The 115,092-nt window shown below is 69.9% G+C and carries 108 protein-coding genes (2 of these 108 only partly in view); 35 read left to right on the forward strand and 73 right to left on the reverse strand.

Features of this window, described 5'->3' with window-relative positions; translation table 11 throughout:
* Together H4W30_RS25725 and H4W30_RS25730 are read left to right on the forward strand one after the other, a co-directional pair.
* Positions 1-963 carry the 3' portion of an MFS transporter gene (locus tag H4W30_RS25725; RefSeq protein ID WP_192745207.1) on the forward strand. It extends 255 nt beyond the left edge of the window, so only the last 963 of its 1,218 coding nucleotides appear in the window; the start codon falls outside the window, past its left edge; it ends in the stop codon at positions 961-963.
* A gap of 13 nt (positions 964-976) precedes the next feature.
* Positions 977-2,941, forward strand: coding sequence for an ABC1 kinase family protein (locus tag H4W30_RS25730; protein WP_192745208.1), 1,965 nt, complete (start codon positions 977-979; stop codon positions 2,939-2,941).
* Here the strand turns inward: H4W30_RS25730 and lepB are convergent.
* The 9 genes from lepB to H4W30_RS25775 form a co-directional block, all read right to left on the reverse strand.
* A complete protein-coding gene (lepB, locus tag H4W30_RS25735) occupies positions 2,865-3,665 on the reverse strand; it encodes a signal peptidase I (protein ID WP_192745209.1) in 801 nt (266 codons plus the stop codon). The genes H4W30_RS25730 and lepB overlap by 77 nt on opposite strands.
* A 22-nt stretch (positions 3,666-3,687) precedes the next feature.
* Positions 3,688-4,017 (reverse strand): YnfA family protein, encoded by a 330-nt coding sequence (locus tag H4W30_RS25740; protein ID WP_192745210.1) that lies wholly within the window; start codon positions 4,015-4,017, stop codon positions 3,688-3,690.
* A 230-nt stretch (positions 4,018-4,247) separates the two neighbouring features.
* Positions 4,248-4,655 carry a metal-sulfur cluster assembly factor gene (locus H4W30_RS25745; protein ID WP_034311811.1) on the reverse strand — a complete coding sequence of 136 codons (408 nt, stop codon included), beginning with the start codon at positions 4,653-4,655 and terminating at the stop codon, positions 4,248-4,250.
* Positions 4,652-5,101, reverse strand: a complete 450-nt coding sequence (sufU, locus tag H4W30_RS25750; RefSeq protein ID WP_007029705.1) for a Fe-S cluster assembly sulfur transfer protein SufU — start codon at positions 5,099-5,101, stop codon at positions 4,652-4,654. Before sufU ends, H4W30_RS25745 begins: the two co-directional genes overlap by 4 nt.
* Positions 5,101-6,387, reverse strand: coding sequence for a cysteine desulfurase (locus H4W30_RS25755; protein ID WP_192745211.1), 1,287 nt, complete (start codon positions 6,385-6,387; stop codon positions 5,101-5,103). Before H4W30_RS25755 ends, sufU begins: the two co-directional genes overlap by 1 nt.
* A gap of 39 nt (positions 6,388-6,426) precedes the next feature.
* Positions 6,427-7,197, reverse strand: a complete 771-nt coding sequence (gene sufC / locus H4W30_RS25760) for a Fe-S cluster assembly ATPase SufC (protein WP_007029703.1) — start codon at positions 7,195-7,197, stop codon at positions 6,427-6,429.
* Positions 7,198-7,233: 36 nt separating this feature from the next.
* A complete protein-coding gene (gene sufD / locus H4W30_RS25765; RefSeq protein WP_192745212.1) occupies positions 7,234-8,406 on the reverse strand; it encodes a Fe-S cluster assembly protein SufD in 1,173 nt (390 codons plus the stop codon).
* A 2-nt stretch (positions 8,407-8,408) separates the two neighbouring features.
* Positions 8,409-9,857 (reverse strand): Fe-S cluster assembly protein SufB, encoded by a 1,449-nt coding sequence (gene sufB, locus H4W30_RS25770; protein WP_038515497.1) that lies wholly within the window; start codon positions 9,855-9,857, stop codon positions 8,409-8,411.
* Positions 9,854-10,654, reverse strand: a complete 801-nt coding sequence (locus H4W30_RS25775) for a helix-turn-helix transcriptional regulator (RefSeq protein WP_378233911.1) — start codon at positions 10,652-10,654, stop codon at positions 9,854-9,856. Before H4W30_RS25775 ends, sufB begins: the two co-directional genes overlap by 4 nt.
* A gap of 219 nt (positions 10,655-10,873) precedes the next feature.
* Between H4W30_RS25775 and mptB the strand changes: the two genes are divergently transcribed.
* From mptB to H4W30_RS25800, 5 genes are all read left to right on the forward strand, one after another.
* Positions 10,874-12,460 (forward strand): polyprenol phosphomannose-dependent alpha 1,6 mannosyltransferase MptB, encoded by a 1,587-nt coding sequence (mptB, locus tag H4W30_RS25780; RefSeq protein WP_192746822.1) that lies wholly within the window; start codon positions 10,874-10,876, stop codon positions 12,458-12,460.
* Positions 12,461-12,479: 19 nt separating this feature from the next.
* Positions 12,480-13,406: an ABC transporter ATP-binding protein gene (locus H4W30_RS25785; RefSeq protein WP_192745213.1), complete on the forward strand. Its 927-nt coding sequence runs from the start codon at positions 12,480-12,482 to the stop codon at positions 13,404-13,406.
* Entirely contained in the window at positions 13,403-14,200 is a 798-nt protein-coding gene (locus H4W30_RS25790; RefSeq protein WP_192745214.1) for an ABC transporter permease, read from the forward strand. The genes H4W30_RS25785 and H4W30_RS25790 overlap by 4 nt, the downstream gene beginning before the upstream one ends.
* A gap of 64 nt (positions 14,201-14,264) precedes the next feature.
* Positions 14,265-15,233 (forward strand): COX15/CtaA family protein, encoded by a 969-nt coding sequence (locus H4W30_RS25795; protein ID WP_192745215.1) that lies wholly within the window; start codon positions 14,265-14,267, stop codon positions 15,231-15,233.
* A gap of 113 nt (positions 15,234-15,346) precedes the next feature.
* Positions 15,347-16,294: an acyl-CoA desaturase gene (locus H4W30_RS25800; RefSeq protein ID WP_192745216.1), complete on the forward strand. Its 948-nt coding sequence runs from the start codon at positions 15,347-15,349 to the stop codon at positions 16,292-16,294.
* Positions 16,295-16,345: 51 nt separating this feature from the next.
* Here H4W30_RS25800 and H4W30_RS25805 read toward each other — a convergent pair whose 3' ends face one another.
* Together H4W30_RS25805 and H4W30_RS25810 are read right to left on the reverse strand one after the other, a co-directional pair.
* Positions 16,346-17,212 carry an ATP-grasp domain-containing protein gene (locus tag H4W30_RS25805; protein ID WP_192745217.1) on the reverse strand — a complete coding sequence of 289 codons (867 nt, stop codon included), beginning with the start codon at positions 17,210-17,212 and terminating at the stop codon, positions 16,346-16,348.
* Entirely contained in the window at positions 17,209-17,517 is a 309-nt protein-coding gene (locus tag H4W30_RS25810) for a hypothetical protein (RefSeq protein ID WP_125674936.1), read from the reverse strand. Before H4W30_RS25810 ends, H4W30_RS25805 begins: the two co-directional genes overlap by 4 nt.
* Before the next feature lie 95 nt (positions 17,518-17,612).
* Here H4W30_RS25810 and H4W30_RS25815 point away from each other — a divergent pair, with 95 nt between their 5' ends.
* A complete protein-coding gene (locus H4W30_RS25815) occupies positions 17,613-18,584 on the forward strand; it encodes a quinone oxidoreductase family protein (RefSeq protein WP_192745218.1) in 972 nt (323 codons plus the stop codon).
* Entirely contained in the window at positions 18,581-19,108 is a 528-nt protein-coding gene (locus H4W30_RS25820) for a GNAT family N-acetyltransferase (RefSeq protein WP_192745219.1), read from the forward strand. The genes H4W30_RS25815 and H4W30_RS25820 overlap by 4 nt, the downstream gene beginning before the upstream one ends.
* Before the next feature lie 63 nt (positions 19,109-19,171).
* Here the strand turns inward: H4W30_RS25820 and H4W30_RS25825 are convergent, their stop codons facing one another.
* The 5 genes from H4W30_RS25825 to H4W30_RS25845 form a co-directional block, all read right to left on the reverse strand.
* Positions 19,172-19,417: a cold-shock protein gene (locus H4W30_RS25825; protein WP_192745220.1), complete on the reverse strand. Its 246-nt coding sequence runs from the start codon at positions 19,415-19,417 to the stop codon at positions 19,172-19,174.
* Complete coding sequence (locus H4W30_RS25830; protein ID WP_192745221.1) at positions 19,417-19,983, reverse strand: FKBP-type peptidyl-prolyl cis-trans isomerase; 567 nt, start codon at positions 19,981-19,983, stop codon at positions 19,417-19,419. Before H4W30_RS25830 ends, H4W30_RS25825 begins: the two co-directional genes overlap by 1 nt.
* A 10-nt stretch (positions 19,984-19,993) precedes the next feature.
* Positions 19,994-22,249, reverse strand: a complete 2,256-nt coding sequence (locus tag H4W30_RS25835; protein WP_318780733.1) for a HelD family protein — start codon at positions 22,247-22,249, stop codon at positions 19,994-19,996.
* Positions 22,250-22,319: 70 nt separating this feature from the next.
* Positions 22,320-23,501 (reverse strand): MFS transporter, encoded by a 1,182-nt coding sequence (locus tag H4W30_RS25840; protein ID WP_318780672.1) that lies wholly within the window; start codon positions 23,499-23,501, stop codon positions 22,320-22,322.
* A 598-nt stretch (positions 23,502-24,099) separates the two neighbouring features.
* Positions 24,100-25,080 carry a heme o synthase gene (locus H4W30_RS25845; protein WP_016333153.1) on the reverse strand — a complete coding sequence of 327 codons (981 nt, stop codon included), beginning with the start codon at positions 25,078-25,080 and terminating at the stop codon, positions 24,100-24,102.
* A 299-nt stretch (positions 25,081-25,379) separates the two neighbouring features.
* On the opposite strand from H4W30_RS25845, the gene tkt reads away from it, so the two are divergent.
* The 7 genes from tkt (at position 25,380) to H4W30_RS25880 (ending at position 35,345) form a co-directional block, all read left to right on the forward strand.
* Positions 25,380-27,482 (forward strand): transketolase, encoded by a 2,103-nt coding sequence (gene tkt, locus H4W30_RS25850; protein ID WP_192745223.1) that lies wholly within the window; start codon positions 25,380-25,382, stop codon positions 27,480-27,482.
* A gap of 17 nt (positions 27,483-27,499) precedes the next feature.
* Positions 27,500-28,612 carry a transaldolase gene (gene tal / locus H4W30_RS25855; RefSeq protein ID WP_192745224.1) on the forward strand — a complete coding sequence of 371 codons (1,113 nt, stop codon included), beginning with the start codon at positions 27,500-27,502 and terminating at the stop codon, positions 28,610-28,612.
* A gap of 8 nt (positions 28,613-28,620) precedes the next feature.
* Positions 28,621-30,240 carry a glucose-6-phosphate isomerase gene (locus H4W30_RS25860; protein ID WP_192745225.1) on the forward strand — a complete coding sequence of 540 codons (1,620 nt, stop codon included), beginning with the start codon at positions 28,621-28,623 and terminating at the stop codon, positions 30,238-30,240.
* Positions 30,237-31,766: a glucose-6-phosphate dehydrogenase gene (gene zwf / locus H4W30_RS25865; protein ID WP_063270998.1), complete on the forward strand. Its 1,530-nt coding sequence runs from the start codon at positions 30,237-30,239 to the stop codon at positions 31,764-31,766. The genes H4W30_RS25860 and zwf overlap by 4 nt, the downstream gene beginning before the upstream one ends.
* On the forward strand, positions 31,763-32,764 hold the full coding sequence (opcA, locus tag H4W30_RS25870; RefSeq protein WP_192745226.1) for a glucose-6-phosphate dehydrogenase assembly protein OpcA: 1,002 nt from the start codon (positions 31,763-31,765) through the stop codon (positions 32,762-32,764). Before zwf ends, opcA begins: the two co-directional genes overlap by 4 nt.
* A complete protein-coding gene (pgl, locus tag H4W30_RS25875; RefSeq protein ID WP_126731775.1) occupies positions 32,761-33,519 on the forward strand; it encodes a 6-phosphogluconolactonase in 759 nt (252 codons plus the stop codon). Before opcA ends, pgl begins: the two co-directional genes overlap by 4 nt.
* Before the next feature lie 623 nt (positions 33,520-34,142).
* Entirely contained in the window at positions 34,143-35,345 is a 1,203-nt protein-coding gene (locus H4W30_RS25880; protein WP_167373484.1) for a sensor histidine kinase, read from the forward strand.
* A gap of 12 nt (positions 35,346-35,357) precedes the next feature.
* Here the strand turns inward: H4W30_RS25880 and H4W30_RS25885 are convergent, their stop codons facing one another.
* The 7 genes from H4W30_RS25885 to H4W30_RS25915 all read right to left on the reverse strand — a co-directional run bounded on the left by H4W30_RS25885 (position 35,358) and on the right by H4W30_RS25915 (position 41,894).
* Entirely contained in the window at positions 35,358-35,699 is a 342-nt protein-coding gene (locus H4W30_RS25885; RefSeq protein WP_034311760.1) for an RNA polymerase-binding protein RbpA, read from the reverse strand.
* A 65-nt stretch (positions 35,700-35,764) separates the two neighbouring features.
* Entirely contained in the window at positions 35,765-35,995 is a 231-nt protein-coding gene (secG, locus tag H4W30_RS25890) for a preprotein translocase subunit SecG (protein ID WP_016333144.1), read from the reverse strand.
* 155 nt (positions 35,996-36,150) lie between these two features.
* Positions 36,151-36,936: a triose-phosphate isomerase gene (gene tpiA / locus H4W30_RS25895; protein WP_192745227.1), complete on the reverse strand. Its 786-nt coding sequence runs from the start codon at positions 36,934-36,936 to the stop codon at positions 36,151-36,153.
* The gene (locus H4W30_RS25900; protein WP_318780734.1) at positions 36,936-38,144 is read right to left on the reverse strand and encodes a phosphoglycerate kinase; all 1,209 of its coding nucleotides are present in this window, start codon (positions 38,142-38,144) and stop codon (positions 36,936-36,938) included. Before H4W30_RS25900 ends, tpiA begins: the two co-directional genes overlap by 1 nt.
* 9 nt (positions 38,145-38,153) lie before the next feature.
* Positions 38,154-39,158: a type I glyceraldehyde-3-phosphate dehydrogenase gene (gap, locus tag H4W30_RS25905; RefSeq protein ID WP_038515534.1), complete on the reverse strand. Its 1,005-nt coding sequence runs from the start codon at positions 39,156-39,158 to the stop codon at positions 38,154-38,156.
* 178 nt (positions 39,159-39,336) lie between these two features.
* Positions 39,337-40,524 (reverse strand): winged helix DNA-binding domain-containing protein, encoded by a 1,188-nt coding sequence (locus tag H4W30_RS25910; protein ID WP_192745229.1) that lies wholly within the window; start codon positions 40,522-40,524, stop codon positions 39,337-39,339.
* Between the two features lie 53 nt (positions 40,525-40,577).
* Complete coding sequence (locus H4W30_RS25915) at positions 40,578-41,894, reverse strand: acyltransferase family protein (RefSeq protein ID WP_192745230.1); 1,317 nt, start codon at positions 41,892-41,894, stop codon at positions 40,578-40,580.
* A 508-nt stretch (positions 41,895-42,402) separates the two neighbouring features.
* Between H4W30_RS25915 and H4W30_RS25920 the strand changes: the two genes are divergently transcribed.
* Both H4W30_RS25920 and H4W30_RS25925 read left to right on the forward strand, forming a co-directional pair.
* Positions 42,403-42,984, forward strand: a complete 582-nt coding sequence (locus H4W30_RS25920; protein WP_192745231.1) for a YiiX/YebB-like N1pC/P60 family cysteine hydrolase — start codon at positions 42,403-42,405, stop codon at positions 42,982-42,984.
* Between the two features lie 71 nt (positions 42,985-43,055).
* Positions 43,056-44,285: a hypothetical protein gene (locus H4W30_RS25925; protein WP_192745232.1), complete on the forward strand. Its 1,230-nt coding sequence runs from the start codon at positions 43,056-43,058 to the stop codon at positions 44,283-44,285.
* A 280-nt stretch (positions 44,286-44,565) separates the two neighbouring features.
* Here the strand turns inward: H4W30_RS25925 and H4W30_RS25930 are convergent, their stop codons facing one another.
* Entirely contained in the window at positions 44,566-44,988 is a 423-nt protein-coding gene (locus H4W30_RS25930) for a nitroreductase family deazaflavin-dependent oxidoreductase (protein WP_192745233.1), read from the reverse strand.
* A gap of 87 nt (positions 44,989-45,075) precedes the next feature.
* Here H4W30_RS25930 and H4W30_RS25935 point away from each other — a divergent pair, with 87 nt between their 5' ends.
* A complete protein-coding gene (locus H4W30_RS25935) occupies positions 45,076-46,014 on the forward strand; it encodes an AraC family transcriptional regulator (protein WP_192745234.1) in 939 nt (312 codons plus the stop codon).
* On the opposite strand, the gene H4W30_RS25940 is transcribed toward H4W30_RS25935, so the two are convergent.
* Genes H4W30_RS25940 through H4W30_RS25960 form a run of 5 tightly spaced genes read right to left on the reverse strand, consistent with a single transcriptional unit; the run spans position 45,998 to position 53,434 of the window.
* Positions 45,998-46,411, reverse strand: a complete 414-nt coding sequence (locus H4W30_RS25940) for a type II toxin-antitoxin system VapC family toxin (RefSeq protein ID WP_192745235.1) — start codon at positions 46,409-46,411, stop codon at positions 45,998-46,000. The two genes, H4W30_RS25935 and H4W30_RS25940, sit on opposite strands and share 17 nt — an antisense overlap.
* A complete protein-coding gene (locus H4W30_RS25945) occupies positions 46,401-46,667 on the reverse strand; it encodes a type II toxin-antitoxin system Phd/YefM family antitoxin (protein WP_192745236.1) in 267 nt (88 codons plus the stop codon). The genes H4W30_RS25940 and H4W30_RS25945 overlap by 11 nt, the downstream gene beginning before the upstream one ends.
* A 47-nt stretch (positions 46,668-46,714) precedes the next feature.
* Positions 46,715-51,181, reverse strand: coding sequence for a hypothetical protein (locus H4W30_RS25950; protein WP_192745237.1), 4,467 nt, complete (start codon positions 51,179-51,181; stop codon positions 46,715-46,717).
* 13 nt (positions 51,182-51,194) lie between these two features.
* Positions 51,195-51,935, reverse strand: a complete 741-nt coding sequence (locus H4W30_RS25955) for a hypothetical protein (protein WP_046199931.1) — start codon at positions 51,933-51,935, stop codon at positions 51,195-51,197.
* 47 nt (positions 51,936-51,982) lie between these two features.
* Entirely contained in the window at positions 51,983-53,434 is a 1,452-nt protein-coding gene (locus H4W30_RS25960; protein ID WP_126731938.1) for a hypothetical protein, read from the reverse strand.
* A 109-nt stretch (positions 53,435-53,543) separates the two neighbouring features.
* Here H4W30_RS25960 and H4W30_RS25965 point away from each other — a divergent pair, with 109 nt between their 5' ends.
* Positions 53,544-53,981, forward strand: a complete 438-nt coding sequence (locus H4W30_RS25965) for a PPOX class F420-dependent oxidoreductase (protein ID WP_192745238.1) — start codon at positions 53,544-53,546, stop codon at positions 53,979-53,981.
* Between the two features lie 600 nt (positions 53,982-54,581).
* Positions 54,582-57,086, forward strand: a complete 2,505-nt coding sequence (locus H4W30_RS25970) for a PQQ-dependent sugar dehydrogenase (RefSeq protein ID WP_192746824.1) — start codon at positions 54,582-54,584, stop codon at positions 57,084-57,086.
* Positions 57,087-57,191: 105 nt separating this feature from the next.
* On the opposite strand, the gene H4W30_RS25975 is transcribed toward H4W30_RS25970, so the two are convergent.
* Positions 57,192-57,803 carry a TetR/AcrR family transcriptional regulator gene (locus tag H4W30_RS25975; RefSeq protein ID WP_318780673.1) on the reverse strand — a complete coding sequence of 204 codons (612 nt, stop codon included), beginning with the start codon at positions 57,801-57,803 and terminating at the stop codon, positions 57,192-57,194.
* An 84-nt stretch (positions 57,804-57,887) separates the two neighbouring features.
* Here H4W30_RS25975 and H4W30_RS25980 point away from each other — a divergent pair, with 84 nt between their 5' ends.
* Complete coding sequence (locus H4W30_RS25980) at positions 57,888-58,766, forward strand: sterol desaturase family protein (protein ID WP_192745239.1); 879 nt, start codon at positions 57,888-57,890, stop codon at positions 58,764-58,766.
* Here H4W30_RS25980 and H4W30_RS25985 read toward each other — a convergent pair.
* A complete protein-coding gene (locus H4W30_RS25985; RefSeq protein WP_192745240.1) occupies positions 58,740-59,744 on the reverse strand; it encodes a glucosyl-3-phosphoglycerate synthase in 1,005 nt (334 codons plus the stop codon). The two genes, H4W30_RS25980 and H4W30_RS25985, sit on opposite strands and share 27 nt — an antisense overlap.
* Positions 59,745-59,830: 86 nt before the next feature.
* Entirely contained in the window at positions 59,831-60,754 is a 924-nt protein-coding gene (locus tag H4W30_RS25990) for an alpha/beta hydrolase family protein (RefSeq protein WP_192745241.1), read from the reverse strand.
* Positions 60,755-60,805: 51 nt separating this feature from the next.
* Between H4W30_RS25990 and H4W30_RS25995 the strand changes: the two genes are divergently transcribed.
* The 4 genes from H4W30_RS25995 (at position 60,806) to H4W30_RS26010 (ending at position 66,646) form a co-directional block, all read left to right on the forward strand.
* A complete protein-coding gene (locus tag H4W30_RS25995; RefSeq protein WP_318780674.1) occupies positions 60,806-63,580 on the forward strand; it encodes an FHA domain-containing protein in 2,775 nt (924 codons plus the stop codon).
* A 194-nt stretch (positions 63,581-63,774) separates the two neighbouring features.
* Positions 63,775-64,989, forward strand: a complete 1,215-nt coding sequence (locus H4W30_RS26000) for a glycosyltransferase family 4 protein (protein WP_318780675.1) — start codon at positions 63,775-63,777, stop codon at positions 64,987-64,989.
* The gene (locus H4W30_RS26005; RefSeq protein WP_192745242.1) at positions 64,983-65,690 is read left to right on the forward strand and encodes a class I SAM-dependent methyltransferase; all 708 of its coding nucleotides are present in this window, start codon (positions 64,983-64,985) and stop codon (positions 65,688-65,690) included. Before H4W30_RS26000 ends, H4W30_RS26005 begins: the two co-directional genes overlap by 7 nt.
* Complete coding sequence (locus tag H4W30_RS26010) at positions 65,687-66,646, forward strand: prenyltransferase/squalene oxidase repeat-containing protein (RefSeq protein WP_318780676.1); 960 nt, start codon at positions 65,687-65,689, stop codon at positions 66,644-66,646. The genes H4W30_RS26005 and H4W30_RS26010 overlap by 4 nt, the downstream gene beginning before the upstream one ends.
* Before the next feature lie 40 nt (positions 66,647-66,686).
* Here the strand turns inward: H4W30_RS26010 and whiA are convergent, their stop codons facing one another.
* The 4 genes from whiA to uvrC are packed head-to-tail and all read right to left on the reverse strand — an operon-like array spanning position 66,687 to position 71,522.
* Entirely contained in the window at positions 66,687-67,676 is a 990-nt protein-coding gene (whiA, locus tag H4W30_RS26015) for a DNA-binding protein WhiA (RefSeq protein WP_005152315.1), read from the reverse strand.
* Between the two features lie 18 nt (positions 67,677-67,694).
* Entirely contained in the window at positions 67,695-68,669 is a 975-nt protein-coding gene (locus tag H4W30_RS26020) for a gluconeogenesis factor YvcK family protein (protein WP_192745244.1), read from the reverse strand.
* Complete coding sequence (gene rapZ, locus H4W30_RS26025) at positions 68,656-69,513, reverse strand: RNase adapter RapZ (protein ID WP_034311885.1); 858 nt, start codon at positions 69,511-69,513, stop codon at positions 68,656-68,658. The genes H4W30_RS26020 and rapZ overlap by 14 nt, the downstream gene beginning before the upstream one ends.
* Before the next feature lie 50 nt (positions 69,514-69,563).
* A complete protein-coding gene (gene uvrC / locus H4W30_RS26030; RefSeq protein ID WP_192745245.1) occupies positions 69,564-71,522 on the reverse strand; it encodes an excinuclease ABC subunit UvrC in 1,959 nt (652 codons plus the stop codon).
* Positions 71,523-71,760: 238 nt separating this feature from the next.
* Between uvrC and H4W30_RS26035 the strand changes: the two genes are divergently transcribed.
* Both H4W30_RS26035 and H4W30_RS26040 read left to right on the forward strand, forming a co-directional pair.
* Positions 71,761-72,498 (forward strand): S1 family peptidase, encoded by a 738-nt coding sequence (locus H4W30_RS26035; RefSeq protein WP_192745246.1) that lies wholly within the window; start codon positions 71,761-71,763, stop codon positions 72,496-72,498.
* Between the two features lie 97 nt (positions 72,499-72,595).
* Positions 72,596-73,375, forward strand: a complete 780-nt coding sequence (locus H4W30_RS26040; protein ID WP_192745247.1) for an exodeoxyribonuclease III — start codon at positions 72,596-72,598, stop codon at positions 73,373-73,375.
* Between the two features lie 126 nt (positions 73,376-73,501).
* Here H4W30_RS26040 and H4W30_RS26045 read toward each other — a convergent pair whose 3' ends face one another.
* The 5 genes from H4W30_RS26045 to rpe all read right to left on the reverse strand — a co-directional run bounded on the left by H4W30_RS26045 (position 73,502) and on the right by rpe (position 77,198).
* Complete coding sequence (locus H4W30_RS26045; protein ID WP_126731744.1) at positions 73,502-73,945, reverse strand: PH domain-containing protein; 444 nt, start codon at positions 73,943-73,945, stop codon at positions 73,502-73,504.
* 17 nt (positions 73,946-73,962) lie between these two features.
* On the reverse strand, positions 73,963-74,469 hold the full coding sequence (gene ribH, locus H4W30_RS26050; protein ID WP_192745248.1) for a 6,7-dimethyl-8-ribityllumazine synthase: 507 nt from the start codon (positions 74,467-74,469) through the stop codon (positions 73,963-73,965).
* Positions 74,466-75,740, reverse strand: coding sequence for a bifunctional 3,4-dihydroxy-2-butanone-4-phosphate synthase/GTP cyclohydrolase II (locus tag H4W30_RS26055; protein WP_192746827.1), 1,275 nt, complete (start codon positions 75,738-75,740; stop codon positions 74,466-74,468). The genes ribH and H4W30_RS26055 overlap by 4 nt, the downstream gene beginning before the upstream one ends.
* A gap of 53 nt (positions 75,741-75,793) precedes the next feature.
* Positions 75,794-76,417: a riboflavin synthase gene (locus H4W30_RS26060; protein ID WP_192745249.1), complete on the reverse strand. Its 624-nt coding sequence runs from the start codon at positions 76,415-76,417 to the stop codon at positions 75,794-75,796.
* 112 nt (positions 76,418-76,529) lie between these two features.
* On the reverse strand, positions 76,530-77,198 hold the full coding sequence (rpe, locus tag H4W30_RS26065) for a ribulose-phosphate 3-epimerase (protein WP_126731931.1): 669 nt from the start codon (positions 77,196-77,198) through the stop codon (positions 76,530-76,532).
* Positions 77,199-77,343: 145 nt separating this feature from the next.
* On the opposite strand from rpe, the gene H4W30_RS26070 reads away from it, so the two are divergent.
* The 3 genes from H4W30_RS26070 (at position 77,344) to H4W30_RS26080 (ending at position 80,535) form a co-directional block, all read left to right on the forward strand.
* Positions 77,344-78,579: a sensor histidine kinase gene (locus H4W30_RS26070; protein WP_192745250.1), complete on the forward strand. Its 1,236-nt coding sequence runs from the start codon at positions 77,344-77,346 to the stop codon at positions 78,577-78,579.
* On the forward strand, positions 78,576-79,235 hold the full coding sequence (locus H4W30_RS26075; protein ID WP_192745251.1) for a response regulator transcription factor: 660 nt from the start codon (positions 78,576-78,578) through the stop codon (positions 79,233-79,235). The genes H4W30_RS26070 and H4W30_RS26075 overlap by 4 nt, the downstream gene beginning before the upstream one ends.
* Before the next feature lie 175 nt (positions 79,236-79,410).
* The gene (locus H4W30_RS26080) at positions 79,411-80,535 is read left to right on the forward strand and encodes a serine hydrolase domain-containing protein (protein ID WP_192745252.1); all 1,125 of its coding nucleotides are present in this window, start codon (positions 79,411-79,413) and stop codon (positions 80,533-80,535) included.
* Here H4W30_RS26080 and H4W30_RS26085 read toward each other — a convergent pair.
* The 4 genes from H4W30_RS26085 to ggt all read right to left on the reverse strand — a co-directional run bounded on the left by H4W30_RS26085 (position 80,532) and on the right by ggt (position 85,387).
* Complete coding sequence (locus H4W30_RS26085; protein WP_192745253.1) at positions 80,532-81,038, reverse strand: flavoprotein; 507 nt, start codon at positions 81,036-81,038, stop codon at positions 80,532-80,534. The two genes, H4W30_RS26080 and H4W30_RS26085, sit on opposite strands and share 4 nt — an antisense overlap.
* On the reverse strand, positions 81,035-82,477 hold the full coding sequence (locus H4W30_RS26090) for an RsmB/NOP family class I SAM-dependent RNA methyltransferase (protein ID WP_192745254.1): 1,443 nt from the start codon (positions 82,475-82,477) through the stop codon (positions 81,035-81,037). Before H4W30_RS26090 ends, H4W30_RS26085 begins: the two co-directional genes overlap by 4 nt.
* A complete protein-coding gene (gene fmt / locus H4W30_RS26095; RefSeq protein WP_192745255.1) occupies positions 82,474-83,400 on the reverse strand; it encodes a methionyl-tRNA formyltransferase in 927 nt (308 codons plus the stop codon). Before fmt ends, H4W30_RS26090 begins: the two co-directional genes overlap by 4 nt.
* Before the next feature lie 175 nt (positions 83,401-83,575).
* On the reverse strand, positions 83,576-85,387 hold the full coding sequence (ggt, locus tag H4W30_RS26100) for a gamma-glutamyltransferase (RefSeq protein ID WP_192745256.1): 1,812 nt from the start codon (positions 85,385-85,387) through the stop codon (positions 83,576-83,578).
* Positions 85,388-85,484: 97 nt separating this feature from the next.
* On the opposite strand from ggt, the gene H4W30_RS26105 reads away from it, so the two are divergent.
* Positions 85,485-86,864: a pyroglutamyl-peptidase I gene (locus H4W30_RS26105; RefSeq protein ID WP_225949874.1), complete on the forward strand. Its 1,380-nt coding sequence runs from the start codon at positions 85,485-85,487 to the stop codon at positions 86,862-86,864.
* 74 nt (positions 86,865-86,938) lie between these two features.
* Here H4W30_RS26105 and H4W30_RS26110 read toward each other — a convergent pair whose 3' ends face one another.
* The 13 genes from H4W30_RS26110 to pyrR all read right to left on the reverse strand — a co-directional run bounded on the left by H4W30_RS26110 (position 86,939) and on the right by pyrR (position 101,954).
* Positions 86,939-89,029, reverse strand: a complete 2,091-nt coding sequence (locus H4W30_RS26110; RefSeq protein WP_192745258.1) for a primosomal protein N' — start codon at positions 89,027-89,029, stop codon at positions 86,939-86,941.
* A 276-nt stretch (positions 89,030-89,305) separates the two neighbouring features.
* Positions 89,306-90,508, reverse strand: a complete 1,203-nt coding sequence (gene metK, locus H4W30_RS26115; RefSeq protein ID WP_185927028.1) for a methionine adenosyltransferase — start codon at positions 90,506-90,508, stop codon at positions 89,306-89,308.
* A gap of 96 nt (positions 90,509-90,604) precedes the next feature.
* The gene (gene coaBC / locus H4W30_RS26120) at positions 90,605-91,825 is read right to left on the reverse strand and encodes a bifunctional phosphopantothenoylcysteine decarboxylase/phosphopantothenate--cysteine ligase CoaBC (protein WP_192745259.1); all 1,221 of its coding nucleotides are present in this window, start codon (positions 91,823-91,825) and stop codon (positions 90,605-90,607) included.
* A gap of 163 nt (positions 91,826-91,988) precedes the next feature.
* Positions 91,989-92,258 carry a DNA-directed RNA polymerase subunit omega gene (rpoZ, locus tag H4W30_RS26125; protein ID WP_005152353.1) on the reverse strand — a complete coding sequence of 90 codons (270 nt, stop codon included), beginning with the start codon at positions 92,256-92,258 and terminating at the stop codon, positions 91,989-91,991.
* A gap of 23 nt (positions 92,259-92,281) precedes the next feature.
* Positions 92,282-92,911, reverse strand: coding sequence for a guanylate kinase (gene gmk, locus H4W30_RS26130; protein ID WP_192745260.1), 630 nt, complete (start codon positions 92,909-92,911; stop codon positions 92,282-92,284).
* Positions 92,908-93,225, reverse strand: a complete 318-nt coding sequence (gene mihF, locus H4W30_RS26135) for an integration host factor, actinobacterial type (protein WP_003096398.1) — start codon at positions 93,223-93,225, stop codon at positions 92,908-92,910. The genes gmk and mihF overlap by 4 nt, the downstream gene beginning before the upstream one ends.
* Positions 93,226-93,332: 107 nt before the next feature.
* Entirely contained in the window at positions 93,333-94,172 is an 840-nt protein-coding gene (gene pyrF / locus H4W30_RS26140) for an orotidine-5'-phosphate decarboxylase (RefSeq protein WP_192745261.1), read from the reverse strand.
* On the reverse strand, positions 94,169-97,483 hold the full coding sequence (gene carB, locus H4W30_RS26145) for a carbamoyl-phosphate synthase large subunit (protein ID WP_126731724.1): 3,315 nt from the start codon (positions 97,481-97,483) through the stop codon (positions 94,169-94,171). Before carB ends, pyrF begins: the two co-directional genes overlap by 4 nt.
* A gap of 2 nt (positions 97,484-97,485) precedes the next feature.
* Positions 97,486-98,619 carry a glutamine-hydrolyzing carbamoyl-phosphate synthase small subunit gene (carA, locus tag H4W30_RS26150; RefSeq protein WP_192745262.1) on the reverse strand — a complete coding sequence of 378 codons (1,134 nt, stop codon included), beginning with the start codon at positions 98,617-98,619 and terminating at the stop codon, positions 97,486-97,488.
* Positions 98,619-99,128 (reverse strand): PH-like domain-containing protein, encoded by a 510-nt coding sequence (locus tag H4W30_RS26155; protein ID WP_192745263.1) that lies wholly within the window; start codon positions 99,126-99,128, stop codon positions 98,619-98,621. The genes carA and H4W30_RS26155 overlap by 1 nt, the downstream gene beginning before the upstream one ends.
* On the reverse strand, positions 99,125-100,417 hold the full coding sequence (locus tag H4W30_RS26160; RefSeq protein ID WP_192745264.1) for a dihydroorotase: 1,293 nt from the start codon (positions 100,415-100,417) through the stop codon (positions 99,125-99,127). Before H4W30_RS26160 ends, H4W30_RS26155 begins: the two co-directional genes overlap by 4 nt.
* Complete coding sequence (locus H4W30_RS26165) at positions 100,414-101,361, reverse strand: aspartate carbamoyltransferase catalytic subunit (protein WP_192745265.1); 948 nt, start codon at positions 101,359-101,361, stop codon at positions 100,414-100,416. The genes H4W30_RS26160 and H4W30_RS26165 overlap by 4 nt, the downstream gene beginning before the upstream one ends.
* Entirely contained in the window at positions 101,361-101,954 is a 594-nt protein-coding gene (pyrR, locus tag H4W30_RS26170) for a bifunctional pyr operon transcriptional regulator/uracil phosphoribosyltransferase PyrR (RefSeq protein ID WP_192745266.1), read from the reverse strand. Before pyrR ends, H4W30_RS26165 begins: the two co-directional genes overlap by 1 nt.
* A gap of 260 nt (positions 101,955-102,214) precedes the next feature.
* Here pyrR and bldD point away from each other — a divergent pair, with 260 nt between their 5' ends.
* Entirely contained in the window at positions 102,215-102,703 is a 489-nt protein-coding gene (gene bldD, locus H4W30_RS26175; RefSeq protein WP_003096372.1) for a transcriptional regulator BldD, read from the forward strand.
* 110 nt (positions 102,704-102,813) lie between these two features.
* Here bldD and nusB read toward each other — a convergent pair whose 3' ends face one another.
* Genes nusB through H4W30_RS26190 form a run of 3 tightly spaced genes read right to left on the reverse strand, consistent with a single transcriptional unit; the run spans position 102,814 to position 104,971 of the window.
* Positions 102,814-103,278, reverse strand: coding sequence for a transcription antitermination factor NusB (gene nusB, locus H4W30_RS26180; RefSeq protein ID WP_192745267.1), 465 nt, complete (start codon positions 103,276-103,278; stop codon positions 102,814-102,816).
* Entirely contained in the window at positions 103,278-103,841 is a 564-nt protein-coding gene (efp, locus tag H4W30_RS26185; RefSeq protein ID WP_034311660.1) for an elongation factor P, read from the reverse strand. The genes nusB and efp overlap by 1 nt, the downstream gene beginning before the upstream one ends.
* Before the next feature lie 38 nt (positions 103,842-103,879).
* Positions 103,880-104,971 carry a M24 family metallopeptidase gene (locus tag H4W30_RS26190; protein ID WP_192745268.1) on the reverse strand — a complete coding sequence of 364 codons (1,092 nt, stop codon included), beginning with the start codon at positions 104,969-104,971 and terminating at the stop codon, positions 103,880-103,882.
* 247 nt (positions 104,972-105,218) lie between these two features.
* On the opposite strand from H4W30_RS26190, the gene H4W30_RS26195 reads away from it, so the two are divergent.
* Positions 105,219-105,656, forward strand: a complete 438-nt coding sequence (locus tag H4W30_RS26195; RefSeq protein WP_192745269.1) for a B-4DMT family transporter — start codon at positions 105,219-105,221, stop codon at positions 105,654-105,656.
* On the opposite strand, the gene H4W30_RS26200 is transcribed toward H4W30_RS26195, so the two are convergent.
* From H4W30_RS26200 to H4W30_RS26250, 11 genes are all read right to left on the reverse strand, one after another.
* Complete coding sequence (locus tag H4W30_RS26200) at positions 105,611-107,134, reverse strand: glycoside hydrolase family protein (protein WP_192745270.1); 1,524 nt, start codon at positions 107,132-107,134, stop codon at positions 105,611-105,613. The two genes, H4W30_RS26195 and H4W30_RS26200, sit on opposite strands and share 46 nt — an antisense overlap.
* Positions 107,135-107,155: 21 nt before the next feature.
* Positions 107,156-108,082 (reverse strand): GNAT family N-acetyltransferase, encoded by a 927-nt coding sequence (locus H4W30_RS26205; RefSeq protein WP_192745271.1) that lies wholly within the window; start codon positions 108,080-108,082, stop codon positions 107,156-107,158.
* A complete protein-coding gene (aroQ, locus tag H4W30_RS26210; protein ID WP_192745272.1) occupies positions 108,079-108,510 on the reverse strand; it encodes a type II 3-dehydroquinate dehydratase in 432 nt (143 codons plus the stop codon). Before aroQ ends, H4W30_RS26205 begins: the two co-directional genes overlap by 4 nt.
* Complete coding sequence (gene aroB / locus H4W30_RS26215) at positions 108,507-109,616, reverse strand: 3-dehydroquinate synthase (protein ID WP_192745273.1); 1,110 nt, start codon at positions 109,614-109,616, stop codon at positions 108,507-108,509. The genes aroQ and aroB overlap by 4 nt, the downstream gene beginning before the upstream one ends.
* An 8-nt stretch (positions 109,617-109,624) precedes the next feature.
* Positions 109,625-110,047: a hypothetical protein gene (locus H4W30_RS26220; protein ID WP_192745274.1), complete on the reverse strand. Its 423-nt coding sequence runs from the start codon at positions 110,045-110,047 to the stop codon at positions 109,625-109,627.
* Positions 110,044-110,568: a shikimate kinase gene (locus H4W30_RS26225; protein WP_192745275.1), complete on the reverse strand. Its 525-nt coding sequence runs from the start codon at positions 110,566-110,568 to the stop codon at positions 110,044-110,046. The genes H4W30_RS26220 and H4W30_RS26225 overlap by 4 nt, the downstream gene beginning before the upstream one ends.
* Positions 110,565-111,752: a chorismate synthase gene (gene aroC, locus H4W30_RS26230; RefSeq protein ID WP_192745276.1), complete on the reverse strand. Its 1,188-nt coding sequence runs from the start codon at positions 111,750-111,752 to the stop codon at positions 110,565-110,567. Before aroC ends, H4W30_RS26225 begins: the two co-directional genes overlap by 4 nt.
* A gap of 48 nt (positions 111,753-111,800) precedes the next feature.
* Complete coding sequence (locus tag H4W30_RS26235; RefSeq protein ID WP_192745277.1) at positions 111,801-112,412, reverse strand: prepilin peptidase; 612 nt, start codon at positions 112,410-112,412, stop codon at positions 111,801-111,803.
* Positions 112,413-112,917: 505 nt separating this feature from the next.
* Positions 112,918-113,538: an anti-sigma factor family protein gene (locus tag H4W30_RS26240; RefSeq protein WP_192745278.1), complete on the reverse strand. Its 621-nt coding sequence runs from the start codon at positions 113,536-113,538 to the stop codon at positions 112,918-112,920.
* Positions 113,535-114,047, reverse strand: a complete 513-nt coding sequence (locus H4W30_RS26245; RefSeq protein WP_192745279.1) for a sigma-70 family RNA polymerase sigma factor — start codon at positions 114,045-114,047, stop codon at positions 113,535-113,537. Before H4W30_RS26245 ends, H4W30_RS26240 begins: the two co-directional genes overlap by 4 nt.
* Complete coding sequence (locus H4W30_RS26250; protein WP_192745280.1) at positions 114,044-114,412, reverse strand: hypothetical protein; 369 nt, start codon at positions 114,410-114,412, stop codon at positions 114,044-114,046. The genes H4W30_RS26245 and H4W30_RS26250 overlap by 4 nt, the downstream gene beginning before the upstream one ends.
* Positions 114,413-114,543: 131 nt before the next feature.
* Here H4W30_RS26250 and H4W30_RS26255 point away from each other — a divergent pair, with 131 nt between their 5' ends.
* Positions 114,544-114,987, forward strand: coding sequence for a Rieske (2Fe-2S) protein (locus H4W30_RS26255; protein WP_192745281.1), 444 nt, complete (start codon positions 114,544-114,546; stop codon positions 114,985-114,987).
* Between the two features lie 64 nt (positions 114,988-115,051).
* Here the strand turns inward: H4W30_RS26255 and H4W30_RS26260 are convergent, their stop codons facing one another.
* Positions 115,052-115,092 carry the 3' portion of a PTS sugar transporter subunit IIA gene (locus H4W30_RS26260; RefSeq protein WP_126731696.1) on the reverse strand. The gene runs 415 nt beyond the window's last position, so the window shows 41 of its 456 coding nt (coding positions 416-456); its start codon lies off the right edge, out of view; its stop codon occupies positions 115,052-115,054.

The following is a 115,092-nucleotide window of genomic DNA, read 5'->3' on the forward strand; positions in this document are numbered from 1 at the left end:
GCCACCGCGGGAACCGCCTTGATCGCGTCCGCACCGAACGCAGGCGTGCTCGCCCTCGGTGTCGTCCTCGCCGGTGCCAGCACCGGCCTGGCCTCCCCTTCCCTCGCCGACGCGGTCTCCCGCGTCGTCCGGGCCACCCGCCGTGACCGCGCCCAGTCCGTGGTCAACGCCGGGACCGGACTCGGCGTGCTGATCTCCGGCCCGGTCTCCCTGCTCGCCATCGGTGACTGGCGGATGGCCTGGTGGGCCTTCGCCGCGGCCTCGGCGCTGGCGACCTTGTGGATCGCCCGGGTCGTGCCGCCGGTGAAGGAGGACCGCGCCCGCGGGCTGCCGGTGCCCCTGTTCCCGCCCGCCACCGGGCGGCTGCTGCCCGCCGCCGCGACGCTCGGCCTGGCCAGCGCCGCGATCTGGACGTTCGGCCGGGACATCGCCGTGCGTGACGGCGGGCTCGACGAGACCGCGTCGACGGTGGTGTGGATCGTCCTCGGCGCGGTCGGCCTGGCGGGCGCGTTCACCGCGGAACTGACCTCGCGGGCGGGACTGCGGCGTGCCTGGTCCGCGGGGATGCTCCTGTTCGCCGCCGCCACGGCGCTCTTCGCCCTCGCCACCAGTTCGCTCCCCGCGCTCGTCATCGCGGCCGCGGTCTTCGGAGCCGTCTACATCGGACTGACCGGCGTCCTGATCCTCTGGGGCACCAGGGCCTACCCGACGGCGCCCGCGTTCGGAGTCGGCGTGGCCTTCCTGGCGCTGGCACTCGGCCAGGCCGCCGGGGCGCCGCTCATCGGTCTCCTCGGCGATCTCCTCGACCTTCGCGCCGGTTTCCTCGCGGCGGCGGCGTTCGCCGTTCTCGGCGTCCTGTTCGCGCCCCGGGAGGCGACCACTACCTACGACTTCGGGGTCCGCTCCCTCGCAAGGGTGAGCACCGTCCCGCCGGAGCGGGAATCCAGCGCGGACCGCGCGTGATGTGCTCTTCGGCATGAACCTGCTGCTCGGCCTGCTCACCCTGCCCGTCTACGCGCTGATGCTGTGGCCGCTCGTGGTCGCGGCCCGCCGCGTGCTCGGTGTGCGGATCGGCGTGATCCGCGCGTTCTGCGCCGCCGGTTTCGGCTGGCTCGTCGCGGGCGGCATCCTCAGCGCGTTCCCACAGGCGATGTACGCGGGCGGCGCGTTCGCCGGACTGGTCATCCCGGTGGCGGGCGGCGCTTTCCTGGCGACGCTGATCTTCCTGTTCGTCGCGGAACTCGCGCTGCCGTCCGGTTCGGGGCTCGGCCTGATCGGCAGGATCCGCTCGGTGCGGCGCCGCGTGGCCCGGACGCGGCGCTACTCGCAGATCACCCGGATCGCGATCAAGCACGGTCTCGGCCGGTACCTCACCGGCCGTCGCGAACCCGGCCTCGCCCAGGTCCGGCACGCCAAACTGGCGCGATCACTGCGCCGCGCCCTGGAGGAGGGCGGCGTGACGTTCGTGAAACTCGGCCAGCTGCTCTCGACGCGGTCCGATCTGCTCCCGCCGGTGTTCGTCGACGAGCTCAGCAAACTCCAGGACCAGGTCGCCTTCGCCGACGCCGACGAGGTCGCGACCGTGCTGCGCGAGGAACTGGGCGGCGACCCGGGCGAGATCTTCGCCGAATTCGACCCGGAACCGATCGCGGCCGCGTCGATCGCGCAGGTCTATCGGGCGAAGCTGCGTGACGGGCAGGAAGTGGTCGTCAAGGTGCAGCGCCCCGGCGTGCAGGCACTGGTCGACCGGGACCTCGACATCGTGCGCCGCGTGGCGGCCGCGCTGAACCAGCGCGCGGAATGGGCGCGGTCGCTCGGCGTCGTCGACCTCGCCGAAGGATTCGCCGACGCACTCGTCGAGGAGCTCGATTTCCGCACCGAGGCAAGGAACATCGAAGCGGTCGCCGCGGCCTACTCCGGCACCGAGGTCGCCCTGCCGACCGTCCACAAAGAACTGTCCACCGAACGTGTCCTGGTGATGCGGCGCCTCGACGGCAAACCGCTCGCCGCCGCGCGGGAGCAGGTCCCGGCCGCGGAACGGGCGGGCCTCGCGCGGTCCATGCTGCGGTGCGTGCTCGGCCAGGTCATGGGCAGCGGCGTCTTCCACGCCGACCCGCATCCCGGCAACGTCCTGCTGCTCACCGACGGCAGGCTCGGCCTGCTCGACTTCGGCTCCGTCGGACGGCTCGACTCCGGCCTGCGCGGCGGGCTCCAGAACCTCATCCTCGCCCTCGACCGCGGCGACCCGGCCGCGCTGCGCGACGGACTGCTGGAGATCGTCGACCAGCCGGACGAGATCGACGAGCGTCGCCTGGAGCGGGCACTGGGTTCCTTGGTGGCCAAGCATTTCAACCACGGGCAGGCGCCGGATCTCGACATGTTCACCGACCTGTTCCGGGTGATCGCCGACTTCCGGCTCAGCGTGCCCCCGCCGATCGCCGCCGTGTTCCGCGCACTGGCCACTTTGGAGGGAACGCTGGCCGCGCTGGCGCCGGGATTCAACATCGTCGTCGAATCCCGCGCCTACGCCGCCGAGCAGGTGGGTGCCGGGTTGCGGCCGGAGTCGCTGCGATCCACGGCCACCAACGAATTGATGGCGCTCCTGCCCGTGCTGCGACGGCTGCCGCGCCGCGTCGACCGGATCGGCAACGCGCTCGAACAGGGCAGGCTTTCGGTCAACGTCCGGCTGTTCTCCGACGAACGCGACCGCGACGTGGTCACCGGGCTGGTGCACGAGATCCTGCTGGCGTTCGTCGGCGTGGCCACCGGGCTGATGGCCGTGCTCCTGCTGGGCAGCGCGACCGGCCCCGAGGTGCTGGACGGGGTCACGCTGCACCAGATGTTCGGCTACAACCTGCTGGTGGTCAGTGCGCTGGTGGGATTGCGGCTGCTCTTCGTCGTTTTCCGGCGGAGCGGACAACGGTCACGATCGCCCCGATGACACCGAGGGCCACGAGTCCGGCGCCGGCGAACATGAGGTTCCGCGAGGTACGGAACCCGGTGTCGGACACGGGATCCCCGGGAAGTCCGGCCTCGACGAAGGCGGTGGTCTGCGGGAAGGGCTCGGCGTTGAGGGTGTTCCCCAGGCCGACGACGACCCCGTTTACCTTCGACAGCGGCACGGCGCCGTCGCCCGGCATGCCGACGTAGAGCCGTGAGTCGCGTGAGTTGTTCCGCTGATCCCCCACGACGAAGACCGCTTCCGGCGGCACCTGGACGCTGAACGGCAGGTACTCCTTGCGGCCGTACCCGTTGTCGTCGTCGGCGTACGGCTCCTTGACCGGCTTCCCGTTGACGGTGATCAGGTTGTCGTTCGTGCAGCAGACGACCTGATCACCCCCGACGCCGATCACCCGCTTGACGATCTGACCGTCGCCGGGGCTCGCGTCCGGGAACGCGGAAAGCTCCACGAGCACGACCGCGCCGCGAGGGATCTCGGCGATCGGGGTCCAGCGGTAGAGGACGACCGTCCCAGGCTGGACCGTGGGCAACATCCCGCCGCTGGGAACACTCACCATGCGATAGTTCATCAGGGTCACGAACCCGTATCCCCCGGTGCCCACGCCGACGACGGCCAGCAGGATCATCACGAACAGGAGCGGCGAGAATCTTCGCTTCGGCCCGGGTCTGTCAGCGGGCGGCGCGGGGAAATCCGTTTCAGTCACAGCGCAGACTAGCGCCGTTCGCTCAGCCTCGGGGCGCGTACATGATGACTCCGACCCCGGCGAGACAGATCAAGGCGCCGATCACGTCGTAGCGGTCCGGCCGGTAGCCGTCGGCGACCATCCCCCACGCCAGCGAACCCGCGACGAACACTCCGCCGTACGCGGCAAGGATACGGCCGAAATTCGCGTCGGGCTGCAAGGTCGCGACGAAGCCGTAGAGGCCCAGCGCGACGACGCCCGCGCCGATCCAGAGGTAGCCGCGGTGCTCCCGGACGCCCTGCCAGATCAGCCAGGCGCCGCCGATCTCCAGCAGCGCGGCGAGCGCGAACAGCGCGACGGACCGGATGATCATTCCGTCAGCTTATTGCCTGTGGGGCCCGCCCCTCATGTCGTGAAGGGCCCCTTCGAGACGTTGAACGTCTCAAAGGGGCCCTTCACGACACGAGGTTTCGCGTGCTTGACCGGACGACTCGCACCGGCGACGCCGTATAGACCGTTATACGAACCGGTCCCCCAGCGCGTGAAGGCCCCCTTCCCTCGGCTGAGCCGAGGGAAGGGGGCCTTCACGCGCAAAAGCAGGAATCAGACGGTGAAGCCGAGCGCCCGCAGCTGTTCGCGGCCGTCGTCGGTGATCTTCTCCGGGCCCCACGGCGGCATCCAGACCCAGTTGATCCGGAAGTCCTTGACCAGTCCCGTTCCCCCGCCGACGAGCGCGGCCCCGGTCTGGTCCTCGATGACGTCGGTCAGCGGGCAGGCCGCCGAGGTCAAGGTCATGTCGATGGTGGCGGTGTTGTCCGCCTCGACGCGGATGTCGTAGACCAGCCCGAGGTCGACGACGTTGATGCCGAGTTCCGGGTCGACGACGTCGCGCATCGCCTCTTCGACGTCCTCGACCTTCGCCACGTCGGCGGCGTCCGGGGCGGCGGCGGTCTCGGCGTCGAGGTCGGCGGCCGTGCGCCCCTCGCGGGTTTCGGTCTGCTGTTCGGTCATGCCGTCTCAACTCCGTTGGTCGTGCGGGCGACGGCGTCCTTGAACGCCATCCACCCGAGCAGGGCGCATTTCACACGGGCCGGGTACTTGGCCACGCCGGCGAAGGCGATGCCGTCCTCCAGCACGTCCTCGTCGGGTTCGATCTGCCCTTTGCCCTGCATCAGCTCGACGAAGGCGTCCATGGTGGTGAACGCCTCCTCCACGGTGTGCCCGACGACGAGATCCGTCAAGACCGACGTGGAGGCCTGGCTGATCGAACAGCCCTGTCCCTCGTAGGAGACGTCGGCGACCTTCCCGTCGTCGACCTTCACCCGCAGCGTCACCTCGTCGCCACAGGTCGGGTTGACCTGGAACGACTCGGCGTCGAACGGCTCGCGCAGGCCGCGGCCGTGCGGGTTCTTGTAGTGATCCAGGATGATCTCCTGGTACATGCTTTCGAGGTTCATCACGCCACCCCGAAGAACTTCTGCGCCTCACGCACACCGTTCACCAAAGCGTCCACTTCGGACAGGGTGTTGTAGACGTAGAACGACGCGCGCACGGTCGCGGGCACCGAGCAGGCCCGGTGCAGCGGCCACGCGCAGTGGTGCCCGACGCGCACGGCGACACCGAGGCTGTCCAGCACCTGACCGGAGTCGTGCGGGTGGACGCCGTCGATGACGAACGACACCAGTCCGCCGCGGTCGGTCATGTCGGTGGGGCCGATGATCCGCACGCCGGGGATCTCGCCGAGCCCGGCGAGCGCCGCCTCGGTGAGGGCGTGTTCGTGCGCGGCGACCCGGTCCATGCCGATCGCCGACAGGTAGTCGGCGGCCGCGCCGAGGCCGACGGCCTGCGACGTCATCGGGGTGCCCGCCTCGAATCGCTGCGGCGGCGCGGCGAAGGTGGTCTGCTCCATGCGGACCAGCTCGATCATCGAGCCACCGGTGAGGAACGGCGGCATCGCTTCGAGCAGCTCGCGGCGTCCATAAAGGACACCGATACCGTACGGGCCGACCATCTTGTGCCCGGCGAAAGCGGCGAAGTCGACGTCCAGCGCGTGAAGATCGACCGGGAAATGCGGCACCGACTGGCAGGCGTCCAGCACGACCAGCGCGCCGACCTTGCGGGCCTTCTTCACCAGGAACTCGACCGGGTTGATCGTGCCGAGCACATTGGACTGGTGCGTGAACGCGAGCACCTTGGTCCGCTCGGTGATCAGCTCGTCCACATTGGACAGGTCGAGGCGGCCGTCCGCGGTGACGGAGAACCACTTCAGCGTCGCGCCGGTGCGCTGGCTGAGCTGCTGCCACGGAACCAGGTTCGCGTGGTGCTCCATCTCGGTGATGACGATCTCGTCGCCGGGCCCGAGCTTGAACCGTTCGGCCTCGGGACCGGCCGTGGCGGCGTTGCTCATCGCGTAGGCGACGAGGTTGATGCCCTCGGTGGCGTTCTTGGTGAACACCAGCTCGTGCGGGGAGGCGCCGACGAACTCCGCGATCCGCACGCGGGCGGATTCGTAGGCGTCGGTCGCCTCCTCGGCGAGCTGGTGCGCGCCGCGGTGCACCGCGGCGTTCGAGGTCTCCAGGAACCGGCGCTCGGCTTCGAGCACCTGCACCGGCTTCTGGGACGTCGCACCGGAATCCAGATACACCAAGGGTTTCCCGTCCCGCACCGTGCGGGTCAGGATCGGGAAGTCGGCCCTGATGGCCGCTACGTCCAGCGGTACAGAGTTAGCCGTGGTGGTGGTCATCGGGCCAACTCCTCTCGGTGTAGTCGTGAAGTTCAGTGATCAGACGGCGGCGGTCTCGGCGGAGCCGGTGTACTTGACGTACCCGTTCTCCTCGAGCTCGTCCGCGAGTTCACGGCCGCCGGACTCGACGATCTTGCCGCCGGCGAAGACGTGCACGAAGTCGGGCGTGATGTGCCGCAGGATCCGCGTGTAGTGCGTGATCAGCATGACGCCGGCGTCGTTGTTGGCCTTGAACTCGTTGACGCCCTCGGACACGACGCGCAGCGCGTCGACGTCGAGGCCGGAGTCGGTCTCGTCGAGGATGGCGATCTTCGGCTTGAGCAGCGCCAGCTGCAGGATCTCGTGGCGCTTCTTCTCGCCACCGGAGAAGCCCTCGTTCACCGAACGCTCGGCGAACTCGGACGAGATCTCCAGCTTGCCCATCTCCTCCTTGACCTCCTTGACCCAGTGGCGCAGCTTGGGGGCCTCGCCACGGACCGCGGTGGCCGCGGTGCGGAGGAAGTTGGACATGGACACGCCCGGCACCTCGACCGGGTACTGCATGGCGAGGAACAGGCCCGCGCGGGCGCGCTCGTCGACGCTCATCTCCAGCACGTCCTCACCGTCGAGCAGGACCTGCCCGGAGGTGACTTCGTACTTGGGGTGACCGGCGATGGCGTAGGACAGCGTGGACTTGCCCGAACCGTTGGGGCCCATGATCGCGTGGGTCTCGCCCGACTTGATGGTCAGGTTGACGCCCTTGAGGATCTCCTTGGGGCCCTCCTCGGTCGTGACCGAGGCGTGCAGATCCTTGATTTCCAGCGTAGGCATTTCTTTCCTAAAAGTCTGATGTGGACGGACGAGGGCTCAGGCGCCCACGGCTTCGAGTTCGGCTTCGATCGCGGCCTCGAGACGCTCGCGCACCTCGGGAACGCCGATCTTGACCAGGATCTCGTGGAAGAACCCGCGTACGACCAGGCGGCGCGCGGCGTCTTCGCCGATTCCGCGCGACTGGAGGTAGAACAACTGCTCGTCGTCGAACCTTCCCGTCGCACTCGCGTGGCCGGCGCCCTCGATCTCGCCGGTCTCGATCTCCAGGTTCGGGATCGAGTCCGCCCGCGCGCCCGGCGTGAGCACCAGGTTGCGGTTGAGCTCGTAGGTGTCGGTGGCCTCGGCGGCGGCGCGGATCAGCACGTCGCCGACCCACACGGTGTGCGCGTCGTCGCCCTGCAGCGCGCCCTTGTACATCACGCGCGACTTGCAGTTCGGCACCGCGTGGTCGACGAAGAGACGGTGTTCCTGGTGCTGGCCCGAGTCCGCGAAGTACAGGCCGAGCATCTCGACGTCGCCGCCCTTGTCGGCGAAGGTCGCCGTCGGCGAGACGCGGACCAGGTCACCGCCCAGGGTGATGACGATGTGCTTGAGGCTGGCGTCGCGCCCGAGCTTGAGGTGCTGCTCGGAGACGTGCACCGCGTCGTCGGCCCAGTCCTGGACGCTGACCACGGTCACGTTCGCCGAATCGCCGATGACGAACTCGACGTTGTCGGCGTAGGTGCCGGAGCCGACGTGGTCGAGGACGATGACGGCCTCGGAGAACTGCTCGGCGCGCACCTGCACGTGCCCGTACGCGACCTTGCCCTCGCCGGGTCCGGTGATCTTCACCGTGGACGGCTTCGAGGTCTTCGTCTCCTTGGGCACCGTGATGACGGTGGCCTCGGTGAACGAGGAGTACGCCTGCGCGGCGATCCGGTCGCTCGGGACACCGGCGGCGCCGAGGCGCTCGTCGTCCCGGCCGACCGTCTCGATCTTCAGTTCGGGCGCGGCGTCGGCGTCCACTGTGGCCGAACCCGAAGCGGCGGCGGACCCGTCGTGCAGGCCACGCAGCCGCTTCATCGGAGTGAAACGCCAGTTCTCCTCACGGCCGCCCGGGACCTCGAAGGCCTGGACGTCGTAGGAGGTGAAGCGCTCCGCGCGGGACGTGGCCGGGATGACCACGCCCTCGCGCATCGCTTCGGAAACGTTGTTCTCGGTAACCGACATGACTAGCCGACGGACCCTTCCATCTGAAGCTCGATCAGGCGGTTCAGCTCGAGCGCGTACTCCATCGGCAGCTCACGCGCGATGGGCTCGACGAACCCGCGCACGATCATCGCCATGGCCTCGGCCTCGTCGAGACCGCGCGACATGAGGTAGAACATCTGGTCTTCGCTGACCTTCGAGACGGTCGCCTCGTGGCCCATGGAGACCTCGTCGTTGCGGATGTCGACGTACGGGTACGTGTCCGACCGCGAGATCGTGTCGACCAGCAGCGCGTCACAGACGACGCTGGAGCGCGAGTGGTGCGCCCGCTTCGCGACCTTGACCAGGCCGCGGTACGAGGTGCGGCCACCGCCGCGCGCCACCGACTTCGACACGATGGTCGAGGAGGTGTGCGGCGCCAGGTGCTCCATCTTCGCGCCGGCGTCCTGGTGCTGGCCCTCGCCCGCGAACGCGACCGAGAGGACCTCGCCCTTGGCGTGCTCGCCCATGAGGAACACGGACGGGTACTTCATCGTGACCTTGGAGCCGATGTTGCCGTCGATCCACTCCATGGTCGCGCCCTCTTCGCACTTGGCGCGCTTGGTGACCAGGTTGTAGACGTTGTTCGACCAGTTCTGGATGGTCGTGTAGCGGCAGCGGGCGCCCTTCTTCACGATGATCTCCACGACCGCCGAGTGCAGCGAGTCGGACTGGTAGATCGGCGCGGTGCAACCCTCGACGTAGTGCACGTAGGCGTCTTCGTCGACGATGATCAGGGTCCGCTCGAACTGACCCATGTTCTCGGTGTTGATGCGGAAGTAGGCCTGCAGCGGGATGTCCACCTTGACGCCCTTGGGCACGTAGATGAACGAACCGCCGGACCACACCGCGGTGTTCAGCGCGGAGAACTTGTTGTCTCCGGCCGGGATCACGGAGCCGAAGTACTCCTTGAAGATCTCCGGGTGCTCCTTGAGCGCGGTGTCGGTGTCCAGGAACAGAACGCCTTGGGCCTCCAGGTCCTCGCGGATCTGGTGGTAGACGACCTCGGACTCGTACTGCGCGGCGACACCGGCGACGAGGCGCTGCTTCTCCGCCTCGGGGATGCCCAGCTTGTCGTACGTGTTCTTGATGTCCTCGGGCAGGTCTTCCCAGGAAGTGGCCTGCTTCTCCGTGGACCGCACGAAGTACTTGATGTTGTCGAAGTCGATCCCGGAGAGGTCCGCACCCCAGTTGGGCATCGGCTTCAAGTCGAAGAGCTTGAGCGCCTTCAGTCGCGCTTCGCGCATCCACTCCGGCTCGGACTTCTTCGAGGAGATGTCGGTGACGACGTCCTCGTTCAGTCCGCGACGGGCCGTTGAGCCCGCCTCGTCGGAGTCCGCCCAGCCGAACGCGTACTTGCCAAGGGACTCGATGGTCTCTTCCTGGCTCATGGGCGCGGTGGTGGGAGTGCGCTGCTCGGCAGCGGCAGTCATGCGGGTTTCCCTCCATTCGGGATCCGTGCTGTGCGCCCAGGAGAGGGCGCCGTGCTTCCCGGCCCGGGTGTGGCCGGTTGACCCGCCGAGACGACGGGTACGTGTGTGGTGCACGCGTTGTCACCGCGTGCGATGGTCGCCAGCCGCTGCACGTGAGTACCCAGAAGTTCCGCGAAAGCCTCTGTCTCGGCTTCGCACAACTGAGGGAACTCGGCGGCGACGTGGGCGACTGGGCAATGGTGCTGGCAGAGCTGTTCGCCGACACCGACCTGACGGGTCGACGCAGCGTAACCCTCCCTGGTCAGCGCCGCAGCGAGGGCCTCGGCGCGCGAAGCCGGGTCCGTGTGCTTGGTGATCGCGTCCTGATGCGGGCCGACCAGCGAAGCGACACGAGCCTCCGCGAACGCCTTCACGGCGTCCTCACCGGCGTGCTCGGCGAGGAACCGGATGGCCGAGGACGCGAGGTCGTCGTAGGCGTGCCCGAACCGGGCGCGGCCGGCTTCGGTGAGGAGGAAGTTCTTGGCGGGACGGCCTCGTCCGCGGGGGCCGCGGCGGGGCGCGTCCCGGGTTTCGGCCTCGCCGTCGGCGAGCAGGGCGTCGAGATGACGGCGGACGGCGGCGGCGCTGATCCCCAGCTGCTCGGCCACCACGACGGCGGTCATCGGGCCCTGTTCCAGCAGCAAGCGGGCCACTTCGTGCCTGGTCCGGCCCTCGGGGCCGATCTGGACGGGGACAGGCTGGACCTCGGCGCGGGGCATGTCGCCACCGGCCTCGTCCTGCGTCCCCGTCTTTTTCACAACACAAGTGTGACGTATTTCCGGGGAGACGGCAAAGAGGGGTGCCTCACGGAGTGGCGTGGGTCACGTCGACCGCTGATCTTCCAGGGGTAACCACGTACCCGCCCGGTCTGTTCCCGGGATCGCTACCCTTCGTGCGTGGCAGTGGGCGATCACCCGGCACAGCGGGACACGGACGGGGCAGCGCCGGAAGACCGGGCTGTGCGGTCGGCAGGGTCGGTGGCGACGCTCGTCCCCGGGCGCCCGCACGACCCGGAACCGCTGGACGACAAGGAACTGCGCGGCCTGAACGTGGTCCGCCGGTTCGGCGCGGTCGGTTCGCTGTTCCTCGCCCTCGGCTCGCTCGGCGCGGGCGCCGCCCCGGTGATCAACCCGGTGCAGGAGATCCCGGTCCTGCGGCTGTTCACCCGCATCCCGATGGTCTCGCTCGCGATGGGCCTGGCGGGTATGGCGATCATCGTGCTCAGCTGGCTGCTGCTCGGCCGGTTCGCCCAGCCCGCGCGCCGCCGCCTCGCCACCCAGGGCCAGCTCGCCCGCACCATCGCGCTCTGGTGCGCGCCGCTGCTGTTCATCCCGCCGCTGTTCTCCCGCGACGTCTACAGCTATCTCGCGCAGAGCGAGATCGTCGCCCGCGGGATGGACCCGTACTCCCTCGGCCCGGCCGAAGCGCTCGGCGTCTCCGACCCGCTGACCTCGGGTGTCTCCAACATGTGGCGCGAGACCCCGGCACCCTACGGCCCGCTGCTGTTGCGTCTCGGCGGCTGGCTCGCCCCGCTGAGCAGCGGCAACATCGTCACCGGCGTGCTGCTGCAGCGCGGGCTCGCGCTGATCGGCGTCATCCTGATCATCTGGGCGCTGCCCCGGCTGGCCCGGCGGTTCGGCGTGCAGCCCGCCACCGCGCTGTGGCTCGGCGCGGCGAACCCGCTGCTGATCTTCCACTTCGTCGCGGGCGCCCACAACGACGCGCTGGCGATCGGGCTCATGGTGGCCGGGCTGGAGGTCGGTCTCCAGCGGATGCCGGTGCGGTTCAAGGACGACGCCGTCCCCCCGCTGGCCAAAGGCGAACTGCTCTACATCGGGCTCGGGGTCGCGCTCATCACCCTCGGCGTCGCGGTGAAGATCAACGCGATCCTGGCGCTGCCGTTCTTCACGGTCATGGTGGCCAGACGCTGGCACGGCCGGATCAAGGACCTGGTCACCGCCGCGGTGCCGATGGCGCTGCTGTTCGGCGTGGTGCTGGTGGCGGTCTGTTACGGCACCGGCCTCGGTTTCGGCTGGGTCGGCGCGCTCGGGACGCCGGGACTGGTCCGCTCGTGGATCTCGCCGACGTCCGAACTCGCCGCGCTCGGCGGCGTCCTCGGCATCGCGCTCGGCCTCGGCAACCACACCAACGCGATGGTGCCGATCCTCGGCACGCTGGGCTATCTCGTCGCGGGAGCGGTGACGGTCAAGTTCCTCTGGGACAGCTTCAAATGGCGCTACCGGCCGATCATCGGCCTCGGTGTCTCGCTCGGCGCGGTGATGGTGCTGCACGTCGCGCTCCAGCCCTGGTACCTGCTGTGGGCGATCATCCCGCTCGCCGCGGCGGCGGGGACCTCGCGGTTCCGCATCGCCGCGACGATCGTCACCGCCGTCCTGCCGTTCCTCCTGCCGACGACCGGGAGCACCTTCGAGGGCCGCGGTTTCGTCCTGCCGTTCGCGTGGGCCGCCGCCGGGGTCGTCACGCTTCTGGGGCTGTTCATCGTCCACCGCCTCTCACCACTGCTGCTGTCCAGACCGTCCCCGGAGCATTCGGTCCCGGCGTGAGGCCGTATCGTGACCTGTCGTGAACGCCCCCGCCGTCGAGATCACCGGGCTGGTGAAACGCTACGGATCCACCACCGCCGTCGATGGACTCGACCTGCGGATGGAACGTGGCACCCTGCTCGCTCTGCTCGGCCCGAACGGGGCCGGCAAGACCACCACCGTCGAGATCTGCGAAGGCTTCCTGCGGCCTGACGCCGGCGAAGTCCGCGTGCTGGGGCTGGACCCGGCGCGCGACGGCGCCGCGCTGCGCCCCCGGATCGGCGTGATGCCCCAGGGCGGCGGCGCATACCCCGGCGTCCGCGCCGACGAGATGCTCGGACTGGTCGCCGCGTGTGCGGCGAACCCGCTCGACCCCGCCTGGCTGCTGGACGTCCTCGGCCTTTCCGGAGCGCGGAAGACGCCGTTCAAACGGCTTTCCGGTGGTCAGCAACAGCGGCTCTCGCTCGCCTGCGCGCTCGTCGGACGGCCCGAACTGCTCTTCCTCGACGAGCCGACGGCGGGCATGGACCCGCAGGCCCGCCGCCTGGTCTGGGACCTGCTCGGGGCGCTGCGCGCCGACGGGGTCAGCGTGCTGCTCACCACGCATCTGATGGAGGAGGCCGAAACGCTGGCCGACACCGTAGTGATCGTCGACCACGGCAAGGTCGTCGTCGAAGGTTCCCCGCAATCGCTGACCGTCGAAGCCGGCGAGACCGCACAGTTGCGGTTCAAGGCGCGTACGAAGCTCGACACCGCGCTGCTGACCGCGGCGCTGCCCGAAGGTCATCTCGTTCACGAGTCGGCGCCGGGCACGTATCTCGTCGAGGGCTCGATCGACCCGCAGGTGGTGTCGACGGTGACGGCGTGGTGCGCGCAGCAGGGCGTCATGCCCGAGGAGCTGCAGGTCGGCAGGCGCACGCTGGAAGAGGTCTTCCTGGAGCTGACCGGACGGGAACTGCGCGCATGACGACTTCCACGCCGCGGTTCACGGCGGGCACGTTCACCCCGGCTCCCGGCCGCGGTTCGCTCGGCAAGATGTTGCGCACGCACGCGAAGGTCGAAGCGAGCCTGACGCTGCGCCACGGCGAGCAGATCCTGCTGACCCTGCTGATCCCGCTCGCGCTGCTGATCGGCCTGTCGCTGCTGGACATCCTGCCGTCGTCGCAACTCGGCGATTCGTCCAAAGTGGACTGGATCACGCCGAGGATCCTGGCGCTGGCGGTGATGTCCTCGGCGTTCACCGGACAGGCCATCGCGCTGGGCTTCGACCGCCGCTACGGCGTCCTCAAACGGCTTTCCGCCACCGCGCTCCCCCGCTGGCTGCTCGTCGCGGGCCGGGTGGCCGCGGCGCTGGTCGTGGTCGCGCTGCAGGCGGTGATCCTCGGTGGCGTCGCCGCGCTGCTGGGCTGGTCGCCGTCGCTGGGCGGGCTTCTCGGCGCGATCCCGTTCCTGATCGTCGGCACGCTCGCGTTCGGCGCGCTGGGCCTGCTGCTCGGCGGGGCGCTGCGCGCGGAGGCCGTGCTGGCGCTGGCGAACATCGTCTGGTTCGTGCTGCTGCTCGCGGGCGGCATCCTGCTGGCGCCCTCGACCATGCCGTCCGGTGTCGCGTGGATCGTCGAACTGCTGCCCTCGGGCGCGCTCGCCGAAGGCCTGCGGTCGGTGCTGCTGGACGGTTCGTTCGGCTGGGGCCCGTTCGCGGTGCTCGTCGGCTGGGGTGTCGTCGCGGGCGCGCTGGCCAGCAAGACCACGAAGCTGACCTGAGGCGGCCGACACAGCGGGTGCGGCCGGTGGAACGCTCTCAGGAAGGGCGTTCTAGCATCGGACGGTGCCGTTCCAGAGCCTTGTAGCGCGTCTGCCTTATCCCTCGTTCGCGGTCCAGCGAGCGGTCGCGATAGCGGCGGTGATCGCGCAGGCCGGAATCGGCGTCACCGGATCGGTCGTCCGGGTGACGGGTTCGGGCCTCGGCTGCCCGACCTGGCCGCAGTGCGTCGAAGGCAGCATCGTGCCCGTCGCGCACCCCGAGCTGGACATGCTCACCCAGTGGATCGAGTTCAGCAACCGGTTGCTGACCGGGGTGGTCATCCTGGTCGCCGCGCTGTGCGTGATCACCGCGTGGCGCGTGCAGATCGAGCACCCGAGCCGCCGCCGTCTGGTGAAACTGGCGTGGACGATGCCCGCGGGCGTGATGCTGCAGGCCGTCGTCGGCGGGATCACCGTGCTCGCGAAACTCGAATGGTGGACCGTCGCGCTGCACTTCCTGGCCTCCACTCCCCTGGTCTGGCTCGCGGTCCTGCTGCTGCGCGCGTTCAAGGAGGGTGACGAGCCCGCCCGCTGGCTGATCCCGGACGCGGGCCGCAAGACGCTGATCGTGCTCGCCGCGTCGATGTGGGCCGTCCTCGCGGCGGGGACCACCGTGACCGGGGCGGGCCCGCACGGCGGCGACCCCGGCACTCACCGGCTCCAGGCTCCGATCGAAACGCTCACCCAGATCCACGGCGGACTGCTGGTGGTCTACCTGATCGTGCTGGCCGTCTTCGGGCTCCAGCTGATGCGGGGCGAGACGCCGAAGCAGCTGTGGAAGCGGTACACCATCGTGTGGGTCGTCGCGGTCCTCCAGGGCGTCGTGGGCTCGGTGCAGTACGCCCTCGGTGTGCCGGAGGCGCTGGTCTCGTTCCACGTCCTCGGCTCCGCGCTGGTGATCATCTCGACGGCGGCACTGTGGTGCGGTTCACGCGATCGTGGTTCCGCGCCGGTTTCGCCCGCCGCTGACCGGGAACTCGCCACTTCGAACTGACCCCCTGGCAAACCGGACGTAACCCCCGGGCGGCGTGCTCGCCAGACACTGCCCTTACGCTGCGCTCGGTGCCCCGCACGGGGTCGCCACCGAGTCGAGGCACGAGGTGTCGTATGACCGCCAGCACCGAGCCGGACGCTCCGGCCAGTCCGTCCAAACCCCTGATCTCCCACCGGCGAGGCTCCGGGGAGATGCTGATCCTCAAGACCTTCCTGCTGGTCCCGTTCGTCGCGCTGCTCGCCGCCGTGCCGATCGTGTGGGGCTGGGGCATGACCTGGGTCGATCTGGCGCTGGCCGCCGTCTTCTACACCGTCGGCACGCTCGGGGTGACGGTCGGATACCACCGCTACTTCACCCACGGCGCCTTCAAGGCCGGACGTCCGCTGCGCGTGGCACTCGCCATCGCCGGCAGTTTCGCGGTGCAGGGTTCGGTCATCTTCTGGGTGGCCAGCCACCGTCGCCACCACGCCTTCGCCGACCGCGAAGGCGACCCGCACTCCCCCTGGCTGTTCGGGACGTCGCCCTCGGCGCTCCTGCGCGGCTTCTGGCACGCGCACATGGGCTGGATGTTCAGCCGTGAGGTGACCAACTACGACCGGTTCGCGCCGGACCTGGTCGCGGACAAGGACCTCCGCGTGGTGAACCGCTACTTCTGGCTTTGGATCACGCTGAGCCTCGCGCTGCCCGCGATCCTCGGCGGGCTGATCAGCTGGTCGTGGTGGGGCGTGGTGACCGGGTTCTTCTGGGCCGGGCTGGTGCGGATCGCGTTCCTGCACCACGTCACCTGGTCGGTGAACTCGATCTGTCACCTGGTCGGCGAGCGCCCGTTCGCCAGCCGGGACAAGGCGGCGAACTTCTGGCCGCTGGCGATCCTGTCCATGGGCGAGTCGTGGCACAACTCCCACCACGCCGACCCGACCTGCGCGCGGCACGGTGTCCTGCGTGGACAGGTCGACGTGTCGGCGCGGGTGATCTGGCTGTTCGAGAAGTTCGGGTGGGCGCGGGACGTGCGGTGGCCGAAGCCGGAGCGCTTGGCCGCCAAACTCGCCAAACCCGCCTGACCCCCTCGTGAGTGGTAAGGACGGTTCTAACCGTCTTTACCACTCACGAGGTCAGGCGAGTTGCTGGCGAACGGCGGAGGCGAAACGCCAGGCCGCGGCGGCGTCGGTCTGGCGGAACCCGAGCGAAGGCTCGACGAGCTCCAGTTCCAGCAGCAGCGGCCTGCCGTCCGGCCCGGCGACGAGGTCGACGCGGGCGTAGAGCAGTTCCGCGCGCAGGATGCCCAGCAGCGCCGCTGTCGCGTCCAGGGCGTCTTCGGCCAGCGCACGGAATCCCGCGGCGGGCTGCACGGGCGCGAGCTTCTCCGTCAGGTACAGCCCGGATTCGTCGAGTTCCCGGCCCAGCATCGCGGCCTTCGAGAACGCGTGCGAGTACACGCCGCCGAAGTACACCAGCGCGATCTCGCCTTCACTGTCCACACTGGACTGATACGGCTGAAGCAGCACGGTGTTGCCGTCGGCCTGCAGCCCGGCCAGATGCGCGGCAGCCGCGTCGCCAGCGGTGAACCGGCCAGCTCCTCGCGAGCCGGCGCCGATGGCGGGCTTCAGCACGAACTCACCCTTGGGCCAGCGCGGCGCCTTGTCGTCCGGCGCGATCAGGGTCGTCGGCACGACCGCGACCCCGGCGTCGCCGAGTTCGGCGAGATAGGACTTGTCGGTGTTCCAGCGCACGACGTCGGCCGAATTGGCCAGCGTCGGCACGGACTCGGTCCAGGACAGGAACTCGTCGCGGCGCTCGGCGTAGTCCCAGGTGGCGCGCAGCACGACGATGTCCGCGGCGCCGAAGTCGACGGTCGTGTCGTCCCAGGCGGCCCAGCGGGTCTTGAAGCCCAGGTCGGCCAGCGCTTCGGGAACGGCGTGCTCGTCGCCGTCGCCCTCCGGCAGCGCGGAGCAAGCGACGAAGATCGCGGAGCCGCTCACTTCCCCGCCATCCGGCGGCGGTGCTCGGCGCCGATCTTGGTGGCCTTCACGGTCTCGCTGTCCCACTCGGCGGGCTCGAGGTCTTCGACGGCCTCGACCAGCGCCTCGCCCGCCTCCACGGAGGTGACGACGACGTCGCCCAGCGCGCCGTCGGCGCCCACGAGCACGACGCGCGCGCCGATCCGGCCGATGTTCTCCACCACCGCGCGCGACGGCTTGCCGTGCCGCTTCACGAAGTCGCGGGCGGCCGCGACCTGGCGCGACGTGGGGGCGGCGGTCTCGGTCTTCTCTTCGGTCTCAGCCACGCGCCGAGCTTAACCGCGAAAGGCCCGGGACGCGGAATAACCGTGGCGTCGGCCATAGTTGTGCCGGTCGGAACGACCTTGAACGAGGAGGATGTATGCCCGCGGCAGTGCAGATCCGGCGAACCGGTGGCCCCGAAGTCCTTGAGCTGTCGGAAGTCGAGGTCGGCGAACCCGGTTCCGGCGAACTGCTCGTGGACGTCGCGGCGGCGGGCGTCAACTACATCGACACCTATCACCGCGAGGGCATCTACCCGGTCGACACCCCGTTCATCCTGGGCATGGAGGGGGCAGGCACGGTGGCCGCGGTCGGCGCGGACGTGACCGGTTTCGCCGTGGGCGACCGGGTCGCCTGGCAGGGTTCGCTGGGCAGCTACGCCCAGCGCCGTCTGGTTCCCGCCACGATCGCGGTGAAGACCCCGGACGGCGTGTCCGAGGAGACCGCCGCCGCCACGATGCTCCAGGGGATCACCGCGCACGCGCTGATCGCCTCGACCTACGAGGTCAAGGCCGGTGACGACGTGCTGATCCACGCCGCGGCGGGCGGTATGGGCCTGCTGCTGGTCCAGCTGGCCAAGGCCCGCGGCGCCCGGGTCATCGGCACCGTCTCCACCGACGAGAAGGCCGAACTCGCCAAGCAGGCGGGCGCGGACGACGTCATCCGCTACGACCAGGTCGACTTCGCCGAAGCGACCCGCGACCTCACCGGCGGCAAGGGCGTCGAGGTCGTCTACGACGGCGTCGGCAAGTCCACTGTGGACGGCAGCCTGGCGAGCCTGAAGATCCGCGGCCTGCTCGCCCTCTACGGCGCGGCCAGCGGCCCGGTCCCGCCCATCGACCCGCAGCTGCTCAACCGCAGCGGCTCGGTGTACCTCACCCGCCCGACCTCCGCGCACTACGTGCTCACCCGCGAGGAGCTGGAGTGGCGCGTGAACGAGCTGTTCGCCGCCGTTCAGGACGGCTCGCTGAACATCCGGATCGGCGGCCGCTACCCGCTGGCCGACGCGCGTCAGGCGCACGAAGACCTCCAGGGGCGCCGCACCACCGGCAAGCTCCTGCTGATCCCGTGACGACGCTCTGGCCGGAGGAAGTCCGGCTCACCGGTGAGGGGCTCGTCCTGCGAGAGTGGGTCGAGGACGACATCGCGTTCATGCCAGGGTTGTTCGACAATCCCGCCGTCGCGCGGTTCACGCCGCTGCCTTCGCCGTTCGACGAGGTGGCGGCGAAGGCCCACTACGCGAAGTCCGTCGCCCGTCGCGCGGAAGGCAACGGATTACGGCTCGCCATCACGGCCGACGGCGGCGAGCCGCTCGGCGAGGTGGTGCTGTTCCGGAAAGAGGATTCGGCCGAACTCGGGTACGCCGTCGGTCCCGCCCACCGCGGACAGGACCTGGCGGCGCGGTCGCTGCGGGTCCTCACGGCGCACGCGCTGGACCTCGGGCTCGGACCGCTCCAGCTGAAGATCGACGCCGAGAACGCGGCCAGCCAGGCCGTCGCCCGCCGCGTCGGCTACACCCTGACCGACGCTCCGCCCGAGACGAAGGTCGAGAAGGGACTGGAGATCACGCTTCTCACCTGGGAGTACGCAGGCTGAGGGCGGAGTACATGAAGGCCCCCTTCCTGTACCTAGGCGCAAGGAAGGGGGCCTTCATGTACTTCAGCGGACCGGGCGGACCCAGAGCCCTCGCAGGCGGAACTCGTCCTGCTCCGCGTGCTCGACGGTCAGCTCGACCTCGTCGCCCACGTCGAGCTTCCGGAATTCCCCGGGCCCGAAACCCTCCAGCATCGAGTAGTGGACCCAGATCGGGTCGGCGAAATCGGCCGACTCGACCACTCCCCAGCCATCGTCGACCAGCCAGGAACGAACCCGTCCACGGTGGACGCGGCCGTCGGAGGTCCCCATCAGCCCTTGTCGGTCGGGACGCTCACCGCGTCGGTCACGAACACCAGGGTCTCGTTCGGCGCGATACCGTTGCCGCCCTGGCCGTAGCCGAGGTCCGGCGGGATGATCAGCAGCCGCCGCGCGCCCTGCTTGATCCCTTCGAGGCCCTTGTCCCAGCCTTGGATGACCATGCCGGCGCCGAGCGTCAGCTCGAACGGTTCACCGCGGTCGAACGAGCTGTCCAGCTTCTGCTTGTTGGACCAGGTGACCAGCGAATAGTTCATCTTCAGGTTCGCGCCCGCCTTGGCGCCCTCGCCGGTGCCGGGCTCGAGGTCCTTGGTGATGAGCTTCTTCGGCGGGTCGCAGTCGTCCGGGATGGTGATGGTCGGCGCCTCGCCGAACTTCCCGGTGGTCTTCACGTCCTCGGCCGTGCATTCCTTGCCCTTCGGGGCGGCCGGAGCCGACGACGCCGACGCGGGGGCCGCGCCGGAGGTCTGGGCCGAACCTGCGGTGTTCTGTTTCTCGCCACAGGCCGCCAGGGCGAGGACGCCCGCGCCGATGACCACGATCTTGCCGAATGTGCGCATGCGGCCGACCTTAGCCAAGACCCTCCAGCGCGGGAACAAGGTCACCGGTCTGCACTACGCCCATCCGCCGGGTCGCCCTGGTCAGGGCCACGTAAAGATCGTTGAGCCCGCGCGGCGACCCGGCGGCGACCTCGTCGGGCGCCACCAGCAGCACCGAATCGAATTCCAGGCCCTTCGCCCGCTCGACCGGCATCACCGACACCCGGTCCCCCGCCTCGCCGAGCGTCTCCGAGAGTGAAGCGACCAAGGCCGGCGGGCACAGCACGGCGACCGTCCCACCGTCCACAGCGGACAGTTCGGCGTCGACGAGGCCGGGCAGTTCCGCGGTGAGATCCGCCGGGTCCACGGACCGCAGCCAGGGCTCGAAACCCGTCTCCCGCACCGAAACCGGCGCCTCCAGTTCCGGGTTGACCTCGGCGAGCACCCGGGACGCGACGGCCATGATCTCCGCCGGGGTCCGGTAGTTCACGGTCAGCTCTTCGAGCCGCCAACGGTCGGCGACGTACGGAGAAAGCGCCTCGCCCCACGTCCGCGCCCCACCGGCCGCCCCGGTCTGGGCGACGTCGCCGACGAGCGTCATCGACCGGTTCGGCGACCGGCGCATCAGCAGCCGCCAGTCCATCGCGGTCAGTTCCTGCGCCTCGTCGACGATCACGTGCCCGAAGGTCCAGGTTCGGTCCTGGGCGGCCCGCTGCGCCGCGGTCATCTCGCTGCGGCGCTGCTGACGCTCGGCGAACAGCTCCGCGTCGAGGACGTCGCCCACCCGCAGCAGTTCCTCGTCGACGATCTCCTCGTCCTGTTCGAGGATGTCGAGCACGCCTTCCGCGTAGGCACGGTCTTCCCGCTCACGGCGAGCGGCCTCGGCACGGGCTTCGGTGTCGTCCTCGCCGAGCAGCTCGGCGAGTTCGTCGAGCAGCGGGACGTCCGACGGGCTCCACTTCGCGTCGGTCGGGCTGTAGAGATGCTCACGGTCGGTGTCCGACAAGGCTTTCCCGGCTGCGCTGCGCAACCGTTCGCGGTCGGCGAACAACTCGTCGAGCACGATCTCGGGGGTGAGTTTCGGCCATAGCCCGTTGATCGCGGCGGCCACGTTCTTGTCCGCGGCGACCTCGGCCCGGATGTCCTGGACGTCCCGCGCGTCGAGCAGGTCCTCCCCCAGCTTCTTGGCTGCTTGGCGGGTCAGCGCGTCGAGGAGGTCCGAGACGAAGATCCGGCGGGCGAGATTGTGCGGGCGGCGTGACCGGCGGGCCCGCGTCCGCGCCTCGGTGCAGGTCTTGCGGTCGAGCATGAGGATCTCGCGCTCGAACTCGATCTCCAGCACCGGTTCCGGCACGCGCTGCCGGTCGCGGACCGCGTTGGCGAGCACGTCGGCCATCACCGGGCGGCCCTTGATCTCGGCGGCCTCGCGGGTGACCGGGCCGTCGGCGTCCAGCCCCGGGTACAGCTGCCCGATCGTGGCCAGCAGCACGCCGGTCTCGCCCAGCGACGGCAGGACCTGCCCGATGTAGCGCAGGAACGTGCTGTTCGGCCCGACCACCAGCACGCCGCGCGTGGTCAGCTGCTGGCGATGCGTGTAGAGCAGGTACGCCGCGCGATGCAGCGCGACGGCGGTCTTGCCGGTTCCCGGGCCGCCCTGGACCACCAGGACACCGTTCGGCGACGCGCGGATGATGCGGTCCTGTTCGGCCTGGATGGTGGCGACGATGTCGCTCATCTCGCCGGTGCGACGGCGTTCGAGCGCGGCCAGCAGCGCCGCCTCGCCCGCGAGCCCGAGGTCCTGGCCCTGGTCGGCGGCGGAGAGGTCGAGGATCTCGTCGTCAACGCCGACGACCTTCCGGCTCAGCGACCGGATGTGGCGGCGGCGCCGCACACCCTCGGGCGAAGCGGCGGTGGCGAGGTAGAAGGGCCGCGCGACCGGCGCGCGCCAGTCGACGAGCAGCGGGCGGTAGTCGTCGTCCTCGTCGAACAGCCCGAGCCGTCCGATGTAGGTGGTCTCCTCGGCGAGCTCCGGGAGGAAATCGAGGCGGCCGAAGCACAGGCCCTGCTCGACGGAGCTCAGCTGGGCCAGCCTGTCGGTGTACAGCGTCGTGGCGACGTCGCGTTCGGTGCGCGCCTGCGGGGTACCGCCGGTCTGGCGCAGCGTCTCGTCGAGCCTGCGCTGCGCGTCGGCGCGTTCGGCGTCGAGCTTGCGGTAGAGGGTGGTGACGTACTGCTGCTCGAGCGCGACGTCCTGCTCGAGCGCGTCGAGTTCCCGGTCCGGGGACACGGACAAAAGCAGCCTGCTTTCGAGAGGTGGGACAGGGGCCGAATGAATTACAACGGCACCCGCCATCATCTCATTCCCGCGCTCTCACCCGGACCAGGAGGAAGGCGGCGAGGGACAGGACGGTGGCCACACTCGCCCACACGACGTTCTCGTGGAGCAGCGCGGCGAAGGTGGCCGCGGCACCCGCGATGGCCTGAGCGACGAACCCGCACAACGCGACGGCGTACGCGCCGTGCCCGGGCACTTCGCTCACCGCGACGGCCATACTGCTCGGGAAAAGCGCGGCCTGGCCGAAGGTGGTCCCGCAGTAGAGCGCGACGAACGTCACGAGCGCGGCCGTGAGCGGGATCGCGGGCACGAGCCACAAGACGACCGTCAGCAGGCCGGCGGCCGTCATGACCAGCGCGCCCGCGCGCATCAGCCACGGCGAGCCTTTGCGCCCGGCCATCCGGTTCACCAGCAGCGCGCCGGCGAAGTAGGCCAGGCCGATGAGGAGGCCGAGGCCGCCGTACTGGTCGACGCTCAACCCGAAGTGCTGCTGGAAGACGAACGGCGAGACCTCCTGGAGCAGCACGATCGTCGCGAAACCGAGCCCCGCCGCGATCGTCGGCCGCAGGAACGCCGGAACGGTGAGGATCCGGAGATAGATCCGGACCATGCCCGTCTTCTGACCGCTGCTCTTGCGGAGCGGAATCGTCAGCGTGCCCAGGACGCACAGCGCACCCGCCGCCGTCAGCACCGCGAAACCGCCCTGCCACCCGCCGATCAGCCCGCCGGCGAACTGCCCGCCGCCGAGTGCGGTGACGAACGCGATGGACAGCACGGAAAGCCGTCTGGCGAGCGCGTCGCCGTCACCGAGGTCTCGCACGGCGATACGAGCGATGATCGCCGCGCCTCCGGCACCGATCCCTTGCAGGGAACGGAGAACGAGGAGCCACGTTGGCGAGGCGTTGACGATGAGCACCGCGCTCGACCCGGCGAACAAGCCCAGGGACACCAGCAACGCGGCCCGGCGCCCGAACCGGTCGGCCGCCCGGCCCCACAGCACCACCGGCGCCGCCGCGCCGACGACGAACAGCGACACCGAGAGCGCGGCGAAGCTGCGCGACACCCCGAAGTCGCGCTCGACCATCGGGAGGGATGGGAGGTAGATCGTCGTCGCCATCTGCGCGGTGAAGACGATCAGGCAGGCGACCGCCATGGTCGCGCGCCCGGCCCGGACGGTGGCCGGGCGTTCGGTCGTACTCGTCACTCCGCCGGACGGTACTGACGGGTAACTCTGGGTGGCAACGCGCGCCACCAGTTGGGAAGCCGGGCTGGGGCAGGCCTCCTGGTCTCGCGTCTCGTGAGTGGTGAGGACGTTGGGGCGCCGCACTCACGTGATCGAAGGCGGAACTCGCGTGATCAGCGACGGAACACCCCGAGTGCCGCCTCCAATCACGCGAGTTACGCCTGTGCTCACCCCGCGCTGGGTGTCCAGTAGGTACAGAGGACACGGTTGGCTCTGACCCGAATCGCCACTCACGAGACGCGCCCCACTACGCCACTGTCACACTCGCTCGCCCAAGTACATGAAGGCCCCCTTCCTTGCGCTAGACGCAAGGAAGGGGGCCTTCATGTACTTGGGGAAGGTGTGAAGGTCGAGTTTCCTCGGCTGAGCCGAGGGAAGGGCCCCTTCACGCGCATCCGCTGTGGCTGCTGGAGCTGGTGGTGTCGCAGAACCGCGGGTGGCGATCGTGCAGTCCGTGCGGCCATCGACCACCGGGACCGAACCCTCGCCCGCCAACAGCGCGTGAAGGCCCCCTTCCCTCGGCTGAGCCGAGGGAAGGGGGCCTTCACGCGCTACAAGATCAGAAAGGCAGCCCGATGGCAGGCAACCCGATCGCCGAGTCCACCGCCAGCGCGACGAACACGATCATCAGGTACGTGTTCGACCGGTGGAACAGCGACATCGGCTTGGTCTCCTCGCCGCGCCGCACCGCCGCGTTCAGGCTGTGCGCGTAGAAGAGGAACCAGCCGCCCGCCAGGATCGCGAACGTCGTGTAGATCCAGCTCGTCACCGGGACCAGCAGCAGCGTCCACGCGACCATCACCCACGAGTAGATGACGATCTGCCGCGCCACGTGCTGCGGGGTGGCGACCACCGGCAGCATCGGCACACCGGCGCGCTCGTAGTCCTCGCGGTACTTCATGCCCAGCGCCCAGGTGTGCGGCGGAGTCCAGAAGAAGATGACGCCGAACATCACGAACGCGGGCCACTCGACGGTGCCGGTGACGGCGGCCCAGCCGATGACGACCGGCATGCAGCCCGCCGCGCCGCCCCAGACCACGTTCTGTGACGTACGCCGCTTCAACACCAGCGTGTAGACGAAGATGTAGAAGAGGATCGTCACGATCGCGAGGATCGCCGAGAGCAGGTTCACCGTGAAATAGAGCACGACGAACGACAGGACGCCGAGCACGAGACCGAAGATCAGCGCGCCGCGCCGGGGCACCGATTCCTTCACCAGCGGACGGCGCTTCGTGCGGTTCATCACCTTGTCGATGTCCGCGTCGATGACGCAGTTCAAGGCGTTGGCGCTGCCGGCGGCCATCGTGCCGCCCACGAGCGTCGCGAGCACCAGCCACGGCGACGGGATTTCCCGGCCTGCCAGGAACATCGCGGGAATCGTGGTGACCAGGAGAAGCTCGATCACCCTGGGCTTCGCGAGGGCGGCGTACGCGCCGACGACCTGGCGGATCGTTCGCCGGCCACCGTGCGGTCGTTCACCGGTCGGATGTACGGCGCTGGTGCTGTCACTGCGTCCGTGCGCAGCGTTCACCAACGACATTTCACTCCCTGCGTCAGTTTTCGGGGCGGGGTCCACCAGGCTTCCGGGTGATGTGGCGGCCCCGGATCCCTGCGTACTGAACCCTTCCCCGATGTTAGACGTGCTGTTTCCAGAGGGTGATCGCGGGTCCTCGACCGGCCGAACCATTAGGCTGGCCGCGGTAGCTCGCGGCGTGCCTCTGCGAACGGCCCGGACCAGGAATATCGTCCCTTCCGGATCGATTGAGATTAGTAGCGGTACACGTGGGTTACCCACGAGGGAAGAGAAGCCACAACCTGATGACGGGGAGTTCGAGTTCAGTGTCCGAAACCGCCTCTACCAGCGAGAAGAACCCACTCCTCCGGCGCAACGTGCCCGCCGACTGGACCGAGAACGACACGCGGGCCGTCGACACCGTGCGGGTGCTCGCCGCGGACGCGGTCGAGAACTGCGGCAGCGGTCACCCCGGCACCGCGATGAGCCTGGCGCCGCTCGCGTACACGCTCTTCCAGCGGACGCTGCGTCATGACCCGGCCGACCCCGAGTGGCCCGCCCGTGACCGGTTCATCCTCTCCGCCGGTCACTCGAGCCTCACCCTCTACATCCAGCTGTACCTCGCCGGGTTCGGCCTGGAGCTGGAAGACCTGAAGCAGCTGCGCAAGTGGGACTCGAAGACCCCGGGTCACCCGGAGTACCGGCACACCAAGGGCGTCGAGACCACCACCGGTCCGCTGGGCCAGGGCCTGGCCAACGCGGTCGGCATGGCGATGGCGGCCCGCCGCGAGCGCGGCCTGCTGGACCCGGACGCCCCGCAGGGCGAGAGCATCTTCGACCACTACGTCTACGTGATCGCCTCCGACGGTGACATCGAAGAGGGCGTCACCGCCGAGGCCTCCTCGATCGCCGGCCGCCAGGAGCTGGGCAACCTGATCGTCTTCTGGGACGACAACGAGATCTCGATCGAGGACGACACCAAGATCGCGCTGTCCGAGGACGTCGTGAAGCGCTACGAGGCCTACGGGTGGCACACCCAGGTCGTCGAGGGTGGCGAGGACGTCGTCGCGATCGAAGAGGCCATCAAGGCCGCGAAGGCGGAGACCGAGCGCCCGTCGTTCATCGCGCTGAAGACCGTCATCGGGTACCCGGCGCCGAAGAAGATGGGCACCGGCAAGGCCCACGGCGCCGCGCTCGGCGCCGAAGAGGTCGCCGCGGTCAAGGAGATCCTCGGCTTCGACCCGGAGCGGAGCTTCCAGGTCGACGACGAGGTCATCGCGCACACCCGCCAGGCCGTCGACCGCGGCAAGACCGCCCGCGCCGAATGGCAGGAGAAGTTCGAGGCGTGGGGCGCCGCCAACCCGGAGCGCAAGAAGATCGCCGACCGGATGGCCACCCGCTCGCTGCCGGAGGGCTTCGCGGACAACCTGCCGACGTGGGAGCCGGACGCCAAGGGCATCGCGACCCGCAAGGCCTCCGGTGAGGTGCTCAACGCCCTCGCCGACCCGCTTCCCGAGCTGTGGGGCGGTTCCGCGGACCTCGCGGAGAGCAACAACACCACCATGAAGGGGGCCGACTCGTTCGGCCCGGAGAAGGCTTCCACCGACATGTGGAAGACCAGCCCGTACGGCCGGACGCTGCACTTCGGCATCCGCGAGCACGCGATGGGCTCGATCCTCAACGGCATCGCGCTGCACGGCGGCACCCGTCCCTACGGCGCGACGTTCCTGATCTTCTCCGACTACATGCGCCCGCCCGTGCGGCTGGCCGCGCTGATGAAGGCGCCGGTCACCTACGTGTGGACGCACGACTCGATCGGCCTGGGCGAGGACGGCCCCACCCACCAGCCGATCGAGCAGCTCTCCTCGCTGCGCGCGATCCCCGGCCTCAACGTCGTCCGCCCGGCGGACGCCAACGAGACCGCGTACGCGTGGAAGGCCGTCCTGGAGGACGTCCACCACCCGTCGGGCCTCGCGCTCACCCGGCAGAACGTGCCGGTGCTGGAGGGCACCAGCGCCGAAGGCGTCAAGCGGGGCGGTTACGTCCTCGCCGAGGCGTCCAACGGCAGCCCCGAGGTCGTGCTGATCGCGACCGGCTCCGAGGTCCAGCTGGCCGTCGAGGCCCGCAAGACCCTCGAAGCCGACGGCATCCCGGCGAGCGTCGTCTCGATGCCGTGTGTCGAGTGGTTCGACGCGCAGGACCAGTCCTACAAGGACTCGGTCATCCCGCCGTCGGTCAAGGCACGCGTTTCCGTGGAAGCCGGTATCGCCCAGTCGTGGCACCGCTTCACCGGTGACGCCGGGGTGAACGTTTCGATCGAGCACTTCGGTGCGTCGGCCGACGCCGCCACACTGTTCCGTGAGTTCGGTTTCACCGCGGAGGCAGTCGTCGAGGCCGCCCGTCGCTCGATCGCCAACACCAAGAACTGAAGGGGATGACACAGCAGATGAGCAACGACAAGCTCGCGCAGCTGTCCGAGGCCGGTGTCTCGATCTGGCTCGACGACCTGTCCCGTGAGCGCCTGAACACCGGCAACCTCGCCGACCTGATCCGCGACAAGCACGTCGTGGGCGTCACGACCAACCCGACGATCTTCGCCAACGCGATGTCGAAGGGCGAGGCGTACGACGAGCAGACCAAGGAGCTCGCCGCCCGCGGCGCCGACGTCGAGGCCACCATCCGCGAGCTGACCACCACCGACGTGCGCAACGCCGCGGACCTGTTCCGCGACGTCTACACCGCCACGAACGGGGTCGACGGCCGGGTGTCCATCGAGGTGGACCCGCGGCTGGCCAAGGACTCCGACAAGACGGTGGCCGAGGCGCAGGACCTGTGGAAGACCGTGGACCGGCCGAACGTGCTGATCAAGATCCCGGCCACCGAAGAGGGTCTCCCGGCGATCACCAAGACCCTGGCCGAGGGCATCAGCGTCAACGTCACGCTGATCTTCTCGGTCGAGCGGTACCGGGCGGTCATCGAGGCCTACTTCGCCGGGCTGGAGCAGGCGAAGGCCAACGGCCACGACCTCAAGGGCATCCACTCGGTCGCGTCGTTCTTCGTGTCCCGTGTGGACACCGAGATCGACAAGCGGCTCGACGCGATCGGCACCGACGCGGCCACCGCGCTGCGCGGTGAGGCCGCCATCGCCAACGCGCGGCTCGCGTACGCGGCGTTCGAGGAGCTGTTCGCTTCGGACCGCTGGAAGGCGCTCGCCGAGGCCGGCGCGAACCCGCAGCGTCCGCTGTGGGCCTCCACCGGCGTGAAGGACCCGCAGTACTCCGACACCCGCTACGTGGACCAGCTCGTCGTCAAGGACACGGTCAACACGATGCCGGAGAAGACCCTCGAAGCCGCGGGCGACCACGCCGAGATCACCGGTGACACGGTGACCGGCAAGGGCCCCGACGCGCAGGTCGTCTTCGACAAGCTGCGTGTGGTCGGCATCGACATCGACGACGTCTTCCTCACGCTGGAGAACGAGGGCGTCGAGAAGTTCGAGAAGTCGTGGACCGAGCTTCTCGAGACCGTCACCGGGCAGCTGGAAAAGGCAAAGGACTGATCTGGACCATGGCAGGGGAAACGACCGGCGTCGAAATCGTCGACGCCGCCCTGGCCGGCGAAGCCGCTCCGTTCGCGGAGCGGCTCGTCGCCGACCAGGTCGCATCGAAACTGGCGTCCCAGGACGCCACACTGTGGGGTCCCGAAGCCGAGTCCGAAGCGTCGATCCGTCTCTCGTGGACGACGCTGCACAAGTCCTCGCGGCCGTTGATCGGCGAGATCGAGGCTCTGCGCACCGACCTGCGTTCCGAGGGCGTCGACCGCGTCGTCCTCGCGGGCATGGGCGGTTCGTCGCTGGCCCCCGAGGTCATCACCGCGACCGACGGCGTCGCGTTGACGGTCCTCGACACCACCGACCCCGGCCAGGTCGCCGACGCGCTCGCCGGTGACCTGGAGCGCACGGTCATCGTCGTGTCGTCGAAGTCCGGGGGCACCGTGGAGACCGACAGCCACCGGCGGATCTTCGCGAAGGCCTTCGCCGACGCGGGGATCGACGCGGCCCGGCGGATCGTGGTCGTCACCGACCCCGGCTCTCCGTTCGCGGAACTGTCCGAAAAGGAGGGTTACCGCAAGGTCTTCCTCGCCGACCCGAACGTCGGCGGCCGTTACTCGGCGCTGACCGCGTTCGGGCTCGTCCCGGCCGGGCTCGCCGGCGCGGACGTCGCCCGCCTGCTCGACCAGGCCGCTTCGGTGGCCGACGAGCTGGCCACCGACTCCGTGGACAACCCGGCGATCAAGCTCGCGGCGGCGTGGGTCGCGGCGCACGAAAAGGGCGCCGAGAAGGTCGTCATCGGCGACACCGGCTCCGGGATCAAGGGCTTCGCCGACTGGGCGGAGCAGCTGATCGCCGAATCCACCGGCAAGCAGGGCACCGGTCTCCTGCCGGTCGCCGTCGAAGGCCCGGACTCCCCCGGTTTCGCCGACGCCAAGGGGGACGCCACTCCGGTGGCCGTCGGCGCGGCGGAAGGCGCGGCGAAGATCTCCGTGACCGGTTCGCTCGGCGCGCAGTTCCTGCTGTGGGAGTTCGCCACCGCGCTCGCCGGACGGCTGCTCGGGATCAACCCGTTCGACCAGCCCGACGTCGAGGCCGCCAAGAAGGCCGCGCGGTCGCTGCTCGACAACCCGGACAAGCTCAAGGGCGGCGAGAAGCCGTCCACTGTGGACGGCGCGGTCGAGGTGTTCGGCTCGGAAGGCGTTGCCACGGACGGGAAGCTCGCGGACATTCTGCGGGCTTTCTTCGACTCCGCCCCGGAAACCGGCTACATCGCGGTGCAGGCGTACCTCGACCGGCTCGACGACGCGTCGACCGCGGTCCTGCGCGGCGAGATCGCCAAGCGCACCGGCCGCCAGACCACCTTCGGGTGGGGGCCGCGGTTCCTGCACTCGACCGGGCAGTACCACAAGGGCGGGCACCAGAACGGTGTCTTCCTGCAGATCACCGGCGCCGTCGAGGACGATCTCGACGTTCCGGACCGGCCGTACACGCTCGGCGTCCTGCAGCACGCGCAGGCGCTGGGTGACGGCCAGGTGCTCGCCGAGCACGGCCGTCCGGTGCTGCGCCTGCACCTCACCGACCGGGCCGCCGGCCTGGCCGAACTGGTCCGCGCGGTACAGGAGGCCGGCGAGTGACACGAGCCTGGAACAACCCGCTGCGCGACCCGCGCGACAAGCGGCTGCCGCGGATCGCCGGGCCGTCCAGCCTGGTGATCTTCGGCGTCACCGGTGACCTCGCCCGCAAGAAGCTGATGCCGGCGATCTACGACCTCGCCCACCGCGGCCTGCTGCCCGCCGGGTTCTCGCTCGTCGGGTTCGCCCGGCGGGACTGGGAGCACCAGGACTTCGGCGAGCTCGTGCACGACTCGGTCAAGGAGCACGCGCGGACGCCGTTCAAGGAGTCGGTGTGGAACCGGCTCGCCGAAGGCATCCGATTCGTCCAGGGCACCTTCGACGACGACGACGCCTTCGACCGGCTCGCTCAGACGGTTAAGGACCTCGACGCCGAGCGCGGCACCGGGGGCAACACCGCGTTCTACCTGTCGATCCCGCCGAGCGCGTTCCCGGTGGTGACCAAGCAGCTCGCCCGCTCCGGCCTCGCCGAGGCGAGTGAGGACACCTGGCGCCGCGTCGTCATCGAGAAGCCGTTCGGCCGCGACCTCAAGAGCGCCAAGGAGCTCAACGAGATCGTGAACGACGTCTTCCCCGAGGAGTCGGTGTTCCGCATCGACCACTACCTCGGCAAGGAGACGGTGCAGAACCTGCTGGCGCTGCGCTTCGCGAACCAGCTGTTCGAGCCGATCTGGAACGCCAACTACGTCGACCACGTGCAGATCACCATGGCCGAGGACATCGGTCTCGGCGGCCGCGCGGGGTACTACGACGGCATCGGCGCCGCACGCGACGTCATCCAGAACCACCTGCTGCAGCTCCTCGCGCTCACCGCGATGGAGGAGCCGGTCTCGTTCGCCCCGCGCGCGCTCCGCGCGGAGAAGGTCAAGGTGCTTTCGGCGACCAAGCCGCTGGCGCCGTTCGACGAGACCACCGCGCGCGGGCAATACGCGGGTGGCTGGCAGGGCGGCATGAAGGTGCCGGGCCTGCTGCAGGAAGGCGGTTTCGCGAAGGACTCGACCACCGAGACCTACGCCGCGGTGACGCTGGAGGTGCAGAACCGCCGTTGGGCGGGCGTGCCGTTCTACCTGCGCACCGGCAAGCGGCTGGGCCGCCGGGTCACCGAGATCGCCGTGGTGTTCAAGCGGGCGCCGCATCTGCCGTTCGACTCGACCTCGACCGAGGAACTGGGCCAGAACGCGCTGGTGATCCGGGTGCAGCCCGACGAGGGCATCACGCTGCGGTTCGGGTCGAAGGTGCCGGGGACCACGATGGAGGTCCGCGACGTCACCATGGACTTCGGCTACGGGCACGCGTTCACCGAGTCGTCCCCGGAGGCCTACGAACGGCTCATCCTGGACGTGCTGCTCGGTGAGCCGTCGCTGTTCCCGGTGAACGAAGAGGTCGAACTGTCCTGGGAGATCCTGGACCCGATCCTCGACCACTGGGCCAAGAAGGGCGCGCCCGAGGCGTACCCGCCCGGTTCGTGGGGACCGCCGTCCGCGGACGAAATGCTGGAGCGTACCGGCCGGAACTGGAGGCGTCCGTGATCATCGACCTGCCGTCGACCACGACGTCGCAGCTGAACAAGAAACTCGTCGAGATCCGTGAACAGGGTGGGCAGGTCGCGCTCGGCCGCGTGCTGACGCTGGTCATCGTGGCCGACGACGACGACAAACTCGAAGAGGCGATCGAGGCAGCCAACGAGGCCAGCCGGGAACACCCCTCGCGGGTGATCGTGGTGGCCAAGGGCGCGCGGACCGCGGCGCCGCGGATCGACGGCCAGATCCGGGTCGGCGGCGACGCCGGCGCGAGCGAGGTCATCGTCCTGCGGCTCTACGGCCCGCTGGCCTCGCAGGGCCAGAGCGCGGTCGTGCCACTGCTGCTTCCGGACGCGCCGATCGTCACCTGGTGGCCGGGTACCGGTCCGAAGGCTCCGGCCAAGGACCCGCTCGGCGAGCTGGCCCAGCGCCGGATCACCGACTCGGCGGCGGAAAAGGCGCCCATAAGGGCACTCACCACCCGGGCGAAGTCCTATGTGGAGGGTGACACCGACCTGGCGTGGACCCGGCTGACCCGGTGGCGCGCGCAGCTGGTGTCCGCTTTGGACCTTCCGCCGTACGAGAAGGTCACCGGCGCGACGGTGACCGGCGAGGCCGACTCGCCCTCGACCGAACTGCTCGCCGGCTGGCTGGCCGAGTACCTCAAGGTGCCGGTGAAGCGGGTCAAGAGCAGCGGTGCCGCGGGCATCATCTCGGTGACGCTGGACCGGCGGTCCGGCCCGGTGGAACTGCACCGGCCGGACGGACGGGTCGGCATGCTGACCCAGCCCGGCCAGCCGGCGCGCCGGATCGCCCTGCAGCGGCGGGACAACAAGGACTGTCTGATCGAGGAGCTGCGGCGGCTCGACCCGGACGAGGTCTACGAGGCTTCGCTGAACGGGCTCGGCAAGATCTCGTCGGGCACCGCGAAGCCCGCTCCGGCGAAGAAGGCGGCTCCGGCGGCGAAGAAGGCTCCGGCAGCCAAGACCGCGAAAAGCGCCTCATGAGCAAGACCGAGGTCGTCGTCTACGAGAACCCGGACCTCCTGGCCGCCGCCGCGGCGGCCAGGCTGGTCACCCGGATCGTCGACGTCCAGGCCGCCAAGGGCTCCGCTTCGGTGGTGCTCACCGGCGGTGGCACCGGGATCGCGATCCTGCGCGAACTGCGCGACTCCAGTGCCCGCGACGCCATCGACTGGTCGCGGCTGGACCTCTACTGGGGCGACGAGCGCTTCGTCCCGGCGGACTCGGACGACCGCAACGAGAAGCAGGCCCGCGAGGCGCTGCTCGACCACGTCCCGCTCGACCCGAAGCGGGTGCACGCCATGGCACCCTCGGACGGCGAGTTCGGGGACGACGTCGACGCGGCGGCCGCGGCCTACGCGGAGGTTCTGGCGGCCAACGACGCGGCGTTCGACATCATGCTGCTGGGCCTCGGCGGGGAGGGGCACACCGCCTCGATCTTCCCCGACAGCCCGGCGGTGCACGAGAAGGAACGCTCGGTCGTCGCGGTGCGGGACTGCCCCAAGCCGCCGCCGACCCGGATCTCGCTCACCCTGCCCGCGATCCGTCGCGCGCAGGACATCTGGCTGGTCACCGGCGGCGACGCCAAGGCCGACGCCGTCGCGCAGGCGCTGGCCGGTGCGGGCGAGGTCGAGATCCCGGTGGCGGGAGCACGCGGCTCGCGTCGCACGCTCTGGCTGCTGGACCGAGGCTCCGCCTCGAAACTCACGAAGGTCTACCAGCCCCCTACGACGGGCTGACGCTTTCTCGCGTGAAGGCCCCCTTCCCTCGGCTGAGCCGAGGGAAGGGGGCCTTCACGCGCTTCGGGCGACGTGACCCAAGGCGTAACTCGCGTGATCAGAGGCGCAACTCGCGTGATTGAAGGGGTAACTCGCGAGTTGCGCCTTCAATCACGTGAGCTACGCCTCCAGACACGCGAGTTACGCCTTGGGTCACGACCCGTCCGGCGGCCCTGGTGGTGACACTCTCCTGGCGGAAGTCCGTGAAGGCCTCCTTCCCTACGCTGAAGGTAGTGAAGGAGGCCTTCACGGACTTCGCGCGGCAGGGTCACCGCGCGGCCACGAAACGTGACGTAGATCAACTTCCGGCGGCTTTCGCATCAGAGAGGACTTGTTCGCGCGTCGAAACGATCAACGGACCACCGAGCCCGGGTGGTCCGGTGTGGATTCGACCGACCGAACGTTCATGCACTTGTCCGCAGAACGGACAGTGACCGACCAGTCGCTAGCCCGACTGGGGGAAACTTACCGCCCTTGTACATCCACCCGTTAGCATCCGCACATTTGTTCGTTCCTGCGCGTCCCGATCGGGCGAAGAACACGTCTCACCATTCAAGTCCACAAGACGAGTGAGGTCGCCAGCGATGAGCACAGAGGGTCTCTCGATGCCAGGTATCTCGGTGGGCGGCTCCGGAGCGGACGCCGCCGACCGGATGCGCCGTGCCGCCGGGGTCATTTCGTTCGCCAAGATCAAACGCCCGGCGCTGGTCGCGCTGGGCATCGACACACTCGCGATCTTCCTTGCCGCGCTCGACGTGTGGCTGGTGATCCCCGAGAAGGCTCAGCCGTACTCGATCTATCTGTCCGGCGCCGCGTGCCTCGGCCTCGCCTTCCGGCGCAAGCTGCCGTTCCTCGCGGTGATCGTCACCGTCCCGGGGTTCCTGGCCGGCTGGTCGCAGCTGGCCGCGATGATCGCGCTCGGCTTCCTCGCCACCCGCAAACAGATGCACTGGCAGACCTGGACCGGGTTCGCGCTCGTCTTCACCTGCCGGTTCGTCCAGTGGCCGCTGGCCGACTTCGTCGAGCTCAGCTGGCGCGAGCACGTCCTGGACGGCATCTACGGCGTCATCGTCGCCGGGATGCCGGTGGCCATCGGCCTGCTCATCGGAGCGCGGACCGAGATCTCGCAGAAGCTGTCCGAACTCGCCGCCAGCCGCGACCGCGAACGCCGCTTCCACGCCGACGCCGTCCGCGCGGAGGAGCGCGCCCGCCTCGCGCGGGAAATGCACGACGTCGTCTCGCACCAGATCACGCTGATCGCGATGCAGGCGGGTGCGCTGCAGGCCCAGACCACCGACGCCCGCTCGCTCGAAACGGCGCAGGTCATCCGGAAGCTGAGCACCAAGACGCTCGAGGAACTGCGTTCACTCGTGAGCGTGCTCCGCTCGGGCTCCGAAGACGACGGGCCCCGGCCGGGGATCAACGAACTCGACCGGCTGATCCGCGGTTCGGACGTCCCGGTGCATCTGACCGTCGAGCGGATCCCCGACCTGCTGCCCAGCCAGGTTTCGGCGGCGGCCTACCGGACCGTGCAGGAATGCCTGACCAACGTGCACAAGCACGCGCCCGGCGCCACCGCGACCATCCGGATCCAGGGCGAGCACGGTTCGCTCAAGGTCGAAATACGCAACGAGCGCGCCCGGACCCCCGGTGCGGCCCTGCCCTCGGGAGGGCACGGGCTGACCGGGCTGGCCGAACGCGCTCGACTGCTGGGTGGGAGCTTCGAGACCGCCGACACCGAGGACGGCGGGTTCCGGGTGCGTGCCCGGTACCCGCTCGACCGGTGAGCGAAGGCTAGGTCAGATCTCCCGGCGCTGGCGCAACCGCTCCAGCGCCTCGGCGAGGATGGCCTCGCCGTCGGCGTCGGAACGCCGTTCCTTCACGTACGCGAGGTGAGTCTTGTAAGGCTCGGTCCGCGGCGCGGCAGGAGGGTTCTTCTCGTCCTGCCCACCGGGGAGCCCGCAGCGCGGGCAGTCCCACTCGTCGGGGATCTCCGCGTCCATCGAGAACGAGGGCTGTGCCTCGTGCCCGTTGGCGCACCAGTAGGAAATGCGGCGCCTCGGCGCCGACTCACCCCGTTCCGATTCGCCCGAAGGACCGGCACCCACACGGGTGCCCCGAATCGCGTTACCGCCAACCATGAATCCTCACACCTATAGGGATCGGCGGCGCGCCCCCCATAGGCACGCCGAAACACCTGGATCGATCAGACCTTGAGCAGGAGCCCGAGGCCGATGATGCTGATCAGCCACACCGCGCCCAGCAGCAGCGTGATCCGGTCGAGGTTCTTCTCGGCCACGCTCGAGCCGGAGAGGCTCGACTGCATACCGCCACCGAACAGCGAAGACAGACCGCCACCACGGCCGCGGTGCAGCAACACGGCGACCACCAGCAGCACGCTGGAGGCGATCAACAGGATTTGCAGGAACAGCTTCATGTCATCCTCTGCGCTCTTGGAGAATGCAGGAAAACGGTGTGCACAGGCGGCCAGGTTTGAAAACGACCCAGCGCCACCAGGACACACCGTACTCCTGGACTCGTCCACTGCTGTGTGACGGACCGGATACCCAGGTTACCCGGTAGGTGCCCCGATCAGGGCAGGGGCCCGCCCGCGGCGAGTGCGCAGAGTTTGGTGAACTCGTCACCATCCAGGCTGGCACCACCGACGAGCGCACCATCGATGTTCTCGCAGGCGACGAGGTCACTGATGTTGTTGGCCTTGGCCGAGCCGCCGTAGAGCACCCGGACCGAGGACGCGACCTCGGCACCGTACTTCTCGGCGAGGGTGGCGCGGATGGCTCCGCACACCTCCTCGGCGTCCTGCGGGGTCGCGACCTTGCCGGTCCCGATCGCCCAGACCGGCTCGTAGGCGACGACGACGTCCTTGACCTGCTCGGCCTTGAGCCCCTTGAGGCCCTCGACCAGCTGGGCCGTGGTGTGGGCGATGTGCTCGCCGGCCTCGCGGACCTCGAGCTTCTCCCCCACGCACAGGATCGGCGTGATGCCGTGCTTGAGCGCGGCCTTGACCTTCTTGTTCACCAGTTCGTCGGATTCGCCGTGGTACTCACGCCGCTCCGAGTGCCCGACGGTGACGAAGCTGCAGCCCAGCTTGGCCAGCATCGGGCCCGACACGTCACCGGTGTAGGCACCGGAGTCGTGCGGCGACAGGTCCTGGGCGCCGTAGGTGAGCGACAGCTTGTCGCCGTCGGTCAGCGTCTGGACGCTGCGGATGTCGGTGAACGGCGGCAGGACCGCGACGTCGACCTTCGCGTAGTACTTCTCCGGCAGGGCGAAGGCGATCTTCTGAACCAGCGCGATGGCTTCGAGGTGGTTCTGGTTCATCTTCCAGTTGCCGGCGATGAGCGGTTTGCGCGCCACTAGTCGTTCTCTCCCAGCACAGCGACTCCGGGCAGTTCCTTGCCCTCCAGGTACTCCAGCGACGCGCCGCCGCCGGTCGAGATGTGCGAGAAGCCGTCCTCCGGCAGGCCGAGCTGCCGCACGGCCGCGGCGGAGTCTCCCCCGCCGACCACGGTGAACGCGTCGCTCTCGACCAGCGCTTCGGCCACGGCGCGGGTGCCGCCGGCGAAGGACTCGAACTCGAACACGCCCATCGGGCCGTTCCAGAACACGGTCGCCGCGTCGGCCAGCTTGCCCGCGAACAGCTCCCGCGACTTCGGGCCGATGTCGAGACCCATCCGGTCGGCCGGGATGGCCGTCGCGTCGACGACGTCGAACTCCGCGTCGGCCGCGAAGCCCGTCGCGGCGAGGACGTCCACCGGCAGGATCAGCTCGACGCCGCGCTTCTCCGCCTCGGCGAGGAAGCCGCGGACCTGCTCCAGCTGGTCCTCCTGCAGCAGCGAGTTCCCGACCTCGTGGCCCTGGGCCTTGAGGAAGGTGTACGCCATGCCGCCGCCGATGAGCAGCCTGTCGACCTTGGTCAGCAGGTTCGCGATGACACCCAGCTTGTCCGACACCTTGGCGCCGCCGAGGACGACGACGTACGGACGCGCGAGGTCCTCGGTGAGTTTCTTGAGGACGTCGACCTCGGCCAGCACCAGACCGCCCGCGTACGCCGGAAGCGCACGGGCGATCTCGTAGACCGAGGCCTGCTTGCGGTGCACGACACCGAAACCGTCGGAGACGAACGCACCGCCCGGGACGAGCGCGGCCAGCTCGGCGGCCAGCTCCTGCCGCTCGGCCTCGACCTTGCTGGTCTCGCGCGCGTCGAAACGCACGTTCTCCAGCAGGGCCACCTGGCCGTCGGTCAGGCCGGCGACGGTGGCCTTGGCGGACTCGCCGACCAGGTCACCGGCCAGCGGGACGTCGACGCCGAGCAGCTCGGTGAGCTTCGCGGCGACGGGTGCGAGCGAGAACTTCGGGTCCGGCTCGCCCTTGGGACGGCCGAGGTGCGCCGTGACGACCACCTTCGCGCCCGCCTCGGCGAGGCGCTTGAGGGTCGGCAGGGCGGCGCGGACGCGGCCGTCGTCGGTGATGGTCTCCCCGTCGAGCGGGACGTTCAGGTCGGAACGTACGAGTACGTACCTGCCCGAGACGTCCTCGCCCAGCAGGTCTTCGAGGTTCTTCAGCGCCATGGGTCAGGAGAGCTTGGTGCCGACGAGCTTGACGAGGTCGGCGAGGCGGTTGGAGTAGCCCCACTCGTTGTCGTACCAGCCGACGACCTTGACCTGGTTGCCGATGACCTTGGTCAGCGGCGCGTCGTAGATGCAGGACGCCGGGTCGGTGACGATGTCGGCCGAGACGATCGGGTCGTCGCTGTAGCGCAGGATGCCGGCCAGGGGGCCCTCGGCGGCGGCCTTGTACGCGGCGTTGATCTCCTCGAGGGTCGCGCTCTTGGTCAGCGTGACGGTGAGGTCGGTGGCCGAACCGGTCGGGACCGGGACGCGGACCGCGTAGCCGTCGAGCTTGCCGTTGAGCTCCGGCAGGACCAGGCCGATGGCCTTGGCGGCACCGGTCGAGGTCGGGACCATGCTCAGCGCGGCGGCGCGGGCACGGCGCAGGTCCTTGTGCGGCGCGTCCTGCAGGTTCTGGTCCTGCGTGTACGCGTGGATCGTGGTCATCAGGCCCTGCTCGATGCCGAAGGCGTCGTTGAGGACCTTGGCCAGCGGGCCGAGGCAGTTGGTGGTGCAGGACGCGTTCGAGATGATCGTCTGCGAACCGTCGTACTTGTCGTCGTTGACGCCGAGGACCACGGTCAGGTCCTCGCCCTTGGCGGGCGCGGAGATGATGACCTTCTTGGCGCCACCGGCGATGTGCGCCTTGGCGGCGTCGCCGTTGGTGAAGAAACCGGTCGACTCGACGACGACGTCCACGCCGAGGTCGCCCCAGGGCAGGTTGGCCGGGTCGCGCTCGGCGAGGGCCTTGATCGTCTTGCCGTCGACGACGATGCCCTCGTCGCTGACGCTGACCTCGCCCGGGAAGCGGCCGAGGATGGAGTCGTACTTGAGCAGGTGGGCCATGGTGGCGACGTCGCCGAGGTCGTTGAACGCGACCACCTCGATGTCGTGACCGGCGGCCTGCACGGCCCGGAAGAAGTTGCGGCCGATGCGGCCGAAGCCGTTGACACCTACGCGAACCGTCACTGCTGCCACTCCCTTGAGACTCGTCCGGGATCGCCCCGGTAAGACGTCCTTTACTCGGGCGCAACCCTAGCGTGCGTGCTCGGGCGACCCTCTTTGCCCTGACGAGACTTCCACCACTCGGTGGGTCAGGTCAAGAATCGATTAAGACCATCGCTACCAGGCCGTCTTGGGGAAACTCTCAGCTTCCCTGTGCTAGCCGTCGCTCCAGCGGTGTCCGCATTCGTGGCGTGACTCGCACCTCTCCGAACCACTCGGCCAGGTGGTTCGCCTCCGCCTCGACGGCCCGTTCGACGTCCGTGCCGACGTCCTCCAGGAGTCGATGGACGATCTCACCGTCCGGCCGTTGCGCCCAGCCGCCGACGATGCGGCCGTCCGCCCAGACCGTGGGCCCGATGTTGCCGGTGCCGTCGAACAACGGCGCCTTGTGCGGGCCGAGGTACCAGTCGCGCTCGATCCAGCCCATCGACGTCGGGTCGAGGGACGGGAGCAGGGCGACCCAGGGCTCCGGCTCCGCGACCGGCTCCAGATCGTCGGCGAGCACCACTCCGGGGACGCCGTCGAGATCCACCTCGACCGGCTGAATCTCCGCGAGCGCCTTCTTCGTCTGGCCCGCCGTCCAGCCGGTCCACCAGCGGAGGTCCGCGATGGGGGCGGGGCCGTAGGCGTAGAGCCACCTCCGGGCGAGCTCGACGCGGGCGGCGTCGGCGTCCCATTCGGCAAGGCCCTGTGGCAACCAGCCCTCCATCGGCGCCCAGTAGTACTGACTGCTGATCCAGCTGCCGCGCGGGCGGCCGCGCACAATGCGGCCGTCGACCGCGAGCTGGAAGAGGACCCGGCTGGTGACGTTGGCGATCGCCTCGTACGGCTTTCCCTTCGCCATCAACAGCTGTTGCTTGAGCCGCGGCTCGTCCTCGGACAGCTGTTGCGCCGTCGCCGATCCCCTGGCTTTCAGCGCCCGCTCGGTCGCGTCTTCGACCTCGGCGAGCCAGCGCCCGGGTTCTGTGACGTTCTCCGGATGCCCTTGCGTGCCGAGATGCTGTTCGAGCAGGCGGCGCTGCTTCTTGGCGATGTCGGCGGAACAGGCGGCCTGCACGAGCGCCGCGTTCTCGTGCCCGAGGACGAAGACCGTGCGGCGCATGCCGAGCATCCGGATCAGCGTTCGCTCTTCGTAGAGCGCGTTCTCCAGCTCGGAGACGCCGCTGCCCTTCACGCGCACCCACGCCGACAGGTGCACCGACGCCGGGTCCGTGGCGTGCAGCGCGACGACCGCGTCCGCGGCGGCGTGCACCGACTCGGCGGGCGCGGCGAGACGATGACGCGTCGCGAGGCGGGCGCGGCGCTGCGCGGTATCGATCTTGGGGGTCACGGATCGGTTCTATCACCGGGGTCCGACAAAACCCCGGATCAGACCGGGGCTCGTCAGTTCCGGCGCTCCCGGCCGTGGGCCACCGGCGGCATCGGTGCCCCGGGCCGCGGCTCGAAGCGTGCGACTTGCGGACGCCGCGCCCGCGGGTGCGGCGACGCGGGAGCGACAGCCGGGATCACCTGGGTGATCTCGGTGTCCGGGTGCGGCGGCGCCGCGGCGGCGACGGGCTGCATCACCTGAGTGATCTCGTTATCCGGGTGTGGCGCGGGCCTTCCGTCGCCGGGCCGGGTTTCGTCCGGCGCCCGGAGGTAGATCCGCAGCTTCTGGGTCGGCCGTTCGATGAGCCGCCAGGAGACCAGCCCGCAGAGGTACGCGGTGGGCACCGCGAGCACGATCAGCAGGTACGAGTCGCGCACCCCGGCGAGGGTGAACAGCTGCTGTACCGGCATTCCCCACACGTACATCCCGTAACTGGGATAGACCCACTGGTCGTAACCCTCAAGCCGGCGCGGCCAGTGGTACGCCCAGGTGATCGCGCCGTAGCCCGCGGCGATGGGCAGGATGAAACGCGTCGCGGGTTCGATGGGCGGGGTGAAGTTCGCGACGAGGTAGAGCGCCACCAGCGCGTACGCGACGGCCGGGCGCAACGGGATCAGATCCCGGTAGCTGTGCAGCAGCATGCCGAGGACGAACGCCACCAGGAACGCGACCATCGACCCCAGTGGCACGCTGAACAACGAGCCCGCGTCGCCGTGGAAGCCGACCGAGGCCCCCATGATCCCGTCCGCCACCATGAACGCCAGTAGCAGCGGGAACAGCACGATCCGCCCGCGCGCGAGGCCGCCCACCAGCCCGATGACGAGCACGATCAGATATCCGGTGGTCTCCATCGGGAGCGTCCAGATCGAACCGTTCGCGGAGAACGGGTACGGGTTCTCGGTGAACACGCCCGGGAGCAGATGCTGCAACGGGTACAGCATCGCGTTGTTCACGACGTAGCCCCAGGTGTCGTGATTCCCCCAGTACTCACGCGGGCTGAGCACCGTGACCAGTGGCCCGATCACGAACGCCGTCACCATGACCACGAACAGCAGCGGCGGCCAGATCCGCAGCACCCGCTTGAGCAGGTACCGCCACCACGAGGAGTCCCGCCGCCAGCTGTCCGCGATCTGGTAGCCGCTCATGGCGAAGAAGCCCATGAGCGCGAAGTACCCCAGCGAGATGTTCCAGCTCGACGGCAGGCTGGTGATCCGGCTCGGCTCGATGATCGGGAAACAGTGCTCGAAGACGACCAGGATCGCCCCGAACATCCGCAGCCACGCGAACCCGGTGTCCGGTTTCGCGTAGGTCTTCGCGCCCGGGCTACTCATGGACCACCGGCGCGATGGCTTCGGAACAGGTGATCACGTCCATGGCACACCCCGCACGCCGGACCATTCGATCAACCGATGCGCTTCTCCCCGAACCCGCCATGCGCGGGAGGTTACCGGTGGCTTGCCGGGGCCGTACCGGATACCGATACTTCTGGTGGGAAAAGTACCGACGCGTACCATCGCCGAACACCCAGAGCACAGAAGGAGCAACCCACGGTGACCGAGTCCGACCGTTCACGCCGGGAACGCAACCTGGGACTCGTGGTGATCCTGGTGCTGGTGCTCGTCCTGGAGACCGCGGTGATCGGTTACCTCGTCACCTCGAACTGAGTGACGGCCCTCCGGGCTGTCAGGCGTTCACCGGACTCCCGCGACTCTCCGAACCCGTTACTTTCGATTCCGTCAACGGAACGGGACCCGAGTTCTTGTGCGCGATCGCGCCGGGTACCGCTGTCCACCGGTTGAAAGAGTGGGGATATCCATGTCCAAATTCGGGAGATTCTTGGTGACGTCCGCCGCGACCGCCGCAATGGCGGGAACGGCGATGTTCGGCCTGTTCGCCGCGCCCGCGCAGGCCGCGGAAACGGACGCGTCGCGCGAGATCGGAATCGCTTCCTCCGACGACGGCGCCTGCAAGACGAAGAAGACGGTCGGAAACGCGAGGAACAAGGGAGACATCTTCCACTCCTACGCCAAGACCACCGTTTTCAAGCACAACCACGTCGGCATCTACTACACGACGAAGACGATCGTGGAGGCGCCCGGTTCGGGTAAGAAGAGCAAGGCCGTCACGGCTTCCACGCTGAAGAAGTGCGGCCCCATCTACAAAATGTCCGTCGATGTCAAGCAGTCCACTCGCAACAAGGCGGCCGATCACGCTTACAACAAGTTCCGTGATCTGCCCTACGATTCGAACTTCGCCGACAACAAGGACAACAGCAACGGGAAGCTGAACTGCTCCGAGCTGGTGTGGAAGGCCTACAAGCACGGCGCGAAGGTCGACCTGGACAGCAACGGCGGGCCGGGCGTCTACCCCGACAACATCAAGGATCACAAGAGCACCGAGGTCTACGCGACCATCAAGTAACGACGCCCTGTGGACGGTGCGGCCCGCCGCGTGCGGGCCGCACCGCCCACCGCTTGAGAGGATCCGGCCCGGTGCGCCTACCCAGACTCATCGCGCTCGCCGCCTGCGCGCTCCTGCTCACGACGGCCTGCGCTTCGCCCGGCAGCGAAGCGGAGATGAACATCGCCGATCCCGCCGCGGTGAAACTCGGTGAAACCGTCGTCGCGTTCTCTCTCAGCCCGGACACCTCCGCCGACAATCCGGCGGAAAAGCGGCAGCCCGGCTATCTGGTCCTGGTGCGGGCGGACGGCGGGACGCAGCTGATCGAGACCAGCGGCATGACCGAGTCGCATATCGCATGGTCGGAGACCGGACTGTTCTTCAGCGACGACAATCGCGACTACATTCTCGGCAAGGACGGCCTGACCGGCTTCGAGAACAAGAAGGCAGGGCATCAGCAGTCGGCCTTCGCATTGCCCGGCAGCCAGGGTTTCGTCGCGGTCTACAACGAAGGCTTCTCGGAAACCGGCTACACCAATCAGGTTGCCGTCACCACCTCGACCGGTTCCCGGCTTTACCGGGTCGAGGGAAACTACTTCATGAACGCGCTGTGCGGCGGCGTCCTCAATGGGATCGCCACCGATGTGGGAGCTCATTTCGCGGAGTCGGCCACGATTCCCGGTATGCGCTCGAAGCTCGACCCCAGTGCGCAGCCGGAACTGCTTTCCCAGCTGTACCCGGCGACCGATGGAAAGGAAAAGGTCCTCGCCTGGCGAGGGGTCTTCGACGCGGGAGACCACAACCGTCACGTGCCCTGTCGCGACGGCGTCATCACGTTCCTTTCCGATTACACCGACGCCGACGGCAAGCCCCGGACGACCGTCGTTTCGTGGAACACGGGCGACGGCAAGTACACCGAACAGCCCCTCGTGGACGCCGAGGGCCGCCCCGTCACCGAGAAACTGGTCGACCCCGAGACGTTCTCCCAGAAGACGTACGACGCCAGGGCCCTGCGGGGAGGTCACCTCGAATGGCTCGCCGCCGACGGCCGGATCATGACGACCGAGATCGCGTCCGGGGTCACCGTGCCGCGGTTCGGCACCGGGTTCACCTCGGACAGCGATTCGTCCAGCCAGGCGGTTTTCACGGACCGGTCGATCACCCTGATCCAGGAGAGGTTCGACGGCAAGACGCCGGTCAAGATCAAGCGGTTCGACCGCGCCACCGGGAACCTGATCACCGAAATCACCGTGCCCGGACTGGCGGAACGGTTCGGCATCCGGTTCAACCTGCGCGGTATGGCCGTCCCGCCGGCCTCGTGAGTGGTGAGGACGGTTAGAACCGTCCTCACCACTCACGAGACCAGACGCACTCGGTTCGTGGTTCTGCCAGGTGCTGGGCTTCGCTACGTCGTCTGTGGCCGGGCCTGGCACCGGTTGGTGATCATGTCGCGAAAGCCACTTTCGAGACGTGTGATGTCCCGAAAGTGGCTTTCGCGACGCCGACTGAAGACCCCCATGCTCCACGGACCGGGCCCGGGATCCACGGCGGCCGGAAGTCAGTAGGCACCTAAGACATCCTCGGTTCACCACTCACGAGGGTCTAGACCCGCTCCAGCTCGAAGACCGGGATGACCCGGCTGGTCTTGCTCTGGTAGTCGGCGAACTGCGGCATGACGGCGGACTGCCTGGCGTAGACCTCGTCGCGCTCGGCGCCGGCGAGCAGCCGCGCGCGGACCGGGAAGGTCTCGGTGCCGAGCTCGACCTTCGTGTCCGGGTTGGCCACCAGGTTGTGGAACCAGGCCGGGTTGTCGTCGGCTCCGCCCTTGCTCGCGAAGATGTAGATCCGGTCGCCTTCGAGAAGCGGGACGAGCGGCGCGATGCGCTGGGTGCCGGACTTCGCGCCGGTGTGGTGGACGAGGACCAGCGGGTAGCCCTCGAACATGCCACCCGCCTTGCCGCCGGTCTCACGGAACTCGGCGATCACGGTGCGGTTGATCTGGTCGAAGTCGAACGTGTCAGTCATGACCTCGATGGTATGACGCACCCGGTGACCGTTTCGATGCCTGAGAACGCCACGAAGATATCCATTTGTCGCACTATCCTCGACGTCATGGACCTGTTGGCCGAAGCGCTCGCCGTGGGCGGCGTCCGCGGCACCGCCGGGGCGCGGATCGAGGCGTCCGGACCGTGGGGCATCCTCTGGCACGGCATCACCCGCGCCGCCTTCTACGCCATCACCTGCGGCACGGCCTGGCTGGAACTGACCGGGCACCCGCCGCGGCAGCTCATGCCCGGCGACGTCGTCCTGTTGCCGAACGGCCCGGAGCACACTCTGCGCAGCGCTCCGGACGTCGCGATCATTCCCAATCTGTGCACGGCGGCCGAGAAGGCGCGGGACTGCGGTGGCGTGCTGCGCCTCGGCTCCGGGGACGTGGAGACGCATGTCCTCGGCGCCTCCTACGACTACGACCCGGCGGTGTCCACTCAGGTGCTCGCCACCCTGCCGGAGCTGGTGCACATCCGCGCGAACCACGTCGGCGGCGGGCTGGACGACACCGTCCGGCTGTTGTCGCGGGAACTGGCCTCCCCGCAGATCGCCACCGAGTTCGTCCTCAACCGGCTCGTCGACATCCTCCTGGTCCAGTTGCTGCGCGCGTGGCGGACCGAGAAACCGGCGGAGGCGCGGGGAACCTGGCTCGGCGTCCTCGGCGATCCGCTGATCAGCGTGGCGCTGACGAAGATCCACGAGGATCCGGCGAAACCGTGGACCACCGACCTGCTCGCGGCGGAACTGTCGACCTCGCGCAGCACGCTGACCCGCCGCTTCCGCGAAACCACCGGCCGGACACCCGGCGAGTACCTGACCCAGTGGCGGATGGACCTGGCCGCCGTCCGGCTGCGCGACACCGGCGACACGGTGGACACCATCGCCCGCTCGGTCGGCTACACGTCGGTGTACGCGTTCAGCCGGGCTTTCCGCCGCGCTCGCTGTCAGGCTCCTGGGCAGTACCGGGCCATGGCTCGGGAAGGCCTCAAGCCGGCCGGGTGACCGGAACGACGTCGAGAAGTTCCTTCAGGCCTTCGAAATCCTGCGGATTGGTGGTGTACAACGGCATCCGGTGCGCGATGGCCACACTGGCGATCATCAGGTCGGCCACCCGGCGCCGGGGCGTCCTGCCCATCGCGAGCACGGACGCCGACACCCGGCCGAAGATGCGGGCCGCCTCGGTACCGAACGGCAGTGGATCGAATTCCGATTCCACTCGTTGCAGCAGATCCGTGCGCCGGGCTCGTTCGGCCGGGTCGGTGGCGTAATGCGGACCCGCCGAAAGCTCGGCGAGCGTGATCGTGCTGATCGACATCAGATCCGGCAGCTGGGCGTGATCGATCGACCGCCGCAGAATGAGGATGTTCGTGTCGAGCAGGCCGTGGACCTCAGCGGCCATAGGGATCGTCCGCCTCCCCTTCGAAGGCCTCGTCGAGATCCGCGCGGAACCTTTCCGGGTCGATGAGCGGAGCGTTCGCCGAGCCGGTGGCGAACTGGTCACGGGAAACGGCGTGCCGTCGACACAGCGGGACCAGCTGGGCGATGGGCGAACCACTGCGGGTCACGGTGAAGGTCTCACCGTGCTCGACCGCATCCATGATCTCGCCGGACCGGTTCCGGAGATCACGCTGAGAGATCTCGTGCTGAACGCTCATGAGCACACTATAGCGCTCATGTGCCCCGGAGTGCCACCATGTGCCACCTAGGCCGTCTCCTCTTCCTCCTCCGGCTCGTCCGACGGTCGCGTGAACAACCGCGTCGCCGAGAGCCGCGCGACGCCGTCCGGCTCGCCGAGTGCGTCGGTCGCGTTCCGGATCGTCGCGTCGACGGACAGATACTTGCGCCCCGCGCGCAGGTCCGCGTCGTTGCGCAGCCGCACGATCAGCGGGAACTCGCTCAGCGCGCCGGCGTCGAACAGACCGGTGGTGTAGATCAGCTGGACGCCCAGCGCCTCCGCGACCGCACGCTGCAGTTCCAGCAGGTAGCCCGCCGACGCGCGGCCGATCGGGTTGTCGAGGAACAGCACGCCGGAATGCCGGTTGCGGGCCTTGCCGCGGTTGTTCGCCCGCAGCGCCGCCAGGGTGCAGTACAGGATGATCGCCGCGGTCAGCTGCTGCCCGCCGGAGAACACGTCCCGGATTTCGGAGACCCGCTGGCGTTCGGTCCGCAGCACGGAGTCCGGCTTCAGCATGTCGACCCGGAAACCCTTGGGAGCGGCGGCTTGCACTCCGCGGAGCACGAGGGACAGCCCGTCCCGCTTGACATCCCGGCCGTCGGAGGTCTTCCCCACCGCGGCCTCGTCGACGACCTCGCCCAGTTTCTCGGCGAGCACGTTCTCCTCGAGTTCGGTGAAGCGGATCCGCAGGAACTCCTGGCCCGACCAGTCGCCGAGACCGTCCGGCAGCCGCGAAACCCGTTGCGCCGCACGGAGAGTGCGCAGCGCACCGTCGACCATGCCCTGCAGGCGGGTGATGATGCCGCCGCGGTGCCGGTCGATCTGCGCGAGATCGTCGGTGAGCGTACGCAGCCGGGGCCGCAGCGCCTCCGCCCATTCCGCGGCGTGGGCGGGCAGCTGATCGCGGCGGACCGAGATCACCTGCTGCCGCACCGGCGTGCTGAGCTTCTCGAACCGCTTGTCCGTGGCGTACTGCGCCAGCTGGTCGGCCGCGGCCCGCACCCGGCGGTCGCCCGCGTCGGCGGCGTCCTGCGCCTCGGTGAGCGAGGTGTTGAGCCGGGAGTGCTTGGCACGCGCGGATTCGACGTCACCCTCGAAGGCCGCCACTTCGTCCTCTTTGGACAATAAGTGCGCCATGGATTCGGCCAGCAGCCCGAAGCCGGACGCGGAGGTCTTCGCGGACTCCAACGTCGCTTCGGCGGCGGCGCGGCGCTCCTGGAGTTCTTCCCATTTCCGCGCGGCGGCGGACACTTCGAGACTCGCCTCGTCGATCAGCTCCAGGCCGTGCTCGATGTCCTTCGGCCGTGCGTCGGAAGCGATCGCGGACGGCTGTTCCGGCAGCTGACCCAGTTCCGCCTTGCGGGTCGCGACGAGCCCGACGATCTCGGTGCGCTCTTCCTCCAGCACCGCGACCGCGCGGTTCGCCCGCGCCTGCGCCGCCGCCCGCGCCGAAGCGTCGGAGCCGTCCGGCGTCTCCAGCAGCACCGAGGCCCGCTCGCGGACGGCGTCGTCCAGCGCCTCCACGGCCGCCCGCGCGGACGCCTCGACACTCTCGGCCTGGTCGAGTTCGGCCCGGAGATCGCTGCCGACCTCAACCTTCGCGTACGCCTCGGAAGCCGACGCGAACGTACGCCGCAACGCGTCCACCGGTTCGGTGGGCACGGGGTCGTTTTCGGTGACGTCACTCGATCCCGGCACCTCGGCCAGTTCCGCTTTCGCGGTCGTCGCCGTGCGCCGGTGCCCGTCCGCGGTGCGCTGCTCCTCGCCGGCCTGCTCACGTAGCCGGGACGCCTTCGCCGCGGCTTCGGACGCCGTCGTTTCGGCCCGTTCGGCGGTCTCGGTCGCGCGTTCGACGTCGTCCGTCCACTCGGGAATCTTCGCCGCCCGCGCGGCGAGCGTTTCGAGCCCGCGGGCCCGCTCCCCCGCTTCGGCCGAAACCGCGCGCAGCTCGGGAACCCGTTCCCGGAGCCCTGCCGCCTTCTCGCCGAGGCGCTGGAACTCCTTTTCCGCCTGTTCCAACGCGGTCTGCGCGGTTTCGTGCGCGGTGCGCGCGTTCTGGAGCTGCTCGGCCAGTGTCGCGATGCTGCCGGGCGGATAGTCCTCTCGCCACGTTTTGAGCTTCCACGACAGGGCGCTGTCGTCGGCCAGCGACGTCGCCAGCGCTTCCAGCCGTCGCTGACGTTCCGCGTGCCGCAGCGCGATGGCTTCGCGCTCGGCGTCGGCGGCCTCCTCGTCGTACATCGCCGGGTTGGGCGGCACGAGGAATTCGATCTCGGCCTCGTCCGGCAGACGGTCGGTCGTGGTGGCCTCGGTCGTCGCGACCGGGATGATCGTGGTGGGCAGCAGACGCCGCTCCGCCAGCACCTTCTCGGCGAGCCGCACCTGCTCCGGCTCGTTGAGCAGGATCCCCGAGACGAGCTGGGGTGCGCGCGCCAGCACGGCCGCCCGCCGCTTCTTGTCCAAAGTGGACAGGTAGCGCCAGCCGGACCACGCGTTCATCCCGGCGGCTTCCAGCGCGTCCAAAGCGGCCTGGACCTCTTCGGTGGCGGGCAGGAGGCCGCCCGAGCCGAGCGCGTTCAGCGCGCGCTCGTCGACCGATTCCTCCATCCGCAGCGCGGTCTGTTCCTTCTCCGCGGCCGAACCCGCCTCGCGAAGCCGCTCCAGCAACACCGGAAGGTCCGTCTCCAGCGTGACGTCGTCCGCGCCGAGGAGTTCGCTCAGCCGCGGTTCGACGGCGAGCGCGTCGGTACGCCGGTTGGCCCGGTCGAGTTCCTCGGCCGCGCGTTCCAGCCGGTCCTTTGTGGACCCCGCGAGCCGGTGCGCGTCGTTCACGGTGGCCTGCGCGGACCGCAGATCCTCGGCGACGCGTTCGAGTTCCTGTTCACGCCGGACGAGTTCCGCGGCGGTCGCCTCGGCCTCGGCCCTGGCCGCGCGCGCCGCTTCGGCGACGTCGGCACCGGCCTTGAGCGCGCCGGACCGGACGGTTTCCGCGATCTCCTCACGGATTTCGGCGATCCGCGCGCCCAGCCCCCTGGCCTCCGCGCGGCGCGAGGCCGCGAGATTCGCCGACTCGTCGCGTTCCGCCTGGGCCTTTTCCGCCTCGGCACGCAGGGCGCCGACGTGGGCTTCGGCCTTCGCCGCCTGCTCGGTGGCGTTCTTGGCCAGCGCCAGCAGGCCCCGTGCGAGCGCGCCCGCGGCGGCGTTGCGCGCCTGCAGCGCGGGCTGCGCCTTCTGCTCGCGATTCCCGACCAGTTCCCGGAAATCGCGGGCCTTGCGGGAGGCGTTGAGGTGATTGAGCACGGTGGCGCATTCACGCCACGCTTCGGCGGCGGTCTTGGCCTCGGCCAGTTCGCCGTCGATCCGCTTCTTGCTCTCCTGCGCCTCGTCGAGCCGCAGTTTCCCGACCAGGCGGCGGAGTTCGGTGACCCCGGCGGTGAGCCGGCGGTGGTCGCCCTCGGCCAGTTTCTCCGCGGACTTCACCTCGTCGACGTGCTGTTCGAGCCCGCTCAGCCGCTCGTTCTCCAGCTTGTCGCGCGCGGCGACCTGACCGGCCAGCGTCCGCATTTCGGCGCGGGCCGCGTCGGCGAGCTTCCGTGACGCGGCGGCGACGCCTTCTTCTTCCGCCAGCGGCGTGAGCAGATCGAGGGCACCGGCGACGAAATCGCGCTCCGACAGCAGATCCCCGCGCTGAGCGAGGTTGTGCGCGTACGTCGCGACGACCTCGGCGAGATCCTTCGGCTCCTCCTCCGAAAGCACCGCGCGCAACAGGAACTCGACGAACGCCTCGTCGGTGCTGAACGCGAAGGCGTCCGCCGCCTCGCCCTCACCTGCGTTCATCGCGCGCTGATACCGGAAGAGTTCGGTGTCGAGGCCGAGGCCGTCGAGCCGGGACGTCCATTCGTGGTGACGCCGGGTCCAGAACAGCTCCAGTTCCGGCTCGCCGCCGTGCACCTTGTCGAGCTGGTCGTGGAAGCCGGACATCGTCAGCAGCCTGCCGTCCGACGTCAGCGGCAGCGAGTCCAGATCGAGCGAGGGGGTCGGCCGGAAGCAGTACCAGGAATCGACGAGGTTCTCCGAGTCGGCCGACACGACGTGCCCGCGCCATTCCGACACCTTGCCGGTGATCACCCGGTGGCCGGTCTCGACCTGCAGCCACTCCAGCACGACGTGCGAGACGTCCTTGGCGGCGACGAACTTTTCCAGCACCTTGGTGTTCGTCGTGCCGACGACCTGGCGGCGGCCGGGCAGCATGACCGAGAAGATCAGCTTGATCAGGACGGATTTACCGCCGCCGTTCTCCAGGAACAGCACGCTCGCCGGCGACGGCCGCCGCGGCGGCCCCTCCCCCGCGAGGTGGATCCCGGCGCTGAACAGCGCGTCCTGTTTGGGGGCGGTGATGGCCGCGCCGACGCCGCTGAAGTCCAGCACGACGTCCTGGTACCGCGCGCCCGCCGGGCCCACCGAGTGCAGGCGAACCCGCGAAAGCTCGTACATCGACTCCCCTTGGTTAAAGCGTGTCCGACGCGGCCGCGCGCAAGGTCCCGCCGCCGTTGGCGACCGAGACCACGTTCAGTTCCAGCAGGTCGTCGAAGGCCGCGTCGGCGGCGAGTTCGCGTACCTGCACCTGATAGCGCGGTGTCGTCCGGTAGGTCCCGCCCTGTTCCCCGCTGACCTGGACGAGGAAGCCTTGATCGGCGAGGAAGCGCAGGGCGCGCGCGACCATGCCGCGCGTGGTGTCCGACGCCAGCCTGCCGTCCTTGGTCGCCGCCGCCGCCGGACGCCGGGCATAGGCGCGCCAGGCTTGTTCGAGTTCGGGCGCGTCGGCCAGCGGGTCGTTGTTCGCCTCCGCCTCCGCCGCGCGCTCGTCGAGGATCCGGCAGGCCTCGCGCACCATCGCGTCCACCTGCTCGACGCTGACGCGGCCGATGTAGGTGTCGTTCGCGAGATCGTCCGGGCGCGGGTAGCCGAGCGCGGCGGTGGCGAGGTGGACGAGACCGTGCAGGACCTTCTCGGTCTCCCGGCGTTCGCGGATCTTGCTCTGCCGCGCGTAGCTGTCCATCTTGATCTCGAAGACGGACTCGTCGGTCGCCGCCAACACGGCACCGGCCTGGAGGTTGACCTCCAGCACCATCAGCCCGAGCCCGGCCGCGACCGCGTGCGTGAGCTGTTTGAACGCCCTGTCCTCGCCGTAGCGCCGGACGAGGTCGCCGTACACGACGTCCCGCGACGGGAGCTGCTTCGGGCGCATGCCGAAGGAAACCAGCCTGGCCGCGGATTCGACGTCCCCGGTTGTCGTCACGCGACCTCCTCCTCTTCTTCATGGCGATCGACCGTGGCCGACGAAAGCAGCAGATCCGCTCCGCCGAACTCCGGGTCTTCGAGCAGCGTGCCGTCGTCGACGGCCAGCAGCACCTGGCGCTCCCCCTGCCGAAGCGCCGCGCCGACCTCGGGACTGTAGGCGTGCACCGCCCGCAGGGCGACCAGGGCAGGCAGCCCGGGGTCGATCCGGCGGGCCTCTTCGAGCAGCCCGGACAGCCGCCGCGGCACCTCCGGCAGGTCGAGCAGGTCGTCGGCGAGGCGCCATTGCTCGTCACCGAACCGGTCGGTGACCTCGGCGGGCATGAGTTCGGGTTCGGGGATCTCGCCGACGAGCTGGTCGCGTTCGGGGGCGGGCCGCAGCAGCAGCGACACCAGCGAGGACAGCGACGGCACGGTCGGCGGCGAGATCCCGGCACCGGCGTGGAAGAACGATTCGGCCGGCGCGACGGCTTCGGCGATCGGCAGGCCCAGCGTCGGCATCAGGAGCTGGCCGAACAGGTCGATCGTCGCGCGCTGCGGCGGCCCGGAGAACTGCTGGCGGTCCTGTTCGGCACGGAACACCGCGCCCGCGTCGGCCAGCCGTGACTGGAGCCGCGTGTGGCGGCGGATGCAGTCGCTGACGATGTCGACGAGTTCGGCCGCGCGGCGTTTGCGGTCGAGGTCCTCGGTCTCGTCCCGCGACGCGGTGATGTTCTTGAGGATCGCGTTCTCGGCGCGGAACCGGGACTCGATATGGGACAGCGCCTGGTCCAGCAGGTCCGGGACCTCGCGCTCCCAGTCGACCGCGCGCACGTCGCGCCGGGTGGCGTCGAGTTTGGCGCGCAGGGTCTCGCCGTACTGGACCGTCCGGTAGCGGGCCTGTTCCGCCGCGAGCTTCGCGTCGGCGAGGCGGCCGCGGTTGATCAGGTTCTCCAGTTTGACCTCGGCCGCGATCTGGGCGGACTCGACGTCGGTGTCCAGCGCGCCGACGAGCACGTTGATCGCCTCGTCGGTGGCGCGCAGGTAGACCTCGCCGTCGGGCGCGGCCAGCTCGACGAGCAGTTTGAAGTCGAACTGGCGGCGCTGGTAGCCCCCGCCGGGGCCGATGGAGCCGTAGACGCGGCGGAACCCGCGATCGGTGGTGCCGACGTTGATCAGGTTGTCGAGGACCCAGCGGGCGACCTTGGCGTGCTCGTCGGGTGTCCGGCCGGGCGCCTGGAGCGCCACGAACGGCAGCAGCCGCGCGATCACCTGGTCGTGGTCGGCGCCGGTGTCGAAGTCCATCGAGACGGTGACCTGGTCGATCGTGTGCAGGGCGATCTCGGCCATCTGGTAGATCGTGGCGTCCGCCCAGTCCAGCTTCGCCTTGCGCGCGTCGAGGTCGTGCAAGGGCGCTGTGCAGGCCAGCGCCTTGAGGCGGCGGGTCAGCCCCTCGTCGGCCAGCCCCATCCCGGTCAGCTCGTCGTCTCGCACAGCAGGCCAGGCTAGTCGCCGCCCCTCCCACCCCGCACGGGTGACCGGGGTGCCCGGCGCTCGGGGCGCCGGTAGCGTCTGGTTCATGCGTGAAATGAGCCGTGACGAATGGTGGGAGTTCGCGAGCGAGGGCACCCGGACGGGCATGCTCGGCCTTGTCCGCGCCAACGGGGCGCCGATCGTGACGCCGGTGTGGTTCCTGCTGAACGAGGGGCCGGACGGGGACGAGCTGATCTTCACCACCGGCACGGACACCCTCAAGGGGAAGGCGCTGCGCCGCGATCCGCGGCTTTCGCTGGCCGTCGACGACCAGAAGCCGCCGTACTCGTACGTGCAGTTCACCGCCGAAGCCGTGTTGCACAGTGATCTCGACGAGATGCTCGAATGGGCGACCAGGCTCGGTGGGCGGTACATGGGCGAGGACAAGGCCGAGGCCTACGGCAAGCGGAACGCCGTCCCGGAGGAGTCGTTGGTGCGGGCGCGGATCACGAAGGTGATCGCGCGGGCGGACATCGCCGGCTGACGCCTTTCGTTCGCGCGTGAAGGCCCCCTTCCCTCGGCTGAGCCGAGGGAAGGGGGCCTTCACGCGCGTCGGGTGGGGCTGCTGCTGTGGCTGGGTGTGGTCGCAGGCTTGAGGATGTCGCGAAAGCCACTTTCGGGACATCAGGCGTCCTGAAAGTGGCTTTCGCGACACCTGCGCTCGGTGCGTGGGCCAGCGCCTTACCGGACGTTGCGAAAGTGGCTTCGCAACGTTGAAGGTTGCGAAAGTGGCTTTCGCAACCCGCCGGCGCCGCGGCCGCGTCCCATTGGCCGCGACATCTCTTCTCGCGCGTTTAGTCCTCTGGATGCGGTCCTTGCACACGCAAGTACCGCATCCAGAGGACTAAACGCATTCGGGGGTGTGACTCTCCGTGTTGATGTTGGTCAAGTATTGACACGAAGCACCCGCTGGTGTGTGATCTGAACCATAGATAGGAAAGTTTCCTAACTAAAACTCCACGTCCCCCGCCGGGCTCGCCCGGTCCGCCGTTGCACCTCCCGAACCCCGACTTCACGCATGGAGGCTCCAGTGGCACCCCGACCACCGTGGCGCGCGCTGCTCACGTGTGCCGCCGCGACGACGATGACCTTCGCCGTCCTGCCGGCCCTGCCCGCAAGCGCGGCACCGACCGAGCACGAATCCGAAGCCGCGACGATCTCCCAAGGCGCCGTCGAAAAGAACCACGCGGGCTATTCCGGCACCGGGTTCGTGAACTTCGACAACGTCGCCGGCAGCTACGTCGAGTACACGGTGAACGCCGCCCAGGCCGGAACCCAGACGCTGACCTTCCGCTACGCCAACGGAACCACGATCGACCGGCCGGTGTCCCTCAGCGTCAACGGCACCGCCGCCGGGACACTCTCCTTCCCCGGCACCGGGGCATGGGCCACCTGGAAGACCGTCACCAAGGACGTCACCCTGGCCGCGGGGGCCAACAAGATCCGCACCACCGCGACGACCGCGAACGGCGGGCCCAACGCGGACAAGCTCACCGCGAGCGGGGTGCTCGACGCCGAAGCGCCGACCCCGCCGAAGAACCTGGCCGCCAAGGACATCAAGGCCCGCAGCGCCACCTTCACCTGGGAGGCCGCGACCGACAACGTCGGCGTGGTCCGCTACGACGTCATGCGCGGCGGCAACGTCCTCAAGAGCGTCGACGGGAACACGCTCACCACAACCGTCGACACCCTGCAGCCGAACACGGCCTACGACATCTCGGTCGGCGCCTTCGACGCGGCCGGAAACCCTTCGCAGCAAAGCAATGTCGTCCAGTTCACGACGCCGCCCAGCGGGGACACCACCCCGCCGACCGTGCCGGGGAACCTCCGCTCGACGTCGGTCACGGCGAACAGCGTCTCACTGGCGTGGAACGCTTCCACGGACAACAGCGGCACCATCGCCGGTTACGACGTGTACCAGGGCACCACGAAGGTCGCGACGACGCCTTCGCTCGAAGCGACGGTGACCGGCCTGACGGCGAACACGTCGTACACCTTCACGGTGAAGGCGCGTGACCTCGACGGCAACGCCTCGGCCGCGAGCAACGCGGTGACCGCGAAGACCAGCGGCGCCGCGGGCGGCGGAATTCCCGAGTACGACAAGGACATCACGAAGGCGGACCTCGCCTGGTCGGTCGACTTCCTGCCGGACGGCACGGCGCTGGCGACCGAACGCGACCGGTTCGAGATCCTGCGGATCACGCCGTCGGGCGAGAAGACCACGGTCGGCAAGGTGCCCGGCGCGGTCGGCACCAACGGCGAGGGCGGCCTGCTCGGTATCGCGATCTCGCCGAACTACGCCACCGATCACGCGATCTACCTGTATCACACGGCGTCCGGCGACAACCGGATCGTGAAGATGACCTACGAGAACGGAAAGCTGTCGTCGTCCTCGACGCCGGTGCTCACCGGGATCGCCAAGAACCGTTACCACAACGGCGGAAGGTTGCGCTTCGGCCCGGACGGCAAGCTCTACGCCACCGTCGGCGACGGGCAGAACAAGGACACGGCGCAGAACAAGGGCTCGCTCAACGGGAAGATCCTGCGGGTCAACCCCGACGGATCGGCTCCGAGCGACAACCCGTTCTTCTCCACCGGCGGCAACGCCCGCTACGTGTGGAGCTTCGGGCACCGCAACCCGCAGGGCCTGGCGTGGGACTCCCGCGGCCAGCTATGGGCTTCGGAGTTCGGTGACGGCAAACTGGACGAGCTCAACCTGATCCAGAAGGGCGGCAACTTCGGCTGGCCCCAGTGCGAGGGCACCAGCGGCTCCTGCGGTGGCACGGTAGCGCCGAAGAAGACCTGGGCGACCAGTTCCGGCGGCCCGAGCGGAATCGAGATCGTCAACGACTGGATCTACGTCGCCGCCGTCACCAGCGAGCAGCTCTTCGCCACCCAGATCAACGCGGCGGGCAACGGCGTCGGCCCGGTGCAGTCGCTGTTCTCCGGCCGCTGGGGCAGGCTCCGCTCGGTCACCAAGACCCCGGACGGCGGCCTGTGGGTCACCTCGACCAACGCGGACAAGAACGGCGGCACCCCGAGCGGGATCGACAACGTCGTGGTCCGGCTGAAGTTCCCCGGCGCCTCGCAGCCGGGAGCGTTCCAGCTGACCAGTTCCGCGTTCGCCGACAACGCGTCGATCCCGGACAAGTTCACCTGCGCCGGTGACGGCACCGCCGGCCAGGACACGTCCCCGCCGCTGGCGTGGGGCGCCGGGACCACCGGCGCGAAGGGATACGCGATCGTCTTCGCCGACGTTGCCAACAACGGCAACAAACTGCACTGGGCGATCTGGGACATCCCGGGGTCCACAGTGTCACTGCCCGAGGGCCTGGGAGCGGGCTACACCGTCCCGAACCAGAACGGCGCCAAGCAGAAGGCCATGGGCAGCGGGGCGAACTCGCAGAAGTACTTCGGCCCTTGCCCCGGCGGCTCCAGCCATCCCTACACCTTCACGCTCTACGCGCTGAAGTCGGCGACGGTGCCGGGCTTGTCCTCGTCCTCGACGATGGCGCAGATCGAGACGGCGATCAAGAACGCCTCGACGGCCAACGTCAAGCTACGCGGCAAATCCAGCGCCGCGTCCTGAGCACGGCCGGGGTGTCCGGAGCGGCGCCGGGCACCCCGACCGTATCCAGTGTGAGCTGGAGGAAAGCCACTCCGTCCGGGATCTCCCGGCGGGGTGGTTTTTCGTTCACCAGCCGAACAGGTTCCGCATGATCCGCCCGCACCGTTCGGTCATCGCCGCGGCGTCCTGGTCCGGCTGATCGATCCACCAGCTGATCAGCGAATCGACCACGCCGGTCCACACCTGCGCGATCGCCTCGATGTCGCGATCGTCGTCAAGGCCCCGCGAGTGCATCAGCTGGGCGGCGCCGACCAGCGCGAACCCGTCGAGCCGGTAGCGGTAGTCGATCGCGACGCCGGCGATCTCACCCGTCGAAGGCACCGTCGGGTCGCGGAGCAGCTTCCAGGCGTAACGGTCGTTGTCGAACGTCTCGAAGATGGCCGAAAGCACCGCGAGCGGCATCCGTTCCGGCGGCTCGCCCTCCGCCGCCATCGTCTCGGCGACGCCCTCGGTCAGCCTGTCCCCCGCCCGGTGCAGGCAGGCGAGGTACAGCCCGTCCTTCGAGCCGAAGTACTGGTACAGCAAGGGTTTCGTGACGCCGACCCGGCGGGCGATCTCCACCATCGACGCCCCGGCGTACCCGTTCCTGCCGAACTCCTCCGTCCCGGCGCGCACGATCTGGGTCTCCCGCTCTTCGCGGGGCACCCCCTTCGTGCCGACGGCCCTTGCTTCTGTCACGGCGATTATCTTACCCTGAGGTAAGTGACCCTTGGGTAAGTTACCTTATGGTCAGATAACGGGGGCGGACGAGGGAGAGGTGCGGTGGCGGATTTTCTTGCCCATCTGAGTGACCCGGTGCTGATGGCGACACCGGTGTTCCTGCTGTTCGTCGCGATCGAGATCCTCGCGCTGCACGTGCTGGGCCACGACGACAACGTCATCGGCTACAGCGTCAAGGACACCCGCACGAGCATGTCCATGGGCGCGGTGGCGGTGGTGATCAACGGCGTCTTCCGCATCGCCATGCTGTTCGTGTTCGCCGCGCTCCACGAGCTCGCGCCGGTGAAGTTCAGCCCGCACGACTGGTGGACCTGGGTACTGATGCTGCTGGGCCAGGAGATCGTCTTCTACGCCTACCACCGGGCGAGCCACCGCGTCCGGCTGATGTGGGCCGGCCACCAGGTGCACCATTCGAGCGAGCACTACAACTTCTCGACGGCGTTGCGGCAGAAGTGGACCCCGTACTTCCAGCTGCCGTTCTGGTCGATCCTCGCGCTGGGGGGCATCCCGCCGTGGATGATCCTCACCGGCCTGTCGATCGACCTCGTGTACCAGTTCTTCGTGCACACCGAGAAGATCCGGAAGCTGCCGCGCTGGTTCGAGTACGTGTTCAACACGCCTTCACACCATCGTGTGCACCACGGCAGCGATCAGGAGTACCTCGACGCGAACTACGGCGGCATCCTCATCATCTGGGACCGGATGTTCGGCAGTTTCGTGCCGGAGGGCAAACGCCCGACGTACGGGCTGACCAAGAACGTCGACTCCTACAACCTGCTCAAGGTCGGTTTCCACGAATACGGCTCGATCCTGCGCGACGTCCGCGCGGCGGGGTCGTGGCGGGACAAACTCGGCTACGTGTTCGGTCCGCCGGGCTGGCAGCCCAAGGAGGCGCTAAGCACTCCTGCGCAAAGCGGGTGAGTTCTCCGGGCGGATCTCCGGCGGCAGGCTCTCCAGCGGCGGCCGCTGGGTGAGCGCCACGTCGGTGAGCACGAGTTCCCGCTCGACGGCTTCCCCCGCGCCACGCCGGAATTGGGCGAGCGACGTCGACGGGGGCGCCGCGGAGATCACCCGGCCACCGCGTTCCAGCCGGTCCATCAGGCTCAGCATGATCTGGGCGGACATCCGGCCGAGTGCCTGCGTGCTCTGGTGGCGGTGCGTCCGGTGGCCGAGGTCGACCTGCGCGAGCGCGTCGAGCCCGTGCAGTTCGAGCAGGTCGATCAGATGGCCGACCTCGACGCCGTAATGCGTGACGAACGGGATGCCTTCGAGCACTTCGCGCCGTCCCGCGTACTCGCCGGCGAGCGGCTGGACGAAACCGGCCAGCTCCGGCCAGTACATGTTGAGCAGCGGCCGGGCGACGAGTTCGGTGACGCGGCCGCCGCCGTCGGGTTCGACGCCCGCCGTCCCGGCGAGCGGACGGTGGTAGAAGCCTTTGACGTAGGCGATCCCCGGGTCGGTCAGCAGCGGTCCGAGCAGTCCGGTCACGTAGTCCGCGGTGAAGTCGCGGAGATCGCCGTCGACGAAGACTACGAGGTCGCCGGTGGTCTCGGCGACACCCTTCCAGAGCGCTTCTCCCTTGCCCGCCAGGCTTTCCAGTTCCGGGAACACCGCGTCCTGCGCGACGACGTCCGCTCCGGCCGCCCTGGCGACCACGGCTGTCGCGTCCGTGGAATGGCTGTCCACCACCAGGATCTCGTCCACCAGGGGGAACCGTTCGACGAGCTCGCGCCGGATGGTGCCGACGATCGCGCCCACCGTCTCCTCTTCGTCGCGGGCCGGGATCACCACCGAAACCCGGGTCCCGCGTTTGGCGGCGACCAGCTCCGCCGCCCACCAGTCACCCGCCCGGCTGCTGCGCCGCGCGAGCCATGTGCCGACCTCCGCCGATACCCGCATGGCTCCACCCTTCCGTCGAAGATCACCTCTCCGGCGATCTTCGAGTGCGGCTGTTTCCATCGGTCGTCACCGCGGAAACCGCCGCGTTACGCCTGCCCGCCGCGGGTTAACGCCTGAGAGAGGACCTCGCCGGTGCGACGCTTCGCGAGGTAGAACGCCGCCTCGTGCGGTTTCGCCCCGTTGTCGACCGTGTAACCGCTGTCCAGGACACCGTCGGCGCCGGGGAACAGCCCGCTGAGATCCGGCCGCGCGGCGACGAGATCGTCACGGTCGGCCAGGTTCACCCAGCGCGCGACGCCGGGCGGGACGGACGGCGGCTGCGGACGGGTCCGTTCGTAGACCACGGTGCGCAGGCCCAGCGGCGAGCCGAGGGTGAGCAGCAGCGGCAGCGGACGGCCGTGCCGATGGGCGGCCTCGTAGGCGACGACCGAACCGAGCGAATGCCCGACGATCACCTCGGTCTCCGGTCCGATGTGCTCGGCGACGCGCTCCTGCACGCGTTCCCGGATCGTGTCATCGGTGAGGTACAGCGTCACCTGTTTGAGCGCCTTGACCATCACGCGTTCGGCGAACGCGACTCCGAGCCTCGCGAACGGCTTCAACCGCACCAGCGCGTTCAGCACCGGACGGGCCGCCGCGCGCACGCCTTGCGTCTCCCCCACCGGACCGCCGAGCAGGTCCAGTTCGGCCTTCGCCCGGTTCCGGTCCGACTCGCGGGACGCCGACGAAGCCGCGTTCCGGAGCCATTCCGCCGCCAGGGTCTCGGCGAGCGCCCACTCGTCCGCGGTGAGTTCGTCCGCGCCGCCCTGCTGGCCGTCCTTGCGGAACAGGTCACCGTAGAAGGCCATCCGCGCGTCACCGGGCCGGGCGTCGCGCCACACGGCGTCGGCCAGCGCGGAGTCACCGGCGAGGCGGACACCGCCCGCCAGGCTGGGCAGCCATTCGGCCTCGAGGGTGTCCGCGGACTTCTGTTCCTGGGCGATGCCGTGCACCAGAACGATCCGAGCCATGGCGCACAGTATCGCGGGCCGCCCTTGCCGGTGACCGTCCGATGAGACAAAGTGATCTCCGTGGGAGAGCGGAGGTCGTTGGTGGTCGCGTCGCAATGCGACTCGCTGAACCTTCTCTCGTTCCTCCCCGACGCGGGGCATCAGGTGTCGACGGCCCTGCTCGACCCCGCGATCGGCGGCTGCGTGCCCGCGCTCGGAGACGGCCGCGGCCTGCTCGTCGACCCGACCATGGTCGAGCTGGACGACGCGCTCGTGGAGGCCTTCGAGCGCGCGTCGGACGACGAGGCGACGCTCTTCCTCTCGCTCGTCGGCCACGGCGAATACGCCGACGACGACTTCTACTTCCTCACCAAGGACACCGGCCTCCCGGTGGACAGCCGCCGGTCGTTCCTGTTCGCCCAGCGCATCAAGGAGCTGCTCGGCCGGTACTCGATGCTCGACGGGCTGGTGATCCTGCTCGACACCTGTCACGCCGGCATCGGCGCGAGGCAGGCGGGCCAACGCTGGCTGAGGATCGTCGGCGAAGCGGGTAAACGCTTCGACCTGCTCACCGCCTCGGACGACCGCGTCGCGGCCAACGGGTGTTTCAGCCGGTCGCTGGTCTCGGTGCTGCGGTCGGGGCACACGGAGTTCGGCGAACGCGTCCGGTGCGCGGATCTCAAACGGGTGATCACCGGCCTGTGCCCGATGCAGACCGCCATCCACCTCGGTTTCGACGGCACCCGCGAGGTGGCCGAGGCCGATCAAGGGCTGTGGCTCGCGCTGAACTCCTCCCCCGCTTGGCGGCGTTCGCCGCTGGCGGGTAACCCCGCCGCGCCCACGATCGAACGGCTGACCGCGAACTATCAGCCGGATCCGAAACTCGGCGAGACCGTCGGGCGTCTGCTCACCGGCGCCCGGCTGGTCGCGATCACGGGTGAAGCCGGCGCGGGGAAGTCGACCATGCTGGCCGCGCTCGCCCGGCCGTCGGTGGCGGGATCCTATGTGCCGCCCGACTTCCTGCACGGCGTCCTCTTCGCGAACCGCGGTGACACGGCGGAGCGGCTCGCGCGGGAACTGGCCCGCCAGCTGCGGCGCACCGTGCCCGGTTTCGCCGAAGCCGAGCAGGCGCACGGGGCCGGGCTCGACGACGCCGCCCGCAGCGGGGCGAGCGTCTTCGACCTGGCGCTGCTCGGTCCGCTTCGGACGCTCGCTCCACAGTGGACCGGAGCACCGGTGCGGATCGCGATCGACGGGCTCGACGACCTCGACCCGGACGTCGGGGAACGGGTGTGCGGGCTGATCCGGAGCCTGTCGACGGAAGCGGGCTTGGAACCGGTGACGACGGTCGTGGCGACGCGGAATCCGGCGCGCCTTCCGGCCGCGGCCGAAGTTCGCCTGGAGATGGCCGGCGGCTTCGAGCCGCCCGGCGGCTGGGGGCAGCCGTCCGTCGACCCGGTTCCCGTGGCGCGGGAACCGGCGGACAGCGGCGGTTGGGGCGGCTACGACACCGGCTCGCCCACTTCACCGAGGATCACCCCGGCCACGCTGATCATCGACGTCCCCGGTCAGGCGCCCGCGCACCACGACCTGTCCTTCGGGCTCACGACACTCGGCCGCAGCAGGAACGCCGCGATCCGGCTCGGGGACTCGCGGGTGTCCCGGCTGCACTGCAAGATCCGCTGGGACGGCACGAACGCGTGGCTGACCGACCTGGATTCCGCCAACGGCACCTTCGTCAACGGACAGCGGATGCCGGCCGCCACGCTGGCGCATGGTGACGTGCTCCGGCTCGGCGATTCGACGGTCACCTTCATCAGCGTCGCGCGGGCGGACGAGGAGGCCGACGTCGAGCAGGGCACCGGTGCGGTGGCCTCGCCGCGGCCGGGGCAAGCCGTCCTGCTGCAGCTGCTGGGTCTCGCCGCGACCCGCGGGCCCATCCCGATCTCGATCCTCACCGCGGCGAGCGCGGCGGCGGGTGGCCCGGATCGGCGGGTCCACGTCCGCGACTTCCTGGCCGGGCTCGGTGACTCGGTCAGCCGGACGCGAGCGGGCTTGGCCGACGAAACCGTCCTGTGGACCGGAGAGGCACCTGTTCTCTTCCCCGACGCGGCGACCCGGCTGCACGCCCGGCTGGCGGCGGCGACCTCGGAGGTGGCACTCGTGATCGGAGACGACGAGCCGACGCTGGAACAGGCCTACGCGGCGGCCAACGAGGCCGAGCATTTCTGGCTCGCAGGACTCCATGAAGACGCTCTCGCCGCACTTGAGCGCAGGACGTCGCACATTCCCGTCGAGAACCGGGAACGCTGGGCGGCCTGGGCGCGCCGCGCGGAACGGGAACTCGGCGGGACCGACCGGATCACGCTGCGCTGCAAGGCACGGCACGCGACGTGGACCGGCAAGGCCGGCGACGCGGCCGCGGCACTCGCCCGGTTCGAGGAACTGCTGCCGATCGCCACGGCCACCCTGTCGAGTGGCGACGAAGAGGTCTTGAGCATTCGCCACAACATCGGATACCTCCTTATGGAACTCGGCCGCTTCGAAGAGTCCCGGTCGGCGTTCGAAGCCCTTGTCGGGGACGCAACGCACGCTCTCGGAGCCGATCATCGCGAGACGCTGCACGCCCGGCACCTACTCGCGGTGGCGACAGGCAAGACCGGGAACGGGGCGGAGTCCCTCCGCCTCTCCCGGGAGCTGCTGCCGCGGGCGAAACAGGCGCTGGGCGACGGCGAGATCGTCGGCCACGTGCGGCACAACATCGCGTTCTGGAGCGCCGAAATCGAGCACCCCCCCCCGTCGTTTCGGAGTATCGACAGCTCCTCGGCGAAGCGACGGGACGGCTGAATGAGCGGCATCCCGACGTCCTCGACCTCCGGTTCGGGCTCGCGCTCGCCCTGGCCAAGGCCGGCCAGATCACCGAGGCGCTCTCGACCTGGGACAAGCTACTCAGCCACTCCGTCGAGGTCCGCGGCGAACGGCACGACGAAACCCGGAAGATCCGCGAGCAGCTCGAGTACTGGGGTACGCGGGAGTGAGCGGTGAGCGCACTGCGGATCGCGCTCCTGACCTACCGCGGGAACCCGCGCAGCGGCGGGCAGGGCGTGTACGTCCGGCATCTGAGCCGCGAACTCGCCGCGCTGGGGCATCGCGTCGAGGTGCTGTCCGGGCCGCCCTATCCGGAGGTGGATGAGGGCGTGCGGCTGACGAAGATCCCCGGGCTCGACCTGTTCGCGGAGCCGAATCCCTTCCGGACACCACGGCCGAAGGAGCTACGTGATCTGCCGTCGTGGGTGGAATTCCTCGGCATGCGGCGCGGCGGCTTCCCCGAACCGCTCGCGTTCTCCCTGCGTGCCGTGCGGCATCTCGCGAAGCGCCGAGGCGAATTCGACCTCGTCCACGACAACCAGGGGCTCGGCTACGGCATGCTCCACTGTGGACTGCCGACGATCGCCACCGTCCACCATCCGATCGCCGTGGACCGGACGTTGAAGCTCGCCACCGTCACCGGACGGGAGGCGGCACGGGTCGCGCGGTGGTACGGGTTCGTGGGAATGCAGCACCGCGTCGCGCGGCGGTTGCCGACGCTGACGGTGTCCCAGGCGTCCCGCGCGGCCATCGGCCGGGAGATGGGCGTTCCGGACGACCGGATCCACGTCGTTCCGCTCGCGGCCGACATCAGGGTTTTCCGGCCGCGACCGGAGATCCCGAGGGTCCCGGGCCGTGTCGTGGCCACCGCCAGCGCCGACGAACCGTTGAAGGGGCTCGAACACCTCCTGTCGGCGTGGGAACGGATCGAGGGCGAACTGGTGATCGTCGGCAAACCGAAACCGGATGGCCCGGCGGCGCGGGCACTCGCCCGGCTCGGTCCCGGCGCCGGCGTCCGGTTCGTCAGCGGGCTGACCGACGACGAACTCGCACGGTTGCTGTGTTCGGCCGAAATCGCTTGTATCCCTTCGCTGTTCGAGGGGTTCTCGCTGCCGGCCGCCGAGGCGATGGCCTGCGGGACGCCGGTCGTCGCGACGACGGGCGGGGCGCTTCCCGAGGTCGTCGGCGACGCGGGGATCCTGGTGCCGCCGGGCGATGTCCCGGCGCTCGCGGAAGCGCTCACCAAGGTCCTCGGTGACGAACACCTGCGCGCCGACCTCGCGGCCCGGGGCCTGGAGACGGCCGGGGCGCTGAGCTGGCAGCGCACCGCCGAGGAGACCGCGGCGTACTACCGGAGGGTCCTCGGCCGGGAGCGTGCCGGATGCTGACCGTCGACTTCGACCGGTTCCCCGTCGGCCCCGGCGACCGCGTGCTCGATCTCGGCTGCGGCGACGGCCGCCACGCCTACGAGGCGTACAAACGTGGCGCGGACGTGGTCGCCGCCGATCTCGACGACATCGCGCTCAAACACGTGCGGGACATGTTCGCCAACCTGGCGGAGGCGGGCGAGGCCCCCACCACCGCTTCGGCGCTGGCCGTCCGCGCGGACGCCCTCCGGCTTCCGTTCCCGAGCGGTTCGTTCACCCGGGTGATCGTGGCCGAGACGCTGGAGCACATCCACGCCGATCGGACGGTGCTCGCGGAGGCGAGCCGCGTCCTGGCGCCCGGCGGCAGGCTCGTGGCGACCGTGCCGCGCTGGTGGCCGGAGCGGATCTGCTGGCTGCTCTCGGACGCGTATCACGAGGTCGAAGGCGGGCACATCCGGATCTACCGCCGCCGCGAACTGCTCGGCAAGCTCAGGGAAGCCGGGCTGTCGACGACCGGCGGCCATCACGCGCACGCCCTGCACTCGCCGTACTGGTGGCTCAAATGCGCCGTCGGTCCCGACGAAGAGCATCGGCTCTGCGCGCTGTACCACCGGTTCCTGGTCTGGGACATCATGCGGAGCCCCCGGCCGGTGCGGTTCGCCGAGTGGGCGCTGAACCCCGTGCTCGGCAAGAGCCTCGTCGTCTACGCGCGCAAACCGTGAAGGCCACCGCCGCCGGCATCGCGGCCGTGCAGCGGCCCGACGGCGGGATCCCCTGGGAGACCGGCGGGCACCTCGATCCCTGGAACCATCTCGAAGCCGCCATGGGGCTGGACGTCGCCGAGTTCGGGGCAGAGGCCGAAGCAGCGTACGACTGGCTCGCCCGGAGCCAGCGTCCCGACGGATCTTGGGCGGCTCGGTACCGCGACGGTGGAATCGACTTGTCCACTATGGACACGAACTTCACCGCCTACGTCGCGGTCGGGACCCGGCACCATTTCCTGCTGACCGGGGATCGCGCCTGGCTGGACCGGATGTGGCCCGTCGTGGACAGGGCCGTCGACGCCGTCCTTCGGCGGCAGCAGCCGTCGGGCGCCATCCCCTGGCGCGACGACCCCGGAATCCGGCTGGTCACGGGATGCAGCAGCATCCACCACGCGCTGACGCAGGCACTGGCGCTCGCGTCCACGATGGGGCTCGACCGTCCACATTGGCTGGACGCGGCGCACCGGCTGCGGGCGGCCCTGGTCGGCCAGCCGCGGCTGTTCGCGGCGAAACCACACGCGATGGACTGGTACTACCCGGTTCTGGGCTCCGTGGTGACCGGCGCCGAAGCCTCGGCGCGGCTGGCGGCGGGCTGGGACCGGTTCGTCGTGCCCGGGCTGGGGGTGCGCTGCGTACACCACGAACCGTGGGTCACCGGCGGGGAGACCGCCGAACTGGCGCTGACCCTCGCCGCCCGCGGCGACCGGGCCCGCGCGGCCGAACTCCTCGCGTGCCTCACCCGGCTCCGGCTCGACGACGGCTCGTACTGGACCGGCTATCAGTTCGTGGACGAGGAATTCTGGCCGGACGAGCGCACCACGTGGACCTCGGGCGCCGTGCTCCTGGCGACCGCCGCCCTCGATGGCGACCCGGCGACGTGCGAGGTCTTTGGCGAGCAACCTCGTGAGTGGTAAGGACGGTTAGAACCGTCCTTACCACTCACGAGAGGTGACGTCAGGCCTCGTCTTCCTCCAGCATGTCCGGGGTGACCGCGGATTCGGTGTCCGGAATGCCCTGTTCCTTCGCCTTCTTGTCGGCCATCGCCAGCAGGCGGCGGATCCGGCCGGCGACGGCGTCCTTCGTCATCTGCGGATCGGAAAGCTGGCCCAGCTCTTCGAGCGAGGCCTGCCGGTTCGACAGGCGCAGCTTGCCCGCGGCGAGCAGGTGCTCCGGCGCGGATTCGCCGAGAATGTCCAGCGCGCGCTCCACCCTGGCCGCCGCCGCGACGGCCGCGCGGGCCGAACGCCGCAGGTTCGCGTCGTCGAAGTTCGCCAGCCGGTTCGCTGTGGCGCGCACCTCGCGGCGCATCCGCCGCTCTTCCCAGGCGAGCACGCTCGTGTGCGCGCCGAGCCGGGTGAGCAGCGCGCCGATGGCGTCACCGTCACGCACGACGACCCGGTCCGCGCCGCGGACCTCGCGCGACTTGGCCTGGATGCCCATCCGCCGGGCGGCGCCGACGAGCGCCAGCGCGGCTTCGGGGCCGGGGCAGGTGACTTCGAGCGACGACGACCGCCCGGGTTCGGTGAGCGACCCGTGCGCCAGGAACGCGCCGCGCCAGGCGGCTTCCGCGTCGGCGACACCGCCGGACACGACGGCGGCGGGCAGCCCGCGCACCGGACGGCCGCGCTGATCGATCAGACCGGTCTGCCGGGCGAGCCCCTCGCCGTCCTTGACCACCCGGACGACGTACCGCGTGCCCTTGCGCAATCCGCTGGAGGAGATGACGTGGACGTCGGACTGGTGCCCGTACAGTTCGTGGATCTCCTTGCGCAGCCGCCTCGCCACCGAACCGGTGTCGAGTTCGGCCTCCACCACGACGCGGCCGGCCACGATGTGCAGCCCGCCCGCGAATCGCAGCATCGACGCGACCTCCGCGCGGCGCGGGCCGATCTTGGTGATCTCCAGCCGGCTCAGCTCGTCCTTCACGGCGGCGGTCATCGCCATCGCTGCCCCTCCATACCTTCAGCTCCTCCCCCGGTGAGACTCCAGAGCGTCTCGCATACAGCCCGCGAGCGCATCAGGATCATGCCGCCCCGTCACGACCGGGTCAGCCACCGCCCCCAGCAACGCCCGCGCGCCCAGTCTCCCGGCCGCGTCCCGCAACCGGGCTGGTGAGGGCACCGAGTCCCGGTCCGCGATGACCGCGTCCACCCGCAACTCCGGGGCGTGTTCGAACAGTACGTCCAAATGCTTTTCCGGCGAGAACCCCGCCGTCTCCCCCGGTTGGGGGATCAGGTTGAGGATCACGACCTTCGTGGCGTCCGTCCGGAGCAACGCGTCGTGCAGATCCGGTACCAGCAGATGGGGCAGCACACTGGTGAACCACGACCCCGGGCCGAGGAACACCACGTCCGCGCCGAGCACCGCCTCGATCGCCTCGGCGCAGCCGCGCGGCGGCCGATCGGCCTGCCCGGCCGGGTGGAGGCTGATCCGGTGGACCTGCCCCGGCGTCGTCGCCACCGCCACCTGACCGCGGATCCGCCGGACAGCGTCGGGATTCTCGGCGTCCAGCCCCGAAACCTCGCCCTGAATCTCCAGCGGTTCGGGTGACATCGGCAGGACGCGGCCGGAGATGCCCATGAGCCTGCTCGCCTCGTCGAGCGCGGCGACCGGATCCCCGAGCACCTCGAACAACCCGGCCAGCAACAGGTTCCCGACCGCGTGCCCGGCGAGCGCGCCGTCGCCGCCGAAGCGGTGCTGGAACACCTCCGCCCACAGGGTCCCGCCGTCTTCTGCGGCGAACGCGGCGAAGGCCTGCCGCAGGTCGCCCGGCGGCAGCAGCCCGAGCTCCCGGCGCAGTCTGCCGGACGAGCCCCCGTCGTCCGCGACGGTGACCACGGCGGTGACCTGCGAGGTCACCCGGCGCAACGCGGTGAGGGTGGCGTGCAGGCCGTGCCCGCCACCCAGTGCGACCGCGCGCGGTTCACTCGCGGCCAAGGTCGCGGTGCACCACCTTCACGGCCATACCGTCCTCATTGGACAGACGCTGGGCGAGCTCCTCGGAGATGGCGACACTGCGGTGCTTCCCGCCCGTGCAGCCGACGGCCAGCGTCAGGTACCGCTTGCCCTCGCGCTTGTAACCCGCGCCGATCAGGCGCAGCAGCTGGTGGTAGCGGTCGAGGAACTCGTCCGCGCCTTCCTGGCTGAGCACGTAGTTGCGGACCTCGCCTTCGAGACCGGTGTGGTCGCGCAGTTCCGGGATCCAGAACGGGTTCGGCAGGAAGCGGACGTCCATCACCAGGTCGGCGTCCATCGGAAGGCCGTACTTGTAGCCGAACGAGAGCACAGTGACGCGGGTCTGCGTGCTCGCTTCGGAACCGAAGGCGTCCTCTATCTTGGCGCGCAGGTCGTGCACCGAAAGCGACGACGTGTCGAGCACGAGGTCGGCCTCTTCCCGCAGCGGCTCCAGGAGCGTGCGCTCCGCGGTGATGCCGTCGGCGAGCCTGCCGTCACCCTGCATCGGGTGACCGCGGCGGACGGCCTCGAACCGGCGCACCAGCACCGCGTCCGTGGCCTCCAGGAACAGGACGCGCGGCTTGTAGCCGCGGGCGTCGAGGTCCTTGATGACCGAAGCCAGGTCGTCGGTGAACGCGCGCGAGCGCACGTCCATCACGACGGCGACCTTGGTGATCGCGCCCCGCGCCTGCGCGCCGAGCTCGACCATGGTGGCGATCAGCTCGGGGGGCAGGTTGTCCACCACGAACCAGCCCAGATCCTCCAGGCATTTCGCGGCGGTGCTGCGGCCGGCGCCGGACAGACCGGAAACGACCGCGACCTCCATCCCCGAACCGCGGCCTTCTTCTTGCGCACTCACGATGGTCCCTTCACCGGTCACGTACTGGACTCCCCCGCCGTCTGCGGCTGCTCCCCTGCGAGTGCCGCGACGACCGCTTCGGCGGTGCGCCTGCCGAAGCCGGGCACCGCCTCGATCTCCTCTATCCGCGCTTCGCGGAGTTTCTTCACCGAGCCGAAATGCTTGATCAACGCGGTACGGCGAGCCTGCCCCAGACCGGGCACACCGTCCAATGCGGACACCTGCATCCGCTTGGACCGCTTCTCCCGGTGGTACCGGATGGCGAAGCGGTGCGCCTCGTCGCGCAGCCGCTGCAGCAGATACAGCGCGTCGGAGGTGCGCGGCAGGATCACCGGATCGGGGTCGCCCGGCAGCCACACCTCCTCCAGCCGCTTCGCCAGGCCGACCACGGCGACATCGGTGACGCCCAGCTCGGACAGGACGTCCGCCGCGGCGGTGGCCTGCGGGCCAGCGCCGTCGACGACCAGCAGGTTCGGCGCGTACGCGAACTTGCGCGGCTTGCCGGTCTCCGGGTCGATGCCCGGGCGCTCCGGATCGACCTCGGCACCTTCGGCGTTTTCCTTGAGATAACGGTAAAAACGGCGCCGGACGACCTCGGCGATCGAGGCGACGTCGCCCTCCTCCGCGGCCTCGCGCAAGGCGAAGCGCCGGTACTCGGACTTGCGCGGGATCCCGTCCTCGAACACCACGAGCGAGGCCACCACGTCACTGCCCTGGATATGGCTGATGTCGACGCATTCGATGCGCAGCGGCGCGGTTTCCAGCGCCAGGTAATCCTGCAGTTCCGCCAGCGCGGCCGAACGCGCCGTGAGATCGCCGGCGCGGCGCAGCTTGTGCTGGGTGAACGCCTCGCCGGCGTTGCGGGTCACCGTCTCCGCCAGCGCGCGCTTGTCCCCGCGCTGCGGCACCCGCAGGCTCACCCTCGACCCACGCAGCCCGGAAAGCCATTCACCGAGCGCCTCGGCGTCGGCGGGCAGCTCGGGGACGAGGACCTCGCGCGGGACCGGCGACCCGAGGTCGGGATCGTCCGCTCGTTCGGCCTCCTCACCGTAGAACTGGGTGAGGAAATGGTCGACGAGATCCTTGACGTCCATCTCCTCGGCCTTGTCGATCACCCAGCCGCGCTGGCCGCGGACCCGGCCGCCGCGCACGTGGAAGACCTGGACCGCGGCTTCGAGTTCGTCGTGGGCGAAGGCGACGACGTCCGCGTCGGTACCGTCGCCGAGTACGACGGCCTGCTTCTCCATCGCGCGCCGCAACGCGCCGAGGTCGTCGCGCAGCCGGGCCGCGCGCTCGAACTCCAGCTCTTCGGACGCGGCCGCCATTTCCTGTTCCAGGCGGCGGATCAGCGCGTCGGTGCGGCCGGCGAGGAAGTCACAGAAATCCTCGACGATGGCGCGGTGTTCGTCGGCGGAAACCTTGCCGACGCATGGAGCGGAGCACTTGCCGATGTAACCGAGCAGGCACGGCCTGCCGATCTGGCCGTGCCGTTTGAAGACGCCCGCCGAGCAGGTGCGCGCCGGGAAGACACGGAGCAGCAGGTCGAGCGTTTCGCGGATGGCCCAGGCGTGCGCGTACGGACCGAAGTACCGCACGCCCTTCTTGCGCGCGCCGCGATAGACGTGCAGGCGCGGGAACTCCTCGTTCATCGTGACGGCGAGGACCGGGTAGCTCTTGTCGTCGCGGTACCGGACGTTGAACCGCGGGTCGAACTCCTTGATCCAGTTGTACTCCAGCTGGAGCGCCTCGACCTCGGTGCTCACCACGGTCCACTCGACGCTCGCCGCCGTCGTCACCATCTGGCGCGTGCGCGGGTGCAAGCCGGTGAGGTCCGCGAAGTAGGAGTTCAGCCTGCTTCGGAGGCTTTTCGCCTTGCCGACGTAGATGACCCTCTTCGTGGCGTCACGGAATTTGTACACGCCAGGGGCGTCCGGGATGCTCCCCGGCGAGGGACGGTAGGTGGTCGGGTCAGCCACGCCGCCAAGCCTATGGGGCACCACCGACAGTCTTGCGAGCCCCCATGCTCTAGCCCTCGTTCGAGTGGCGCCTACCACGATGCGGTCCGTGTTTCATTACGTATACCGACCTAAGTCGGGTCTTCGGCCGGATCAGACGTTCGTTGGTTCCTAGCGGGTGAACCAGGTGATTACTTTCCGTCCCAGTTCCACTTCACTCGGTTCTTCGTCAGATGACGCTCGAAAGGACTCCTGCACCGTGAGCCGTCTTCGTACGCTGGGCGCCGCCACCCTCGCCGCCGCAGCCCTCACCATGACCGCCGGCGCGGTCGCCTCCGCGGGCACCCCCACCGGTGTCCAGCCCAACATCGTGGGCGGCGGCACCGCCCCCACCGTGAGCTGGGGCGCCCAGGTCTACGTCAACACCCCGGGCCGTCAGTGGGACGGGTTCAACTGCTCCGGCAGCGTCATCGCCCAGCGCTGGGTCCTGACCGCCAAGCACTGCCTCGACTCCGACGGCAGCGGCATGCGGGTCCGCGTCGGCAGCAACCAGCTCCAGGGCGGACGTGAGATCGCCGTCGACCGCAAGGTGTCCTCGCCGAACGGCGCCGACATCTCGCTGCTGCACCTGGCCTCCGACGCCGGTGTCACGCCGATCAGCCTGGCCGGCTCGAACCCGCCGGTCGGCAGCACCAACCAGCTCTACGGCTGGGGCCGCGAGACCCCGACCGGCCCGCCCGCCTCGGCGCTGAAGGTGGCCGACGTCCGCGTCACCGGCAGCTCGCGCGACGCCTACGGCGGCCCGGCCATCCAGAGCGTCGGCATCAACGGCTCGGCGTGGAAGGGCGACTCGGGCGGCCCCCAGGTCTACAACGGCGTCCAGGTCGGTGTCGCTTCGACCGTGCAGAACCAGAGCGGCTCGAACATCCGCGGCACCAACAACTACGGCAGCGTCGCTTCGGCCCGCTCCTGGATCCGCTCGACCACCGGGGTCTGACCTCCACCCCGGCCGGGGCCCCTGTCGCGACGTGACCCGTCTCGGCAGGGGCCCCTTTCACGTCGGAGTGTCGGTGGGGTGTGGGACGCTCGCGGGCATGCGGATCGCGACCTGGAACGTGAACTCGATCGGGCCCCGGCTGCCGAGGGTGCTGGAGTGGCTCGGCTCGGTGCAGCCGGACGTGCTGTGCCTGCAGGAACTCAAGAGCGGCACCGACGCCTTCCCCTTCGACGCGGTGAAGGAACTGGGCTACGAGACGGCCGCGTACGGCATCGGGCGCTGGAACGGCGTCGCGATCTTGTCCCGCGTCGGGCTGGAAGACGTCACACGCGGGCTGACCGGCGAGCCCACCTTCGAGGACAAGACCGACGCGCGGGCCATCGGCGCCACCTGCGGCGGGCTGCGGCTGTGGTCGGTGTACGTGCCGAACGGGCGCGACCTGGAGAACCCGCACTACGGCTACAAACTCGCCTGGCTTTCGGCGCTGGAGGCGACCGTGCGGGAGGAGCAGGCGCGCGGGCTGCCGTTCGCGGTGCTCGGCGACTTCAACATCGCGCCGACCGACGCCGACGTCTGGGACATCGGCGTGTTCGCCGAATCGACGCACGTGACCGAGCCGGAGCGGAAGGCGCTCGCCGCGCTGCGCGATCTCGGGCTTTCGGACGTGTTCCCGCGGCCGCTGAAGTACGACCACCCGTTCACGTACTGGGACTACCGGGCGGGGAACTTCCCGAACAACAAGGGAATGCGGATCGACCTCGTGTACGCCGACGCGACGGTGGCCGGCGCGGTGACGGATTCCTATGTGGACCGTGAGGCGCGGAAGGGCAAGGGCCCCTCGGACCACGCGCCGATCGTGGTGGATCTTTCGCTTTAAGCGGTGGGTCGGTGGATCCCCTTCCCAACTACGTGAAGGCCCCCTTCACTGCGCTAGACGCAGTGAAGGGGGCCTTCACGTAGTTCAGGGGCGGCGGTGGCGTAGTGGGTCAAGTCTCGTGAGAGGTCAGCCCTCCCAGGCCGCCTTGTGCAACTTCCGCAGCGCCCGCACCGCGGCCACCGCGCGTTCCCGGTCCACCGCCTGCACCGCCATGACCGAGTAGTACTCGTCGTCCGGCAGCTCCAGCCGCGCCCACGAGGCCCCGTCCGGGAAACTCACCGAGAGCACCTCGCTCCACGCGAACTTCTTGGTCATCAGCACGTTCCGGACCTCGATGCCGTCGGCGTCGGCCTTCACGCGCGCGGTCGCGAACAGCATGGTGCCCGCGGCGAGCAGGACTCCGATACCGATCATCGCCGCCTGGTCGGACGGCTGGAAGATCACGCCCGTGTCCGAGCCGCGCAGCAGGACCGCGACGACCACGAACGTCGCCAGCATGATCACCGCCAGCACCGAGCACATCACCAGGGCACGGCGGGGCCGCACCACCACGACCTCGGACTCCGTCATCACATCCGCCTCGACGCTCACACGAAACCCCGCTCGGTCCACGGCTGGCGCAGGTTCCGCAGCGCGTGCGCGGCGTCCAGCGCGGCGACCGTCGCTTCGTAGCCCTTGTCCTCGACGGAGCCGGGCAGCCCCGACCGGTCGAGGGCCTGCTGTTCGCTGTCGCAGGTGAGCACGCCGTTGCCGACCGGGGTGCTCTCGTCGAGCGCGACCCTGGTCAAGCCCGCGGTGACCGCGTCGCAGACGTACTCGAAATGCGGCGTCCCGCCCCGGATGACCACGCCCAGCGCGACGACCGCGTCGTGCGTGCGGGCCAGCGCCTGCGCGGCGACGGGAAGTTCGACGGCGCCCGCGACGCGCACGACCGTCGGCTCCTCCTCCAGGTCGGCCGCCTTGGCCGCCTCGAGGGCGCGTTCCAGCAGCGCGCCCGTGATCTTCGTGTGCCAGCGTGTGGCCACGATCCCGAGCCGGATGTTCTTACAGTCGGACAGGTCGAGTTCGACGTCCGGACGGCCCTCGCCGCTCACCGCGTGCCACCTCCGTTGCCCTGGTCGACCTCGGCGCCGACCTGGTCGAAATGCTCCAGCTGGGACAGGTCGTGCCCCATCCGGTCCCGTTTGGTCTTGAGGTAGCGCAGGTTCTCCGGGTTCGGCGAGATCGGCAGCGACACCCGCCCGCTGACCCGCAGGCCGTAGCCCTCCAGCCCGACGCGCTTGGCCGGGTTGTTCGTCAGCAGCCGCATGGAGCGGACGCCGAGGTCGCACAGGATCTGCGCGCCGGTGCCGTAGTCCCGCGCGTCGGCGGGGACGCCGAGCTGCAGGTTCGCGTCGACGGTGTCCGCGCCCGCGTCCTGCAGCTGGTAGGCCTGCAGTTTGTGCAGCAGCCCGATGCCCCGGCCCTCGTGGCCGCGGATGTAGAGCACGATGCCGCGCCCTTCCTTGGCGACCGCTTCCAGCGCGGCCTCCAGCTGCGGGCCGCAGTCGCAGCGCAGCGAACCGAAGACGTCGCCGGTCAGGCACTCGGAGTGCACGCGGACCAGGATGTCCTCGCCGTCGCCGATCTCGCCGTAGACGAACGCGATGTGCTCGATCCCGTCGAGCAGGCTGTCGTAGCCGACCGCGCGGAAGGTGCCCGCGGACAGCGGGATACGTGCCTCGGCGACCCGCTCGACCTGCTTCTCGGTGCGCCGCCGGTACGCGATCAGGTCGGCGATGGTGATCATCTTGAGGTCGTGGTCCGCGGCGAAGACCTCGAGTTCGTCGCGGCGGGCCATGTCGCCCTCGTCCTTCTGCGAAACGATCTCGCAGAGCACGCCGGACGGCGAGAGCCCGGCGAGCCGGGCCAGGTCGACGGCGGCCTCGGTGTGCCCCGGGCGCCGCAGGACGCCGCCCTGCTTGGCGCGCAACGGAACCACGTGGCCGGGCCGCCGGAAGTCCGACGCCTTCGACGCCGGGTCGGCGAGCAGCCGGACGGTGTGCGACCGGTCGGCCGCGGAGATGCCGGTGGTGATGCCCTCGGCGGCGTCGACCGTGACGCTGTACGCGGTGCCGCGCTGGTCCTGGTTCGTGTGGTACATCGGCGGCAGATCGAGCCGGTCCGCCTCGGGCTCGGTCAGCGCCACGCAGACGTACCCGGAGGTGTAGCGCACCATGAAGGCCATCAGTTCCGGCGTGGCCTTCTCCGCCGCGAAGATCAGGTCACCCTCGTTCTCGCGGTCCTCGTCGTCCACCACGACGACCGGACGGCCCGCCTTGATGTCGGCGATGGCCGCCTCGATGGCATCGGCGTTCACGGCCACCCCGCCTCCACAGGGGGTCAGCCCGGCCGACCCCGGAATCGCACTCGTCTCGCTCACGCCCGCTCCTCCGTACCGCCATTGTCCCCCTGCGCGCGCAGGTGCGGCATGGCCAGCTTCTCGACGTATTTGGCGACCACGTCGACCTCGAGGTTCACCAGGTCACCCGTGGTGTTCCGGCCGAGGGTGGTCAGTTCGAGGGTGGTCGGGATCAGGGCGACGGAGAACTCCTCGTCGGTCACCGAAGCGACCGTGAGGGAGACGCCGTCGACCGCGATCGACCCCTTCTCGACGACGTACCGGGACAGCTTCTTCGGCAGCGCGAACGTGGTGAGTCCCACCTCGTCGCGTTTGAGGAAGACGCCGGTGCCGTCGACATGGCCCTGCATGATGTGCCCGCCGAGCCTGCCGCCCGCCGGCGTCGCGCGTTCGAGGTTCACGACGTCGCCGACGTGCACCTTCGCGAGGCTGGAGCGCTGCAGGGTCTCGTGCACGACATCGACGGTAAACTCACCGCCCGCCACCGCGACCACGGTGAGGCACACGCCACTCACCGCGATGGAGTCGCCGTGCCCGGCGTCGCTGGTCACCAGCGGCCCCCGCACGGTCAGTCTCGCGGCGTTCGGGATCTGCTCGACCGCGGTGACCTCGCCGAGTTCCTCGACAATGCCGGTGAACACTCCTGCTGCCCTCCTCCTGGGTCGCACCGTCGCTGGAAACGGTGCTTCCCCCATCCAACACCCACCGGGACCGATTCCTTCTCCTGACCCGACGGCGGATCACGAGGCGGGATCAGCCGCGGACGCGGGCCGCCTGCTCGCGTAGCGCCGCGACGGCCTTACCAGGGTCTTCGGCGCCGTAGACGGCGGAACCGGCGACGAAGCAGTCCACGCCGGCCTCGGCGGCCTGCTCGATGGTGTCGGCGTTGATCCCGCCGTCGATCTCCACGACGAGCTTGAGGTGGCCGGTGTCGACCAGGCGCCGCGCGGTGCGGACCTTGTCGAGGACGCCCTCGATGAACGACTGCCCGCCGAAACCGGGCTCGACCGACATCACCAGCAGCGTGTCGTAGTGCTTGAGGGTCTCGAGGTGGTCCTCGATCGGCGTGTTCGGCTTGATCGACAGGCCGGCCTTCGCCCCGGCGGCGCGCAGGTTCTTCGCCAGCGCGATCGGGTCGTGCGCGGCCTCGACGTGCACGGTGACGTTGTAGGCGCCCGCCTCGGCGTACCCGATGGCCCACTTGTCGGGGTTCTCGATCATCAGGTGGCAGTCGATCGGCACGTCGGTGGCCTTGAGCAGCGACTTCACCACGGGGAGCCCGAGGGTCAGGTTCGGCACGAAATGCGCGTCCATGACGTCGACGTGGACCCAGTCCGCGCGAGTGTCCCCCTCGCCCGCGACGGCGCGGATCTCGTCGCCGAGCCGGGCGAAGTCCGCGGAGAGGATGCTGGGTGCGATCAAAGGTCGGTGAGCCACGCGCCCGAGTGTAGGAGGGCGCCGCTAACGCCCGCTAACCGGCTGTGACCGGCGACCCGGTCTGGAGGATGACGCGAAATGGCACCGCAGTGGGAGGTGCGCGCACGCGCCGCCGAATAGCGTTCCCCGCATGGTCAACCCCTTCAAACCCCTCGTGCGGATCGGCAGCTACCGCAGCGTCCCGTTCGGGCTCCTCGGCATGGTGATGACGGCCGTCCCGTTCCCGATCGCGCTCATCCCCGCCGTGCTGATCCCCGGCGACGTGCGGCTGAAACTCGTCTACGGGATGCTCGCGATGGGCGTGCTGGTCATGCTGGCCGGACTGCCGGGACCGATGCGGCGGGCCGGCATCTGGTTCTCCGACCAGATGCTGGGCACCCGCATCGCGCAGCCCCCGCCGAACACGAAGATCGCCTGGGCGGAGCGCTGGCGCTCGGCGGCCTGGCTGCTCGTGCACACCGCGCTCGGCTGGATCCTGTTCGGCCTCGGCTGCTTCCTGATGCTCGGCTTCGTGTTCGCCGTCGTGTGGGCGGGAGGCGGCGGCAGCCCCATCGAGTTCTTCGGGGAACGGGTGACGATCGAACCGGGCACCGGCGGGCTGTGGACGCTGCCGATCGCGCTGCTCACCCTGGTCGTCATCGCCTACGTCCTCGCCGGGTTCACCAGGCTGTTCCAGTACTGCGCGGTCGCCCTGCTGGGGCCGTCGGCCGCCGAACGCCTCGCGGCGGCCGAGGTGCGGGCGAACCACTTCGAGCAGCGCAACCGGCTGGCCCGCGAACTGCACGACTCCATCGGCCACACCTTGACGACGTCGACCATCCAGGCCGCCGCGGCCGCCGAACTGGTCGATTCCGAACCGCAACTGGTGCGCCGGGCGCTGGGCACCATCGAGGAGTCGTCGAGGGCGGCGCTCGAAGACCTCGACCACGTCCTGGGCCTGCTGCGGGACGACCGGTCCTCCCGGGAACCCGAACGAAGGCTGATCGAGGCGGGCACGCTGGCCGAACGGGCCCGCGCGGGCGGCGCGGTGATCGACTACGAGCTGACCGGACCCGCGGCGGAACTTCCCGCGACCCTGTCCAGGGAGGCGTACCGGATCGTCCAAGAAGGACTGACGAACGCGCTGCGGCACGCCCATCCCGGCCCGGTGACCGTGCGGGTCGCGGTGCTCGCCGACGCGTTGCGGATCGAGATCGTGAACCCGCTCGTGGCGCACGCGGCCGCTTCCGGCCGAGGCGGCAACGGGCTGCCGGGGCTCACCGAACGCGTCGAAGCGCTGCGCGGCGAGCTCGTCGCGGGTCCCGCCGTCGACGGGGAACCGCTGTGGCGGCTGGTGACCACGATCCCGCTACGGTCGCGCTCATGACCCTGCGTGTCCTGATCGTCGACGACGAACCCCTGCTGCGTGCGGGATTGCGTTCGCTGCTGGACAACCAGCCCGATCTGACCGTGGTCGGGGAGGCCGGTGACGGCGGCGAGGTGGTCGATCTGGTGCGGCGGACGCGTCCCGACGTGGTCCTGATGGACGTGCGCATGCCCGGGGTGGACGGGATCGAGGCGACCCGGCGGGTACTGGCCGGAATCGCCGACCCGCCGAAGGTCCTCGTGATCACGACGTTCGACAACGACGATTACGTCTACGACGCGCTGCTGGCCGGGGCGAGCGGGTTCCTGCTGAAGCGGGCGCGCAAGGAGGAGTTCGCGCACGCCATCCGGACCATCGCCGCCGGGGAGACGCTGCTGTTCCCCGACGCCATCCGGCGGATGGTCACCGCGCGCCCGGCGCCGTCGGGCCTCGCTCCGCGGCCTTCCTCGCTGACGAAACGGGAGACCGAGGTGCTGCGGCTCATCGCCACCGGGATGTCCAATGTGGACATAGCGGCCGAGTTGGTGATCAGCCTGGAAACCGTCAAGACCCATGTGGGCAACATCTTCGGGAAGCTGGGGGCGGCCAACCGGAGCCAGGCGGTGGTGTTCGCCTACGAGACCGGCGTCGTCGCGCCGGGGCACAGCCTGCGCTAGGCCTCTCGGCGCGCGGCCGTGTTGCGAAAGCCACTTTCGCAACGTTGAAGGTTGCAAAAGTGGCTTTCGCGACACGCGCCACGCGACGGCCGGCCGGCATGGTGGGGCAAACCTCAGTACGACGTGGGGGCACACCCCATGGCCACCGCGCTCGAGCCTCCCTAGCGTGGTGGCCATGCGAAAATCCTTGCCAGGCAAGAAGATCATCGCCACAGGTTCTCTCGTCGCGCTGCTCGCCGCCACGACGGCCACCCCGGCGCTCGCCGTTTCCGGAGCCCATCACGACGTCGACAAAGCGCTGAAAACGCTGGTGCAGGACGGAGTCCCCGGCGCGCAGGCGACGGTGACGAGCCCGTCCGGGCGGACGTGGTCGGAGCGCGAAGGCGTCGGGAACGTCGAGACCGGGGCACCGTTCCCGCACGGCTCGAAGTTCCGGGCGGCCAGTGTCACGAAGACCTTCGTCGCCGTCGTGGTGCTGCAGCTGGTCGCCGAAGGAAAGGTCCGGCTGGACACGCCGATCGAGGAGTACCTGCCCGGTCTCGTCCGGGGGAACGGCAACGACGGCACGAAGATCACCGTGCGGCACCTGCTCCAGCACACCAGCGGGATCTACAACTACCTCCGTGACCTCGACCTCGAGGAGTGGCGCCATCGCGGCGCCGAGCCCGAAGAGCTGGTGGCGATCGGCCTCGCGCATCCGCCGCTGTTCGCGCCCGGCACCAGCTGGTCTTACTCCAACACGAACTACATCATCGCCGGGATGCTCATCGAAAAACTCACCGGCCGCTCCGTCGCCACCGAGATCCGGAGCAGGATCAGCGAACCGCTGGGCCTGCGCGGAACCTCCCTGCCGCGGCGCGGTGACGAAGGGCTGCCGTATCCGCATGCCAGGGGCTACGCACCCGGCCCCACCGGCATCACCGATTACACCGAATTCGATCCGTCCGCCGCGGGTGCCTCCGGCGGCCTCATCTCGACCGGCGCCGACCTGAACCGCTTCTACGGCGCGCTCGTCGACGGCAGGCTCCTGCCGCGCGCGCAGCTGGCGGAGATGCAGCGGACCGTCCCGGCGCCGGTCGGGCTCCCAGGCGCGCGATACGGCCTCGGGATCGCGTCCGTCCCGCTGTCGTGCGGCGGCACGTTCTGGGGGCACGGCGGGAACATCGTCGGCTACGGGAACCTGTCGGGCGCCGTCCCGCACGGCAGGCGGGTGAACGTCGTGGTGAACCTGAATCCCGCGCCGCCCAAGGTGGGTGACGACCTCGCCAAGGCGCTGGACACCGGGTTCTGCGCCCGCTAGACCGGCGGCAGCAGGTCCAGCACGGAGGTCCACGAGGCCTCCGGGCTGAGCCTCGCGGTGGTGACCCCGGCGGAGGCGAGCGTGTCGAGATGACGCCGCCACGCCGGGTGGTGGATCCGCGTGTCCTGGATCTGGTAGCCCAGCACGATCGTGATCCCCGGCGTGCCGAGGACGTCGCCGAGCAGGGTCAGGGCCTGGTTGTCGGCGATACCCAGCGCCAGTTTCGCCACGGAGTTGGCGGACGCGGGCGCGAAGAGGAACACCTCGGGGTCCGGATGCGGCCTGGGCTCGCCCGGCAGCCGCGAGGTGTCGCGGACCGGCAACTGGGTGCATTTCTCCAGGTCGGCGAGCCCGCCGGTCTCCTGGAGCCAGCGGGCCGCGGTGGGGGTCAGCGTGATCGCGAGCTCCCAGCCACGGTCCGCGGCGGGTTTCGCGAGCTGCGCGGCGAACCGGGTGTCCAGTCCGCCGCACGAGCTCGCGACCAGGCCGAGGACCCTGCTCACCTGGCGGAGTCCGGCTTCCGCAGGATGGCGCAGAACATCGCGTCCGTGCCGTGGCGGTGCGGCCACAGCTGGACGTACGGGCCGTTGCCGAGCTGCGGGACACCCGGGAAGAACTCCCGCGCGTCGACGATCTGGGCACCGGCGCGGCGCGCGGTCTCCCCCACGACGCCTTCGGTCTCGGCCAGATGCGGCGAGCAGACGACGTAGGTGACGATGCCGCCGGGCCGGACCAGGTCCAGCGCCGCGGTGATCAGCTGGCCCTGCAGTTTCGTCAGGTCCGAGATGTCGCTGGGCTGACGGCGCCAGCGCGCCTCGGGGCGGCGCCGGAGCGAGCCGAGACCGCTGCACGGCGCGTCGACGAGGACGCGGTCGTAACCCGGTTCGAGGCCGGTCTCGCGGCCGTCGGCGACGTGCACGGTCACCGGCAGGTCCTGGACCGCCTTTTCGATCAGCTTCGCCCGGTGCGGCGCCTTCTCGACGGCGTCGACGGTCGCTCCGGCGGCCACCGCCAGCGCGCCGAGCAGCGCCGCCTTGCCACCCGGGCCGGCGCACAGGTCCAGCCACCGCACGTCGGAGCCGGAACCGGAGAGCGGCACCCTGGTGACGGCGACGGCGCACAGCTGGCTGCCCTCGTCCTGCACCGCGGCCAGCTTTTCCTTGATCGGCTCGATGTCGCCGGGGTCGCCGGAGCCCGCGGGCATCCGGACGCCGTAGGGCGAGTACGGCGCGACGTCGCCACCGGTGATGGCGGCCAGCTCCTCGGCGCTGATCTCGCCGGGCCGGGCGACCAGGTGCACGTCGGGTCGGTCGTCGTCGGCCTCCAGTGCCGCCTTCAGCTCCGCCCCCTTGTCCCCCAAGGCTTCCGCGAACGACCGCGCGACCCAGCGCGGATGCGCCGTCCGCAGGGCGTAGGCCCCGATCGGGTCGACGGCCTCGTCGGGGGCCAGCTCGTTCAGCCAGGTCTCTTCGTCCTTTTCGGACACCGAGCGCAGGACGGCGTTCACGAAACCCGCGATCCACGAACCGACTTCGGCGCGGACGAGGTCCACAGTGGACCCGACGGCGGCGTGCTGGGGGATGCGGGTGCGCAACAGCTGGTAGGCGCCGAGCCGCAGCCCGTCCAGCACGATGGCGTCGACCTTCTCCAGAGGGCGATCCAGGCAGGCGGCGATGACGGCGTCCAGCATGCCGACCGCGCGGCAGGTGCCGTAGGTCAGTTCGGTGGCCAGTGCCGCGTCGCGGCCGGAGATCCGGCGGGTACGGAGCAGCTGCGGCAGCACCAGGTTCGCGTACGCGTCGTCCTCCCGGACCGCGCGCAGGACGTCGAAGGCGACCTGACGAGCCGGGTCGATCTGCGGCGGGCGGCTCGGCCCCTCTTTACGCTGGCCGGGACGGCCGCGATCCGGCCTCGACGGCCGGCGTTCCCTACGCTCGTTCACTGCAGGCGCTCTCCTTGTTCGATCCTCGTACCGCGCGCCCAGTCGGTGGCCGCCATCCGCTTCTTCCCCTGCGCCTGCACCTCGCCCAGCCGCACCGGCTTCGACGCCGTGCCGACCAGGACCCGCTTGCGCTCCACGACCAGTTCGCCGGGCGGGGGACCCGGCTCGTCGACGACCGTCACCGGGCCGAGCTTCAGCCGCTCGCCCCGGAACTCCGCCCACGCGCCCGGTTCCGGCGTGACCGCACGGACCTGCCGGTCGACGGCGGCGGCCGGGTCGGCGAACGAGACCCGCGCGTCCTCGACGGTCACCTTGGGCGCGTAGGTCATTCCGTCACCGGTCTGCTCCACCGCGCGCAGCGTTCCGTCGGCGATTCCGTCCATCGTGGACACGAGCAGCTTCGCCCCGGACTCCGCCAGCCTGCCGAGCAGTTCCCCGGCGGTGTCGGTGGCGGTGATCTGCTCGGTGACCACGCCGAAGACCGGTCCCGCGTCGAGTTCCTTGACTATGCGGAAGGTCGAGGCTCCGGTGATCTCGTCCCCGGCGCGGATCGCGGCCTGGACCGGCGCGGCGCCACGCCACGCGGGCAGCAGTGAGAAGTGCAGGTTGACCCAACCGTGCGCCGGGATGTCCAGCGCGGCCTGGGGCAGCAACGCCCCGTACGCGACCACCGGGCACGCGTCGGGCGCGATCTCCGCGAGCCGGGCGAGGAACGCGGGATCGCTCGCCTTCGGCGGGGTCAGCACCTCGATCCCGTGCTCGTCGGCCAGCGCGCCGATCGGTGATCGGACCACCCGGCGGCCGCGGCCGGCCTGGGCGTCCGGGCGGGTCACGACGGCGACGACCTCGTGCCGCTCGGAGGCCAGGAGCGCGCGCAGCGACGGGACGGCGGGTTCGGGGGTGCCGGCGAAGACGAGGCGCATCAACGCACCTCCGCCGGGGGGACGGGTACCTCTGACTGGGCGAACATCGCCGCTCAGTCTAGAAGGGCCCCGCTCCCCCGGCGCGCTCGCTCTCCCCTGGCACTCCGCTGAAGCGCGTGAAGGCCCCCTTCCCTCGGCTCAGCCGAGGGAAGGGGGCCTTCACGCGCGCTCCGATCTAACGCGGCGGCCAGGGCAGCACGACGGCCGCCGAGCCACCACCCCGCCGGGTCGGTTCGGCGGCGGCGAGCCACCGGCCGTCCCGCAGCCGCTCGACACCGGTCGCCGCCCCGATCTCCGCGGGCGTCGTCGAGAAGCCCTGGCCCTTGGCCTTCAGCGCCTTGAGGACCTCGGTCTGGTCCAGGAACGCCTGCTCGACCTGCGCGGCCGCCGAGTTCCGCTGCGAGGCGCGCGGCTCGGCGATCGCGTCGACCAGCTTCAGGCCGCGGTCGATACGGCCGGTGAGGATCTGCAGCACCGTGGTGATGATCGACGCGCCACCGGGCGAGCCGACGGCGAGGAACGGCTTGCCGTGGTCAAGCACGATGGTCGGCGCCATCGACGAACGCGGCCGCTTCGCCGGGCCCGGCAGGTTCGGGTCGGGCACGCCCGGCGTCACCGGCGTGAAGGAGAAGTCGGTCAATTCGTTGTTGAGCAGGAACCCGCGGCCCGGCACGACGATGCCGCTGCCGCCCTCCTGCTCGATGGTCAGCGTGTACGCGACGACGTTGCCCCACCGGTCGGCGACCGTGAGGTGCGTCGTGTTCTCGCCCTCGTACGGCGTCGGCGCCGGGTTCGTCCCCGCCATGCACGGCGTGGGCTTGCGTGGGTCGGCCGGCGCGACCGGGCTCGTCCCGGCCTTCGCGGAGTCGATCAGGCACGCGCGGCTGTCCGCGAACTTCTGGCTGATCAGTTCCTTCGCCGGGACGTCGACGAAGGCCGGGTCGCCGATCCACCGGTTGCGGTCGGCGAAGGCGTACCGCGTCGACTCCAGGAAGTAGTGCAGGTAGTCGGCCTTCTCCAGCTTGGATAGCTTCGTGTTCTCGAGGATGTTCAGCGCTTCGCCGACGGTCAGCCCGCCGGACGACGGCGCGGGCATGCCGTAGACGTCGAGGCCGCGGTACCGGGTCTTGGTCGGCTTCCGCTCGACGACGCGGTACTTCGCGAGGTCGGCCGCGGTCATGTCACCGGGGCGCACCTTGAGCGTCGACGCGGGGTCCACCGGCGGCTTCCGGACGGTGTCGACGACGTCCGCGCCGATCGGGCCGCGGTAGAGCACGTCGGTGCCCTTCGCCGCGAGCTGCGCGTACGTGCCCGCGAGGTCCGGGTTCTTGAACGTCGAGCCGACCGCGGGCGGCGCGCCGCCGGGCAGGTACAGCGACCTGGTCGAGGGGAACGCGGAGAAGCGGGCGGCGTTGTTCGCGATCTGGGTGTTGAAGGTCTGGTCGACGGTGAAGCCCTTGCGGGCGAGGTCTTCGGCGGGCTTGACCGCCTTCGCCAGCGACCTGGTCCCCCATTTGCGCAGGGCTTCGTCCCAGGTGGCGGGTGTACCGGGCACGCCGACGCCCAAACCGCTGGTCACCGCTTCGGGGAACGGGATCGCCTTGCCGTTCTCGACGAAGAGGTTCTCGTTCGCCGATGACGGCGCGGTCTCGCGGCCGTCGAGGGTGTGCACCTTGCCGGTGCGCGCGTCGTAGTAGACGAAGAAGCCGCCACCGCCGAACCCGGCGGAGAACGGGTCGGTGACGCCGAGCGCGGCGGCCGTCGCGACGGCGGCGTCGACGGCGTTGCCGCCCTCACGCAGGATCTTCGTGCCGATCGCGGTCGCGTCCGCGTCGATACTCGACACCGCGCCCAGATAGCCGACGGCGGTCGGTGACTTGGGTGTCGGTGGTGCCGCGGCCGCGGTACCCGGCGCGGCCGTGCCGACCAGTGCGGCGATCGCGGTGACTGCGGTGATGCGTCCCAGAGTGCTTCTGTGCGCGGCCATGGCGCGAGTCTGCCCCGCCTGTCCACCCCGGACAAGTCCCGCCCCGCCCTGTGAACGTCGGTGGTGCGGCCCCGCCTCGTTGAGAAGAATGCGGCTCATGAAGACATCCGGCAGGCGATGGGGCGTGCTCCTTCCGCTGCTCATCGCTCTCCCCGTCCTCGCGGTCCCCGGCGTCGCGCAAGCCGAAGACGCGCGCGCCTGCTTCGACGAGTCCGCCGCGATCACCGTCGAGGAGAAGCGGCTCACCGCGACCCTGCCTTCCGGCGGCCCGGCGGTCGGTCCGGAGCTGGTCCGGCTCGCCGGATTCGACCAGCTCGTCTCCGACTTCACGGCCCGCCTGTGCGCGACGAAGACCGCTTTGCGCGCCGGGAAGCTCGCCGAGACCGCCGGTGACGGGCTCTGGCGGACCGCCGTCGACCGCGCGCAGGGCCGCCGTCCCGATCTCGGCAGCATCGACAAGGCCGACGACCGCCCGCTCTACTGGGCGCGCTTGCAGATGAGCAAGGCGTTAAGGCAGTGGACGCCGCGCTTCCCGCTGTCCGCCCCCGCCCGCGCGGAGCTGCTGAAGACGTTCGACTTCGGCGCCCGCGGACTCGACGACGCCCGTTTCCCGTCCGGCCAAAAGCTCCGCCGCGTGCTGGTGAGCGGCTTCGACCCGTTCACCCTCAACGGCGCGGGCATCCGCATCGCGAACCCGTCGGGCGCGGCCGCGCTGCATCTGGACGGCAAGGTGATCGAGACTCCGACCGGGCCGGCGCGGGTGCAGGCCGTCTCGTTCCCGGTGGTGTGGAGCTACTTCGACGCCGGCATCGTCGAGGCTGCGTACGGCCGGGCGTTCCAGGACCGCTTCCGCCGTCCGGAGCTGATCATGACGATCAGCCAGGGCCGCCCCGGCCGGTTCGACATCGAGCGCTGGGCCGGTGCCTGGCGCGGTGGTTCGCCGGACAATCTCGACGAGCCCGTCCGCGGCCCGGTCCCGCCCGCCGACGGCTGGCCGCAGCCGGACGTCCAGTTCATCGAAACCACGCTGCCGTACGAAAAGATGCTCGCCGCGCCCGCCGGGGCGTACCAAGTGCTGTACAACCAGGCGTTCTGCGTCTGGCCGGACAGCGGCAACCCCGGTACGGGAACGGCGGTCTGCCGGACGGACGCGCCGAGGCCGGGCGAGATCGCCGCTTCGGGCGGGGGCGGCAACTACTTGAGCAACGAGTCCATGTTCAGAAGTAACCGGCTTCGGACGGGCCTCGGCCTGAACGGGATCGCGGGCGGGCATCTGCACACGCCCGTCCTCGGCACGCCCGCCGACCCCTCGGCGCTGACCGACGCCGACTTCGAGGCGCGGCGGGCGGCGATCTCCTCGCAGATCGTCACCCTGCTCACCGCCGCCTTGGGTGACTCCGCCGCGAAACCCGCTTCGCCCGCTCCGGGCGCTTCGGCCCGCGCCGACGTCCTCGCGACCCCCGGCACGACCCTCTGACTCCAGGCATTTCGTCCTCTGGATGCGATCCTTGCACGCGCAACTACCGCATCCAGAGGACGAAATGCGGGGGTTTAGATGAGCTCCAGGGGGTCCAGCTGGATCCGGATGGGCTCTGAGGCCTTGCGCGCGTCCCGGCGCGCGGCCGCGGCGTGGACGGCGGCGGCGAGCGCCTTCCCGTCCGGGCGCGCGACGCGCACCAGGGCCCGTTCGCGTTCGGCGTTGCCGTCCTCGTCGACCTCGCCGAGCGGCACCGGGCCCAGCACCTCGCCGGTCTCCGGGAGGGCGAGGTCGTCGAGCAGCCCGGCGACCGCGTCCGGCGTGCCCTCGATACTCGCCATCCGCATCGCGGGCGGGAACCCGAGTTCGCGCCGCTCGGCCAGTTCCAGGCTCGCGTGCCAGCCGGGATCCCAGCGCACCAGAGCCTGGACGACCGACAAGCCCGCTTCCGCGCCGACGAACACGCGACCGCCTTCGGTTCCCGGCCGCACCAGGGCCGCGGCCGCCATCCAGCGGCGCAGGGTCTCCTCCCCCGCGCGCAGGTCCTGCCGTCCGAGCAGCGCCCAGCCGTCGAGCAGCAGCGCCGCGCCGTAGCCGCCTTCCGCGACCGGCTCGGCTCCGGGCGTGCACACCACCAGCGCCGGTTTTCCGGGCACCGACGCCAAAACCTCCGTCGCGCCCGAGGTCCGCACGGGGAAGCCGGAGAACGCCCGGCCCAGTTCCTCCGCGGTCCGCTTGGAGCCGACGACGACCGCCCGCAGCCGGACGGAACCGCAAGCGGCGCAATGGAAGTTCGTCTCGGGAACGCCGCACCACCGGCACGCTGGCGGCCTCGGCGAGCCGTCGATCAGCCCGCCGGGCAAGGACAACGGGCCGGCACAACGACGGCAATGCGCCGACGTCCGGCAGTTGCCGCAAGCGAGCCCCGGGACGTAACCGCGACGCGGAACCTGGACCAGCACAGGGAATCCACCGGCCAGCGACTGTCGCGCCGCCTCGAAGGCGACCGATGGGAGGCGCGCGGCCTTCGCCGCTTCGTCCCGGGCGACGTCGAAGTCCTCGCCGACCGGCGTGACCCGCGGCGCGGCCGCCCGCAGTTCGGGTCGGGCCGCCACGAGCGGCTGAGCCCAGCCCGATTCCACCAGGAACTGCGCCTCGGCCGTCCGCGCGAACCCGGCGACCAGCATGGAGCCCTTCGCGGCGTGCGCGCGGTCCATCAGCACGTCGCGGACGTGGGGGTACGGCGCGTGCTGGTCGAGGTGGACGTCGTCGCCGTCGTCCCAGACCACGAACAGGCCGGGATCGGCGACCGGCGCGAACATCGCCGCGCGTGTGCCGACGACGACGCGCACCGCGCCGCGCAGCACCGCGAGCCACCGGCGATAGCGCTCGGCGGGCCCCAGCCCGGCGATCAGCGCGACCACGGAATCGGCGCCCAGCAAGGAAACACACGCGTCGTGGAGCCGCGTCAGGTCGCGATGGTCGGGAACGACCATGACGACACCCCGGCCCGCGGCGGCCGCGACGGCGGCGGCTTCGGCGAGGCGGCGAGGCCAGTCCTCGCCCGGCAGCGCCTGCCAGACGGCGTTGGCCGGACGCCGTTCCGCGACGGCCTCCAGGAACGCCGGACCGCTCTGGTACTTCTCCCAGGCGGTGGTTTCGGGCGGCTCCGGCGCCGGCGCGGGTTCGGCGGGCGGTTCGGCCTCGACCTTCGCGTGCCGGGACGGGATCGCGAGCCGCAGGACGTCGCTGAGCGTGCCGCCGTAGCGGTCCGCGACGGACCGGCAGAGCGCGTGGAGCGCCGGAGGCAGCACCGGCTCGCTGGAGGTCACCCGGTCGATGTACGCGAGCTTCCCGGTGAACTCCGTGGTGTCGGCGCGTTCGACGAGGTATCCGTCGACGAGCTGGCCCGCGAACCGGACGCGGACCCGGCAGCCGGGTACGGCGGCTTCGTGCAGCTTCTCGGGGATCCGGTAGTCGAAGGTGCGGTCGAGGTGCGTGAGCGGGATGTCCACCACGATCCGGGCGACCGGGTTCTCGGGCGCGGGGTTCTGCGCGCCGCGACGGCTGGCCGTTTTCGCGCGCGCCGGCTTGACCTTCCGCGCCGGCTCGGCCTTCGGCTCCGGAAGGTCCCACAACGGGGTCGGTTCGGGACTGCTGCTCACCCGGTGATCTCTACCAGACTCCGTCGCCACCGCCTGTCACCGCGTGCGAGGAATGGTCCTTTCCTCGCAAAATTTGCCAGGAAAGGACCTTTCATCGCACGCGCTGCCGGTAACTCGACCTTCACACCTTGCCCAGTACATGAAGGCCCCCTTCCTTGCGCCTAGCTCCGTGAAGGACCCCTTCATGTACTTCCGCCACATCAGCCGCAGACGCCGTGAAGGCCTCCTTCCCTACCCTCAAGGTAGGCAAGGAGGCCTTCACGGACCTCGGAGCGATCAGGCGCCCGCGGCCGACTTCAGGTCCGCCGCCCGCGCCGTGCTCTCCCACGGGAGCTCCAGCTCGGGACGGCCGAAGTGGCCGTACGCGGCCGTCGGCGCGTAGATCGGGCGAAGCAGGTCGAGGTCGCGGATGATCGCGGCCGGACGCAGGTCGAAGACCTCCTGGATGGCGGCCTGGATCTTCGACGGGTCGACCGTCTCGGTGCCGAAGGTCTCGACGAAGAGGCCCACCGGGGCCGCCTTGCCGATCGCGTACGCCACCTGGACCTCGGCGCGCGAGGCGAGACCGGCGGCGATGACGTTCTTCGCCACCCAGCGCATCGCGTACGCGGCCGAGCGGTCCACCTTGGACGGGTCCTTGCCGGAGAACGCGCCGCCACCGTGACGGGCCATGCCGCCGTAGGTGTCGACGATGATCTTGCGGCCGGTGAGGCCGGCGTCGCCCATCGGGCCGCCGATGACGAAGCGGCCGGTCGGGTTGACCAGCAGCCGTACGTTGGAGGTGTCGAGGCCGAGGTCGGCGATCTCCGGGGCGACCACGTGCTCGCGGACGTCGACGCCGAGCATCTGCTCGAGGTCGATGCCGTCGGCGTGCTGGGTGGACACGACCACCGTGTCGAGCCGCACCGGCTGGTCGCCGGCGTACTCGATGGTGACCTGGGTCTTGCCGTCCGGGCGCAGGTACGGCAGCACGCCGTCCTTGCGGACCCTGGTCAGCCGCTGCGAGAGCCGGTGCGCCAGCGCGATCGGCAGCGGCATCAGCTCGGGGGTGTCCGAGCAGGCGTAGCCGAACATCAGGCCCTGGTCACCGGCACCCTGGCGGTTGATCTCGTCCTCGTCGGACTCGACGCGGGACTCGTACGCCGTGTCGACACCCTGCGCGATGTCCGGCGACTGGGAGCCGATCGCGACGTTGACGCCGCAGGAGTTGCCGTCGAAGCCCTTGGCCGAAGAGTCGTAGCCGATCTTCAGGATCACGTCGCGGACGATGGTCGGGATGTCCGCGTAGGCCTCGGTGGTCACCTCTCCGGCGACGTGCACCTGCCCGGTGGTGATGAGGGTTTCGACCGCGACCCGGCTGCGCGGGTCCTTCGCCAGCAGACCGTCCAGGATCGAGTCGCTGATGGCATCACAAATTTTGTCGGGATGACCTTCGGTCACCGATTCCGACGTGAACAGTCTGCTCGTGGACGCGCTCACGGTGGCCGTCACTCCCTCACCTAGACGTCTGATGCCCAGTAAGTTAGGCACCCCTCAGCTTGCAATCAAGCCTACTGACTATCGCTTGGACGGCTGTCAACGCTTCATCAAGGTCACAACAGCATCCCACAATGTGGACGCGAGTTCCGCCTTGGCACCGAGCGGGATCGGGATTTCGGTGCCGTCGGCCCCGAGCAGCCAGCCCGAGTTGTCCTCCGTCCCGAAGGCCTTGCCCTCGCCGACGGCGTTCACCACCAGCAGGTCCGCACCCTTGCGCTTCAGTTTGACCCTGGCGTGATCGAGGACGCCACCCTTGTCGTCCCCGGTTTCCGCGGCGAATCCGACGACCACCTGGCCGTTCGTCCGGTTTCGCACCAGTTCGGCCAGGATGTCCGCGTTGCGCGCGAGCTCGACCACGGGGTCCGGCGCGTCGTCGGACTTCTTGATCTTGTGGTCCGCCCGGTTGGACGGCCGGAAATCGGCGACGGCGGCGGCCATCACCACGACGTCGGCGGTGGCGGCCTCGGCATGCATCGCCTGGCGCAGTTCCTCGGCGGTCGACACGTGGACGACCTTCGCGCCCGCGGGCTCCGGCAGCGCGATGGTGTGCGCGGCGACCAGCGTGACCTCGGCGCCGCGCTGGGCGGCGACGCGGGCCAGCGCGTAGCCCTGCTTGCCCGACGAACGGTTGCCCAGATACCGGACCGGGTCCAGGGGCTCACGGGTGCCGCCCGCCGAGATGGCCACGCGCACGCCTTCGAGGTCGCGCGGGAGGGCCTTCGGCACGGCGAGCAGGAGCCGGGCGAGGTCGACGATCTCGGCGGGGTCCGCGAGCCGTCCCTTGCCGGTGTCCTTGCCGGTCAGCCTGCCGGCGGCGGGTTCGGCGACGACCAGGCCGCGCGAACGCAGCAGCGCCACGTTGTCGCGGGTGGCCGGGTGCTCCCACATCTCGGTGTGCATCGCCGGGAAGAAGGCGACCGGGCACCGGGCGGTGAGCAGGGTGTTGGTCAGCAGGTCGTCCGCGATGCCGTGCGCGGCCTTGGCGAGCAGGTTCGCCGTGGCGGGCACGACGATCACCAGGTCGGCTTCCTTGCCGACGCGGACGTGCTGGACCTCGGGCACTTCGGTGAACACGCCGGTGTGCACCGGGTTCCCGGACAGGGCCTCGAAGGTGGCCGCGCCGACGAAGTTCAGCGCGGCTTCGGTGGGGACCACGCGGACGTCGTGACCGGTTTCGGTCAGTCCGCGCAGGACCTCACAGGCCTTGTAGGCGGCGATCCCGCCACCCACGCCCAGTACTACGCGAGGTTTATTCAACGGTGTACTCGGCGATTCCGCGCGGCACCGCGATCGGGCTGCCAGGGCATGTCACTTCGACGACCTCGCTCACGCTGATCAACGCCCTGCCATCCCGATAGCGGGGCCTTCGGCAGGCCCGCGCCCTACTGTCGCCTTGACAGCCGCCGCGGCCATCGAGGTCTTACTCACCCTCGGTGTGCTCGAGCAGGCCGCCGTGGATCTCGCGCAGGGCGATGGAGAGCGGCTTCTCGCGCGGGCCCGGCTCGACCAGCGGGCCGACGTACTCCAGCAGGCCCTCGCCCAGCTGGGCGTAGTAGTCGTTGATCTGACGAGCGCGCTTGGCCGAGTAGATCACCAGCGCGTACTTCGAGCTGACCTTCTCGAGGAGGTCGTCGATGGGCGGGTTGGTGATGCCTTCGAGCTCTTCGTGCAGCGTGGCCTGAGTCGTCACTCGTGGTGCTCCGAATCTTCGGGTTACTTGTCGCCGGTTATCAAGTTTAGCAACTGCTCGGCGGCCTCTCGCACGTCGGCGTTGACGACGCGCTCGTCGAACTCCCCGGCGGCGGCGAGTTCGCGTTCGGCCTCGGCCAGCCTGGCCTTCACCGCGGCTTCGTTCTCGGTGCCGCGGCCGGTCAGCCTGCCGACCAGTTCGTCCCACGACGGCGGCATCAGCATCACCAGCCGGGCCTCCGGCATCGCCTTGCGGACCTGCCGCGCGCCCTGGAGTTCGATCTCCAGTATCGCGTTGCGGCCCTCGGCCAGCACCCGCTCGACGGGCCCGCGCGGGGTGCCGTAGCAGTTGCCCGCGAACTCGGCGTGTTCGAGCAGTTCGCCGCCGGCGACCATCCGGTCGAACTCGGCCCGGTCGATGAAGTGGTAGTGCTCGCCGTCCACCTCACCCGGCCTCGGCTTCCTGGTGGTCACCGAGACGCTGAAATAGATCTCCGGATCCAGCTTGCGCAGCTCCTTGGCCACGCTCGACTTCCCGACCCCCGAAGGCCCTGAGACGACCGTGAGCCGGTGCCGGGATTCGACTCCCGCCACCGGCTCACCGCCGCGGTCAGCGCCCGGGTTCACCGGGTGGTCCTGACCGGTGCCGCTCACTCGCCGCTGAATTCGGCCAGCAGCGCCTTGCGCTGCCGGTCGCCGAGGCCGCGAAGACGACGGCTGGGTGCGATCTCCAGTCGTTCCATGGTCTGCTGGGCACGGACCTTGCCGACGCCCGGAAGAGCCTCGAGCAGAGCCGAGACCTTCATCTTGCCGAGGACTTCGTTCTCCTCGGCTTGCTTCAACACGTCGACCAGAGTGGTACCGCCCCGCTTCAGCCGCTCCTTCAGCTCAGCACGGATGCGGCGGGCGGCGGCGGCCTTCTCCAGCGCCGCAGCGCGCTGTTCCTCTGTCAGCTGGGGAAGTGCCACGTTTTCCTCCGGTAGTTCTCAAATCTGGGTGGGTGTGGCGACGGTACCCACCCGTTACCTCGGCCCACAATGCGGGGGTGGCTGGTCATGACGGATTCCCGGGCCTGCTATTGGCCTTTTTCCAGGGGACCGAGGGAATCCCGGGTCCGCCGAACGGCCGCACGCAACGCCTCCGGGTCCGGTCCGTGCTTGAGGACGTCACGAGAGGACGCCGGGAGCACACCCGGGAGTCCTGGGCCGAAAAGGCCCCGGAGATCGGCCACGGTGGCTCCCTGGGCCCCGAAACCGGGCGCCAGGATCGGACCGTTCAGCTTGCTCAGATCGAGCTCCCCCGGCGCGATGGTGGCGCCGACGACGACGCCGATGTCACCCAGCGGACCGACGCCCGCGTTGTACGCGGCCGCCGTGTCGACGATGTCCTGCGCGACGGTCTTTCCGTTGGGCAGCAAGGCGTTCTGCAGTCCCTGCGCCTCCGGATTCGAGGTGCGCGCGAGCACGATCAGCCCCTTGCCCTGCGCCTGCGCGACGTCGATCGCGGGCGCCAGCGAACCGAACCCGAGATACGGCGACACCGTGATGGCGTCCGCCTCGAGTTCCGCGCCCGCGGGCAGGAACGCCGCCGTGTACGCCGCCATCGTCGAACCGATGTCGCCGCGTTTGACGTCCAGCAGGACGAGCGCGCCCGCTTCCCGGCACACCTTCATCGTCTTGGCCAGAACGGCGACCCCAGGAGGCCCGTAGGCCTCGAAAAAGGCCGACTGGGGCTTGATCACCGCGACCTCGGGCGCCAGCGTCTCAGCGGCCGTGAGGGCGAACTTCTCCAAACCGCCCGCGTCCGCCGGGAGACCCCACGCCTGGAGGAGCCCGGGATGGGGGTCGATCCCGGCGCAGAGCGGTCCCTTCTCCGCGACCGCCCGCGCCAGCCTCGCCCCGAACCGCTCGGTCATGCCTTGGCCTTCAGCGCCGCCTGGAGGCTCTGCAGCGACCGCACGCCGATGTCGCCCTTGATGACGGCCTCTATCCCGTGCACGGCCGCCGCGGCGCCCTGCACCGTGGTGATGCAGGGGATGTCGCGCGACACCGCGGCGGTGCGGATCTCGTAGCCGTCGATACGCGGACCGCTGTTGCCGTACGGCGTGTTGATCACCATCTGCACCTCACCGCTGAGGATGACGTCCACGACGTTCTGTTCGCCTTCGGCGGAACCCTCGTAGTGCTTGCGCACGACGGTGCAGGCAATCCCGTTGCGCCGCAACACTTCCGCGGTGCCCGACGTGGCGAGGATCTCGAAGCCGAGGTCCGCCAGCCGCTTCACCGGGAACACCAGCGAACGCTTGTCGCGGTTGGCGACGGAGACGAACACCTTGCCCGACGTCGGCAGCGAACCGTAGGCGCCGGCCTGCGACTTGGCGAACGCCTTGCCGAAGGAGACGTCCACGCCCATGACCTCGCCGGTGGACTTCATCTCCGGGCCGAGCAGCGAGTCGACGCCGTGGCCCTCGGGCGTGCGGAAGCGGTGGAACGGCAGGACCGCCTCCTTGACCGCGACCGGCGAATCGGCGGGCATGTGGCCGCCGTCACCCTCGGCGGGCAGGACGCCGGACTCGCGCAGATCCTTGATCGACGAGCCGGTCATGATCAGCGCCGCGGCCTTCGCCAGCGGCACCGCGGTCGCCTTCGACACGAACGGCACCGTCCGCGAGGCGCGCGGGTTGGCCTCCAGGACGTACAGGACGTCGTCCTTGAGCGCGTACTGGACGTTCAGGAGCCCGCGGACGCCGACGCCGCGCGCGATGGCCTCGGTCGAGCGGCGCACCGTCTCGATGTCGGTCCGGCCCAGCGTGATCGGCGGCAGCGCGCACGACGAGTCGCCGGAGTGGATCCCGGCCTCCTCGATGTGCTCCATGACGCCGCCGAGGAAGAGCTCGTCGCCGTCGAACAGCGCGTCGACGTCGATCTCGATGGCGTCGTCGAGGAAGCGGTCCACCAGCACCGGGTGCTCGGGGGTGACCTCGGTGGCGCGGTGGATGTAGCCGGCGAGGGATTCCTCGTCGTACACGATCTCCATGCCGCGCCCGCCGAGCACGTAGGACGGCCGCACGAGGACCGGGTAGCCGATCTGGTCGGCGATCCGCTTCGCGCCCTCGAACGAGGTCGCCGTGCCGTACTTCGGCGCGGGCAGCCCGGCGTCGGTGAGGACCTCGCCGAACGCGCCGCGGTCCTCGGCGAGGTGGATCGCGTCCGGGGAGGTGCCGATCACGGGGACACCGGCGTCGGCGAGGCGCTTCGCGAGCGAGAGCGGCGTCTGGCCGCCCAGCTGCACGATGACCCCGGCGACGGTGCCCGACTCCTGCTCGGCGTTGACCACTTCGAGGACGTCCTCGAACGACAGCGGCTCGAAGTACAGCCGGTCCGAGGTGTCGTAGTCGGTGGAGACGGTCTCGGGGTTGCAGTTGACCATGACGGCCTCGAAACCGGCCTCGCGCAGGGCGATCGCGGCGTGCACGCACGAGTAGTCGAACTCGATGCCCTGCCCGATGCGGTTCGGCCCGGAGCCGAGGATCAGCACCTTCGGCTTGTCGGTCTGCGCGGTGATCTCCGACTGCGCCGCGGGGTCGGTCTCGTAGGCCGAGTAGTGGTACGGCGTCTTGGCCGCGAACTCGGCCGCGCAGGTGTCGACGGTCTTGTACACCGGCCGCACACCGAGACGGCGGCGCAGCGCGCGGACGCCGTCCTCGCCGGCCAGTTCCGGCCGCAGCGAGGCGATCTGGCGGTCGGAGAGCCCGATCCGCTTGGCGCGGCGCAGCAGCGGCTCGTCGAGCACCTGGGCGTCGCGGACCTCGGCGCCGACCTCGCCGATGAGGGCGATCTGGTCGATGAACCAGGGGTCGATCCCCGACGCCTCGTGCACCTGCTGGACCGTGGCGCCGAACCGCAGCGCCCGCTCGACCTCGTACAGGCGGCCGTCGTGCGGCGTGCGCAGGGCTTCCAGCACGGATTCCAGCGTGGCGCCCTCGGGGTCGGGCCGGGTCCAGAAGCCGGTGGCCTTGGTGTCGATGGACCGCAGCGCCTTGCCGAGCGCCTCGGGGAAGCTGCGGCCGAACGACATCGCCTCGCCGACGCTCTTCATCGTCGTGGTGAGCGTCGGGTCCGCGCCGGGGAACTTCTCGAAGGCGAACCGCGGCACCTTCACCACGACGTAGTCCAGCGTCGGCTCGAAGGCCGCCGGGGTCTCGCCGGTGATGTCGTTGCGGATCTCGTCGAGGGTGTAGCCGATGGCGAGCTTCGCGGCGATCTTGGCGATCGGGAACCCGGTCGCCTTCGACGCCAGCGCGCTGGAGCGGGACACGCGCGGGTTCATCTCGATGACGACCATGCGGCCGTCCTCGGGGTTGATCGCGAACTGGATGTTGCAGCCGCCCGTGTCGACGCCGACCTCGCGCAGCACGGCGATGCCGACGTCGCGCATGTGCTGGTACTCGCGGTCGGTCAGGGTCATCGCGGGCGCGACGGTGACCGAGTCGCCCGTGTGCACGCCCATCGCGTCGATGTTCTCGATCGAGCAGACGACCACCACGTTGTCGTGCCGGTCGCGCATGAGCTCGAGTTCGAACTCCTTCCAGCCGAGGACGCTCTCCTCGATGAGCACCTCGGTGACCGGCGACTCGGTGAGCCCGGTGGAGGCGAGGCGCTCCAGCTCCTCGTCGGTGTGCGCCATCCCTGAGCCGAGCCCGCCCATGGTGAACGACGGCCGGATGACCACCGGGAGGCCGACCTCGGCGACGGTCGCGCGGACCTCGTCCATGTCGTGGCAGACCCGCGAACGGGGCACCTCGCCGCCGATCGTGCGGACGATGTCCTTGAACTTCTGCCGGTCCTCACCGCGCTGGATGGCCTCGACGTCGGCGCCGATCAGCTCGACGCCGTACTTCTCGAGCACGCCGCGCTCGTGCAGGGCGACCGCGCAGTTCAGCGCCGTCTGCCCGCCCAGCGTCGCGAGGATCGCGTCGGGACGCTCCTCGGCGATGACCTTCTCGACGAATTCCGGGGTGACCGGCTCGATGTAGGTGGCGTCGGCGAACTCGGGGTCGGTCATGATGGTCGCCGGGTTCGAGTTGACCAGCGAGACGCGCAGTCCCTCTTCGCGGAGTACGCGGCAGGCCTGGGTGCCGGAGTAGTCGAACTCCGCCGCCTGGCCGATCACGATCGGCCCGGAGCCGATCACCAGCACGTGCTGGATGTCTGTCCTCTTCGGCATTACTAGGCCTTCTTCTCCATCAAAGCGACGAACTCATCGAACAGGGGGGCCGCGTCGTGCGGGCCGGCGGCGGCCTCGGGGTGGTACTGCACCGAGAACGCGGGGACGTCGAACGCGCGGACACCTTCGACGGTGTCGTCGTTCGGGCAGTAGTGCGAGATCTGCGCGGCGCCGAACGGCGTCTCGAACCGCTGACCAGGTTCGCCTTCGAGGGCGAAACCGTGGTTCTGCGCGGTGATCGCGACGCGTTTGGTGGCCACGTCGATCACCGGGATGTTGATGCCGCGGTGGCCGTAGCGCATCTTGTAGGTGCCCAGCCCCAGCGCGCGGCCGAGGATCTGGTTGCCGAAGCAGATGCCGAACAGCGGGATCTCCCGCTGCAGCACCGATTTCGTCAGCTCCGTGGCGTGCGCGGTGGTCGCCGGGTCGCCGGGACCGTTGGACAGGAACACCCCGTCCGGCTCGACGGCGAGCAGTTCGTCCACAGTGGACGACGACGGCAGCACGTGCACCTCGATGCCGCGGGCGGCCATGAGGCGCGGGGTGTTGGACTTGATACCCAGATCCAGCGCGGCCACGCGGAACTTCCGCTCGCCCTGCGCCTCGACGACGTACGCCTGCTTCGTGGTGACCTCGCCGGCGAGGTCGGCGCCCTTCATCTGCGGGCTCGCCTGCACCTGCGCGAGCATCTCCTCGTCGGTGCCCAGCGCGTCGCCCGAGAAGACGCCGGAGCGCATGGCGCCCTGCTCGCGCAGGTGCCGGGTCAGCGTGCGGGTGTCCACCTCGGAAATGCCGACGACGCCCTGGCGCTCCAGTTCCTCGTCCAGCGTGCGCTTGGATCGCCAGTTGGACGGGGTGCGCGCGGGGTCGCGGACGACGTAGCCCGAGACCCAGATGCGGGAGGACTCGTCGTCCTCGTCGTTCCAGCCGGTGTTGCCGATCTGCGGCGCGGTCTGGACCACGATCTGCCGGTGGTAGGAGGGGTCGGTCAGCGTCTCCTGGTAGCCGGTCATCCCGGTGCAGAACACCGCCTCACCCAGGCTGCGGCCGCGGGCGCCGTACGCGGAGCCGCGGAACACGCGGCCGTCTTCGAGTACCAGCGCGGCGGGGGTCCTGGTGTTGTTCGCGGTGCTCATCAGGCACCTCCCTTGATGTCGTTGCGGGTGTCTTGCAAAGCTTCGATCCACTGTGGATAGTCGTCGACCTCGTCGCCGCGGAATCCGGTGTCCAGCTCGACGTCCCCGGCCAGCCAGGTGATGACCAGCAGCGCGTCGATGCCCATCACCTTCCCGGCCATCCCCTTGTCCTTGCGGACACCGGTGACGGCCGCGCGCGGGATCCAGAAGTCCGGGGCGCCGCCGCGCTCGATGGCGATGCCGTCTTCGTGCAGGCGCCACACCGCGCCGGTGCGCAGGCCGGCACCGCGGGTGACGACCCGGTCCTGCCAGTGCCCGGCGGTCGTCGTGCTGACGTAGAGGCCGGTCGATTCGAGCAACGCCTCGCCTGGTTCCGCGGGGATCTCCGGGAACGGCGGCACCTGGACGCTCTGCGCCCGGGACTTGCGCCGCCAGCCGCGCCACATCAGGAAGACGCAGAAGAGGAAGAAGGCGAAGACCGCCAGGGTCAGCAGGATCCGGTCACTCATTGCGCGATCTTCCCTTCCCGTGCGGTGATCCGCCCGCGCAGCAACGTCGCCGTCACCACGCCGGGGAGCCGCATTCCTTCGTACGGGGTGTTCGCCGCGATGCTCGCGAACTCGGCGCCCCGCACGGTCCATTCGGTTTCCGGGTCCACCAGCGTCAGGTTGGCGGGCTCGCCGACCTCGATCGGACGGCCGTGGTCGGTCAGGTTGCCGATCTCGGCGGGCCGCTCGCTCATCACCCGCGCGACGCCCCGCCAGTCCAGCAGGCCGGTGCGGACCATGGTCTCGACCACGATCGACAGCGCGGTCTGCAGGCCGAGCATGCCCGGCCGGGCCGAGCTCCACTCGCAGTCCTTGTCCTGGACCGCGTGCGGGGCGTGGTCCGTGGCGACGCAGTCGATGACGCCTTCGGCGAGCGCGGCGCGCAGCTTCTCGGCGTCGGACTCCGTGCGCAGCGGCGGGTTGACCTTGTTGACCGGGTCGTAGGTCGCGAGCCGCTCGTCGGTCAGCAGCAGGTGGTGCGGGGTGACCTCGGCCGAGACCTTGGTGCCGCGGTCCTTGGCCCATTTGAGGATGTCCGCGGTACCCGAGGTCGAAACATGGCAGACGTGCAGCCGCGCGTTCGCGTGCTCGGCGAGCAGGCAGTCACGGGCGACGATCGACTCCTCCGCCGAAGCGGGCCAGCCGGTGTAACCCAGGCGCGCGGCCTGCTCGCCCTCGTGCGCCTGCGCGCCGACGGTCAGCCGCGGTTCCTCGGCGTGCTGGGCGATGACCACGCCGAGCGCCGTCGAGTACTCCAGCGCGCGGCGCATGAGCAGCGGGTCCGCGACGCAGAGGCCGTCGTCGGAGAACACCTTCACCTGGGCTTCGGACTTCGCCATGGTGCCCAGTTCGGCGAGCTTCTCGCCCTTGAGCCCCACGGTCACCGCGCCGACCGGGTGCACGTCGACCAGCCCGGCCTCCTGGCCGCGCCGCCACACGTGGTCGACGATCACCGCGTTGTCGGCCACCGGGTCGGTGTTGGCCATGGCGAACACCGCGGTGTAGCCGCCGAGCGCGGCCGCGGCCGAACCGGTGGCGATGGTCTCGGTGTCCTCGCGGCCCGGTTCGCGCAGGTGGGTGTGGAGGTCGACGAAACCGGGGAGCAGCACCTGGCCGCCCGCGTCGATCACTTCGGCGTCTTCGGGGACATCCAGCGAACCGATATCGGTGATGACCCCGTCCTCGACGAGCACGTCGACCGGATCGCCCTCGCCGTAGGGTCGGGCGCCCTTGATCAGGACGGTGGTCACGCGGCGGCTCCTTCGCTGGCGAGCAGGTGGTAGAGGACCGCCATGCGCACGTGGACGCCGTTGCGGACCTGTTCGGTGATGGCCGAGGCCGGGGAATCGGCGACCGCCGAGGCGATCTCCATCCCGCGCAGCATCGGGCCGGGGTGCAGGACGACGGCGTGCTCGGGCAGGAGCTTCATCCGCCGTTCGTTGAGGCCGTAGGCGATCGAGTACTCGCGGGCGCTCGGGAAAAAGCTCTGCCCTGGCCCCCCGGCTGTCATCCGCTCGGCCTGGACTCGCAGCATCATGACCGCGTCGAGGGCGGGCAGTTCGGCGTCGAGTTCGTGCGACACGGTGACCGGCAGGCTTTCCACCCCCGCCGGCAGCAGCGTCGGCGGGGCGACGAGCACCACCTCCGCGCCCAGCGAGGACAGCAGATGGATGTTCGACCGCGCGACCCGGCTGTGCAGGACGTCGCCGACGATCCCGATGCGGCGGCCCTCGAACGAGCCGAGGCGCTCCCGCAGCGTCGCCGCGTCGAGCAGCGCCTGCGTCGGGTGTTCGTGGGTGCCGTCCCCGGCGTTGACGACCGCCGTCCCCGCTTCCGCGAGCCAGCCCGAAAGCCGCTGTGCCGCACCGGAGGCGGGGTGTCGGATGATCACGCAGTCGGCGCCGGCCGCGGCCAGCGTCAGCGCGGTGTCCCGCAGCGATTCGCCCTTGTTGACCGAGGAACTGGACGCGGAGACGTTGATCACGTCGGCGCTCATCCACTTCCCCGCGATCTCGAACGAGACGCGGGTGCGGGTCGAATTCTCGTAGAACAGCGTGATGACGGTGCGGCCGCGCAACGTCGGCAGTTTGCGGACCTCGCGGCCCAGCAAGGTGTGCTTGAGCTCTTCCGCGGTGTCCAGCACGGCTGTCGCGAGCGCCGGGTCGAGCCCGTCGGTGGCGAGCAGGTGCTTCACTATCGATCTCCTTCTGGTTGCGCGCGAAGCAGAACAGTGTCCCGTCCGTCCACTTCGGACAGCAGGACCTCGATCCCCTCGGCGCGCGAAGTGGGCACGTTCTTGCCCACGTAGTCGGCGCGGATCGGCAGTTCGCGGTGGCCGCGGTCGACCAGCACGGCCAGCTGGACCGCGCGCGGGCGGCCGTGGTCGCGCAGGGCGTCGAGGGCGGCGCGGATGGTGCGGCCGGAGAACAGCACGTCGTCGACCAGGATCACCACCGCGTCGTCGATCCCGGTCGGCGGCAGCTGCGAATGTTCGAGCGCGCGAGGCGGGCGGCGGCGGAGATCATCACGGTAGAGCGTGATGTCCAGCGCGCCGGTGGGCGGACGGATGCCGGAGAACTCGGCGATCTTGTCCGCGAGCCGCAGGGCGAGCGGGGTCCCCCGGGTGGGGATGCCCAGCAACACGGGCGGAGTCGAGCCACCGGCACCGAGAGCGGTCTTCTCGATGACCTGGTGGGCCATTCGGGCGATCGTGCGCGCGACATCGCCGGACGAGAGCAGCTCGCGCTCTCCCGCCGGTTCCGCCGCGCCACGCGGGCGTGACGACAAGGCGGACCTCCTTCCCCGCCTCTCTGGACGGGTCCTTAAAGGACGTCGACTTCCTGCTTGGCGAGGAAATCGAACCGACACTAGCAGGAGCGGGCGCTCATTCTTACGAGTGGCGCGCCCCAGGTGACGAAGGCCTCTCGAAAGCACCCGCTTGACCTGGTGACAACTATGCGTAACCATTACTCTGAGTATTCGACTCTAGGAGTCCCCTGGATCGGTCACCCCGACCGGTTGGGGGTGAGGAAACGGAGAACCACCAGATGGGCGATTACGCCAAGGCGCTCGGGGCCAAGCTCCGCGGGATCCGCCAGCAGCAGGGCCTGTCCCTGCACGGGGTCGAGCAGAAGTCCGGAGGCCGCTGGAAGGCCGTCGTCGTCGGTTCGTACGAGCGCGGGGACCGCGCCGTCACCGTGCAGAAGCTCGCCGAGCTCGCCGATTTCTACGGCGTCCCGGTGGTCGAGCTGCTGCCGGAGGGCCGGGTGCCGTCGGGTGCCGAGCCCGCCACGAAGATCGTCATCAACCTGGAGCGCCTGCAGCAGCTCCCGGCGGAGAAGGTCGGGCCGCTCGCCCGCTACGCGGCCACCATCCAGAGCCAGCGCGGCGACTACAACGGCAAGGTGCTCTCGATCCGCACCGAGGACCTCCGGTCGCTGGCGATCATCTACGACATGACCCCCGGTGAGCTCACCGAGCAGCTGATCGACTGGGGTGTGCTGCCGCCCGAGGCTCGACCGTCCAAAGAGGACTAGAGATGGCGACGTTTTCGGTCCGGGGGGACCGGAAACGCCAACCGGCACCACCGAGCACGAGAACGGGCCGTGCCCTCGGCAGAGGACACGGCCCGTTGTAGTACGGCTTCTTACAGGACCGCGCGGAGCCTGTCGGCGATCGTGCCGATCCGGCCGAGCACGCCGTTCACGAACCGCGGCGAGTCGTCGGTCGACAGCTCCTTCGCCAGCCCGACGGCCTCGTCGATGGCGACCGGGTCCGGCACGTCCTCGGCCCACAGCAGTTCGTAGACGCCGACGCGGAGCACCGCCAGGTCCACCGGCGGCATCCGGTCCAGCGTCCAGCCCTGAGCGTGCTCGGAGAGCAGCTCGTCGATCTGGGTCTTGCGGCCGGTGACGCCCTCGACCAGCGAGATCGTGTAGTCCGCGATCGGGTCGACCTCGACCGAACCGACGCGGTCCGCCAGCAGCGTCACCGCGTCGGCACCGCGCTGGGCGGCTTCGTACATCATCTCGACCGCGCGCTTGCGGGCCTGACGACGGCTGATCGGCCCGCCGCGGTTCGGCGACTTGGCGGACTTGTCTGAACCGGCCATCAGCTGGAGACGCGGCCCAGGTAGCGGCCGTCACGGGTGTCGACCTTGATCTTCTCGCCGGTGGTGAGGAACAGCGGCACCTGGATCTCGGCGCCGGTCTCCAGGGTGGCGGGCTTGGTGCCACCGGTGGAGCGGTCGCCCTGCAGGCCCGGGTCGGTGTGCTGGACGACGAGCTCGACCGAGGTCGGCAGCTCGATGTACAGCGGGACACCCTCGTGCACCGCGACCTGGACCTCGGTGTTCTCGAGGAGGTAGTTCGCGTTGTCGCCGACGGTCTCGTTCAGCACGGTGATCTGGTCGTAGGTCTCCGCGTCCATGAACACGAAGTCCTGACCCTCCTTGTACAGGTAGGTCATGTTGCGGCGGTCGACGGTGGCCGTATCGACCTTCGTGCCCGCGTTGAAGGTCTTGTCGACGACCTTGCCGGTCAGCACGTGCTTGAGCGTCGTGCGGACGAACGCGCCGCCCTTGCCCGGCTTGACGTGCTGGAACGCGGTGACGGTCCAGAGCTGGCCGTCGAGGTTGAGGACGAGCCCGTTCTTCAGGTCGTTGGTGGTGGCCACGAGTGTGCAGTCTCCTGTGTCGATCTTCCGGGCCGCCGTCAGACGACCACGAGTTCCTTGGTGCTCAGCGTGAGGAGTTCGGGCGTACCTTCCCGCACGACCAGCGTGTCCTCGATGCGCACGCCTCCGCGTCCGGGCAGATACACACCAGGCTCGACGGTGACGGCCATACCGGCGGACAGTGTACCGACGCCGGTCGCGGCCAGGCTGGGCGCCTCGTGCACCTGCAGCCCGACGCCGTGGCCGAGACCGTGGCCGAACTCCCCGCCGCGCCCCGCGCCGACGATCACGCCACGGGCCGCCTTGTCCACTTCGGACACCTCGGCGCCGGGGAGGACGGCGTCACAGCCCGCCGCCTGCGCGCGCTGGACCAGCTCGTAGATCTCCTCCTGCCAGGCCGCCGGCTTGCCGAGGACGAACGTCCGGGTCATGTCCGAGTGGTAGCCGTCGACCGTGGCACCGAAGTCGATCTTGACGAAGTCGCCGGTCGCGAGCACGGCCGGGGTGGGCCGGTGGTGCGGGATCGCGGAGTTCGCGCCCGCCGCGACGATCGTGTCGAACGAAGGCCCGGTCGAGCCGTGGCCGAGCATGCGGTTCTCGAGGTCACGGGCGACGTCCAGCTCGGTGCGGCCCGGCCGGAGCCCGCCGGCGGACACCAGGTCCTCCAGCGCCCGGTCGGCCGCCGCGCACGCCTGGCGCAGCGCCTCGATCTCCTGCTCGTCCTTGACCAGCCGCAGCCGCTCGACGAGCCCGGGCGTCCGGACCAGCTCGACGCGGTCGAAGCGGACCTTGAGGTCTTCGTGCTGCTCGACGCTGACGTGCTGGCTCTCGAACCCGGTCTTGCCGAGCTTCTTCTCGGCCGCCAGGTCGGCGAGCTTCGCCGCGCTCGCGCGGTCGAGCACTCGTTCGAGGTCGGGCACCTCCGTGGCCGACTGGACCGTGTAGCGGCCGTCGGTGCAGAAGATCGTCTTGTCGTCGCCGTCCCCGTGGACGAGGAGAGCGGCGTTGGACCCGGTGAAGCCGGTCAGGTACCTGATGTTGAGCAGGTCCGTGACCAGCAGCGCGTCCACCCCGGAGTCGGCCAGCAGGGAACGCAGCGCCGCGCGGCGGCGAGAGAAGTATTCACGCACGTCATGGAGTTTAGGGGGTGGGCCGCTCCCAGTACGCGTTTCGCCTGCTGCCTGCGTTCACTGTGGCGTGCGGTCGTCGCGTGAAGGCCCCCTTCACGCGGCTGAGCCGAGGGAAGGGGGCCTTCACGCGCATCCATCGTGGCTACTGGTGCACCTGGGGCGAATGTGGCGGTCCCCGATTCCGTGGACGGCCGCCCACCACCGGTGGTGAGCCCACCGGTCGCTACTGGCGAGTTAAACTCACCCAATGGCACCGTGGCTGACTCGTGGACTCGTGATGGCGCTGCTGCACGGCGCGGCCGTCACCGTGCTGGCCAAGTACGAGGTCTTCAACCCCACCGACAAGACCCTCGTCACCGCCCTCACCCTCGCCGTCCTGGTCGGCGCGGCCGCGGGCTGGGGCGCCGTGGACGCCTGGCAGGGCAAACCCGAACGCGGCAAGAACTGGTTCATCGCGGCGCTGATCGCCGGTCCGGTGTCGGGCGTGCTGTACGTGATCGGCCGCGCGGTGTTCGTCGACCAGACCGGCGCGTCGGAACTCGGCGGCGCGCTCACCGGCGGCGCCGCCTTCTCGGCCCTGCTGGTGCTCATCCCGGCCGGGCTCGGCCTGTTCGTCGGCGGCCGCATCACCAAGGCCGATCAGCCCGCGAGCGAGAAACCCGCCGGGAAGCCGTCCCAGGCCTGATCGGCGATCGTCTCGACGGCCGAGTCGTTCAGCACCGCCGTCCTGCCGTCCGGCAGCGCGAAGAGCTTGCCGTCGAGCACCACGCCGAACCCTCGGCCCGGCGCGTGCACCATCCTCGCCCCGGCGCTCAACCGCGCCGTCCGCGGGAGGTTGTCGACAGGCGTGAGCCGCTGGTTCAGCACCTCGCCCGCGAGCGCCGCCGCCACCGAGCGCCGGTCGACCCGCACCAGGGTGCCGCCGGCCACCAGGTCGATGGTCCGCTGGGGCGACGGCATCGCGACGCCTTCGAACGCGGTCCGGATCCGGGCCTCGTTCTCGCACGCCCCCGAACCACGGACGTCAAGGCCGAAGTGCTTGAGGTCGGTCGGCGCCGCCGCGCCGCCGATGACCGTGGCGCGGACGACGTCGAACGGGACCCGGTCGCAGACGTCGGCCGAGGACAGCGGCGCGTGCCCGTCGGGCCGCCGGACCAGCCCCGGTCCTTCCTTCCACGCGCCGGGAATGAGCGCCGGCCGGTACGGCTGCGCCGTGAAGTCCCTGGTCCAGAACGTGAGGGTGGTGCCCTTTTCGGTCTCGTGCGCGATCACGAAGGCGTCGAGCGAACCGACCCACATCAGGTCGGTGCTGAACGCGTCGACCAGCGAACGGGGGCGCGGCGAGGTCGTGCCGGGTTTGGCGACGAAGCCCTGCTCCCCCAGCGTTTCCACGTTCCGGGTGAACGCCGCGTCCTTGGCCCGGAGCAGGAACTGCCCGGCGCCGTTCCATCCGGCGCCCTTCGCGGTGGTGTCGGTGAAGAGCACGTAGAACCAGCCGTCGAGGTACACCGCCGAGGGCTGGCCCGCACCGTAGACGTTGTCGCGGTGCACGTCGTGCGACGGCCCGATGATCGGCTTCCCACCGGCCGCGCGCGTCCAGGTGAGCCCGTCGGAGCTGGTCGCGAGGCCGATCGAGTTGCCGAGCGCGTGGTCGCCCGCCGCGCCGGTGTAGTACATGTAGTAGGTCGAGCCGACCTTGATCACCGACGGATCGCAGGTGTGCATGCCGTCGAAACCGCCGGGCGCGCCCGAGAACACCGCCGCCGGGCCACCACCGGACGGGCCGGTGAACGGACCGTCGAGCGAGGGCGACTGCGCGTAGAGGACGTCGTCACCGGGCGGCTGGGCGCTGCCGTACTGGCTGCACCACCACATCTTGAGTTTGCCGCCGTCCCGCATCACGGTCGGGCTGTAGTTGTAGACCGCGTCCTGATCGCCCGCGGCCACCACGCCGCCGCTGGCCCGGGGATCGCTCGTCACGAGCTCGACGTCCATCGGGCGCGGCTTCTCCTTGGGCGCCTGCTGGGCCCCGCCGATCCCGCCGCCCTTGCCGTCGGCCTGGGACTGCACCGTGCCGTCGCTGCACGCCGCGAGGACCGCGCCGGCCGCGAGAAGGGCCACGACGGCACGGGCGGGTCGCCGACCCCCACGAAAAAGGCGCATGATGGCCGAGTGTAGCGAGGCTTAATCCGGTCGAGTGACCTCAGTACCCGGGAGAGCGACCAGTTCCACTTCGAAGCCATCGGTGTTTTCGAGGTAGGCGGCGTAGTGATGGTCACCGCCCGCATACGGATACTTGTCCGCGAACATCGGCGACCAGCCGTGTTCGAGCGCCTTCGCGGCCAGTTCGTCCACCCGATCGCGTGACTCGACGTGCAAGGCGAGATGGTTCAGGCCCGGCGCGGTGCGCTCGTGCTTTTCCCCGCTGAGCCCGGGAGAACGCTCGACGACGAGATAGGTCGCGCCGTGTTTCCAGCTGACCCCGGCGGGCCAGCGCTGGAACTCCCGCCAGCCGAGCTCGCCGAGCAGCCAGCCCCAGCTCTCCTCCGCGCGCCCGAGATCGGGCACCCACAGCTCGATGTGGTGCGCGCGGCCATGGTCCGAAGGCAGCGCGACGAAGACCCGGTGCGGCCCGCTGCCGTAGTGGTCACCACCACCGACGTCGAGAAAACCCAAGCGCCGCACCAGGTTCTGACTGGACACATTGGACTCGCCGACCAGCGCCCACACCGACGACAGGCCGAGGCCGACGAGTCCGTGCTCCAGCAGTGCCTTCGCGGCCTCGGTCGCCAGGCCCTGCCCGCCGTGCGCGCGCGAAAGGTAATAGCCGATCTCCGGCACGTCGCCGGGCAGCTCCTGAGAGGGCCGCAGATGCGCGAGGCCGATCACCTCGCCGTCGCGTTCGATCGCCCAGTGCCCCATGCCCGCCGGGCCGTCGTAGGACAACCTGCGGCCGACCATTTCGCGGACGCGGTCCGGCTCGGTGAGCGGCACCGCGAAATGCGCGCTCATCGCCGGGTCGGCGAAGAGCTTGACGATCGCGTCGCCGTCCGCCTCCGTCAGCGCGCGTAACCGCAGCCTCGCGGTCTCGAGCGTGGGCGGGTTGTTCATTTCGCGTTCGCGGCCATCCAGCGCAGGGCCAGCGGGTAGCCGTCGACCCCGAGCCCGGCGATCACGGCGGTGGCGACATCCGACAGCACGCTGTGATGCCGGAACTGCTCACGCTTGTGCACGTTGGAGATGTGCAGCTCGATCAGCGGGGCCTTGAGCTGGGCGGCGGCGTCGCGGACCGCGATCGAGTAGTGCGTCCAGGCGGCGGCGTTGAGCACCACCGGCCACCCCGCGTCGGCGGCCTCGTGCAGCCAGCCGACCATCTCGCCCTCGTGGTCGGTCTGCCGGACCTCGACGTCGATCCCCAGCTCCTTGCCGGTCTCGACGCAGGTGGAAGCCAGATCCGCGTGCGTCGCCGAACCGTAGATATCGGGCTCGCGCAGGCCGAGCCTGCCGAGGTTGGGGCCGTTGAGGACGAGCACCTTCACAGCAGCACGCTCCCGCCGGGCTTGGGGGCTTCACCGGCCACCACCGAGTACGCGGCGGCGAGCAGCGACGGGTCCGGGCCTTCCAGCCTGCCGGGTTTCGCCAGTCCGTCGAGGACGACGAAACGCAGCACACCCGAACGGGTCTTCTTGTCGCCCTTCATCGTCTCCAGCAGCTGCGGGAGCGCGTCCGGGTCGTAGGTGGTCGGCAGGCCCAGCAGTTTGAGCACCTTCGCGTGCCGCTCGGCGGTGGTGTCGTCGAGACGGCCCGCCAGCCGCGCGAGTTCGGCGGCGAACACCAGGCCGACGCTGACCGCAGCGCCGTGGCGCCACCGGTACCGCTCGCGGCGCTCGATGGCGTGGGCGAGCGTGTGGCCGTAGTTGAGGATCTCGCGCAGATCCGACTCGCGCAGATCCGCGGCGACGACGTCGGCCTTGACCTGGATCGAGCGGCGGACCAGCTCGCCGAGGACCTCGCCGGTGGTGTCCAGCGCAGCGGCGGGATCCTGCTCGACGAGCTCGACGATGCGGGGGTCGGCGATGAACCCGGCCTTGACCACCTCGGCCATTCCGGCGACGAGTTCGTTGGGAGGCAACGTCTCCAGCGTCGCGAGGTCGACGAGGACCGCGCTCGGCTCGTGGAAGACGCCGACCAGGTTCTTGCCGGCCTCGGTGTTGATGCCGGTCTTGCCGCCGAGGGAGGCGTCGACCATGCCCAGCAGCGTGGTGGGCACGTTGACCAGGCGGACGCCGCGCATCCAGGTCGCGGCGACGAACCCGGCGAGGTCGGTCACGGCGCCGCCGCCGAGCCCGACGACCACGCCCTGGCGGTCGAGGCCGATGCGGCCGAGGACCTCCCAGCAGAAGCTGGCGACGGTGAGCGCCTTGCCGTCCTCGGCGTCGGGGATCTCGACCCGGTGCGCGTCGATCCCGGCTTCGGCCAGTTCGTCGCGGATGGCCTCGGCGGTGGTCGTCAGCGTCGGCGGGTGGATCAGCGCGACCTTGGAGGCGTCGGCGAGCTGCTCGGTGAGCTCGCCCAGCAGGCCGCGGCCGATGACGACGTCGTAGGGCTTGGCGGTGTTGACGGTGATGCGGACCGGCTCGGTCATCGTTCCCCTCACTTCGGCGGAAGCCGCTTGGCCCTCGCGACCTCGCAGGTGATCTTGCCCTTGACCGGGGTGTCCCCCGGGATCTCTTCGGTCACCGTCTGGCCGGGCGTCATCCGGTTCTTCGCGAACAGCGCCTCACCGGAGGGCTTGCCGTCGGCGTCCTTGATCGCGATGGTGACGGCGTACCGCGCGTCTTCCGCGGTGCTGTTGGTGACCTCGATGGTGATCTTCGGGGTGTAGCTGTTGCTGTCGCATTCGGTGACCTTGACGTCGGCCGCGACGTCCGCTTCCGGAGCGGCCGACGCGGGCGCCCCGGTGGTGGCCGCTCCGGTCTGGACGACGTCGGCTCCCGCGGGCTGCTTCTCCTCGCCGCACGCGGTCAGGGTCAGGGCCACGACGGCGAGCAGTACGCCGGCGGTGGTGCGTTTCATGCTCGGTCCTTGCTGATCTCGTGCAGCCCGATGAGGGCGGCCTCGACGACCTCGTCGGCGGTCAGGCGGTCGGTCTCGATCTCGAACGTGGCGACCTCGCGGTACACCGGCAGGCGCGCGTCGAGGAGCGCCTTGTACGTGGCGCGGGGGTTCACCCCGGCCAGCAGCGGGCGCGCGGTCGAGAGCCCGGCGCGCTGGACGCCCGCGGCCATCCCGACGTTCAGGAAGATCACGGTGTGCCCGGCCAGCCGTTCCCGGGTGCCCGGCGTGATCGGCGCTCCCCCGCCCAGCGAGAGGACGCCTTCGTGCTCGGCCAGCGCCTTCGCGACCATCTCCTCCTCCAGCGCGCGGAAGGCGGGCTCGCCCTCCTCGGCGAAGATGTCGGTGATGGGCTTGCCCGCGCTCGCGACGATGTCGTCGTCGCTGTCGCGGAACGCGAGACCGAGCCGGGCGGCGAGCGCCGGGCCGACCGTGCTCTTGCCCGAGCCCGGCGGCCCGATGATCACCGCGCGAGGAGTCACCAGCGCTCCTCGAGCGCCTTCAGGTAGGCCTCGGCGTTGCGCTTGCCCTCGGCCAGCGAGTCACCGCCGAACTTCTCCAGCGCGGCGTCCGCGAGCACCAGCGCGACCACCGACTCCAGCACGACCCCGGCCCGGGGCACCGCGCAGACGTCGGAACGCTGGTGGATGGCGACCGCGGGTTCGCCGGTGGTGACATCCACAGTGGACAGTGCCTTGGGGACGGTCGAGATCGGCTTCATGGCGACGCGCACGCGCAGCGGCTCGCCGTTGGTGATGCCGCCTTCGAGTCCGCCCGCGCGGTTGGACCGGCGGGTCACCCCGACCGGGCCGGTGCCGCGGTCGATCTCGTCGTGGGCCTGGCTACCCCAGCGCTTGGCCGTGGTGAAGCCGTCACCGACCTCCACGCCCTTCATCGCCTGGACGCCCATGAGCGCGCCGGCGAGACGGGCGTCGAGCCTGCGGTCCCAGTGGACGTGCGAGCCGAGGCCCGGCGGCAGGCCGTAGGCGATCACCTCGATCACGCCGCCGACGGTGTCACCCGCCTTCCGCACGGCGTCGACCTCGGCGACCATCGCGTCGGTCCCCTCCTGGCCGAAGGCGCGGACCGGGCTCTCGTCGATGGCGGGCAGGTCCGCGGGCACCGGCAACGGGCCCTCGGGCGCCGACGCGCCACCGATGGAGACGACGTGGCTGAGGATCTCCACCCCGAGCAGCTGCTTGAGGTACGCGCGGGCCACCGTGCCGAGCGCCGTGCGGGACGCCGTCTCGCGGGCGCTCGCGCGCTCCAGCACCGGACGGGCCTCCGGGAAGCCGTACTTCTGCATCCCGGGCAGATCCGCGTGGCCGGGCCGGGGACGCGTCAGCGGCTCGTTGCGCGCGAGGCCTTCCAGCTCCTCGGCGGGCACGGGATCGGCCGACATGACCTTCTCCCACTTGGGCCACTCGGCGTTCTCGATCTGGACCGCGACGGGGCCACCCTGGGTGAGCCCGTGCCGGACGCCGCCGGTGAACTCGATGTGGTCGGTCTCGAAGCCCATCCGGGGGCTACGGCCGAAGCCGAGCCTCCGGCGCGCGAGCTGCTCGCCCACTTCGGCGGTGGTGACCTCGACCCCGGCGGGCATCCCTTCCAGGATGGCGGCGAGGGCGGGTCCGTGCGATTCCCCTGCGGTTATCCAGCGCAACACCTGACAGATCCTGTCACAACCTCCTCCGAAGTCCCGGTACAGGCCGGGCTATCCCGGACCGGGTCCGGCGAAGACGGCGAGCGCCCACGCCGCGACCAGGAGACCGGGTCCGTGCGGCACCGTGGGATGCCGTGGTCCGCCCACCGCGAGCGCCACGCTCAGTAGCGCCGCGGCGACGGCGCCGAGCACGACCGACGGCCAGCCCGTCGCGGCGAGGACCGCTCCCAGGCTGCCCGCCAGCTTCACGTCGCCGGCGCCGAGCGAGCGCGGCGACAGCGCGTGGACGAGCGCGTGCGCCCCGCCGAAGACCAGCGCGCCGAGCACGGCCCGCCACGCGATGGCCGCGCCTCCCCCGTGCGCGGCGATCGCGAGGGCCGCGGCCAGCGCCGGATACGCGGGCAAGGTCAGGACGTCGGGCAGGCGGCGGTACTTCAGGTCGGCGAGCGCCAGCGGGACGGCGAAGACGGTCAGCACGGCCGGGACCGCGAGCCACCACGACGGCCAGGCGCCGGACTGGTGCCTGAGCCAGACGGCGACGAGCACCGCCGCCGTGATGGCCGCCGCCCACGCCGTGACCGGCGCTCCCGCCCGGCGGAGGCAGGAGCGCGCGGCGAGCGCCGATCCGGCGCCCGCCACCGCGAAGGCGATCGGCGTGAACACAAGATCAAGAGTGCGCCGGTCGCGCTCGGTGCGGCAAGGATTTCTTTTCGTGACAGGGACTTTCACGCACTTTCGGCAGGTCGGGCGGGGGTGCGGAAGTCGTGAATGGACCGTTCACGTCTGGGCTCGCGGGGCTGAAGTGGAGGGACCGGGCGCGCGGCGCTGGGAACTGGAGGGAGCCGGGCGCGCAGCGGCGGCGCCTAAAGGATCGAGGCCTCCCTTGAGGGGCAAGGCAAAAGGGCACGTTGCGAAAGCCACTTTCGCAACGTTGAAGGTTGCGAAAGTGGCTTTCGCAACGGCCACGCAGGCGGGAAGGGCGCGAAGGAGGCCTTCGCTACGCCACCGATATGGCTTCGGCGAGTCCCAAGGGCCCAGGCACGTCGCGAAAGCCACTTTCGCGACGTCTGACGTCCCGAAAGTGGCTTTCGCGACATCAGACGTCGGGCCCGAAACTCATCCCAATCCGCACCGCGTCCGGCACCGAAGGCCTGTCATGACACCGGGATCAGGGGTTCATCCGCAGCAGCGGGAGACCCGAGGGCGTGCGGATCTCCAGCGCCTTGATTTCCCCGGTGCGCATCGCGGTACCGACCACGATGTGCGCGGTGTCCTTCGGCATCGCGCGCCAGGACGCCAGCTCGCTGGTGCCGCCGTCGGCGCCGACGGCGACCAGGATGTAGTCCCCGGCGCGGTTGCCGCCGTAACTGCAGGTCATGTCGACCTTCGTGCCGGTCTCCGTGGCCGACATGGCGACTTCGGCGGTCACCGGGTAGTCGCCGAGCGGGGTCATCGGGTCGCCCGCCGCCGCGACCGGCCCGGTCAGGACGACCGCGAGCGCCACGCAGGCGGCGACGGCCGCACCGGCGGTCGTGGTGGTGATCGCCCGTTGGATCCGCCTTCCCCGGCGGACCCGTTTGAGCACGGTCGGCAACAGCTCCGGCGAGGGCTCCTCCTGCAGCGCCGGTGCACCGGCCTGGGCGAGCAGCCCGGGGATCCCGGCCAGGTCGCGCACGGATTCCGCGCACCGGTCACAGACGCGCAGGTGCTTCTCGTAGGCGGACCGGTCTTCCGGGGACAACGCCCCGAGCACGTAGGCCGCGTCGTAGGTGGCGAAGGGGTCGGTCATTGAGTCACCCCTCTTTCCTCCAATATCAGTCGCAGCGCCCGCAACGCGTAGTGCGTCCGCGACTTGATCGTCCCTTCGGCCACACCCAGCCGTTTCGCGGCGTCGGCGACGGAGTAACCCTGGAAATAGCACAGGACGAGGACGTCCCGATGTCTCGGCGACAGCTCGGCGAGGGCTTCGGCGACCAGCCAGCCCTGGACGGCCCGTTCGGTGCCGTCGGTGACCGCCGTTTCGGGCGGCCGGCCGGTCACCACCTCGGGATGGGCCTCGGAGGCGCGCCAGTCGTCGATGGCGATCCGTCTCGCCACGGTGAACAGCCAGCCCCGCGCCGACCCTTCGGACTGGTCGAGCACCTTGGCGTTGCGCCAGGCCCGCAGCAGTGTCTCCTGGACGACGTCCTCCGCGCGGACCCGGTCGCCGCTGGTGAGGTGCAGCGCGTAGGACCAGAGTGCCGCCGCGTGCTCGTCGTGCAAAGCCCGCATCAGCCGGTCCTCCGCGAATTCCTTCACCGATCCGTGCTTTCCCGGTTCAGGAGCAGCGGGAGCGCGAAGACCACGCAGGCCACTTCGGTGATCAGGCCCCACAGCTCGGCCTGGGTGGTGAAGCGCTCCGTGACGCCGAAGAACCCCGTGGTCAGCGAGAGCACGTACGCGCCCAGCGTCGCCAAGCCGAAGCCGATCGCCGCGAGCGCGGGCAGCCAGTGGTGCCAGACCAGGACCGCGACCGCGATGACCACGCCCGCCACCACGTTCACCAGGAAGAGCGGGCCGACCACGTCCGTTTCGGAGGCCCAGTCCTGCCATACGACGTAATGCACCCATGCCGAGCCGAGCAGGCCCGCCGCGACGACCGCCCGCAACAACCACCGGATCATGTCCGTATCTCTTTCCGCGTGTTCGGTTCCCCTATGCCCTTGAACACGGAAAAAGCGGCCTCCCGGTTCAATCCGGCACCCGATGGCCGCCGAAATTGAACCGGATGGCCGCCTGGACCGTGTGTATGGGCATGACTGCCGAACTCCACTCCCGCCGCACCGTCCTGACCACCGGGGCCGCCGTCGCCGGCGCGGCCGTCGGGGCCGTGGCCCTCACGGCCTGCGGAAGCGACAGCGACACTCCGCCCGGCTCGACCGCCGCTCCGCCCGCCGCGGCGCCGGGCGAGACCCTGACCGCGCTCTCCGAGATCGAGGTCGGGAAGTCGAAGGCCGCGAAGACCGCCGACGGCAAGGACGTCATCGTCACCAGGACCGCCGAAGGCACGGCGGCCGCGTTCAGCGCCATCTGCACGCACCAGGGGTGCGCGGTCGTGCCCGAGGGCGCGGAGCTGAAATGTCCCTGCCACAACTCGATCTTCGACGCCGCCACCGGCGCGGTCAAAAAGGGACCGGCGGACCAGCCGCTGCCCTCGATCGCGGTCAAGGTCACGAACGGCCAGGTCGTCACGGCCTGAGAACCGCACAAAGGGTCCCTTTAGGACGGGATTCCCGTCCTAAAGGGACCCTTTCGGCAAGCTTTCAGCTGTCCCAGGTGAAGATAGGGTCGCCGGCCTCGACGT

This window comes from Amycolatopsis roodepoortensis (assembly GCF_014873915.1).
Classification (GTDB): Bacteria; Actinomycetota; Actinomycetes; order Mycobacteriales; family Pseudonocardiaceae; genus Amycolatopsis; species Amycolatopsis roodepoortensis.

Bases quoted from the DNA above. Each gene is read 5' to 3' on its own strand.
- sufU (WP_007029705.1), bottom strand. From the start codon at position 5,101: ATGAACCTCGAAAGCATGTACCAGGAGATCATCCTGGATCACTACAAG.
- H4W30_RS25990 (WP_192745241.1), bottom strand. From the start codon at position 60,754: ATGGCTCGGATCGTTCTGGTGCACGGCATCGCCCAGGAACAGAAGTCC.
- whiA (WP_005152315.1), bottom strand. From the start codon at position 67,676: ATGGCGATGACCGCCGCCGTGAAGGACGAGCTGAGCCGGCTGGAGATC.
- secG (WP_016333144.1), bottom strand. From the start codon at position 35,995: ATGAAGCTGTTCCTGCAAATCCTGTTGATCGCCTCCAGCGTGCTGCTG.
- H4W30_RS25970 (WP_192746824.1), top strand. From the start codon at position 54,582: ATGACCTTCGCCGTCCTGCCGGCCCTGCCCGCAAGCGCGGCACCGACC.
- H4W30_RS25985 (WP_192745240.1), bottom strand. From the start codon at position 59,744: ATGCGGGTATCGGCGGAGGTCGGCACATGGCTCGCGCGGCGCAGCAGC.
- H4W30_RS25745 (WP_034311811.1), bottom strand. From the start codon at position 4,655: ATGACCGAACAGCAGACCGAAACCCGCGAGGGGCGCACGGCCGCCGAC.
- H4W30_RS26240 (WP_192745278.1), bottom strand. From the start codon at position 113,538: ATGACCGACCCCTTCGCCACCTACGACGCGGCCTACGTGCTCGGGGCG.
- H4W30_RS26200 (WP_192745270.1), bottom strand. From the start codon at position 107,134: ATGCGCCTTTTTCGTGGGGGTCGGCGACCCGCCCGTGCCGTCGTGGCC.
- H4W30_RS26075 (WP_192745251.1), top strand. From the start codon at position 78,576: ATGACCCTGCGTGTCCTGATCGTCGACGACGAACCCCTGCTGCGTGCG.
- ggt (WP_192745256.1), bottom strand. From the start codon at position 85,387: ATGGCCGCGCACAGAAGCACTCTGGGACGCATCACCGCAGTCACCGCG.
- H4W30_RS25930 (WP_192745233.1), bottom strand. From the start codon at position 44,988: ATGACTGACACGTTCGACTTCGACCAGATCAACCGCACCGTGATCGCC.
- nusB (WP_192745267.1), bottom strand. From the start codon at position 103,278: ATGGCCGGTTCAGACAAGTCCGCCAAGTCGCCGAACCGCGGCGGGCCG.
- pgl (WP_126731775.1), top strand. From the start codon at position 32,761: ATGAGCAAGACCGAGGTCGTCGTCTACGAGAACCCGGACCTCCTGGCC.
- H4W30_RS26250 (WP_192745280.1), bottom strand. From the start codon at position 114,412: ATGATCCGGTGGTTGTTGCGGGCGGTCGTCGCGGCGGGCCTGCTCGGC.
- H4W30_RS25730 (WP_192745208.1), top strand. From the start codon at position 977: ATGAACCTGCTGCTCGGCCTGCTCACCCTGCCCGTCTACGCGCTGATG.
- rapZ (WP_034311885.1), bottom strand. From the start codon at position 69,513: ATGGAGGTCGCGGTCGTTTCCGGTCTGTCCGGCGCCGGCCGCAGCACC.
- aroB (WP_192745273.1), bottom strand. From the start codon at position 109,616: ATGACCGAGCCGGTCCGCATCACCGTCAACACCGCCAAGCCCTACGAC.
- pyrF (WP_192745261.1), bottom strand. From the start codon at position 94,172: ATGACCGAGCGGTTCGGGGCGAGGCTGGCGCGGGCGGTCGCGGAGAAG.
- H4W30_RS26155 (WP_192745263.1), bottom strand. From the start codon at position 99,128: ATGAGTGACCGGATCCTGCTGACCCTGGCGGTCTTCGCCTTCTTCCTC.
- H4W30_RS25880 (WP_167373484.1), top strand. From the start codon at position 34,143: ATGAGCACAGAGGGTCTCTCGATGCCAGGTATCTCGGTGGGCGGCTCC.
- carA (WP_192745262.1), bottom strand. From the start codon at position 98,619: ATGAGCACCGCGAACAACACCAGGACCCCCGCCGCGCTGGTACTCGAA.
- H4W30_RS26045 (WP_126731744.1), bottom strand. From the start codon at position 73,945: ATGACGGAGTCCGAGGTCGTGGTGGTGCGGCCCCGCCGTGCCCTGGTG.
- sufC (WP_007029703.1), bottom strand. From the start codon at position 7,197: ATGCCTACGCTGGAAATCAAGGATCTGCACGCCTCGGTCACGACCGAG.
- H4W30_RS25960 (WP_126731938.1), bottom strand. From the start codon at position 53,434: ATGGGGCTGGCCGACGAGGGGCTGACCCGCCGCCTCAAGGCGCTGGCC.
- H4W30_RS25955 (WP_046199931.1), bottom strand. From the start codon at position 51,935: ATGCGCCCGAAGCAGCTCCCGTCGCGGGACGTCGTGTACGGCGACCTC.
- sufB (WP_038515497.1), bottom strand. From the start codon at position 9,857: ATGACTGCCGCTGCCGAGCAGCGCACTCCCACCACCGCGCCCATGAGC.
- H4W30_RS26220 (WP_192745274.1), bottom strand. From the start codon at position 110,047: ATGAAACGCACCACCGCCGGCGTACTGCTCGCCGTCGTGGCCCTGACC.
- H4W30_RS25965 (WP_192745238.1), top strand. From the start codon at position 53,544: ATGCGTGAAATGAGCCGTGACGAATGGTGGGAGTTCGCGAGCGAGGGC.
- H4W30_RS25815 (WP_192745218.1), top strand. From the start codon at position 17,613: ATGCCCGCGGCAGTGCAGATCCGGCGAACCGGTGGCCCCGAAGTCCTT.
- fmt (WP_192745255.1), bottom strand. From the start codon at position 83,400: ATGCGCCTCGTCTTCGCCGGCACCCCCGAACCCGCCGTCCCGTCGCTG.
- H4W30_RS25940 (WP_192745235.1), bottom strand. From the start codon at position 46,411: ATGGCCGCTGAGGTCCACGGCCTGCTCGACACGAACATCCTCATTCTG.
- sufD (WP_192745212.1), bottom strand. From the start codon at position 8,406: ATGTCGGTTACCGAGAACAACGTTTCCGAAGCGATGCGCGAGGGCGTG.
- H4W30_RS26040 (WP_192745247.1), top strand. From the start codon at position 72,596: ATGCGGATCGCGACCTGGAACGTGAACTCGATCGGGCCCCGGCTGCCG.
- H4W30_RS25915 (WP_192745230.1), bottom strand. From the start codon at position 41,894: ATGAGTAGCCCGGGCGCGAAGACCTACGCGAAACCGGACACCGGGTTC.
- tal (WP_192745224.1), top strand. From the start codon at position 27,500: ATGAGCAACGACAAGCTCGCGCAGCTGTCCGAGGCCGGTGTCTCGATC.
- H4W30_RS25825 (WP_192745220.1), bottom strand. From the start codon at position 19,417: ATGGGGACCTCCGACGGCCGCGTCCACCGTGGACGGGTTCGTTCCTGG.
- H4W30_RS25945 (WP_192745236.1), bottom strand. From the start codon at position 46,667: ATGAGCGTTCAGCACGAGATCTCTCAGCGTGATCTCCGGAACCGGTCC.
- H4W30_RS26080 (WP_192745252.1), top strand. From the start codon at position 79,411: ATGCGAAAATCCTTGCCAGGCAAGAAGATCATCGCCACAGGTTCTCTC.
- H4W30_RS26205 (WP_192745271.1), bottom strand. From the start codon at position 108,082: ATGAACAACCCGCCCACGCTCGAGACCGCGAGGCTGCGGTTACGCGCG.
- H4W30_RS25740 (WP_192745210.1), bottom strand. From the start codon at position 4,017: ATGATCATCCGGTCCGTCGCGCTGTTCGCGCTCGCCGCGCTGCTGGAG.
- H4W30_RS26195 (WP_192745269.1), top strand. From the start codon at position 105,219: ATGGCACCGTGGCTGACTCGTGGACTCGTGATGGCGCTGCTGCACGGC.
- H4W30_RS25860 (WP_192745225.1), top strand. From the start codon at position 28,621: ATGGCAGGGGAAACGACCGGCGTCGAAATCGTCGACGCCGCCCTGGCC.
- H4W30_RS26105 (WP_225949874.1), top strand. From the start codon at position 85,485: ATGAAGACATCCGGCAGGCGATGGGGCGTGCTCCTTCCGCTGCTCATC.
- H4W30_RS25790 (WP_192745214.1), top strand. From the start codon at position 13,403: ATGACGACTTCCACGCCGCGGTTCACGGCGGGCACGTTCACCCCGGCT.
- H4W30_RS25755 (WP_192745211.1), bottom strand. From the start codon at position 6,387: ATGACCACCACCACGGCTAACTCTGTACCGCTGGACGTAGCGGCCATC.
- H4W30_RS25845 (WP_016333153.1), bottom strand. From the start codon at position 25,080: ATGTCGTTGGTGAACGCTGCGCACGGACGCAGTGACAGCACCAGCGCC.
- H4W30_RS25830 (WP_192745221.1), bottom strand. From the start codon at position 19,983: ATGCGCACATTCGGCAAGATCGTGGTCATCGGCGCGGGCGTCCTCGCC.
- H4W30_RS25935 (WP_192745234.1), top strand. From the start codon at position 45,076: ATGGACCTGTTGGCCGAAGCGCTCGCCGTGGGCGGCGTCCGCGGCACC.
- H4W30_RS26255 (WP_192745281.1), top strand. From the start codon at position 114,544: ATGACTGCCGAACTCCACTCCCGCCGCACCGTCCTGACCACCGGGGCC.
- bldD (WP_003096372.1), top strand. From the start codon at position 102,215: ATGGGCGATTACGCCAAGGCGCTCGGGGCCAAGCTCCGCGGGATCCGC.
- H4W30_RS25950 (WP_192745237.1), bottom strand. From the start codon at position 51,181: ATGTACGAGCTTTCGCGGGTTCGCCTGCACTCGGTGGGCCCGGCGGGC.
- H4W30_RS26005 (WP_192745242.1), top strand. From the start codon at position 64,983: ATGCTGACCGTCGACTTCGACCGGTTCCCCGTCGGCCCCGGCGACCGC.
- H4W30_RS25885 (WP_034311760.1), bottom strand. From the start codon at position 35,699: ATGGTTGGCGGTAACGCGATTCGGGGCACCCGTGTGGGTGCCGGTCCT.
- H4W30_RS25800 (WP_192745216.1), top strand. From the start codon at position 15,347: ATGACCGCCAGCACCGAGCCGGACGCTCCGGCCAGTCCGTCCAAACCC.
- carB (WP_126731724.1), bottom strand. From the start codon at position 97,483: ATGCCGAAGAGGACAGACATCCAGCACGTGCTGGTGATCGGCTCCGGG.
- H4W30_RS26070 (WP_192745250.1), top strand. From the start codon at position 77,344: ATGGTCAACCCCTTCAAACCCCTCGTGCGGATCGGCAGCTACCGCAGC.